The 113,242-nt window shown below is 70.9% G+C and carries 95 protein-coding genes and 1 pseudogene (2 of these 96 running past the window's edge); 51 read left to right on the top strand and 45 right to left on the bottom strand.

All coding sequences use genetic code 11. The annotated features are described in order from the left end of the window. Positions 1–662, top strand: the end of a protein-coding gene (locus tag LXT21_RS44760) for a methyl-accepting chemotaxis protein (protein ID WP_256571354.1). Its footprint begins 1,129 nt before the window's first position; the window shows 662 of its 1,791 coding nt (coding positions 1,130–1,791); the start codon falls outside the window, past its left edge; it ends in the stop codon at positions 660–662. Here the strand turns inward: LXT21_RS44760 and LXT21_RS06245 are convergent. Next, complete coding sequence (locus tag LXT21_RS06245) at positions 646–2,118, bottom strand: sensor histidine kinase (protein WP_254037173.1); 1,473 nt, start codon at positions 2,116–2,118, stop codon at positions 646–648. The genes LXT21_RS44760 and LXT21_RS06245 overlap by 17 nt on opposite strands. Before the next feature lie 69 nt (positions 2,119–2,187). On the opposite strand from LXT21_RS06245, the gene LXT21_RS06240 reads away from it, so the two are divergent. Beyond that, positions 2,188–4,596 (top strand): YfhO family protein, encoded by a 2,409-nt coding sequence (locus tag LXT21_RS06240; protein WP_254037172.1) that lies wholly within the window; start codon positions 2,188–2,190, stop codon positions 4,594–4,596. On the opposite strand, the gene LXT21_RS06235 is transcribed toward LXT21_RS06240, so the two are convergent. Then, entirely contained in the window at positions 4,590–5,900 is a 1,311-nt protein-coding gene (locus LXT21_RS06235) for a chitosanase (RefSeq protein WP_254037171.1), read from the bottom strand. The genes LXT21_RS06240 and LXT21_RS06235 overlap by 7 nt on opposite strands. A gap of 174 nt (positions 5,901–6,074) precedes the next feature. Here LXT21_RS06235 and LXT21_RS06230 point away from each other — a divergent pair, with 174 nt between their 5' ends. Continuing rightward, complete coding sequence (locus tag LXT21_RS06230; protein WP_046711358.1) at positions 6,075–6,344, top strand: GlsB/YeaQ/YmgE family stress response membrane protein; 270 nt, start codon at positions 6,075–6,077, stop codon at positions 6,342–6,344. A 10-nt stretch (positions 6,345–6,354) separates the two neighbouring features. Here LXT21_RS06230 and LXT21_RS06225 read toward each other — a convergent pair whose 3' ends face one another. Further along, positions 6,355–6,990: a LysE family translocator gene (locus LXT21_RS06225; RefSeq protein ID WP_254037170.1), complete on the bottom strand. Its 636-nt coding sequence runs from the start codon at positions 6,988–6,990 to the stop codon at positions 6,355–6,357. 102 nt (positions 6,991–7,092) lie between these two features. Here LXT21_RS06225 and LXT21_RS06220 point away from each other — a divergent pair, with 102 nt between their 5' ends. Next, positions 7,093–8,046: a helix-turn-helix transcriptional regulator gene (locus tag LXT21_RS06220; protein ID WP_254037169.1), complete on the top strand. Its 954-nt coding sequence runs from the start codon at positions 7,093–7,095 to the stop codon at positions 8,044–8,046. Here the strand turns inward: LXT21_RS06220 and LXT21_RS06215 are convergent. Both LXT21_RS06215 and trhA read right to left on the bottom strand, forming a co-directional pair. After that, on the bottom strand, positions 8,043–8,654 hold the full coding sequence (locus LXT21_RS06215; protein WP_254037168.1) for a CGNR zinc finger domain-containing protein: 612 nt from the start codon (positions 8,652–8,654) through the stop codon (positions 8,043–8,045). The two genes, LXT21_RS06220 and LXT21_RS06215, sit on opposite strands and share 4 nt — an antisense overlap. Before the next feature lie 222 nt (positions 8,655–8,876). Further along, positions 8,877–9,551 carry a PAQR family membrane homeostasis protein TrhA gene (trhA, locus tag LXT21_RS06210; RefSeq protein ID WP_254037167.1) on the bottom strand — a complete coding sequence of 225 codons (675 nt, stop codon included), beginning with the start codon at positions 9,549–9,551 and terminating at the stop codon, positions 8,877–8,879. A 383-nt stretch (positions 9,552–9,934) separates the two neighbouring features. Between trhA and LXT21_RS06205 the strand changes: the two genes are divergently transcribed. Together LXT21_RS06205 and LXT21_RS06200 are read left to right on the top strand one after the other, a co-directional pair. Further along, positions 9,935–10,621, top strand: coding sequence for an STAS domain-containing protein (locus LXT21_RS06205; protein ID WP_254037166.1), 687 nt, complete (start codon positions 9,935–9,937; stop codon positions 10,619–10,621). A 34-nt stretch (positions 10,622–10,655) separates the two neighbouring features. Next, positions 10,656–11,252, top strand: a complete 597-nt coding sequence (locus LXT21_RS06200; protein ID WP_254037165.1) for a hypothetical protein — start codon at positions 10,656–10,658, stop codon at positions 11,250–11,252. Between the two features lie 73 nt (positions 11,253–11,325). Here the strand turns inward: LXT21_RS06200 and LXT21_RS06195 are convergent, their stop codons facing one another. Next, positions 11,326–11,733, bottom strand: coding sequence for a DoxX family protein (locus tag LXT21_RS06195; protein ID WP_254037164.1), 408 nt, complete (start codon positions 11,731–11,733; stop codon positions 11,326–11,328). Positions 11,734–11,839: 106 nt separating this feature from the next. Between LXT21_RS06195 and LXT21_RS06190 the strand changes: the two genes are divergently transcribed. Continuing rightward, a complete protein-coding gene (locus LXT21_RS06190) occupies positions 11,840–12,265 on the top strand; it encodes a winged helix-turn-helix transcriptional regulator (protein ID WP_254037163.1) in 426 nt (141 codons plus the stop codon). Between the two features lie 5 nt (positions 12,266–12,270). Here LXT21_RS06190 and radA read toward each other — a convergent pair whose 3' ends face one another. After that, positions 12,271–13,632, bottom strand: a complete 1,362-nt coding sequence (gene radA, locus LXT21_RS06185; RefSeq protein ID WP_254037162.1) for a DNA repair protein RadA — start codon at positions 13,630–13,632, stop codon at positions 12,271–12,273. A gap of 225 nt (positions 13,633–13,857) precedes the next feature. On the opposite strand from radA, the gene LXT21_RS06180 reads away from it, so the two are divergent. The 6 genes from LXT21_RS06180 to LXT21_RS06155 all read left to right on the top strand — a co-directional run bounded on the left by LXT21_RS06180 (position 13,858) and on the right by LXT21_RS06155 (position 18,942). Then, the gene (locus LXT21_RS06180) at positions 13,858–14,124 is read left to right on the top strand and encodes a GlsB/YeaQ/YmgE family stress response membrane protein (RefSeq protein WP_254037161.1); all 267 of its coding nucleotides are present in this window, start codon (positions 13,858–13,860) and stop codon (positions 14,122–14,124) included. 171 nt (positions 14,125–14,295) lie between these two features. Beyond that, the gene (gene bioB / locus LXT21_RS06175; protein WP_254037160.1) at positions 14,296–15,324 is read left to right on the top strand and encodes a biotin synthase BioB; all 1,029 of its coding nucleotides are present in this window, start codon (positions 14,296–14,298) and stop codon (positions 15,322–15,324) included. An 11-nt stretch (positions 15,325–15,335) separates the two neighbouring features. Continuing rightward, the gene (gene bioF / locus LXT21_RS06170) at positions 15,336–16,529 is read left to right on the top strand and encodes an 8-amino-7-oxononanoate synthase (protein ID WP_254037159.1); all 1,194 of its coding nucleotides are present in this window, start codon (positions 15,336–15,338) and stop codon (positions 16,527–16,529) included. Positions 16,530–16,688: 159 nt separating this feature from the next. Then, on the top strand, positions 16,689–17,363 hold the full coding sequence (gene bioD / locus LXT21_RS06165; protein ID WP_254037158.1) for a dethiobiotin synthase: 675 nt from the start codon (positions 16,689–16,691) through the stop codon (positions 17,361–17,363). 131 nt (positions 17,364–17,494) lie between these two features. Continuing rightward, a complete protein-coding gene (locus LXT21_RS06160; RefSeq protein WP_141328832.1) occupies positions 17,495–17,773 on the top strand; it encodes a hypothetical protein in 279 nt (92 codons plus the stop codon). Beyond that, positions 17,770–18,942, top strand: coding sequence for a pyridoxal phosphate-dependent aminotransferase (locus tag LXT21_RS06155; protein ID WP_254037157.1), 1,173 nt, complete (start codon positions 17,770–17,772; stop codon positions 18,940–18,942). Before LXT21_RS06160 ends, LXT21_RS06155 begins: the two co-directional genes overlap by 4 nt. A gap of 156 nt (positions 18,943–19,098) precedes the next feature. Here the strand turns inward: LXT21_RS06155 and LXT21_RS06150 are convergent, their stop codons facing one another. From LXT21_RS06150 to LXT21_RS06140, 3 genes are all read right to left on the bottom strand, one after another. Then, the gene (locus LXT21_RS06150; RefSeq protein WP_254037156.1) at positions 19,099–20,535 is read right to left on the bottom strand and encodes an ABC transporter substrate-binding protein; all 1,437 of its coding nucleotides are present in this window, start codon (positions 20,533–20,535) and stop codon (positions 19,099–19,101) included. Continuing rightward, the gene (locus LXT21_RS06145; RefSeq protein WP_254037155.1) at positions 20,535–21,353 is read right to left on the bottom strand and encodes a tetratricopeptide repeat protein; all 819 of its coding nucleotides are present in this window, start codon (positions 21,351–21,353) and stop codon (positions 20,535–20,537) included. The genes LXT21_RS06150 and LXT21_RS06145 overlap by 1 nt, the downstream gene beginning before the upstream one ends. A gap of 146 nt (positions 21,354–21,499) precedes the next feature. Further along, the gene (locus tag LXT21_RS06140; protein WP_254037154.1) at positions 21,500–23,293 is read right to left on the bottom strand and encodes a phosphoenolpyruvate carboxykinase (GTP); all 1,794 of its coding nucleotides are present in this window, start codon (positions 23,291–23,293) and stop codon (positions 21,500–21,502) included. A 262-nt stretch (positions 23,294–23,555) separates the two neighbouring features. On the opposite strand from LXT21_RS06140, the pseudogene LXT21_RS06135 reads away from it, so the two are divergent. Further along, positions 23,556–25,373: pseudogene (locus LXT21_RS06135) on the top strand (SLC13 family permease); the annotation flags it as partial. Here LXT21_RS06135 and miaE read toward each other — a convergent pair. The 9 genes from miaE to LXT21_RS06090 all read right to left on the bottom strand — a co-directional run bounded on the left by miaE (position 25,359) and on the right by LXT21_RS06090 (position 34,981). After that, complete coding sequence (gene miaE / locus LXT21_RS06130; RefSeq protein WP_254037153.1) at positions 25,359–25,985, bottom strand: tRNA-(ms[2]io[6]A)-hydroxylase; 627 nt, start codon at positions 25,983–25,985, stop codon at positions 25,359–25,361. The pseudogene LXT21_RS06135 and the gene miaE sit on opposite strands and share 15 nt — an antisense overlap. Before the next feature lie 42 nt (positions 25,986–26,027). Beyond that, complete coding sequence (locus LXT21_RS06125; RefSeq protein ID WP_254037152.1) at positions 26,028–26,864, bottom strand: GNAT family N-acetyltransferase; 837 nt, start codon at positions 26,862–26,864, stop codon at positions 26,028–26,030. Between the two features lie 27 nt (positions 26,865–26,891). After that, the gene (locus LXT21_RS06120; protein ID WP_254037151.1) at positions 26,892–27,500 is read right to left on the bottom strand and encodes an AgmX/PglI C-terminal domain-containing protein; all 609 of its coding nucleotides are present in this window, start codon (positions 27,498–27,500) and stop codon (positions 26,892–26,894) included. A 106-nt stretch (positions 27,501–27,606) separates the two neighbouring features. Continuing rightward, positions 27,607–29,445, bottom strand: coding sequence for a patatin-like phospholipase family protein (locus LXT21_RS06115; protein WP_254037150.1), 1,839 nt, complete (start codon positions 29,443–29,445; stop codon positions 27,607–27,609). Between the two features lie 297 nt (positions 29,446–29,742). Further along, on the bottom strand, positions 29,743–30,681 hold the full coding sequence (locus LXT21_RS06110; RefSeq protein ID WP_254037149.1) for a hypothetical protein: 939 nt from the start codon (positions 30,679–30,681) through the stop codon (positions 29,743–29,745). A 135-nt stretch (positions 30,682–30,816) separates the two neighbouring features. Next, positions 30,817–31,764 (bottom strand): tRNA glutamyl-Q(34) synthetase GluQRS, encoded by a 948-nt coding sequence (gluQRS, locus tag LXT21_RS06105; RefSeq protein ID WP_254037148.1) that lies wholly within the window; start codon positions 31,762–31,764, stop codon positions 30,817–30,819. A 72-nt stretch (positions 31,765–31,836) separates the two neighbouring features. Further along, a complete protein-coding gene (locus LXT21_RS06100; RefSeq protein WP_254037147.1) occupies positions 31,837–33,048 on the bottom strand; it encodes a PEGA domain-containing protein in 1,212 nt (403 codons plus the stop codon). Positions 33,049–33,210: 162 nt separating this feature from the next. Then, on the bottom strand, positions 33,211–34,317 hold the full coding sequence (locus tag LXT21_RS06095; RefSeq protein WP_254037146.1) for a hypothetical protein: 1,107 nt from the start codon (positions 34,315–34,317) through the stop codon (positions 33,211–33,213). Between the two features lie 364 nt (positions 34,318–34,681). Beyond that, a complete protein-coding gene (locus tag LXT21_RS06090) occupies positions 34,682–34,981 on the bottom strand; it encodes a DUF378 domain-containing protein (RefSeq protein WP_254037145.1) in 300 nt (99 codons plus the stop codon). 253 nt (positions 34,982–35,234) lie between these two features. Here LXT21_RS06090 and LXT21_RS06085 point away from each other — a divergent pair, with 253 nt between their 5' ends. The 3 genes from LXT21_RS06085 (at position 35,235) to LXT21_RS06075 (ending at position 39,871) form a co-directional block, all read left to right on the top strand. After that, complete coding sequence (locus tag LXT21_RS06085; RefSeq protein ID WP_254037144.1) at positions 35,235–37,247, top strand: AsmA family protein; 2,013 nt, start codon at positions 35,235–35,237, stop codon at positions 37,245–37,247. A gap of 110 nt (positions 37,248–37,357) precedes the next feature. Beyond that, complete coding sequence (locus tag LXT21_RS06080) at positions 37,358–38,212, top strand: metallophosphoesterase family protein (protein ID WP_254037143.1); 855 nt, start codon at positions 37,358–37,360, stop codon at positions 38,210–38,212. 33 nt (positions 38,213–38,245) lie between these two features. After that, positions 38,246–39,871 carry an adenylate/guanylate cyclase domain-containing protein gene (locus LXT21_RS06075; RefSeq protein ID WP_254037142.1) on the top strand — a complete coding sequence of 542 codons (1,626 nt, stop codon included), beginning with the start codon at positions 38,246–38,248 and terminating at the stop codon, positions 39,869–39,871. Here the strand turns inward: LXT21_RS06075 and LXT21_RS06070 are convergent. Together LXT21_RS06070 and rlmN are read right to left on the bottom strand one after the other, a co-directional pair. Then, positions 39,861–40,244, bottom strand: a complete 384-nt coding sequence (locus LXT21_RS06070; RefSeq protein WP_046711388.1) for a hypothetical protein — start codon at positions 40,242–40,244, stop codon at positions 39,861–39,863. The two genes, LXT21_RS06075 and LXT21_RS06070, sit on opposite strands and share 11 nt — an antisense overlap. Positions 40,245–40,432: 188 nt before the next feature. After that, positions 40,433–41,512: a 23S rRNA (adenine(2503)-C(2))-methyltransferase RlmN gene (gene rlmN, locus LXT21_RS06065; protein ID WP_254037141.1), complete on the bottom strand. Its 1,080-nt coding sequence runs from the start codon at positions 41,510–41,512 to the stop codon at positions 40,433–40,435. 167 nt (positions 41,513–41,679) lie between these two features. Here rlmN and LXT21_RS06060 point away from each other — a divergent pair, with 167 nt between their 5' ends. From LXT21_RS06060 to LXT21_RS06050, 3 genes are all read left to right on the top strand, one after another. Continuing rightward, positions 41,680–43,170: a glutamate--cysteine ligase family protein gene (locus LXT21_RS06060; protein ID WP_254037140.1), complete on the top strand. Its 1,491-nt coding sequence runs from the start codon at positions 41,680–41,682 to the stop codon at positions 43,168–43,170. A 114-nt stretch (positions 43,171–43,284) separates the two neighbouring features. Next, positions 43,285–44,712: a hypothetical protein gene (locus LXT21_RS06055; RefSeq protein WP_254037139.1), complete on the top strand. Its 1,428-nt coding sequence runs from the start codon at positions 43,285–43,287 to the stop codon at positions 44,710–44,712. Between the two features lie 205 nt (positions 44,713–44,917). Beyond that, positions 44,918–45,661 carry a TolB family protein gene (locus LXT21_RS06050; RefSeq protein ID WP_254037138.1) on the top strand — a complete coding sequence of 248 codons (744 nt, stop codon included), beginning with the start codon at positions 44,918–44,920 and terminating at the stop codon, positions 45,659–45,661. A 57-nt stretch (positions 45,662–45,718) separates the two neighbouring features. Here the strand turns inward: LXT21_RS06050 and LXT21_RS06045 are convergent, their stop codons facing one another. From LXT21_RS06045 to hemG, 3 genes are all read right to left on the bottom strand, one after another. After that, positions 45,719–46,498 carry a LytR/AlgR family response regulator transcription factor gene (locus LXT21_RS06045; RefSeq protein ID WP_254037137.1) on the bottom strand — a complete coding sequence of 260 codons (780 nt, stop codon included), beginning with the start codon at positions 46,496–46,498 and terminating at the stop codon, positions 45,719–45,721. Next, entirely contained in the window at positions 46,495–47,550 is a 1,056-nt protein-coding gene (locus tag LXT21_RS06040) for a sensor histidine kinase (RefSeq protein ID WP_254037136.1), read from the bottom strand. The genes LXT21_RS06045 and LXT21_RS06040 overlap by 4 nt, the downstream gene beginning before the upstream one ends. A 253-nt stretch (positions 47,551–47,803) precedes the next feature. Next, positions 47,804–49,192, bottom strand: a complete 1,389-nt coding sequence (gene hemG / locus LXT21_RS06035) for a protoporphyrinogen oxidase (RefSeq protein WP_254037135.1) — start codon at positions 49,190–49,192, stop codon at positions 47,804–47,806. A gap of 96 nt (positions 49,193–49,288) precedes the next feature. On the opposite strand from hemG, the gene LXT21_RS06030 reads away from it, so the two are divergent. After that, positions 49,289–49,987 carry an SDR family oxidoreductase gene (locus LXT21_RS06030; RefSeq protein WP_254037134.1) on the top strand — a complete coding sequence of 233 codons (699 nt, stop codon included), beginning with the start codon at positions 49,289–49,291 and terminating at the stop codon, positions 49,985–49,987. A 17-nt stretch (positions 49,988–50,004) separates the two neighbouring features. On the opposite strand, the gene pdxH is transcribed toward LXT21_RS06030, so the two are convergent. Further along, entirely contained in the window at positions 50,005–50,589 is a 585-nt protein-coding gene (pdxH, locus tag LXT21_RS06025) for a pyridoxamine 5'-phosphate oxidase (RefSeq protein ID WP_254037133.1), read from the bottom strand. Between the two features lie 77 nt (positions 50,590–50,666). Here pdxH and glgA point away from each other — a divergent pair, with 77 nt between their 5' ends. The 3 genes from glgA to LXT21_RS06010 are packed head-to-tail and all read left to right on the top strand — an operon-like array spanning position 50,667 to position 53,529. Further along, on the top strand, positions 50,667–52,100 hold the full coding sequence (gene glgA / locus LXT21_RS06020) for a glycogen synthase GlgA (protein WP_254037132.1): 1,434 nt from the start codon (positions 50,667–50,669) through the stop codon (positions 52,098–52,100). 35 nt (positions 52,101–52,135) lie between these two features. Further along, complete coding sequence (locus tag LXT21_RS06015; protein ID WP_254037131.1) at positions 52,136–53,053, top strand: serine/threonine protein kinase; 918 nt, start codon at positions 52,136–52,138, stop codon at positions 53,051–53,053. Further along, entirely contained in the window at positions 53,053–53,529 is a 477-nt protein-coding gene (locus tag LXT21_RS06010) for an NDR1/HIN1-like protein (protein ID WP_254037130.1), read from the top strand. The genes LXT21_RS06015 and LXT21_RS06010 overlap by 1 nt, the downstream gene beginning before the upstream one ends. A gap of 3 nt (positions 53,530–53,532) precedes the next feature. Here the strand turns inward: LXT21_RS06010 and LXT21_RS06005 are convergent, their stop codons facing one another. Continuing rightward, positions 53,533–54,876 carry a hemolysin family protein gene (locus LXT21_RS06005; RefSeq protein ID WP_254037129.1) on the bottom strand — a complete coding sequence of 448 codons (1,344 nt, stop codon included), beginning with the start codon at positions 54,874–54,876 and terminating at the stop codon, positions 53,533–53,535. Positions 54,877–54,930: 54 nt separating this feature from the next. On the opposite strand from LXT21_RS06005, the gene LXT21_RS06000 reads away from it, so the two are divergent. Beyond that, complete coding sequence (locus LXT21_RS06000) at positions 54,931–55,710, top strand: pilus assembly protein N-terminal domain-containing protein (RefSeq protein ID WP_254037128.1); 780 nt, start codon at positions 54,931–54,933, stop codon at positions 55,708–55,710. Between the two features lie 3 nt (positions 55,711–55,713). Here LXT21_RS06000 and LXT21_RS05995 read toward each other — a convergent pair whose 3' ends face one another. Next, positions 55,714–57,267, bottom strand: a complete 1,554-nt coding sequence (locus tag LXT21_RS05995) for an LVIVD repeat-containing protein (RefSeq protein WP_254037127.1) — start codon at positions 57,265–57,267, stop codon at positions 55,714–55,716. Between the two features lie 156 nt (positions 57,268–57,423). Here LXT21_RS05995 and LXT21_RS05990 point away from each other — a divergent pair, with 156 nt between their 5' ends. Next, positions 57,424–58,419 (top strand): hypothetical protein, encoded by a 996-nt coding sequence (locus LXT21_RS05990; RefSeq protein WP_254037126.1) that lies wholly within the window; start codon positions 57,424–57,426, stop codon positions 58,417–58,419. A gap of 93 nt (positions 58,420–58,512) precedes the next feature. Further along, positions 58,513–59,505, top strand: a complete 993-nt coding sequence (locus LXT21_RS05985; RefSeq protein ID WP_254037125.1) for a WD40 repeat domain-containing protein — start codon at positions 58,513–58,515, stop codon at positions 59,503–59,505. 12 nt (positions 59,506–59,517) lie between these two features. Here the strand turns inward: LXT21_RS05985 and aat are convergent, their stop codons facing one another. Together aat and LXT21_RS05975 are read right to left on the bottom strand one after the other, a co-directional pair. Beyond that, on the bottom strand, positions 59,518–60,216 hold the full coding sequence (gene aat, locus LXT21_RS05980; protein WP_254037124.1) for a leucyl/phenylalanyl-tRNA--protein transferase: 699 nt from the start codon (positions 60,214–60,216) through the stop codon (positions 59,518–59,520). A gap of 12 nt (positions 60,217–60,228) precedes the next feature. Further along, complete coding sequence (locus tag LXT21_RS05975) at positions 60,229–61,071, bottom strand: LEA type 2 family protein (RefSeq protein ID WP_254037123.1); 843 nt, start codon at positions 61,069–61,071, stop codon at positions 60,229–60,231. A gap of 56 nt (positions 61,072–61,127) precedes the next feature. Between LXT21_RS05975 and LXT21_RS05970 the strand changes: the two genes are divergently transcribed. The 11 genes from LXT21_RS05970 (at position 61,128) to LXT21_RS05920 (ending at position 72,912) form a co-directional block, all read left to right on the top strand. Further along, a complete protein-coding gene (locus tag LXT21_RS05970) occupies positions 61,128–61,766 on the top strand; it encodes a hypothetical protein (protein ID WP_254037122.1) in 639 nt (212 codons plus the stop codon). Between the two features lie 217 nt (positions 61,767–61,983). Next, the gene (locus LXT21_RS05965) at positions 61,984–62,208 is read left to right on the top strand and encodes a hypothetical protein (RefSeq protein ID WP_254037121.1); all 225 of its coding nucleotides are present in this window, start codon (positions 61,984–61,986) and stop codon (positions 62,206–62,208) included. A gap of 136 nt (positions 62,209–62,344) precedes the next feature. After that, positions 62,345–64,486, top strand: a complete 2,142-nt coding sequence (locus LXT21_RS05960; protein WP_254037120.1) for a TonB-dependent receptor plug domain-containing protein — start codon at positions 62,345–62,347, stop codon at positions 64,484–64,486. 29 nt (positions 64,487–64,515) lie between these two features. Continuing rightward, positions 64,516–65,205: an HmuY family protein gene (locus LXT21_RS05955; protein ID WP_254037119.1), complete on the top strand. Its 690-nt coding sequence runs from the start codon at positions 64,516–64,518 to the stop codon at positions 65,203–65,205. A 37-nt stretch (positions 65,206–65,242) separates the two neighbouring features. Beyond that, entirely contained in the window at positions 65,243–66,334 is a 1,092-nt protein-coding gene (locus tag LXT21_RS05950; protein ID WP_254037118.1) for a hemin-degrading factor, read from the top strand. Continuing rightward, positions 66,331–67,233 (top strand): heme/hemin ABC transporter substrate-binding protein, encoded by a 903-nt coding sequence (locus tag LXT21_RS05945; protein WP_254037117.1) that lies wholly within the window; start codon positions 66,331–66,333, stop codon positions 67,231–67,233. Before LXT21_RS05950 ends, LXT21_RS05945 begins: the two co-directional genes overlap by 4 nt. 11 nt (positions 67,234–67,244) lie before the next feature. Then, a complete protein-coding gene (locus tag LXT21_RS05940; protein ID WP_323394140.1) occupies positions 67,245–68,327 on the top strand; it encodes a FecCD family ABC transporter permease in 1,083 nt (360 codons plus the stop codon). Further along, positions 68,324–69,127, top strand: a complete 804-nt coding sequence (locus tag LXT21_RS05935; protein WP_254037115.1) for a heme ABC transporter ATP-binding protein — start codon at positions 68,324–68,326, stop codon at positions 69,125–69,127. Before LXT21_RS05940 ends, LXT21_RS05935 begins: the two co-directional genes overlap by 4 nt. Positions 69,128–69,393: 266 nt before the next feature. After that, on the top strand, positions 69,394–71,097 hold the full coding sequence (locus tag LXT21_RS05930) for a hypothetical protein (protein ID WP_254037114.1): 1,704 nt from the start codon (positions 69,394–69,396) through the stop codon (positions 71,095–71,097). Between the two features lie 496 nt (positions 71,098–71,593). Beyond that, positions 71,594–71,998 (top strand): hypothetical protein, encoded by a 405-nt coding sequence (locus LXT21_RS05925; protein ID WP_254037113.1) that lies wholly within the window; start codon positions 71,594–71,596, stop codon positions 71,996–71,998. A 65-nt stretch (positions 71,999–72,063) separates the two neighbouring features. Continuing rightward, complete coding sequence (locus LXT21_RS05920) at positions 72,064–72,912, top strand: EamA family transporter (RefSeq protein WP_254037112.1); 849 nt, start codon at positions 72,064–72,066, stop codon at positions 72,910–72,912. Positions 72,913–73,142: 230 nt separating this feature from the next. Here the strand turns inward: LXT21_RS05920 and LXT21_RS05915 are convergent, their stop codons facing one another. From LXT21_RS05915 to LXT21_RS05880, 8 genes are all read right to left on the bottom strand, one after another. Continuing rightward, entirely contained in the window at positions 73,143–75,068 is a 1,926-nt protein-coding gene (locus LXT21_RS05915; protein WP_254037111.1) for a tetratricopeptide repeat protein, read from the bottom strand. Continuing rightward, a complete protein-coding gene (locus LXT21_RS05910; RefSeq protein WP_254037110.1) occupies positions 75,068–75,706 on the bottom strand; it encodes a hypothetical protein in 639 nt (212 codons plus the stop codon). The genes LXT21_RS05915 and LXT21_RS05910 overlap by 1 nt, the downstream gene beginning before the upstream one ends. Continuing rightward, complete coding sequence (locus tag LXT21_RS05905; RefSeq protein ID WP_254037109.1) at positions 75,703–76,248, bottom strand: hypothetical protein; 546 nt, start codon at positions 76,246–76,248, stop codon at positions 75,703–75,705. Before LXT21_RS05905 ends, LXT21_RS05910 begins: the two co-directional genes overlap by 4 nt. Continuing rightward, the gene (locus LXT21_RS05900; protein ID WP_254037108.1) at positions 76,230–79,502 is read right to left on the bottom strand and encodes a tetratricopeptide repeat protein; all 3,273 of its coding nucleotides are present in this window, start codon (positions 79,500–79,502) and stop codon (positions 76,230–76,232) included. The genes LXT21_RS05905 and LXT21_RS05900 overlap by 19 nt, the downstream gene beginning before the upstream one ends. Next, positions 79,499–81,178 carry a hypothetical protein gene (locus tag LXT21_RS05895; RefSeq protein ID WP_254037107.1) on the bottom strand — a complete coding sequence of 560 codons (1,680 nt, stop codon included), beginning with the start codon at positions 81,176–81,178 and terminating at the stop codon, positions 79,499–79,501. Before LXT21_RS05895 ends, LXT21_RS05900 begins: the two co-directional genes overlap by 4 nt. After that, positions 81,175–81,810, bottom strand: coding sequence for an outer membrane beta-barrel domain-containing protein (locus LXT21_RS05890; RefSeq protein ID WP_046711417.1), 636 nt, complete (start codon positions 81,808–81,810; stop codon positions 81,175–81,177). Before LXT21_RS05890 ends, LXT21_RS05895 begins: the two co-directional genes overlap by 4 nt. A 62-nt stretch (positions 81,811–81,872) precedes the next feature. Beyond that, positions 81,873–84,083 (bottom strand): AgmX/PglI C-terminal domain-containing protein, encoded by a 2,211-nt coding sequence (locus LXT21_RS05885; RefSeq protein WP_254037106.1) that lies wholly within the window; start codon positions 84,081–84,083, stop codon positions 81,873–81,875. 39 nt (positions 84,084–84,122) lie between these two features. Next, positions 84,123–84,539 carry a hypothetical protein gene (locus LXT21_RS05880; RefSeq protein WP_254037105.1) on the bottom strand — a complete coding sequence of 139 codons (417 nt, stop codon included), beginning with the start codon at positions 84,537–84,539 and terminating at the stop codon, positions 84,123–84,125. Between the two features lie 255 nt (positions 84,540–84,794). Between LXT21_RS05880 and LXT21_RS05875 the strand changes: the two genes are divergently transcribed. The 6 genes from LXT21_RS05875 (at position 84,795) to LXT21_RS05850 (ending at position 96,550) form a co-directional block, all read left to right on the top strand. Next, complete coding sequence (locus LXT21_RS05875) at positions 84,795–87,110, top strand: YncE family protein (RefSeq protein ID WP_254037104.1); 2,316 nt, start codon at positions 84,795–84,797, stop codon at positions 87,108–87,110. A 142-nt stretch (positions 87,111–87,252) separates the two neighbouring features. After that, entirely contained in the window at positions 87,253–88,842 is a 1,590-nt protein-coding gene (locus LXT21_RS05870; RefSeq protein ID WP_254037103.1) for a calcium-binding protein, read from the top strand. Positions 88,843–89,012: 170 nt separating this feature from the next. After that, positions 89,013–90,341 (top strand): cell-cell cohesion MYXO-CTERM protein MtsC, encoded by a 1,329-nt coding sequence (gene mtsC, locus LXT21_RS05865; RefSeq protein WP_254037102.1) that lies wholly within the window; start codon positions 89,013–89,015, stop codon positions 90,339–90,341. A gap of 34 nt (positions 90,342–90,375) precedes the next feature. Beyond that, the gene (mtsD, locus tag LXT21_RS05860) at positions 90,376–92,364 is read left to right on the top strand and encodes a cell-cell cohesion protein MtsD (RefSeq protein ID WP_254037101.1); all 1,989 of its coding nucleotides are present in this window, start codon (positions 90,376–90,378) and stop codon (positions 92,362–92,364) included. Next, positions 92,361–94,109 carry a VWA domain-containing protein gene (locus LXT21_RS05855; protein ID WP_254037100.1) on the top strand — a complete coding sequence of 583 codons (1,749 nt, stop codon included), beginning with the start codon at positions 92,361–92,363 and terminating at the stop codon, positions 94,107–94,109. Before mtsD ends, LXT21_RS05855 begins: the two co-directional genes overlap by 4 nt. Positions 94,110–94,123: 14 nt before the next feature. Continuing rightward, on the top strand, positions 94,124–96,550 hold the full coding sequence (locus LXT21_RS05850; protein WP_254037099.1) for a hypothetical protein: 2,427 nt from the start codon (positions 94,124–94,126) through the stop codon (positions 96,548–96,550). Positions 96,551–96,854: 304 nt separating this feature from the next. On the opposite strand, the gene LXT21_RS05845 is transcribed toward LXT21_RS05850, so the two are convergent. Further along, on the bottom strand, positions 96,855–97,301 hold the full coding sequence (locus LXT21_RS05845) for a hypothetical protein (protein WP_254037098.1): 447 nt from the start codon (positions 97,299–97,301) through the stop codon (positions 96,855–96,857). 27 nt (positions 97,302–97,328) lie between these two features. Between LXT21_RS05845 and LXT21_RS05840 the strand changes: the two genes are divergently transcribed. Next, the gene (locus LXT21_RS05840; protein WP_254037097.1) at positions 97,329–97,838 is read left to right on the top strand and encodes a hypothetical protein; all 510 of its coding nucleotides are present in this window, start codon (positions 97,329–97,331) and stop codon (positions 97,836–97,838) included. Here the strand turns inward: LXT21_RS05840 and LXT21_RS05835 are convergent. Next, positions 97,835–99,505, bottom strand: coding sequence for a GMC family oxidoreductase (locus LXT21_RS05835; protein WP_254037096.1), 1,671 nt, complete (start codon positions 99,503–99,505; stop codon positions 97,835–97,837). The genes LXT21_RS05840 and LXT21_RS05835 overlap by 4 nt on opposite strands. Further along, complete coding sequence (locus LXT21_RS05830; protein WP_254037095.1) at positions 99,502–100,155, bottom strand: gluconate 2-dehydrogenase subunit 3 family protein; 654 nt, start codon at positions 100,153–100,155, stop codon at positions 99,502–99,504. Before LXT21_RS05830 ends, LXT21_RS05835 begins: the two co-directional genes overlap by 4 nt. Positions 100,156–100,291: 136 nt before the next feature. Here LXT21_RS05830 and LXT21_RS05825 point away from each other — a divergent pair, with 136 nt between their 5' ends. Next, positions 100,292–101,662 (top strand): hypothetical protein, encoded by a 1,371-nt coding sequence (locus LXT21_RS05825; RefSeq protein ID WP_254037094.1) that lies wholly within the window; start codon positions 100,292–100,294, stop codon positions 101,660–101,662. Continuing rightward, positions 101,659–102,210, top strand: coding sequence for a hypothetical protein (locus LXT21_RS05820; protein WP_254037093.1), 552 nt, complete (start codon positions 101,659–101,661; stop codon positions 102,208–102,210). The genes LXT21_RS05825 and LXT21_RS05820 overlap by 4 nt, the downstream gene beginning before the upstream one ends. A gap of 52 nt (positions 102,211–102,262) precedes the next feature. Here LXT21_RS05820 and LXT21_RS05815 read toward each other — a convergent pair whose 3' ends face one another. Beyond that, complete coding sequence (locus LXT21_RS05815) at positions 102,263–102,907, bottom strand: DUF3332 domain-containing protein (RefSeq protein ID WP_254037755.1); 645 nt, start codon at positions 102,905–102,907, stop codon at positions 102,263–102,265. A 138-nt stretch (positions 102,908–103,045) separates the two neighbouring features. On the opposite strand from LXT21_RS05815, the gene LXT21_RS05810 reads away from it, so the two are divergent. Beyond that, complete coding sequence (locus LXT21_RS05810; RefSeq protein WP_254037092.1) at positions 103,046–103,864, top strand: M15 family metallopeptidase; 819 nt, start codon at positions 103,046–103,048, stop codon at positions 103,862–103,864. A gap of 4 nt (positions 103,865–103,868) precedes the next feature. On the opposite strand, the gene LXT21_RS05805 is transcribed toward LXT21_RS05810, so the two are convergent. Next, positions 103,869–105,233, bottom strand: coding sequence for a sigma 54-interacting transcriptional regulator (locus LXT21_RS05805; protein ID WP_254037091.1), 1,365 nt, complete (start codon positions 105,231–105,233; stop codon positions 103,869–103,871). Between the two features lie 128 nt (positions 105,234–105,361). On the opposite strand from LXT21_RS05805, the gene LXT21_RS05800 reads away from it, so the two are divergent. Then, a complete protein-coding gene (locus LXT21_RS05800) occupies positions 105,362–108,052 on the top strand; it encodes an amidohydrolase family protein (protein ID WP_254037090.1) in 2,691 nt (896 codons plus the stop codon). 96 nt (positions 108,053–108,148) lie between these two features. Here LXT21_RS05800 and LXT21_RS05795 read toward each other — a convergent pair whose 3' ends face one another. Then, complete coding sequence (locus tag LXT21_RS05795) at positions 108,149–109,756, bottom strand: ligand-binding sensor domain-containing protein (protein ID WP_254037089.1); 1,608 nt, start codon at positions 109,754–109,756, stop codon at positions 108,149–108,151. 202 nt (positions 109,757–109,958) lie between these two features. Here LXT21_RS05795 and LXT21_RS05790 point away from each other — a divergent pair, with 202 nt between their 5' ends. Beyond that, positions 109,959–110,657 (top strand): class I SAM-dependent methyltransferase, encoded by a 699-nt coding sequence (locus LXT21_RS05790; RefSeq protein ID WP_254037088.1) that lies wholly within the window; start codon positions 109,959–109,961, stop codon positions 110,655–110,657. A gap of 10 nt (positions 110,658–110,667) precedes the next feature. On the opposite strand, the gene LXT21_RS05785 is transcribed toward LXT21_RS05790, so the two are convergent. Continuing rightward, entirely contained in the window at positions 110,668–111,360 is a 693-nt protein-coding gene (locus tag LXT21_RS05785) for a response regulator transcription factor (protein WP_254037087.1), read from the bottom strand. After that, on the bottom strand, positions 111,357–112,889 hold the full coding sequence (locus LXT21_RS05780) for a sensor histidine kinase (protein ID WP_254037086.1): 1,533 nt from the start codon (positions 112,887–112,889) through the stop codon (positions 111,357–111,359). Before LXT21_RS05780 ends, LXT21_RS05785 begins: the two co-directional genes overlap by 4 nt. A gap of 260 nt (positions 112,890–113,149) precedes the next feature. On the opposite strand from LXT21_RS05780, the gene LXT21_RS05775 reads away from it, so the two are divergent. Continuing rightward, on the top strand, positions 113,150–113,242 hold the start of the coding sequence (locus tag LXT21_RS05775) for a c-type cytochrome (RefSeq protein WP_254037085.1). It continues 1,902 nt past the right edge of the window; the window shows 93 of its 1,995 coding nt (coding positions 1–93); it begins with the start codon at positions 113,150–113,152; its stop codon lies off the right edge, out of view.

Below are 113,242 nucleotides of genomic sequence, written 5' to 3'. Positions count from 1 at the left end.
AGGTGGCGCGGCGCGCGGAGGCGCTGGGGCTGCAGGGCGAGGCGGCGGTGGAGAAGAGCGTGGCGGGGCTGGCGGACATCCGCGGCGCGGTGGACGGCATCCAGCAGCGGCTGGACAAGCTGGCCCGGAGCGCCTCGCTGATTGGCGACATCACGGAGACGGTGAAGGATTTGGCCGCGCAGTCGCACCTGCTCGCGGTGAACGCGGCCATCGAGGCGGCGCGCTCGGGGGAGCAGGGCAAGGGGTTCGCCGTGGTGGCCCGCGAGGTGCGGGCGCTGGCGGACCAGTCGCTGCAGTCCACGCAGCGCATCCGCGACGTGCTCCAGGACGTCAGCGTGGGCATCCAGGACGCGGCCCGCATGGGGGAGCAGGGCGTGCGCACCATCGGCTCGGGGCTGGACCAGATGCGGGCGTCGGGAGATTCGCTGCGGGCGCTGTCGTTGATGTCGCAGGAGAACTCGGCCGCGGCCCGGCAGATCGCCGCCGCCGTGACGCAGCAGAACGCGGGCATCTCGCAGATCTCCATCGCCATCTCGGACCTGTCGCAAATCATGGACGCGACGATGAAGCGGCTGGAGTCCACCCAGGAGGCCACGCGCACGCTCGCGCAGGTGTCCGGCGAGGTGGGGCAGATGGCGCGTCAGTTCAACGAGGCGGGCTGACAGCGCCCAACGGCAGCGTCAGGGTGAAGGTGGTGTCGCCCGGCGCGGACGTCAGGTGCAGCTCGCCTCCGTGCGCGCGGGCAATCTTGCGCGCCAGGGGCAGGCCCAGGCCCGTGCCCTTCTCCCGGGTGGTGAAGAAGGGCTCGAAGATGCGCTCCTTCTGGAGCTCGGGCACGCCCGCGCCGGCGTCGTGGACCTGGATGGCGTAGCGGCCCTCGTGCACGGCGCCGTGGATGCGCACGTGGCCTCCGGACGGCGAGGCCTGCACGGCGTTCTTCACCAGGTTCAGGAGGGCGGCGGTGAGCAGGCTGCCGTCGGCCTCGAGCAGGGCGGGCGTGGCCTCCACGTCCAGCACCACGCCCCGGGACTGGGCCTCCGCGGAGGACAGCTCGCTGACGATGGACAGCAGCGCGGGGGCCTCCACGGGCGCGCGGGCCAGGGGCTGCTCGCGGGCGAAGGCGAGGAAGTCGTCGACGATGCGCTGCAGGAAGGCCACCTCGCGTTGGATGCGCTCGACGTGCGTGCGGGCGTCCTCGTGAGCGCCGGCGCGGAGGTCCTCCTGGAGCAGGCCGGAGAACAGGGCGATGCCGCCCAGGGGGTTGCGCACCTCGTGGGCCACGCCGGCGAGCATCATCTTGAGCTGTCGGTCGCGGCTCTCCAGCGCGCCGCGCATCACCTCCAGCTCGCGCGCGAGCACGCCGATTTCGCGCGTGGGCTCGGGGGGCACGGGCGTGGTGAGGTCGCCCCGGCCGATGCGCAGGGCGGAGTCCATCAGCCGGCGCAGCGGGCGCGACAGGCCCCGCGCGGTGAGCAGCGCGATGACGGCGAGGGCGGCGAGGGCGAGCGCGCCCATGATGGCGAAGGTGCGCGACAGCCGCTGCAGGGGGCCGAAGAAGGCCGCGCTGCCCTCCACGCCCACCGCGCCCACCACCTGGCCGGACTGGGTGATGGGGGCATAGCCCGTCTTGTAGAGGCGCCCGTCGGAGCCGGTGAAGAGCACCTGGCTGGCGGCGTGTTGGCCGGCGAAGACGCGCGCCAGCTCCAGCCTGTCTCGCGCGAGCTCCGGCACCTCCGCGCCCACGGGCAGGCCGCCGCCCACGTCCGCGCGCACGCGCCCCTGCACGTCCACGGCGAAGACGCGGCGCACGTTGCTGGCCTCGCGCACGCCTTCGAGCAGGCGCACCACGTTGCGCCACGTCCGGGTGCCGCCCACGTCGTCGCCGGGCTCGATGGTGAGCATTCGCTCGCCGTTGAGCTGGCTGGCGGTGGCGGCGGCGATGTTGGAGAGGCTGGTGCCCAGCTCCTCCTCGAGGATGGCGCGCGCCAGCTGGTACACCGCCGTGCCCGTCACCGCGAGGATGAGCAGGGTGGGGACGAGGAACGCCGCGAGCAGCCGCGTCGACAACAGGTGGGGGACGTCCCTCCAGCGGAAGGTGTTTCGGCGCTCCGGGCTCATGCGTGGGCCGGACTCTAGCCGAGCCCCGCTTCGAGGGCCCTGCCTCCTCTGCTAGAAGACGGGCACCGCATGTCCTCTCCTCTTTCGACCCGCGCGCGCGAGGGCCTCCTCGTCCTGGGGGCCTCGGTCCTCGGGACGCTGCTGTTCTTCCATCGGCTGCTCGCCTCGGGGGGCGTGTTCTGTGAGCGGGACATGCTGCGCGTGTACGCCCCGACGCGGGAGTACTGGGCGACGTGTGTGAGCCAGGGCGCGTGGCCCAGCTGGTATCCCTTCAACGCGCTGGGCCAGCCCTTCGCGGGCGCCACCGTCACGGGCGCATTCCACCCGGCCAACGTGCTGATGCTGCTGTTCGACGGCCCGGTGGCCCTCACGGTGATGGTGCTCGCGTGTTATCCGCTGGCGGCCACGGGCACGTACCTGTTCCTGAGGGCGCGGCGGGTGGGCATCGAGGCCTCCGTGCTGGGGGCGCTCGCCTTCACGCTGAGCGGCTATCTGGTCAGCCTCACCAGCAACCTGTTGTACCTCCAGGCCGCGGCCATGCTGCCGTGGCTCCTGCTGTTCTCGGACGCGGTGCTGACGCGGGCCTCGCGGGCGGCGGCGGGCGCGCTGGGCGTGACGCTGGCGCTGGTGCTGCTCGCGGGAGATCCACAGGGCTTCACGGTGGGCGGCGCCACGGTGGCGCTGGTGGTGCTCCTGGGGCCGCTGGGTGAGGGCGTGACGCGACGCCGCGCGGCGCTGGTGGCGGGGGCGGGGCTCCTGCTCGCGGTGGTGGTGGCCGCCGCGCAGCTCTGGGCCTCCGCGTCGGTGTTGCCGGAGACCTTCGCGCAGCGGCGCACCGCGGAGGCCGCGCAGCTGTGGTCCGTGCATCCGCTGCGGGTGCTGGACATGACGGTGGGCAATGTCCTGGCGCTGGAGCCGCCGCTCCGGGGCGCGGTGGCCCAGGGGTTGTTGAGCCTGGGGACGACGGACTTCTGGGCGCGCTCGCTCTACGTGGGCCTGCCCGTGTTGTTCCTGGCGGGCGTGGCGGCGTGGGCGCGGCGTCGGGAGCGCTGGGTGCAACTGGCGCTCGGGTTCGTGGGGTTGGCGGGGCTGTTGATGCTCGGCCGACACACGCCGCTCTACGGGTGGGTCTATGAGCTGCTGCCGCCCTGGAGGGCCTTCCGCTATCCGGAGAAGCTCACGGTGCATGCCACGTTCTGGCTGGCCGTGCTGGCCGCGTGGGGCGCGGACGTGCTGCTGGAGCGCACGCGGGACGAGCGTCGACGCGCGGCGTGGGGTCTGCTGGGCACGGGCGTGGGGGTGTTGCTCCTGGCCATGACGGGGACGGGGCTGTGGCTGGTGGAGTCCCTGCGGGGGCTCTACTCGGGGCCCGCGGAGGTGTGGCGGGAGGTGGCGCGCCAGCTGGGCGAGCGGCTCACGGTGGATGCGGCCTGCGTGGCCGTCAGTTGCATCGCCATGGGCGGCGTGGCCCTCTTGCGCGTGCCCGCGCGGCGGGTGGGCGTGGCGTGGGTGGCGCTGCTGGCCGTCGACCTCGGGCGCGCCACGGAGCCCGCGTATGTCTCCTGTGCGCGGAGTCTGCTCGATGCGCCGCCACCGTTCGTCGAGACGCTCCAGCAGCGCGTGGGGGCGCCTTTGCAGGGACGGGCGCGTGTCTTCACGGCCGCGGGCATCGCCCTGCCGGAGACGATGGAGGGCTTGAGCCCGGACGAGACGCAGGTGGCGGGCGCGCGCGTGGTGCTGGCGGCGGACTCGGCCGCGTCCTGGGGCGTGGAGAGCGCGAACTGGTATCTGCCCGCGCTGTCCGCTCGCGTGGCGGACCTGCTCAAGGACCCGCAGCAGTGGTGGAACCGCTTCGGGCCGCTCGCGGGCGTCGGGTACTTCGTGGCCGATGAGCAACAGGTGAAGGCCCGGGGGCTGCAGAGCGCGGTGCTCGCCACGAGCGAGCCGTTCCACGTGGCGCTGCTCGCGCATCCCCGTCCGCTCTCGCGGGTGTATCTCGCCAGGCCTCTGTGCGTGGCGAACGCCGAGGAGGGACTGGCGCTGCTCTCCTCGCCGGGCTTCGTTCCCGGAGTCCAGGCCGTGGTGGAGTGCCACGAGCCGTTGCCCGTGCCGCCCGAGGGTGAGCCACTGGGGCAGGCCAGGCTCGAGCGGTACGGGGTGGACGAGGTGGAGGTGACGGTGCAGGCGAAGCACCCGGCGGTCCTGGTGCTCTCGGATGCATACTTCTCCGGCTGGAGCGCCACCGTGGACGACGTGCCGACGGAGGTCCTCGTCGCCAATCACGCCCTGCGCGCGGTGGCCGTCCCGCCGGGTGCCCACCGCGTGGTGTGGCGCTACTCACCTCCGGGCGAGGGCGTCTCGATGGCGGTGAGCGGCCTGGGGTTCCTCGTGTGTCTGCTCCTCATGGTGCCCTGGCCGCGCCGCCCACGTCCCGCGCCCGGAGTCACGCCCTCCGGGCGCTCGGACACCCCTCACTGACACGAGAACGTGTACGAGCCGGGCGTGCTCCAGGTGCCGTCCGCGTTGATGTTGCGCACGGTGTAGCCGCTGAACGGATAGGAGGAACCCCAGCAGTCGCTGGCGCGCACGTCGTTGCGCACGGCCGCGGACAGGTCCCAGTTGCCCCGGCGGCGCAGCTTCTCGTACGCGGCCACGCGGTCGATGGCCTGCAGCCACGTGGAGTCGGCCGCCAGCACGTCGCGGCGCTTCTCCAGGAAGCGCTGCAGCCACGACGACTCGGTGATGCCGTTGTAGCCCACCGCCGGCGCCACCTGGCCCGTGTTGCCCAGCGCGTTGTTGGCCGCGCGCACCAGGCTCTTCACCCCCGACTCGCCGTGGTTGATGTACGCGTCATACAGCGCCATCTTCGACAGCGCGCTGGTGGCGCCCCACTTGTTCGCCTCCGCCATGGCCGGCGTGTAATAGAACTGGTCGCTGACCTGGTCCTGGCACGCCTTGAAGTCCGCGCGCGTGGTGTTGTTGTTGTAGCTGGTGCCCCAGTCCGCCCGCCAGTTGCCGAGGACATCCAGCTCCGACGTGGATGGCTGCGATTGCCCCGTGGACAGGAAGCGGTTGTTGATGGTCGTCAGCCCCGGCATGTACTTGGCCATCAGGTTGCCATTGGCCGCGCTGCGCCGCGCGTTGTAGCACTGGATGACCTGGATGGCGTCGCCCGTGCCCGTGCAGAACCCCGCGCGCCCGCTGGTATACCCGCGCCCGTCCTGGATGTTCTCCGAGTACGCATACGCGAGCACCGGCGTGTCGTTCTCCCAGATGCTCGTGAGGCCCTCCGACACCTTCTTCTGGTTCTCCGTCAGCCCGTTCCCCGTCGGAGGCGGCGTGCTCCCGCAGCTCGGGTCGCTGATGACGACGTTGCTCGCCGTCCACGACGTGTTCGAGTTCGTCGAGTAGTAGAACGTGTAGGACGCGTTCACCCCCACCGTCAGCCCCGAGGTGCGCGAATACGTGCACGTGCTCCCGCTCTGCGTGTGCGTCCACCCCGGCTCGTCGTGGTCACACGTCACGCCGCTGGGGACGCCGAACGCAATCGTCGGGCTCGTCATCGCCGCCGTGCCCGTGTTCTTGAAGACGAGCGTTCCCCACCAGTCCGCCCCCACGTACGTGTTCGTCGTAATCACATACGCGCAGGCCGCAAGCCCCTGCGCCCCACGGGCCTCCACCGGCCCAGCTCCCACCTCCGCCCCTCCACACCCCACCAGGGCCCCGGCCCACAGCAGTGCTCCACACTTCATCCACAGTGAATCATTCCGATGACGACCCATGGGCGCTCTCCTTGGCAGACGCGCTCATGAGCTAACTCCGAAATAGCAGAAAGTCAGTTTAAACCCGCCTCGAGTCCGCCTGCCTGCCCTGCGAACGTGCCGGCCTCCGTTTGAGCGCGACCCAGCGTGCTTAGGTTTGCGCCAGACACATCAGTGCGACCCGAGGAGGAAGAGATGTCTTTGGAAACGATTCTAGTGTGGGCGGTCATCGGCCTCATCGCCGGTTGGTTGGCGTCGGCCGTGGTCGGCGGGGGCTACGGGCTCATCGGCGACATCGTCGTGGGTGTGGTGGGAGCGTTCCTGGGCGGCTTCATCTTCCGTGCCCTGGGGGCGGGCACTCCCTTCGGCGGACTCGCCGGGACCATCTTCGTGGCCTTCATCGGAGCGGTGGTGCTGCTACTCATCCTGAGAGCCATCCACTCGACACGCGTCCGACGCACATGAGTGGGCGGCTTCAGGTGCCGCGCCAGCCCTCGAGGGCGGTGACGACGGCGGCGAGCACCATGAGGCCTCCCACGGCTCGAGCCACGCGCGCGCTGGCGGAGGGGCGTGACTCCAGCCAGCCGCGCGCGCGGTCCGCGACCAGGGTGATGGCGCCGTACACCGCGCCCTGGGTCAGCGCGATGATGGACCCCAGCACGAGGGCCTGGAGCCACAGCGGCCCGTACGCCTCGCGCAGGAACTGCGGGAACACGGCGAGCATGAAGACGTAGGCCTTCGGGTTGAGCAGGTTGGTGAGCGCTCCCCGGCGGAACGTCGCCAGGGCGGAGCGCTGGCCGGTTTGCGAGGACGGGGAGAAGGTGGACGGGCTTCGCACCAGCGCCACCCCCATCCACGCCACGTAGAGCGCCCCCACCCAGAGCAACACGTTGAACGCGGCGGGCATCACCGTGAGCAGCACCGCCACCCCCGTCGCCCCCACCACCACGTGACACACGCCGCCGGAGATGATGCCGCCCACCGCGGCCAGCCCCGCGCGCCGTCCTCCCATCAGGGCGCTGGCCAGCACGAAGGCCATGTCCAGCCCGGGCAGGATGATGATTCCGAACACGAGCACGAAGAACAGCCAGAGATGGGACGTCTGCGTCATGGGGCGCCCTCGAGGGGGGAGCGGGGAGGGCGGCACCGTACGGAGCATGTAGGGCGGAATCGGTCCTGATTCGGGCGCCGCCTGGCGTTAGGTTCCCGACCCATGTCCCGGCCCACCACGCGCGTGCTCACCGTGCTCGAGTTGCTGCAGACGCATGGGCGGATGAGCGGCTCGGAGCTGGCGCGGCGGCTGGAGGTGGACCGGCGCACGGTGCGCCGCTACATCCTGAAGCTGGAGGAGCTGGGCATCCCCATCACCGCCGAGCGCGGCCGGGACGGCGCCTACATGCTGGTGGCGGGCTTCAAGCTGCCGCCGATGATGTTCACCGACGACGAGGTGCTGGCGCTGTCGGTGGGGCTGCTCGCCTCGCGCGGGCTGGGCCTGGCGGAGGCGGCCCCGGCGGTGGCCAGCGCCCAGGCGAAGCTGGAGCGGGTGATGCCCGCGACGCTGAAGCGGCGCGTGCGCTCCGTGGACGAGTCGGTGACGCTCGACATCTCCCGCGCCCGTGAGATGGCGGACAACACCGCGCTCGTCTCACTGAGCTCCGCGGCCCAGCTGCGCAAGCGCGTGCGCCTGGGCTACCGCGGCGCGCGCGAGGAGGACACCGAGCGCGACTTCGACCCGTATGGCCTGGTCTGGCGCGGCGGGCGCTGGTACGCGGTGGGCGTCTGTCACCTGCGCGAGGACTTGCGCACCTTCCGGTTGGACCGGGTGCGCTCGGTGCTCCCGCTCGACGTCTACTTCACGCGGCCGGACGGCTTCGACGCGCTGGCGCACGTGGAGGCCGCGGTGGCGTCGCTGCCGCGCGCGTTCGCGGTGGAGGTGCTGCTCGACACGGACCTGGACCGGGCGCGCCAGCACCTCTTCGCCACGCTGGGCGTGCTGGAGGCGGTGCCCGGCGGCGTGCGGCTGTCGGGACAGACGGATGACCTGGACTGGTTCGCCCGGGAGCTGTCGCGGCTGCCCTTCGCGTTCCACATCCAGCGCCCCGACGGGCTGCGCGCCGCCTTGGAGGCCCGCGCCCAGAAGCTGCTGGCCCTGGCGCGCGGTGGCTAGCGGGCTTCCTGCCGCTGCCGACGCCGGAACTCGGCCACCTTGGCCTTGTTGCCGCAGCCGGACATGGAGCACCAGCGCCGCAGCCCCGAGCGCGAGGTGTCCACGAAGAGCAGGCCACAGTCCTGTTGCTCACACGTCCGCACGCGCTCCGCCAGCTCGCCGCCGAGCAGCTCCGCGCCGTCGCGCGCCACCGTCACCAAAAGTCCTCGCACGTCCGCGCCCGCCCAGAACAGCCCACGCGGCCCCAGCTGCGGCGCGGGCGGCGGCTCCGCGGCCCAGCGGTTGAGGATGGAGCGGTCCCTCGCGGAGAAGTTCTCCCCGCGCGCGCGCGCCAGGGCCAGCCGGTGGAGCGCCTCGCGCAGCTCGCGCGCCTGGGCCAGCTCCTCCAGCGTGGCCTCCTGCACCTGCGCCGCCAGCCCCGCGGCGATGAGCCACCGGGTCAAATCCCTCGGCGTCTGGAGCAGCTCCTGGCTCGTCTCCTTCAGCCGCCCCGCCAGCGTCGCCGGCAGGTCCAGCGACACACGCCCCGCGCGGAACGCGAAGCCGTCCCTTCGCTCTCCCTTGGAAACCGGCGGGGCGGGGGGAGCAGCGCGTTGCCTGGCGACCATGGAGAGACCTCGAGGAGGGGGAACCGCAATGGCAAACTACCTGGAATGCGCGCCAACGCACGCGAGAAGTTGGTAACCCCTCAATGGGGTTTCATTTCGGCGCATGCGTGGGTTTCACCCCATGTCTGGCTTCGGGACGGAGCGCGCCCGGGCCCCTAGAGGAAGCGCGCGAGGACGCATGCACGCATCGTCCTGGTGCGGGCACGCGCCGTCACCCCGTCGTCACCGGCTCCAGAGGAAGTCGACGAGCACCAGGTAGTGCGTGGAGGCGGCGGCGATGACCATGAGGTGGAAGACCTCGTGGTAGCCGAAGACGGTGGGGTGGGGGTTGGGCCACCTGCGCGCGTAGACGACGGCGCCCACCGCGTAGAGCAGCCCGCCCACGACGAGCCAGGTCGCGCGCGGGGTGCCCACCACGGAGGGCAGCCGCAGCATCACCGGGGCGGAGAGCGCGCCCAGGATGACGTAGAGCACCGAGCGCACCCCTCGCGTGCCGGAGATGCCGAAGAGCGACAGGCCCGCGCCCGTGAGCGCGCAGGCCCACATCACCCAGAGCAGGTGCCGCGTCCACGCGTCCGGTGCGTCCAGCGTGGCCAGCGGCGTGAAGGTCCCCGCGATGAGCAGATAGATGGCCGCGTGGTCCATCCTCCGCAGGCGCTGGTACGCGGCGGGGCCCCACGTGGGCACGTGGTAGGTGGCGCTGGTCCCGAACATCAGCACCAGCGACAGGCCGAAGACGCAGTCGGCGAAGTGCTGCAGGCCCCGCGCGGGCGCGAGCGCGAGCACGATGAAGCCGCACAGCGCCGCGAGGAACGCGAGCGCGTGCGACACGCCTCGCAGCCGGGGCTTCACCTCCGCGACGACGGCGCGGAGCTCGGGAGGGACGATGGACGCCATGCCCCCTGTCCTAGTCACGCCGCGTCACCGGTGCGTCAGCGACTCCCACATCCCGTCCACCCGTGGACGCCGGGCCCGCCGCGAGCGTCGACTGCTCCGCACTCCCGGACTCCGCGGGCGTCCAGAAGCCCCCACGCGCGCCCCCGCGTCCTCGACGCGAAGCGTTGTCGCGCATGCGGTCCGCGAGCGCTCGCCCGTCCGTCAGGGTTTGAGTCCCTGGTTTGAGAGGGATTGGCCGGGAGGCGGGCTTTTCAATGTTTCATCCGGGTCCATGTCCACCCATTTGAAGCATTGAGAGGTTTTGGGCATACCTTGGTGTGTCGAATCACGTTTCGGGCCGTCCAACGCCAACTCCCTCGTCCACGGCCCGGGCCTCATCGCCCATGAATCAGTCGCAACCGCAGGTCATCGAAATCAACCTCGAGCGTCTCGAGCGCATCCGGGACGTGCTGGCGATGATTTCGCTCGGGGAGTTCAACCCGGACGAGCATCTCATCACGGTGGAGAACCATGACGTGTTCTCCTCGTTCGAGGACACCATCAACCTCTTCGCCCGCCAGCTCCACGCGTCCGTCCAGGAGAGCGAGCAGTCGATGCTCAAGCTCGACGCGGCCCGGCGCGAGCTGGAGGACAAGCTCTCCACCATCGAGAAGCAGCGGCTGGCCATCCGCGACCTGTCCACGCCCATCATCGAGCTGTGGGAGGACGTGCTCACGCTGCCCATCGTCGGCGTGGTGGACACCCAGCGCTCGCTGGAGATGACCGAGCGGCTGCTCCACCGCATCTCCCAGGGCAAGGCCCGCTGCGCCATCATCGACATCACGGGCGTGGAGGTGGTGGACACCTCCACCGCGAACCACTTCGTGAAGATGGTGAACGCCGCCCGCCTGCTCGGCACCTACTGCGTGGTGACGGGCATCAGCCCGGTCATCGCCCAGACGCTCACGCAGATTGGAGTCGACCTGCGGGACGTGAAGACGCTCGGCAGCCTGCGTGACGGGCTGAAGGAGTGCTTCCTGTACCTGCGCAACCACACCGCCCACCGCGCCCTCGACGCGGGTGGCCGGTAGCCTTCCGAACCCTTCTCAGGAACCCTGAACTCACATGTCTCAAGTCACCCACGAGCCCGGCATCACCGTCACGGGCGCGAGCGTGGCCTCCATCGTGGAGGCCATCCAGTCGTTCTCCGTCCTCGTCAGCGCGCTGCTGGACGTGATGAAGGTCCCCGCGCGCGGGGCGGGCGCCGAGCGCGCCATCGACGTGGCGGCCTGGTACCCCCTGGAGGACTACCTCCAGGCGTACCGGAAGATCGACTCCCTCTTGGGAGGGCGCGGCCTGGAGAAGGTCGGCTCGATGATTCCGAAGAACGCCGCGTTCCCGGCGGACATCACCGACATCCACAAGGCGCTCGCCTCCATCGACGTCGCCTTCCACATGAACCACCGGAAGAACGGCAAGTCGATGTTCAACCCCCTGACGGGGGAGATGGCGGACGGCATCGGCCACTACTCGTACAGCGCGGTGCCCGGGAAGAGCGAGGGCCACGTGGTGTGCGGCAATCCCTATCCGTGCCGGTTCGACCAGGGCCTCATCAAGGGCATGGCCCAGCGCTTCATGCCCCACGCCGTCGTCACGCATGACCCGAACCAAGGCTGCCGTCAGAAGGGCGGCGCTTCCTGCACCTTCGTCGTGACCTGGTAGCCGGCGGCGACCTCCCTCTTGTCCGCCGCGTCCCCGCCGAGAACGAGGGCGCGGCGGCATGCATGGAGGCTGCCTAGTTGGTGCCGCGCAGGGGCAGCAGCGCCCGCACGCGCGCGTCGCGCAGGAACAGGCCGCCCCAGGCGATGACGCCCAGCAGCACGGGCACGAGGAACGAGTCGCCCTGCCGCACGTGCGTCACCGTGGCGCCGCCCAGGTAGCCGGTGACGAGGATGGCCCCCAGCACCGCCGTGCGAGGCACCGCGTAGAGCAGCGCGGAGAGCAGCTCCACGACGCCGATGGGCAAGAGCACCGACGCCGGGAAGCCCGACTTCGCGAAGCCCTCCACCACCTCCGGGGGCTGACGCAGCTTCATGGACGCGCTGGCGACCAGGGCCAGGACGACGAGGCCGGAGAGGACCCGGCCCGTCCAGAGGGCCCAGGGCTTGGATGCGGGGATGGCGGTGGGGGCGGCGGTCGTCATGGGGGACGGCTCCTGATGGGAGTGGGTTCCGAAAGGTTCGTCGGTTACAACGGGTAACCGGCGCACCTGTAACGGTGGCCCGATTTGTCCGCAAGAAGGCACATCCATGTCACCGCCTCCCGCGAAGCGCTCCCGCTCGAAGACCCCCCACGGCGCCACCGAGTCCTGTCTGGCGGTGCGCGACATCCTCACGCGCGTGGGCGACAAGTGGAGCGTGCTCGTCGTGGGCAGCCTGGGGGAGGGGCCGCTGCGCTTCAGTGACTTGAAGCGCGGCATCGAGGGCATCTCCCAGCGGATGCTGACGCTCACCCTGCGGGGGCTGGAGCGGGACGGGCTGGTGACGCGCACGCAGTACCCCACGGTGCCGCCCCGGGTGGAGTACGCGCTGACGCCCCTGGGGCATACGCTGCTGGAGCCCGTCCAGGTGCTGGCCCGGTGGGCGCTGCGGAGCCGCACCGCCATCCAGACGGCCCGGGGCCGCTACGACACGCGGCCCGCGACGCCCGCTCCGTCCGGTCCCACGCGGAGGTAGGGCCGTCAGTCGAACATGGCCCGGAGCGCGTCGCCCAGGGTCTCCACGCCCACCACGCGCAGCTTCGTGGCCTCCATGCGGCGGGCGCTGCCCGCGGGCATCACCACCCGCTTGAAGCCCATCTTCGCCGCCTCGACGAGCCGGGGCTCCACCTGGCCCACCGCGCGCACCTCGCCCGCCAGGCCCACCTCGCCCAGCACCAGCGTGTGCGGGTCCAGCGGCCGGTTCTGCAGGCTGCTCACCAGGGCCGCGCAGACGGCCAAATCGCACGCGGGCTCGTTGAGCTGCATGCCGCCCGCGACGTTGACGAACAAGTCACACCCGACGAGGGGAATCTCCTCCTTCTTCTCCAGCACGGCGGCGAGCAGGGCCACGCGGTTGCTGTCCACGCCGATGGCGGTGCGCCGCGCGGTGCCGTAGCCGGTGGGGGCCACCAGCGCCTGCACCTCCACCAGCAGGGGGCGGGTGCCGTTGAGGGTGCTGGTGACGACGCTGCCGGACTTGCCCGCGGGGCGCTCGGACAGGAAGAGCGCGGACGGGTCCGTCACCTCCACCAGCCCCGCGCCCTTCATCTCGAAGACGCCAATCTCGTTGGTGGAGCCGAAGCGGTTCTTGTGCGCGCGCAGGATTCGGAACGGGTGGCCGCGCTCGCCCTCGAAGTAGAGGACGGTGTCCACCATGTGCTCGAGCACGCGGGGGCCGGCGATGGAGCCCTCCTTCGTCACGTGGCCCACGATGAAGGTGGGCACCCCCGTGCGCTTGGCGTAGGCCATCAGCCGCCCGGCCACCTCGCGCACCTGGGTGATGCTGCCCGGCGCGTTGCCCAGCTCCGGCAGGTACATGGTCTGGATGGAGTCCACCACCAGCGCGCGCGGCTGGAGCGACTCGGCGGCGGCCAGCACCCGCTCCGCGTCCGTCTCCGCGAACAGGTGGATGCAGTCGCCCTCCACGCGCAGCCGCTCGGCGCGCATCTTCGTCTGGCGCAGGCTCTCCTCGCCGGAGACGTAGAGCACCGCGCCCTGGCGCGCGAGCTTGTCCAGCGCCGCGAGCAGCAGCGTGGACTTGCCGATGCCGGGGTCGCCGCCCAGGAGGACGACGGAGCCCGCCACCACGCCGCCGCCCAGCACCCGGTCGAACTCCGCGATGCCGGTGCGCTGGCGCACCTCCGCGTCACCGCTGACATCCTTGAGCAGCATGGGCTTCGCCGCCCCACCCGAGGCGCCCCAGGCCGGGCGCTTCTCGTCCTGCTTCGCCCCGGCTTCCTCGAGCAGCGAGCTCCATGCGCCACAGTCCGGGCACTTCCCCAGCCACTTCGCCGTCTGGTACCCGCACGCCTGACAGGTGTAGTGCGTCTTCGCCTTCGCCATGGGTCGGGTGTGTACCGCACTACCCTGACGTCGCCACGGGCGGACGAGCAGGCACGTCTGGAGGGCAGGCAGGCTTGGTGTCAAGACCCATGCCGTCGAGTTGTCCCTTGGGGAGGGGCGACCCAGCTTCATTCCCACGGGCGGCGCGAACGGCGCTGACCCTCACACAAGCCGGATGGGCGCCACTGCGTGCGCCTCCTTCACCACTCACTGTGAGGTCGTGTCATGGGGATCATCGCTTTCCTGGTCATCGGTCTTCTCGCCGGTCTTCTCGCTCGGGCCCTGATGCCCGGCAACCAGTCCATGGGGCTGGTGGCCACGACGCTCTTGGGTATCGTCGGCTCCTTCGTGGGTGGCTTCGTCGGCTCGCTCTTCCGCAGCGACGGCCGCGTCTTCGACCTGCACCCGTCCGGCCTGCTGTTCTCCGTGCTGGGCTCGCTCCTGGTCCTGTTCCTGGTGGGACTGGCCGGCCGGCGCCGCGTCCACGTCTGACGCCAGCCCGCATGACATGAAGGGTGGAAGGCCGGCGCTCCAGGGTTCTCCTCGGGCGCCGGTCGTCCGTTCGGGGCGGGGCGGAGGGTCGTCAACCTGTTCTCGCTGAGTGGTTGACAAGTCTCCGGCGCCCGCGCACGTTCGCGCTCCTCACGTCCGTTCGAGGAGCCCATGTCCGACGCCGCCACCGAGTCCTTCCATGGCCACGCCCACCACGCCGAGCCCGCTCCGGAGGGAGTGGCGGTGCGGCACGATTGGACGCTGGCCGAGGTGAAGGCCGTCTACGCGCTGCCGCTGTTGGACCTGGTCCACCGGGCGCAGACGGTTCACCGCGCGGTGTTCCAGGACAACAAGGTGCAGCTGTGCTCGCTCTTGTCCATCAAGACGGGCGGGTGCTCGGAGGACTGCGCGTACTGCCCGCAGGCGGCGCGCTACAAGACGGGCGTCAAGGCGGAGAAGCTGATGGCGGTGCCGGACGTGCTGGCCGCCGCGCAGAAGGCCCGCTCCGCGGGGGCCACGCGCTTCTGCATGGGGGCCGCGTGGCGCGAGGTGAAGGACGGCCCGCAGTTCGACAGCGTGCTGGAGATGGTGCGCGGGGTGCGCGGGTTGGGGATGGAGGCGTGCGCCACGCTCGGCATGCTGACGGACAGCCAGGCCAGGCGCCTGAAGGACGCGGGGCTGTCCGCGTACAACCACAACCTGGACACCTCGCCGGAGCACTACGGCGACATCATCTCCACGCGGCTGTACGAAGATCGGCTCCGCACGCTGGGCCGGGTGCGGGACGCGGGCATCTCCGTGTGCTGCGGCGGCATCATCGGCCTGGGCGAGTCCGTGGATGATCGCTGCAACCTGCTGCGCACGCTGGCCAACCAGGACCACCACCCGGAGTCGGTGCCCATCAACGCGCTGGTGGCCGTGGAGGGCACGCCGCTGGCGGAGCAGCCCCGGGTGGAGACGGTGGACATGGTGCGCACCATCGCCACCGCGCGCATCCTGATGCCCCAGTCGATGGTGCGGCTGTCCGCGGGGCGTCAGCAGATGAACGAGGAGGCGCAGCTGCTCTGCATGATGGCGGGCGCGAACTCGTTGTTCTTCGGCGAGAAGCTGCTGACCACGGGCAACCCCGAGTACACCCAGGACATGGCGCTCTTGGAGAAGGCGGGCATCCGTCCGCTGGAGCCCCGGCAGGACCGGTAGGGCGGTGGCGCGTGAGTGATTCGACGCGCGACGTGGCCTCGGAGTGGGCGCGCGAGGACTTGTCGGCGCTGCAGGCGCGGGGGCTTCGGCGTGGGCTGGAGCCCCTGGATTCGGCGCAGGGGCCGGTGGTGACGATGGGGGGCGAGACGCTCGTCAACTTCTCGTCCAATGACTACCTGGGGCTCGCGGCGTCCTCGGCGGTGAGGGCGGCGGCCATCTCCGCGGTGGAGCGCTACGGCGTCGGGACGGGCGCGAGCCGGTTGGTGGTGGGCGACACCCTGGCGCATCACCGGCTGGAGGCGCGGCTCGCGGCGTTCGAGCGGGCGGAGGCGGTGCTGCTGTTCAACAGCGGCTACGCGGCGAACACGGGCATCCTCCCCGCGCTGGTGGGGCCGGGGGACGCGGTGTTCTCGGACGCGCTGAACCACGCGTCGCTGGTGGACGGGTGCAGGCTGTCGCGCGCGAAGGTCGTCGTGTATCCGCACGCGGATGTGGAGGCGCTCACGAGCGCGCTCGCGTCGACGACGGCGCGGCGCAAGCTGGTCGTCACGGACACGGTGTTCTCCATGGATGGGGACCTGGCGCCGCTTCGCGACATCGTGGAGGCGTGTGAGGCGCAGGGCGCCGCGCTGATGGTGGACGAGGCGCATGCCACGGGCGTGCTCGGCGCTCGGGGCGCGGGCCTGTGCGAGGAGCTGGGGTTGGAGTCGCGGGTGGCGCTGCGCATGGGGACGTTGAGCAAGTCGCTGGGCGGGCAGGGGGCCTACGTGGCCACGTCGCGCGGGGTGGCGGACCTGCTCACGAGCCGGGCGCGGCCGTTCATCTTCTCCACGGCCTTGCCGGCGGCGCTGTGCGCGGCGGCGGAGGTGGCGGTGGACGCGGTGGAGAAGGACGTGGAGCTGCGCGAGCGTTTGTGGCGCAACATCCGACGCTTCGCCGAGGGGTTGAGGGGCCTGGGGCTGCGCGCGGAGGCTCGCAGCGCGGTGTTCCCGGTCATCCTGGGCGAGCCGGAGCGCGCGCTGGACGCGGCACGGAGGCTGCGTGAGGCCGGGGTGCTGGTGAAGGCCATCCGTCCGCCCACGGTGCCCGAGGGGACGAGCCGGCTGCGGTTCTGCCTGTCGGCGGGACACACGCTGGGGCACGTGGACCTCGCGCTCGAGGCGCTGCGGCACGTGGGCGTGCATGACCGTGGCACGTCGTGGTGAGGCCCTCGGGCCGCGCCTCACGCGCGCGGCGTGGTCGCCACCCAGAGGTCCTCTCCACTCCGGACGTCGAGCGTGCGTGCCCCGGGACGAAGTGGGCTTCACGCGAAGGCCCGGGCATGGAGCTCCTCGCTCGGGGATGATCCACGGAGGGAACACCGCATGAGCCGACCGTTCCAGATTTTCGTCACCGGCACGGACACGGGGGTGGGCAAGACGCAGGCCTCGCGCGCGCTGCTGTCCCTCCTCGACGACGCGGGCCTGTCGCCCCAGGGCTTCAAGCCCTACGAGTCCGGCTGCGCCTCCCTGCGCGCCCCCGCCGACGCGCTCTCGCTGCGCGAGGCCGCGGGCAGCACGCTCCCGCTGGACGTCCTGTGTCCGCACCGCTTCCGCCTGCCCGTGGCCCCGGGCGTGGCCGCCGCGCGTCTGGGGCGCGAGCCGGACTGGAAGCTCACCCTGGCGGCCTGGAGGCAGCTGAAGGGCGGCCCCGCCGTGGTGGAGGGCGCTGGCGGGCTCTTCGTCCCGCTGGACTCGCGCCATGACGTCATCGACCTCATCCAGACGCTGCGGCTGCCCGTGCTGCTGGTGGCGCGCGCGGGGCTGGGCACGCTCAACCACACCGCGCTGTCGCTCCAGGCGCTCGCCGCCCGCCGCATCCCCGTGCGCGCCGTGCTGCTCTCGCGGAGCAGCGCCACCCGTGATGTCTCCGAGCGCGACAACCGCGCGCTGCTGGAGGCGCGGCACGGTGTCCCGGTGCTCGGGCCGGTGCCGTTCGAGCCCGACGCGCGACGTCGGCACACCGCGTTCCGGCGCGCCCTCCGCCCTCTGATGCCGTGAGCGCCGGGGCCGAGAATTCGGCCTCCCGCGCGTTCGGCCGGACGGACGGGTGCTACAGGTCGCGCAAGTTTTCGGGTGACGCGGCCGTGAAATGGACGGGCCGATTTTTCCGCGCGAGAAAGCCGTCACGAATGGCGGACATCATCGACCTCACGTTCCTCGCGGACGTCCGACGCTTCTTCAACAAGCTCATCGACCAGAGGGGGCTGTCCTACTTCCTCCAGAAGGACGGAGCGCGGCTGTTCCACATCGAGCCCACCAAGGTGGAGCTCGTCCTCCGCACCGCCCTGCGAGCCAGGGACCCGGAGCTTCCCAGGCCTCATGAGAAGGCCATCGAGCACTGCCGCAAGGAAGTGCGCCGCGAGCTCATCCGCCGCGTCGCCAACGCCATGCTGCAGACGGGGCTGTGAGCCGCTTCTCCCTCCGCTCGGACTTCTCCCGCACTCCGAATCCACTGGCGGACGCGCTCGCCGGGCACCGCGCCCAGGGCCTCCCCCTGCTGGACCTCACCGTCTCCAACCCCACCCGCGTGGGACTCCCGGCGCCCGACGCCGGCGCGCTCCACCCTCCCGGCGCCTTCGACTACGCGCCGGAAGCACTCGGCCTCCCCTCGGCTCGCGAGGCGGTGGCCGGGTACCTCCGCTCCCGGGGCACCGCCGTCTCCCCGGAGCACCTGGTGCTCAGCGCGAGCACCAGCGAGTCCTACGGCTGGCTCTTCAAGCTGCTGTGCGAGCCGGGTGACGACGTCCTCGTCCCCGCGCCCTGCTACCCCCTCTTCGAGCACCTGGCGCGTCTGGAGGCCGTCCAGACGCGCTCCTACCGCCTTCCACTCGCGCACGGCTTCGGCCTGGACGTGGGCGAGGTGGAGGCGGCCATCGGCCCGCGCACCCGCGCCGTGCTCATCATCAACCCCGGCAACCCCACCGGCCACTTCCTGCACGAGGGCGAGCTGGCCGCGCTCGCCGACGTCTGCGCGCGCCACCAGCTGGCCCTCATCAGCGACGAGGTGTTCGCCGACTACGCCTGGGACGCCGTGCCCGGACGGGTGACGACGGTGGCCGGCCGCGCGCTGCCCATGCCCACCTTCAGCCTGTCCGGCCTGTCCAAGGTGGCGGGCCTGCCCGGCCTGAAGCTCGGGTGGATGCACGTGGGCGGACCCGAGGCCGCGCGCGACGAGGCCCTGGCCCGGCTGGAGTGGGTGGCGGACACGTACCTGTCCGTGGCCACGCCCGTGCAGCTCGCGCTGCCCCGGCTGCTCGCCCACGCGCCCGTGTTCCAGGAGGCGCTGCTCGGGCGCGTGCGCGCCAACCGAGAGCACCTCGCGAGGGCGCGGCCCCCGGGCGCGACGTGGGACGTGCTGCCCGCGCACGGCGGCTGGAGCGCGGTGCTGCGGATTCCGAGGGAGCCGGGCGAGGAGGCCACGTGCCTCGCGCTGCTGGCGGCGGGGGTGCTCGTCCAGCCCGGCTACTTCTACGACTTCGGCGGGGGGGCGTTCCTGGTGCTCTCGCTGCTCACCCCACCCGAGGACTTCATCGCCGCCCTGGCGCCGCTGACGCGGGTGCTCGGGGCGTCGGGGTAGAGCGCTCCTTCCACGCACCGGCGCCTTGAGTCCGCAGCCGGAGCGATGAGCTCCACCATCCATCGCCGCCCTGGCGCCGCTGACGCGGGTGCTCGGGGCGGCGGGGTAGAGCGCTCCCTCGGCTGCGGGAGCGCTCCTTTCACGCACCGACGCTCTTCAGTCCGCGGCGGGAGCGATGAGCTCCACCGTCTGGAAGGCGCCGTCGACAATCCGGAACAGCTCGTACTCGGACGGGGCCTCACCCGTGGCGTCGAAGTCCAGCGCGCCGCTGGCGCCCTGCACGTTGATGAACTTGCCCGCGCTGATTTCGCCGCGCGCCTCCGTGAAGCGGCTGAAGCCCAGCGCGTAGGTGGTGGCCGCGGTGGCCGGAGGCGGCGTCACCTTGGCCAGACCCTGCGCGATGCGGTCGCCGGTGATGGGCTGGGGGTTGTTGACCTCCGCGCCCGCCGCGAACGCCGCGCCCAGCGCCACCAGGTACATGGAGTCGTACGCGTGCGCGGTGAAGGAGAACTGGCCCGGGTCCGTGCCGCTGTACGCCGTGCGGAAGCGCTCCTTGAACGTGGTGTAGACCGCGTCACCCGGACGCGCCTGCGCGGGCGCGGTGCCGTAGGCGCCCTCGACGATGCCCTTCGAGGTGCCCAGCGACGTGATGAGGTTCGCGTCCTTGCTCGCGTCCGTGAAGAAGTAGCGCTGGCTGGTGCGCCCCTGGCTGGCCGCCTGGGTGATGATCTTCGCGTTGTCCTCGGAGAAGCCCATCATCACCGCGATGCTCGGCGCCGGGTTGGTCGCCAGGTGCGTCACCGCCGCGGTCACGTCGCCGTTGCGCGCGTAGAACGCGGAGGAGGGCGTCCGGCCGTTGCTCACCCGGCCGAGGACGGTGTCGAACAGGCCCTGACCGTAGGCGTCGTTCACGTAGACGAGGCTCACCGTGGTGGTGTCCGCGAAGGGGCGCTGGTCCCCGTCCACCGCGCGCACGTTGCTCACCAGGTCCGCGATGATGCGGCCCTGCAACCGGTCCGACGGCGCCGTGCGCCACACCAGGCCCGCGTCACCGGACGCCGCCGTCTTGTCGCTCAACGTGGCGATGTCGGGGCTGGTCGCCGTGTGCGTCATCAACAGCACGTTGCGCGGAATCGTGATGGTGCTGATGGCGATGGTCTGCGCGCTGCCCGAAGAGAAGATGGCGGGCACGCCGCGCTCCGTCACCAGCCACTCGGCCTGCTCGCGGGCCCGGGCCGGCTCCGAGCGCGTGTCGCAGATGAGCAGGTTGAAGCGCCGACCGCCCACGCCCTCGCGCTGGTTGATCTCCTCCATCGCGAGCTTGAGCGCGTTGAGCGCCTGCTTCTCCGACACGTCCTCGCCGGTGGACGTCGTCAGGGGCAGCGCCGCGCCCAGGACAATCGGGTTGCCCGTGGTGGGGCCCACCACCTCGCCGCAGCCCTCCGGCTGGGGCAGGCAGAAGCCGCCCGTGGAGCACACCTGGTTGGTGTCGCAGTCCGCGCTGGTCTCGCACTCGTCGAGCCCGCCCGCGGTGGTGAAGCTGCAGCCGGCCAGCAGCGCCGCGCAGCACGACATGAGTCGCAGGGTCTTCATCAGAAGCTGACCTCCAGACCCGCGCCGGTGCCACGAGGCGCCAGGGTCATCCGGACCTCGCCTTCCACCGGGGGGCCGTCTTTCGGATACAGGATGATGGCGGTGATGGCGCCGGCCAGTCCCACGCCGAAGCCGATGTCCGCGAGCAGCGCCTTGGTCTTCGTATTGTCCGCGAAGGTCTGCTTGGTGTCCTCGGTGCGCGCGGCGTCGAACTTCTCGCGCTCGTCGCTCGCCTGCAGGCCGAACAGCACGCCCGCGCCCACTCCCAGCACCGCCACGCCGCCCACCGCGAACGCGGCGATCTTCTGGCGCTGGTAGGACTTGATGGCCCGGTCCAGCTCCGCCTGGCGCTGGCGCAGGTTCTCCTCCTCGGCGCGCTGCGCGGCCAGCTGCTCCTCCTCCGCGCGCTTCTGCGCCGCCGCCGCCTCGCCCTGCAGCTTCTGGCGCTCGGCCTCCGCGGACGCCTGCGCCTGGTTCTCCTTGTCGAGCAGCAGCCGCAGCTTGTCGATGCTGCGGGCGCTGCGCTTGAGCAGCGCCGGGTCCGTGCCCTCGGTGTTGCCCACGTATTGCTGGTACCAGGAGAGCGCCTCGCGCAGGTCCCCGGAGTTCTCCAGCGCCACGGCGATGTTGAAGATGAGCCGCGGGTTGGGCTGGGCCTCGTGGGCCTTCTTCAGCACGTCCGCGGCTTCTTGGTACTTGCCGGCTTGATACAGCCGCTCGCCCTCCTTGATGAGGGCCGCTGGATTCTTGGCGCGCTGGGCGAACGCCACCGGGGGCGACAGCGCGAGGGCCGCCGACAATACGAAGACCAGTCTCATGATGAACACGAGACTAGCGCGCCTTCCGCCCCAGGGCGAAGAGGGTGACCTCACACCTCGTGAAACGGGTCGGGGCCGCCTCCACTCCCAGGCTGGGAGGGGGAGCGGCCCCGACGGGTGCTTCAGGGCGCTACAGCCCGTTCAACTCAGTGCTCCAGGCGCGAAATCAGCAGCTTGCGCTGGAGCATGAGGGCCTCGGGCGCCTTGGTGCCCAGCTGCTCGAAGAAGACCTCCTGGCTCTTGAGCTCGCTCTTCCACTCGTCCTCCTTGATGGAGGTGGCCTCGGCGACGGCGTCCACCGACATGTCCAGGCCCTTGAGGTTGAGGCCCTCGTCCTGACGGGGCACCCAGCCCAGCAGCGTCTCCTTGGTGGGGACGCGGCCGTGCACGCGGTTCACCACCCACTCCAGCACGCGCATGTTCTCGCCGAAGCCCGGCCACAGGAACTTGCCGTCCTTGTCCTGACGGAACCAGTTCACCTGGAAGATCTTGGGCAGCTGCGGAATGGTCTTCTGCATGTCCAGCCAGTGCTGGAGGTAGTCGCCCATGTGGTAGCCGCAGAAGGGCAGCATGGCCATGGGGTCGCGGCGCACGACGCCGACCTTGCCCGTGGCCGCCGCCGTCGTCTCGCTGCCCATGGTGGCGCCCAGGAACACGCCGTGGGTCCAGTTGAAGGCCTGGAGGACCAGGGGGACGGTGCTGGAGCGACGGCCGCCGAAGATGAGCGCGGAGATGGGCACGCCCATCGGATCATTCGCCTTGGCGCTGAGCACCGGGTTGTTGGACATGGGCGCGGTGAAGCGGCTGTTCGGATGCGCCGCCTTCTCCGGGCTGCCCTTCTTCCACGGCCGGCCCTGCCAGTCGGTGAGCTCCTCGGGGACCTCGCCGTCCTTGCCCTCCCACCACACGTCACCATCCGGCGTCAGCGCCACGTTGGTGAACAGCGTGTCCTTGGAGATGGTCTCCATGGCGTTGGGGTTGGTCTTGTTGTTGGTGCCCGGGACGACGCCGAAGTAGCCGGCCTCCGGGTTGATGGCGTACAGCCGGCCGTCCGGGCCCGGGCGCATCCAGGCGATGTCGTCGCCCACCGTTTCGATCTTCCAGCCCTTGTACTCGGCGGGCGGAATCATCATCGCGAAGTTCGTCTTGCCGCACGCGGACGGGAAGGCGGCGGCGACGTAGGTCGTCTCGCCCTTGGGGCTGGTCACGCCGAGGATGAGCATGTGCTCGGCCAGCCACCCCTCCTCGCGGCCCAGGAAGCTGCCGATGCGCAGCGCGAGGCATTTCTTCCCGAGCAGCACGTTGCCGCCATATCCCGAGCCGAAGCTCCAGATGGTGTTGTCGTGCGGGAAGTGGCAGATGTAGCGGCGGTCCGGGTTGACGTCGCCCGTGCTGTGCAGGCCGCGGTTGAAGTCGTCGCTGTCGCCCAGCATGTCCAGCGCCTGCTTCCCCATGCGCGCCATGATGCGCATGTTCAGCACGACGTAGATGCTGTCGGTCAGCTCCACGCCGATCTTCGTGAAGGGGCTGCCGATGGGGCCCATGGCGTAGGGCACCACGTACATGGTGCGGCCCTTCATGCACCCGTCGAAGAGGTTGCCGAGCTTGTGGTACGCCTCGTCCGGCTCCATCCAGTTGTTGGTGGGGCCCGCCTCGGCCTTGTTCGGCGTGCAGATGAACGTGAGGTGCTCCACGCGCGCCACGTCGTTCGGGTTGGAGCGGTGCAGGTAGCAGCCGGGCCGCTTCTCCTGGTTCAGCGGGATGAGGATGCCCTCGCTCACCGCCTGCTCCGTCATCCGCTTCTTCTCGGACTCGGAGCCATCGCACCAGACAATGCTGTCCGGCTGGGTCATCTTGGCCATCTCGGCCACCCAGGCCAGCAGCGTGGGGTTGTTCGTGGGGGCCTTGGAGCCCTCCGCCGCCACTTGCGTCGAAGCCATGGAAGTATCCTTGTGTTCTCTCAAGATAGGGGCTCCCGGTCCTGGTGAAGTAGGGCACGGCCCCTACCAGCGGGAGAGACGACAAAACTTCTGGAAGGGGCGCCCAAAAGCAACTGGCGTCGGAAGATGACCCGCCTCACTGGGCTCAATCTCCTAATTCCTCTTATCAGCGCTCGGTCATCTAGTAGTTGACGACACGGTGCGGCAGGGGCTCGCCGCCCGGCCGGACAGGGCACAAGTTGGCGGGCCCCACCGGTTTTCCATGACCATCGCCATCGTCCTGAGCGTCGTCCTCGTCGCGCTGGTTCTGTTCACCATCGATAGCATCCCCATCGAGGTCAGCTCGCTGGTGGTGGTGTGCCTGTTGGCGCTGACGGGGGTGCTGACGCCGGCGCAGGCCTTCGAGGGCTTCAGCAACGACACGGTCATCTTCATCTTCACGCTCCTGGCGATGACGCAGGGGCTGGCGGCGACGGGCGTGGTGCAGCTGGTGGGGCAGCGGCTGGCCTTCTTCGCGCGCTTCGGCCATCAGACGTTCGTGATGGCGATGATGGTGGTGGTGGCGGTGTTCTCGTCCGTCATCTCCAACACGGTGACGACGGCGGCCTTCCTGCCGGTGGCCATCGGCGCGGCGAACCGGGCCAAGGTGCCCAAGAGCAAGGTGCTCTTGCCCCTGGCGTACGCGTCGATGCTGGGCGGCATGGTCTTCCTCTACGGCACGTCCACCAACCTGGTGATGTCCGCGGCGCTCGAGCGCATGGGGATGCGGCCCATCGGCGTGGCGGAGCTGGCGCCGGTGGGCTTTCCGGTGGCGGTCATCGGCATCCTCGTCGTGGTGCTGCTGGGGCCGCTCCTGCTGCCCTCGCGGGTGGGAAAGGGGCGCGCGGAGGAGTGGACGCTGCGCGACTACCTGACGGAGGCGGTGCTGCCGAAGGGCTCGCGCTACCTCGGCAAGCCGCTGGCGGAAATCACCGAGGGGCTGGGCCTGCGGGTCATCGGGCTCCTGCGCGACGGCAAGGCGACGTCTGCCACGCCCGCGCAGGTGCTGAGCGGCGACGAGCGGCTGCTCGTGGAGGGCTCGCGCGAGGACATCCTCCGGGTGAAGGACCTGCAGGGCATCGAAATCCGTCCGGACCTGCGGCACGCGGACGAGGCGCAGCTCGACGAGGACACGGCGCTGGTGGAGGCCGCGGTGCCGCCGGGCAGTCCGCTGGTGGGGCGCAGTCTCAAGGAGGCGCTCTTCGTGGAGCGCTACGGCCTGGTGGCGCTGGCGCTGCACCGCCACCCGAGCCTCCAGCGCGTCACCAAGCTCCAACTGCTGGGCCGCACCTTCGGCGAGCGGCGCCTGTCGCTGTTGCCGCTGGCGGTAGGGGATGTGCTGCTCTTGCGCGGGCCCAAGCAGAAGGCGGCGGAGCTGTCGGACGGGGCGAGCCTGACGGTGTTGAGCGGCCACGAGTACCAGCCGCCGCGCTATGGCAAGGCGCTGCTCGCGGTGGTGCTTTTCCTGTGCGCGCTCGCCGCGGGCTCGCTGGACATCCTGCCGCTGTCGGTGGCGGGGCTCACCGGCATGCTGGCGATGATCGCCACCGGCTGCGTGGACGCGCGCAAGGCGTTCCGGGTGGACTGGCGGGTGGTGCTGCTCATCGGCTCCATGATGGCGCTGGGGCTGGCCATGGAGGTGAGCGGCGCGGGGAGGTTCCTGGGCCAGCGGGTGGCGGAGCTGGGGGACTTCGGCGGGCCGCGCACGGTGCTGGTGGCGCTGATGCTGCTCACCATCGTCCTGTCCGCGCCCATGTCCAACCAGGCCGCGGCGCTGGTGGTGCTGCCGGTGGCCGTCAACGCGGCGGCGCAGCTGGGCGTGGACGTGCGCCCCTTCGCCATCGGCGTGACGCTGGCGGCCAGCTGCTCGTTCATCACGCCGCTGGAGCCCAGCTGTGTGCTCGTCTACGGCCCCGGACACTACCGCTTCACGGACTTCTTCCGGCTGGGCACGCCGCTCACCCTGCTGCTCGTGGTGGTGCTGACGGTGGCGGTGCCGTGGGTGTGGCCCTTCGACGCGAAGGCGTCAGTGGATGGCCGCGCGCACGCCGATGTCCTCGAGCACCCGCGCCTCGTGGCCGAGCATCCACTCCATCCGCTCGCGCACGAGCGCGTCGTCGCCTCCGGACGCGGTGACGGCCAGCCGGAAGAACAGCGACTGGTGTCCGTCCTCGGACTGGGCCAGCTCCCCGTAGAAGCGCGCGAGCGCCGGGTCCGTCAGGCCCTCGGCAAGCAGTGACAGCCGCTCGCACGAGCGCGCCTCGATGATGGCGGCGACCAGGAGCCTGTCGGTGCGCCGCTCCGTGGCCGGGGTGCGCACCAGCTTCTGCAGCCCCTGCGCGTACGGGTCCCCGGAGTCCTTGGTGAGCGTGAGCCCCCGGGCCTCCATGATGTCGAGCACGCGGGCCAGGTGCGCGCTCTCCTCGCGCGCCAGGCGGGCCATCTGCGCGGGCAGCCCTGGCAGGTCCGGGTAGGCCTGCAGGAGCGACAGCGCGTTGGCGGCGGCCTTCTTCTCGCAGTGGGCGTGGTCCACCAGCACGGCGTCGAAGTGCTCGAGCGCCAGCGGGAGCCAACGCGGGTCCGTGGCCGAGTGGAGGATGACGGGGCCCTCTCCGGAGAGGGGGCGGCGGGAAGGCGTGGGACGGCTGCTCATGGAGGGCGCGGACTGTACGGCATCGCCCCCGGCCCGGGCGAGCTACTCCACCAGCACCAGCCGCCACGTGCGGCCGGCCAGGTAGCCGACCTTCCGGGCGATGCGGGCGGTGCTCTCGTCGCGCTCGTCGATGCGCATCGTCAGCCGGGGCAGCGAGGACAGCAGGTGCCGGGAGATCTGCCCCAGGCACAGCGTGGCGTGGCCCTTCTGGCGCTCGGCGGGCAGGGTGTAGAGGCCCTCGAGCTCCGCGCCGTATTGGGAGCGGCTGCCGATGTCCACCTTGAGCACCAGCGCGTCGTTCTCCTCCAGCACGTAGGTGCGCTTCTGACGCACGCGCTGGACGACGCGCGCCTCGTAGCCCCGAGGGTCCTCGGAGAGCGGGTCTCTCTCCATGGCCTCGCGCACGTAGCCCTGCGCCAGCGGCAACAGGCGGGGCAGGTCCTCCTCGCGCGCGAGCCGCAGCAGCGGATTGGTGAAGGGGCCCAGGTCGTCCGCGGACACGCTGAACAGCCGCTGCGTGCGCGACAGCCGGGGCTTGCCCGGGGACAGGCTGCGCAGGAGCGCGTCCACCGAGGACTTGTCGCCCACCGCGGCCTTCAGGCGCAGCGAGGAGGCCAGCGCGTCCGCGATGACGCTGGTGGCGCTCGCGTCGCTGGCGCTGGGCACCACGAGGCCACCTTCTCCGCCCACGAAGACGGCGGCCGTCAGCAGCTGGTTGTCGAAGCGCCCGTAGAAGGCGAAGGGGATGCGGCCCCGCGCGGCGATGCCGAACTCCTCCAGCAACCCCAGCAGGTAGAGGTTGTGGACCGGGTCCTTCGAGAGCAGCGCCCGCAGGGCGTCCGCGTCCTGGGGGCCGAGCTGTTCGACGGAGACGGGCATTGAGGTGGGGTTGGGGGCCTCGGGAACTTACTCCAACGGTACTCGGAACTCGAAGGGATACACCACCGTCGCCCGCCCCCCTCGGGACGGGGTCTTGAACCCGATGTCCAGGAGCGAGTCCACCACGCACGCCTGCACCATCGGGTCCGGGATGGTGCTCGCCAGCACCTCCCCCTTGTCCATCCGCCCCTCGCCCTCGCCGCGTGACTCCAGGTTGAAGCGCAGCTTCACGGCTTGTGGGCCCCGGTTTCGCTGTGCGGCATCCTGGAAACATTGCTGCACGAGCGGAGTCACCGCCTTGAGGGCGGCCTCGATGTCCTCGGGGCGGAAGTCGCCGTGGATTTCCTCGAGGGTGAACTCGCTCTGGATGACGCGGCGTTGGTCGGGCTGCTCGGGGACGGGGACTTCGGATTGGGGCGAGGGGAAGGCGGGGGGCGGCACCACGGGCGGCGGGGTGATGCGGGGCGGCGGCGTGGGTGCGGGGGCCGGCGGAGGGGCCTCGGCGAGGGGCTCCTCGGGCGGTGGCGGCGGGGAGGTGGGTTGGGTGAGCCAGTAGGCGAGGGCGGCCAGGAGCAACAGGATGCTCAGGCAGACCAGGGGCAGGGCGATCCAGCGGTGGGTGGAGCTCTGGGACATGGCGCACTCGGGTGAGGCCCGCGGAGCGGGCGCGCGAGGATATGCCGACGCCGGTATCCGTGGGGCCCGCCTGCGCGGATGCGGGCCCCGGAGTCCATGGGGGACCTCAATCGCAGGAGCGCTGGTCGGGCTTGCCGTCGGTGCACTTCCCCATCGGGGCGAAGCGCGACTCGGCCTCGGTCACGACTTCGTCGACGGGGCGGGCGCACTCGTTCTGGGCGAGCGTGCCGCGCACCTCGAACAGGCGCAGCACCTCGGCGCAGCGCTGTTGGAAGGACTTCACGCCCTCCTTGAAGAGCGGGCGCATGACCTGGGGCGAGAACGCGTAGCCGCTGGCGGTGGCGAGCTGCGACTCGGGTCGGAACATCCACGACGTGCGCCAGCTCGACGCGACCTGCTCGAAGCGGGCGGGGCCCAGCCACATGCTGGTGGCGGCCTGGAGCGAGCGCGGCTCGGTGGGGACGAAGCCCGAGCCGGTGCGGCGGCAGTAGGGCTCCACCACGGTGGTGTCCTCCACCTGCGCGAGCCGCAGCGTGCAGACGTTGTACTCGGCGAAGCGGCGGCCCACGGCGGCGAGCTCCGCCTGCTGCACCTCGCCCACGCGCGGCTGGGCCACGAACAGGTCGATGGTGCGCATCAGCGTGGAGACCGCGTTCTCCGGGGCCGGCACGGGCGTGGACTCGAGGTTGCCGGTGGAGATGACGAGCACGCGCTCGGCGCCGCGCTGGACGGCCTGGAGCACGGGCAGTCCCGAGCGCACGCCGCCATCCATGAAGGTGCCCGCGTAGCGGCCCTTGCTGGTGGGAATCCAGGGGACGGGCTCGGCGAGCACGGGCTCGACGATGGAGGCGAGCACGGCGTTGATGAGGCCGTCCACGCGCTGCGCATCGGTGGCGGTGGGCGAGAAGTCCGCGGGGTCCTGGTCGCTGACGCCATGGACGTCACCGGTCTCGAAGTCCACGGAGACGGAGACCAGCTCCGTGCCGTTGGTGAGCTGCGCGGGGACGACGGCGGCGCGCAGCTTGCTCTCCACGCCGTCGAAGCGGACCAGGCCCTTGAGGTCGGTGGCGATCTTCCAGACCCACGTCGAGTTGACGCAGTACAGGTCCGACTCCACCGAGCAGGTGTAGTTGCCCAGGAGCATGTCGCGGGCCTTCTGCTCGTGGCCGGGCGTGTGGAACAGGTCCACCAGGGTGCTGATGAGCGCGCCGGTGCTGGAGCCCGCGGCCAGGTCGATGCGCGCGTCACCGCAACCCTCGGGCTCGGGCTTGCCCCGGCACTGCTCGAGCACGCCGAGCATTCGCCACATGATGCCCGCGCTGAAGGCGCCGTTGGCGCCGCCGCCGCTGAGCACCACCGCGTTGGAGGGGCGGCCCAGCTTGCGGCTCCAGCGGCGGGCGCTCACGTACTGCGCGGCGGACTCGGCGCCCTCGCGCAGGCCCTGGTTGAGCAGGCTGGGGTTCATCGGGTCCGACAGCGAATCGCCCAGCGCGGCGAGCGACGCGGCGATGCCCATCGCGTTGCCGAGGAAGCGCTGCGCGTCGACCTCCGCGGCGGTGGGCGCCGTCGGGTTGACGCTCCGGGGTTGGGCGGGCAGGCCCCAGATGCCGCCCGGGACGGTGGCGCGCAGGAAGGCGTCGTAGCAGGTGGCGTTGCTGCCGCCGGCGTGGGCGCGCAGGCACTCCACCTGTTCGACGATGGGGCGGGGGGCGCTGCCCAGGGCGGACATCCACTTCGCCACTTCGGCGGGGTCGGCGTAGGCGTCGATCAGGTGGGAGCGCGTCAGGCGGCCCACGCGCTCACGGAAGGAGGGCGGAAGGGGCGGCGTCTTCGGCTCCGAGGGCTCGTTGAGCGCCTCCAGGATGTAGCCGGTGCGCAGGAAGCAGCCGCCATGGAGGGTGGCGAGCAGCACGAGACACAGCAGGGACGTCCGACTTCGGTTCACGAGCTTCCCCCGTCATGGAGCGTGACTCGGGGGCCTGGAGGTGTGAGGGCGCCCCCCTGATGACGACTCGCGAGCAGGTTACCGCAGGAGGCCCACGTCGGAGTGCGTTGTCGTGAGGGGCGGGGTGCTTCGTGGCGTCGCGATGAACATCGCAACCACACGGGATTGCGGAGGCCAGGGGCCGCGGTGGAACTCGCGCGCCGCGCTTCCTGCTTCCAGGTGGAGGAGACGACGCGAGGCCCACCGCCGTGAAGGAGTGGGCCTCGCGGGTGCTCCGGGTGTTTGGTGCCGTGTGCCTTACGGGTACACCTCACGTCGGGTCGTCGTGCCCGGCGTGGAGATGGCGCCCTCGGCGTAGACGCGCTGGCGCTTGCTCACGCCCAGGCCCGCGCCGAGCACGGAGGCGATGAGGCCCAGCAGCAGCGCGCCGAAGATGCCCCAGAAGACGCGGCCGGACTTGTCCGCGGCCACGAGCGCGCCCTGCTGCACCTGCTCGCCGACCTGACCGACCTTCACCTTGGCGGCGTCGATCTGCCCCTGCACGCGGTTGGCGACGTCCTCCGAGTCCTGTCGTGACAGGCGCGTGTTGTCCGCGATGGAGCTGACGAGCAGCTCGCGGTCCACGTTGCCCGTGCGCACGGCGGTGGTGACGATGTCCTTCGTCGCGGCCTCGAGCTGGTTGGCGGTGATGGCCGGCTTGCCCTCGGCGCGCAGCCGCTCGTTCACCGGGCCGAGCGCGTCGTTGGCGTTGAGGCCGAAGGCGTTGGCGACCTGGTCACCCTGGGAGGCCGCGCCCGCGACGGCGGCGCCCGTGGCACCCACCACGCCCGTGGCCGTGCGCACCGCGGTGCCGACGATGGTGGAGACGACCATGCCCATGAGGGCGACACCCGCGATGGTCGTCAGGCCCCACATCACCGCGCCGTGCATCGCGCCGCCGCCCTTGTCCACGACGCCCGCGGTGCGAGCGGCGACGAAGCCTCCGGCGAAGAGCGCGATGAGCGGAGCGATGAGGCCCCAGATGCCGGTGCCGATGCCCGCGGAGCGTGCACTGCCTGGGTTGCTCGGGTCGACGGACGACAGTCCGAGCGCGAGGCCCAGCGAGTACAGGAGGATGAGCACGCCGAGCGCGACGAAGGTGCCGCCGAGGATGGCGCCCCAGCTGAGCTTGAAGGGCGTCCCCGCGCTGGCGGAGATGACGCCGGGTTTCTCTCTTTCCACGATGGTTGTTGCCATGGGCCGGGCCTCCTGCCGCGGTGAGCACCCCTGAAGCGGGCTGCTCGGGTTCCGCGGCAAAGATGGGCATCGTCGAGCAACGGACGATTCCACGACTCCAGGACGCCTCCTCGGTGAGAGGGAGACGGCGGGGGCTCACCGCAGGTCGAGTGCCTCGATGAGCACCGCTTCCTTGGCCACCACGGGCGAGCGGGGAAGGGCTTCGATGGAGAAGGCGCGCAGCAGTGCGTCGAGGGTCCTGGGCGTACCGTCACCGAGCCCGCTCCATGCGGCGAGCAGGCCCAGCACGCGCTCGGGGGCGACGCCGCGCTCTCTCAACTCCGCGAGGGCAAAGGCACCCTCGCGCTTGGCGAGGCGCTTGCCGTCTTCGCCGTGCACGAGCGGGACGTGGAGGAAGTCGGGCGCTCGTTTCGACAGGGCGTCGTAGAGCTGGAGCTGGCGGGGCGTGGAGGAGAGCAGGTCGTCGCCGCGCAGCACGTGAGTGATGTCGGTGGCCGCGTCATCGACGACGACGGCGAGCTGGTAGCTGGCGACGCCGTCGTTGCGGCGCACGACGAAGTCACCGACCACGGCGTCGACGTCCTGGGTGTAGGGGCCCACGAGGGCGTCGACGAAGTGGACCTCGCCGGGGCGCGCGCGGAAGCGGATGGCGGGGGCGCGGGTCTTCGCGCGCTCGGCGATCTGCGCGGAGGTGAGGTGGGCGCAGGTGCCGGGGTAGCGGGGGCCTTCCTCGGACAGGCCGTGGGGCGCGCTGGCGGCGCGGGCAATCTCCCCGCGGGTGCAGAAGCACGGGTAGACGAGGTCCTGCTGTTCCAGGGTGACGAGGGCCTCGCGGTAGAGGTCGTCGCGCTGACTCTGAACGAGGGGTGTTTCATCCCAGTCGAGGCCGAGCCAGCGCAGGTCCTGCATCAGGTCGTCGACGTACTGGGGCTTGCAGCGAGCGCGGTCGAGGTCCTCGATGCGCAAGAGGAAGCGCCCGTTGGCGGCGCGAGCCTGGAGCCAGCCGAGCAGGGCGCTGCGGATGTTGCCCAGGTGCATCCGGCCCGTCGGGCTGGGCGCGAAGCGTCCGCGGAAGTCACTCATGGGCGGCACCGAGGATTCGTGAAGTGCCCATCGGTGACAGGAGATGAGGCGCGAAGTCGTGTCGAAATGCGCTCATGGGCGGACGAGCGGCTTGCGGATGGCATCGGCAGGTTTGCGGACGGGGGCCACGGGCTTCGCCGCGTCCGCGACAGGCACGGCATAGACGGTCTGCGAGGTGCGCGTGTTGCGCGAGGCGCCGGGAGTCGGAGAGAGCGGCACGGACTCGGTGAGTCCTGCCTCCACGCCGCGCGAGGCGAGCTGTGCCGCGAGCGCCCGCAGCGGGTCGCCCGCGTCGAGCAGCTCCAGGTCCATGGCGATGCGAGGCAGTCTGCGTGGCGAAGTGTCGCCGGGCGCGAGGACGAACGCGTCGAGGGCGAGGCCCGAGCCCGAGCGGGACAGTGTACCGAGCACGACGAAGTCAGCGCCGAGGTCGCGACCGAGGGTCGACGCGGCCTTGAGCGCGGACGCATCGAGCTGATTGTTGGAGAGTGAGAGCGCCAGAGACGCGGCAGGGCCGTCCCCTGGAGGCATGAGGATCACGGGCACTTCGCGCTCGGCCACGGCCTCCGCTACTCCCGAGATGCTCTCGCCCGAGGGCAACGTGGCCCGCCAGAGGTGCGCGCCCGGAGGCACATGCAGCACGCGGACGGGCGTGGTACCGACGGCGACGCCATCGAGCGTGACTTCGACACCGGAGGGAACGGACTCGAAGCGGAGCGTGGCGCGCGGCTGCGCGGCGTGGGTGGTGCGAACGCGCTCGACCGTGTGCGCGAAGAGCGGGGACGTGGATGCGAGGGGAAGGGGACGCCCCGGCGCGATGGAGAGCGCGTGGGTGAGGGCCTGGGCGGCCTCGTCATCGCGGCCGACGGCGTAGCGCACGGCGGCGCGGAGGGCGTAGGTGTCCGCGAGCTCCGCGCCATCCGTGAGATGAACGGCGTTGTCCGCGTAGGATTCGAGCGCGCGGCCGAGTGCGGCATCGGCGCGGGAGAAGTCACGGGCGGCGCGCGCGGTGGAGGCCTCCTGCACGGCCGCATGGGCGGCGGCGAGTGCATCGACAGTGGCCTCGGAGGGCGTGGTCGCGGGAGGGTCGACGAGCGCGAGCCCCGCGGTGCCATGGACCTCGGAGGCGAGCCGCGCGGAGAGGCGCGGGCCGGCGCGCGCGGGGACATCGCCGGAGATGGCCTGGAAGGGCAGCACGGCCACCTTCTTCCGAGGCACGCGCGGCTGCGCGGCGAGGGAAGAGGCTCCGAGAACGAGGCAGAGCAGGAGCGCGAATCGCTTCATGGTCGGCAGTGACTCCGGCCGTGTTCCTAGCACGGAGCCGCGTTCCGTGCCGCCAGCCCCCTTTATAGGACAGGCCCTGTGAGAACCGACTGCTCACTCGCCACGGAACGGGAGGTCCCGAGGCGAATGGTTGCTACGGGGATGCATCCAAGAAGAGACCCCTCATGGACCCGAGGGCTGGGGCCTGGCGGGCAGCGGCAGGGGTCGAGGCTTCAGCCCATGGCGCTGCTTGAACGCGGTCCATTCGAGCTGTAGCGCATTGAATCGCTGCGCGTTCATCTCGGCGCGGCGCATGTCCGGCTTGAGGACAAGCTTGGGAGGCGGATGGGGTGTCTCGCCACGTCTTGCTCGCAGGAGGTTGAAGGCAGTGAATCCCCAGGGGGCCATCTGCCTGTTGAGGACGATGGTTTCCAGGACGCGTGTGGCCATCTGGTCGAAGCTCCGGTGCGGGACGTCTCGGAGAATCATGAGTGTCATCATGAACGAGAGGTCCAGCGACGGCGCGCTCACGAAATCTCGTGCCACTTGTCCGAGCTGTGCCGATGTGAGCGAAAGGGAGGACTCGCTGGGAGGCATGAAGGCGCTGTATTGGGGCAGGCTCGCCCCGGGGATCAGGTCATGCAGCCCATCCCAGCGCGTCGCTGGAAAACGTGCGGCGAGCACGTGCCAGTCCTGTCGCGCTTTCGTCCGGACGGGTGACGTCTCCGGAAGTGATGCGGTGAGCGCATGTGCCTCCCGCGCGGCCTTCACGACTTGTCGGTACGCGTCCAGTTCGGACTCGTTCTCCAAGGGGCGCACGCCGTAGGCCATCCCCACCGTCCACCACTCGTCCTGTTCCTCGAAGAGGAACGCGAGCACCCGCTTCCCTTTCGTATAGCTCGCAGGGGCCGGGCAAATGGATGTCGAGGAGGAGGGCACTTCGAGGGTCATTCCTGGTCGGGCCGAGCCCATCAGTGACTCCAGGACCTTCAACCGCGCGATATCCCCTGGGTCATCTGCCCAGGTATCGCCAGCACGTCTCGGGGCCATGCGGACGTTCTCCACCTCCACCCAGACGATGCTGTTCGCTTCCTGCGTCAGCGACCAGAGTGTCGGCGGCGCAATGGGATAGGCACTGGCCAGGGGGGCATGGAGCCACAGCACGACGAACGTCAAGAGTCGCAGACGCATCATGTCGACCTCGCGGACGAAGCAGGGGTCTCGAAGCATCTCGAATCGCTCGCCGCGAAGGTCCATGGCCTGACCATCGCTTCGCCGCGATTCCGTCATGCCTGGACGCCCCACGCGCGTCGATGGCGCTTCCCCCCATTCGCCATCCGGAGAGAATGTCCGCACCCGGCCGCCCTGGCCGAGCTCACCGTCGGCGGCCGCGCGAAGCGCTACGCCCGCGCCCCCACGCCATCGCCCGCGAGGTCGACCGTCACACCGCGGACCACTTCATCCTCTCTGGAGACCTCACCGCGTACGCGCTCGACAGCGAGTTCAAGGGCGCGCCAGGCCCTGGGCCCCCTCTACGCCGCAGGAGGCATGCATGGGAGGAGACCTCCGGCCTCCTCGTGGGCTCCAGGTTCACCCGAGGCGCCTCGCGTGCTGACCGTGCTCCGCCGGACGAACCTGGAGGGCTCCCTCTCAGTCACGTCCTCCCGCTCAGGGTTCGCCGGCCCGTCAGCGTGGTCGTCGTGGTCGTCGTGGTCGCCTCCAGGCGACGCCATGGGAACGTGAGCGCGAGTGCGACTCCCGCCAGGCCCACGATGCAGTAGATGAGTCGCGAGAGCGCGCTCGCCTGCTCCCGTGTCTCGCCACCGAAGATGGCGGCCACGAGGTTCCAGTTGAAGAAGCCAATCAGCCCCCAGTTGATGGCGCCGATGATGGCGAGTACGGCCATGCCCTTCGCGAGTCCCGACTTCAAACGATCGGCTTCCAGTCGTTCCATCACCTGTCTCCTCGGGTCGTCATTGCGTTGAACCAGGAGGCGCGCGTCGCATCCTCCGGCTGTCAACGTAGGGTCCACGGGAACCACGTGACGCGATGGCCCGACCGCTCTCGCGGGTGGCGGCGCTGCATCCGAGCCTCATCGCCCCGCCTCACTGGCGCCTGGGGCGTGCCACCGGAGGCCCGCCCCGTCGGGGGGCGCCGTGATGCCCGGGTCTGCGCATCCTCGATGCATTGGAGAAGAAGAGGATGCGATGAATAGAAGAGCCCCTTCGCATCACCACGCCTTGAAGGTCGCGCTCGGCGTCGTGGCCATGGCGCTGGTGTTGCTGGTCGTCGCGTTGGCGGTGAAGCCATCCTGGCTCGGCGAACAGCTGCGCGGTCAGGTCGAGACGGCCGCCACCCGTGCACTCGGTCACAAGGTCACCCTGGAGAAGCTGGACGCCCATTGGTTCCCGCGGCCGGGCGCCACCCTTACGAACCTCCGGGCCGAAGGTGAAAGCGACGAGCCTGCCTTCATCGAGTCGCCCCGCGCGAGCGCCACCGTCCAGCTCTGGCCGCTCATCCGGAGCCTCGGCAAGGACGTGCGCGTGGGCGCCGTGGAGCTCGAGGCGCCACGGGTGAACCTGGTCCGGCGCGAGGACGGGACGTGGAACTACGAGGCCGTGGGGCGGGCATCGGGAGGTTCGGGCACAGAGGGAGGAGGGGAGACCTCCGTCGATGCGCTGAGGATTCGGGATGGCGTCGTCCAGGTGACGGACCGACAGGCGGCGGGAGGCACGGCCGTGGCCGCGCTCCAGGACCTGGATGTGGACCTGAAGCACGTGGGCCCCGGCCTGCCGCTCGAGGGCTCACTGAAGGGGGCGGTGGCCGCCGCGAAGCAGAACGTGGCCGTGGACTTCAAGGTCGACCCGCTCCCCACGCGCAAACCAGAGCCGGGGCAGCCCTGGCCCACGGTGACGATGCACCTGCGCGGCAGGGACCTCTCCGTGCGCGCGTTTCGCGACTTCCTGCCCCCCTCGGTGAGCGCCTCCTTCACCGGGGGCCTGGTGGACGTCGACGCGGAGGTGAAGACGGAGGCGGGGCACTACGTCCTCACGGGCCACGGCGCGGCGAAGGGGCTGAAGCTCCGTGGAGATCCAGCCAGCGGCTCGTTCGACTTCGGCTCGCGGGTGGACCCGGCCAACCCGAAGGCCACGAAGCTGGACTTCACCCGCCTCGCGCTCTCGGGCCCGGGACTCGAGCTGGGGGGGACCGCGTCGGTCCAGGTGGCGCCGCTGCGCGTCCGGTTCGCGCTGGAGGGCAAGGAACTCGACCTGAGCCACCTGCTCGGCGCGCTCCCGCCCGAGTCGCAGTCGCAGGCGCCCTCCGCCGCGCTCCCGGCCTCGCTGCGCGCGCGGCTCGCGAAGGTGGACGTGGCCGGTGTGCTCAAGCTCGCCAGTCTCCGTCATGGCGCGCTCCAGGCAACGGACGTGGATGCGCAGGCGAGGCTGGACGACGGGGTGCTCGTCGTTCAACGCGGCGATGCGACGGTGTACGGCGGCCGCGCGGACCTCTCTGGCACGAAGGTGGACCTCACGAAGTCGCAGCCCGCATGGACGTTGAAGGCGAACCTCGAGGGCTTGGACACTGCGCGCGCCTTCCAGGCGCTGTCGGGGCATTCGTCATTGCAGGGCCTCGCGAGTGGCGAGCTCCACCTGGTCGGACAGGGGCTGGACTGGGCGGCGCAGCGCGAGCACGTCACCGGAGGCGGGAGCGTGCGGCTTCGGGACGGGGCACTCTCGACGACGGACCTGGGGGCGACGCTGGCCCCGGTCCTGGCGCGAGGGCTCACGCAGCTGGGACAGCCGGGCGCCGCGGGCAGCGTCCAGAAGGCGGGCAAGGGGACCCGGCTGCGGGACTTGAGCGCGCGGTTCGACGTCCGGGATGGATGGGTCTCGTTCTCGGAGCCCATGGCGTTCCAGTCGGACCTGGGCGATGGGACGCTGAAGGGGCGGGTGGGGTTGGATCAACGCCTGGAGCTGGAGGGCACGGTGAAGGCCTCCAAGGACTTCGTCTCGGGTCTCACGGGGGGCGCGGTGCCGGTGAAGGCGCCGGTGTCCATCCCCCTCACCATCACCGGCACGTTGAAGGAGCCCAAGGTGAGCGCGGGGAGCCCCACGGACATCGTGAAGGGGCTGCTGCCCGCGGTGCCGAAGGCGCTCGAAGCCCCCGTGAACCAGGCTCGCAAGGGCCTGGGAGACCTGTTCCGGAGACCTCGCAAGTAGCTGGCGCGCCAGTCCCATGGGCGGGCATGCACGTGTCGATGGGGCTTCCCCCCATCCCTCATCCGGAGAGAATGTCCGCACCCGGCCGCCCGTTCCCGGGCGGGAGTCTCATGCGCTTCATCCACTGTTCCGACGTCCACATCACCGACGACTACTTCGCGCTGCCCCTGCACAAGCTCGGCTGGCGCCGCTGGGTCGCCCTGGCCGAGCTCACCGTCGGCGGCCGCGCGAAGCGCTACGCCCGCGCCCCCCACGCCCTCGCCGCCATCGCTCGCGAGGTCGACCGCCACGCCGCGGACCACCTCATCCTCTCCGGCGACCTCACCGCGTACGCGCTCGACAGCGAGTTCAAGGGCGCGCGCCAGGCCCTCGGCCCGCTCTCCGACGACCCGAGCCGCTGCACCATCATCCCCGGCAACCACGACGTCTACACACCCGGGAGCCACCAGAAGGGCCGCTTCGCCAGCCACTTCGGCCACCTGCTCCACAGCGACCTGCCCGAGCACCGCCGCGAGGGCGCCTTCCCCTTCGTCCGCCTCGTGGGCTCCGAGGCCGCCGTCGTGGGCCTCCTGTCCGCCCGCGTCCCTCCCTCGCCCGGCCTGTCCTACGGCGTCATCGGCGACGCCCAGCTCGACGGCCTCGCGGCCCTGGTGAAGGACCCCCGCCTGGACGGCCGCGCCATCCTCGTCGTCGTCCACCACGCGCCCCTCACCCGGAAGGGACGCGCCGACCGCTGGCACCACGGCCTGCGCGACGCCCAGGCCCTGCTGCGGCTGCTCCCGGGTCCCCGCCACGCCGTCCTCCACGGCCACATCCACCAGCGCTACCACCACCCCGCCACCGCCGAGCACCCCCACATCTTCGGCGCTGGCTCCTCCACCGAGGCCGGCCACGAGGGCTACTGGCTCATCGAGGTGGCCCACGGTCAGGTCGTGGGCGGCCAGCCCCACACGCCGCCCCTGTGACAACGCCGCGTCGTCGGCGGTAGAACCCGCCCCATGACGCATCCGCCGCACGTCTCGCCGCCGGCCACGGACCTGAGCCTCGAGGAGTACAAGACGCTGCGCGCCCTCCACCGCGCGGTGGACGACCTCCTCGAGGAGAGCCTCCGCGCACGCGAGAACCTCACGCAAACCTTCCGCCGCTGCTTCCCGCCCATCCTCGCCCTCACCGGCGCCCGCGCCGTGGCGCTGACCACCCGCGACGAGGACCTGCGCACCCGCACCTGGCAGGAAGGCGACTGGGGCGGAGACTTCCCCGGCCCGCTGCTCGACGGCCCCCCCGGCCCCCAGCGCCTGGGAGACGCCACGCTCATCACCCAGCCGCTCGATGTCGCCGGAGACCTCGTGGGCTCCTTCGGCCTGCTCATCTCCGGAGACCACACGTCACCGGAGGCCTCGGCCCGCGCCCTGCGCCTGCTCGACACCATCGCCGAGCAGCTGGACACCGTGCTGTGCCTGGTCCACACCGCGTCGGAGAAGCACCAGCTCATCATCCAGTGCAACGCGCACCTGGCCAACCCCGTGTTCGAGGTAGGCATGGACCAGGCCGTGCTCACGCTGGCCCAGCGCGTGCGCGTGCCCTCGTTCCTCCTGCTCTACCGCGACGCCGTGCGCCCCCAGGTGCTCCACTACCGCCTGTACCGCAACGGTCACCTGGAGTTCGAGAGCGGCGAGCAGCCCAGCCAGGACGTGGAGCGCGCCCTGCGCCAACACGGCCACCGCCTGTTGTCCGAGGAGGTCTCCGCGCTGCGCCAGCTGCTCCCCGGCCGCACCACCGAGGCGGTGCTCATCTCCGGCTCCGCCACCAGCGAGCCGTTGGGCAAAATCGCCGTCGCCTGTGACGAGGGCTTCTCCGCGTACACGATGGACCTGCTTCGCGTGCTGGCCTCCACGCTCAGCCAGCGCCTGCTCGACTACAACCGCGAGCGCATCCACCTGTCGCAGTTCTTCCCCACCAGCATCATCGACGCGCTCCTGCAGGACCCCAACTACGCGCAGCACCTGCGCGCGCAGGACCAGGAGGTGGGAATCCTCTTCGCGGACATCAACGGCTTCACGCGCATCTGCGAGCACGGCTTCGACAGCCCGCGCAACATCGGCCGCTTCGTGGACGAGTGGAGCGCGCGCGCCGTGGACTGCATCTGGGAGCACGGCGGCGTGTTCGACAAGATGGTCGGCGACTGCGTCATCGGCCTGTTCGGCCCGCCCTTCTTCAAGTCCAGCCGCCGCGAGCGCGCCGAGGCCGCCGTGCGGACCGCGTGCGACATCCAGGCGCTCACCGCCCGACTCGGAGCGCGCGAGGAGGTGGCCGCGCTGTGCGAGCGCGTGAAGCTGCCCGGGCTGGGCGTGGCGGTGGGCGTCAACCTGGCCCACGTCAACTGTGGCCTCTTCGGCCCCAACCGTCAGTACACCGCCTTCTCCAGCGGCATGAACCAGACGGCGCGCCTGCAGTCACTGGCGGGCTTCCGCGAGACGCTCGTCATGGCGAGCGCCCGGGATGTGCTGGTGGACTCCACCGAGCCGTTCATCCAGGGCCTGCGCTTCGGCGCGCTCACCGAGACGCCGGTGAAGAACGTGGCGCAGCCCCTGCGCCATCACCGGCTGGACACCCTCACGCCGTGAGGTGCGAGGCCGCGTAGCGCCGGGAGAAGTGAATCCACCGGCGCTCGTCCACCTCCACCTGCCACTCGGAGTTGGGCGTGAGCGGCAGCCGCTCCTTGAGGAAGCTCTCCAGCTGGTCCGCCGCCTTCACGGGCGTGAGTCCCGGCGCGCGGAAGGCGATGTGCAGCAGCACCTCCAGCCCCGCGGAGACCTCCACGCACGCGCTGATGCGCAGCGGGCCCACCCGGCGCTGGTACAGCGTGTTCTGACCCGGCCATACGGCTGGGTCCGTCTCACGGCGCGCGGCCGAGAGCCAGTTGGACGGCTGGAGGATGAAGTCGAGCAAGTCGCTGCTCGCTTCTTCCGTCGTCGAATGCTCCTGGATGGAAAGCATCGCCCACCTCCCCGGGGAAGCCGATGGAAAGAATGTGCCCACGGCCATGGAGCGTGCAAGAGCCCCCCCGCGGAAACCTCGCGGGTGTCCTCCAGCGACACAAGATGAAGGTGTGGGTCCGGAGGTCGGCACCTGGCCTCCGGCGGCGGGACGTTAACGGGCGCGACTGACATGCGCGCGCGAGCGCGTCACGGGCTGGTGGGAAGTGAACGGCGCGAGCGTCGCTCCACGGCGGACTTCAGCTGACCACAGCCCGCGTCGATGTCGATGCCCCGGCGTTGACGCACGGTGCTGGGGACACCGTGCGACATCAGCACGTCCTGGAAGGTGCGCACCGACTCGGGGCGGCTGGGCCCGCCGTCGTAGCCCACCGTGGGGTTGAGGGGGATGACGTTGACGTGCGCGTCCATGTCCCCCAGCAGCGCGCCCAGCGTGTGGGCGTGCTCCACCGTGTCGTTGCGTCCCTCGATGAGCGTCCACTCGAAGAAGATGCGGCGCTTGCGTCGGGCGATGTAGTAGCGGCACGCGTCCATCAGCTCCGCCAGCGGCCAGCGTCGGCCCGCGGGCACCAGCGCCGCGCGCTCCGCGTCCGTCGCGCCATGCAGGCTCACCGCCAGCTGCACCGGCCGGTCCTCATCCGCGAGTCGACGGATGCCCGGCACCACGCCCACCGTGCTCAGCGTGATGAAGCGCGGCGCCATGGCCAGGCCCAGCGGGTCCACCAGGACATCCACCGCGGCCAGGGTGTTGTCGTAGTTGTGCAGCGGCTCGCCCATGCCCATGAGGACGATGTTGCGCAGCGTCTCGCCGGACTCGCGGAGGATGCGCTGCACGTGGAGAATCTGCCCCACGATTTCGCCGGGCGTCAGGTGACGCGACAGGCCCATCTGCCCCGTGGCGCAGAAGACACAGCCCATGGCGCACCCCGCCTGGGTGCTGATGCACACCGTCGCCCGTCCCTTGAAACGCATGAGGACGGTTTCAATCGTCTGCCCGTCCTCCAGCTTCATGAGCAGCTTGTGGGTGTGGCCGTCGGAGCTGAACGCCTCGTGGTGCGTGGTGAGCTGCCCCAGCCGCGCGCGCTCACGCAGGGCCTGGCGCAAGTCCGCGCGCAGCCCCTCCACCTCGTCCAGCGCCCGGGCCTGCTGTCGGTACAAGCCGGACCAGAGCACGTCGCGGTGGTGGGGCCGGTAGCCCCAGTCGGACAGCAACGCGCCGAGCGCGGGCCGCGTCAAATCGTAGAGGTTGGTGGGCGTGTCGGACGGCATGGCCAGGACGCCAGATAACACACCCGGGACCCTCGTCACCCGGGTGCCCCGAAGTGGGAGACGGACGAGTCCCCGGAGCGGACGGCCCCTGGAAGTCCCGGCGGCCGGGCCGGCGAGCCCCTGGCGAGTGCTGCCGGTGCGGGCGACCGTGCACAGGTTGTCCGCGCATGGGGCTCTCCATCCAGCAGGAGGAATTCGGTCCGGAGGACTTCGAGCGCTTCTCGCGCAGGCTCGACGAGAGCCTGGAGGCGCTGCGCATCGTCCTGGCGAGGCCCGGCTTCGGCGAGGGGCCGACGACGATTGGCGCGGAGCTGGAGTTGTTCCTCGTGGACGACCGGGGCTTCCCGCTGCCGATGAACCAGCAGGTGCTCGCGCGCACGAAGGACCCGCGCGTGACGCTGGAGATGGACCGCTTCAACCTGGAGGTCAACCTGCGCCCCGGTCCGCTCGCGGGGCGGCCCTTCACCGCGCTACGGGCGGAGCTGGAGGATTCGCTCGCCGAGGTGCGGCGCGCGGCGGCGGCCGAGGGCGCGCGGGTGGCGGTGATTGGAATCCTGCCCACGCTGCGCGAGGCCGACCTGGGCAAGGGCGCGCTGACGGCCCAGCCGCGCTACCGCGCGCTGAACAACGCCATCCGCCAGCGCCGAGGCAAGCCCATCGAGGTCGCCATCCGCGGCGACGAGGAGGCGCTGACGCTCGCCTGGGACGACACGACGCTCGAGGGCGCGAACACGTCCCTCCAGTTCCACCTGCGGGTGACTCCCGCCGACTTCGCGCGCCTGTACAACGCCGCGCAGCTGGCCACCGCGCCCGCGCTGGCCATCAGCGCCAACTCGCCGCTGTTCCTGGGACGCAAGCTCTGGGACGAGACGCGCGTGGCGCTGTTCCGTCAGGCCGTCGATGACCGGAGCGAGCCGGGTGAGGGCGGCTTCCAGCCCCACGCGCGCGTGACGTTCGGCCATGGCTGGGTGCGCGAGGGCGCCTACGAGCTGTTCGCCGAATCCGTCGCGCTGCACCCGCCGCTCCTGCCCGTCGTGGGGCACGAGTCCCCGCTGGAGCACGCGGCCTCGGGCCGTCCGCCGGGGCTGGAGGAACTGCGGCTGCACCAGAGCACGGTGTGGTCCTGGAACCGGGCCGTGTACGACCCGAAGGACGCGGGGCACCTGCGCATCGAGCTGCGCGCGCTGCCCGCGGGCCCGTCCGTCGTGGACATGGTGGCCAACGGCGCGTTCCTGCTGGGCCTGACGCTGGGGCTTGCCGAGCGCATCGACGCGCTGCTCCCCGCGCTGCCCTTCGCGCACGCCGCGGGCAACTTCATCCGCGCCTCGCGAAAGGGGTTGGACGCGGAGCTGCTGTGGCCGGGCGAGTCCGCGCCGAGCCCGCGCGTGGTGCCCGTGGTGGACCTGGTGCGCAGGCTCATCCCCGTGGCCCACCGGGGGCTGGTGTCCGCGGGCGTGGAGGCCGAGGAGGCGACCCGGATGCTGGAGATCATCTCCCGCCGGGTGGACACGCGCAGGACGGGGGCGCGCTGGCAGCGGCAGGTGCTCACGCGGCTGGAGGCGGGCATGCCCCGGCGGGACGCCCTGGCGGCGATGCTGGAGCGCTACCTGGAGCTCACGGCCTCCGGGGCCCCCGTGCACGACTGGCCGGTGGAGTAGGCGAGGGCGGCCGGGCGGCCTCGGGAGGACCCCCGCCGTTGCGAGCCGGGCGCGGCTGGGGCGAATATCCGGGCGCCCGCCACGTCAGCGGCAGAGGTCCTGCTCTTCGTGCCCATGTCCCGACTCCTTCCTCCTCTGTTGTTGCTCGCCGCTCTCGGAAGTGCCTGTTCCACCCTGCGAGGTCGCGCCGATGAGCTGGCGCGCAACGGCCAGTTCGTCGAGGCCGCCGGCCTCTATGACGACCTCGTCGCCAAGGACCCGCATGACAAGTCGCTGGTCACCGAGCGCGACGGCCTGCGCGGCAAGGCGCTGAGCCAGCTGCTCGGCAACGCGCGGCGCTTCCGGTTGGACGGCGTCGACGAGCGGGCCGAGGACGACCTCTTGCGCTTCCTCGACCGGCGCGCGCAGTGGAACGCCAAGCTCAGCGGCGGCCTGGAGAGCTCGCTCCTGGAGGAGATGGAGGGCACGCACCGGCACCTGCGCGCCATCATCGTCACCCCCGCGAGCCAGGGACAAGCGTTGACGGCGGAGGAGATGCTCATCCGCAAGCGCCCGCTGCTCGCGCACAAGGAGATGGTCGGCATCCAGCGCGAGATGGAGTCCTCCGTGCTCAACAGCGGCAAGGACACCTGCGGGCGGCTCAAGGCCGTGAAGTCCGACAACGGCTCGCACTGGCGCGAGCTGGTGTCGCGCTACTGCCGCCACTGGCGTGAGGTCGCGCCCGAGCCCGCTCCCGCCCCCGAGCTCACCAGCGTGCCCACGTGGGATGGCCAGGTGTCGGGCCTCGACTCCGCGCGCATGGAGCTGCTGCGCTCGCGGCTCTCGCGCGCCTACGAAGTCTCGCCCTGGTATTCGCCCGCCGCGAAGCCCCAGCCGGGGATGCTCCTCGCCGGCCGCTTCGACACGCGCCGCGGCAGCGAGAACGTGGCCATGACGGCGCCGTACACGGAGAAGGTCCCCTACACCGACCACGAGGAGCGCAAGGAGACCATCGAGGAGCCGTTCGAGGCGGACGAGACGTACACCGACAAGGACGGCAAGACGAAGACGCGCAAGGTGACCAAGGTGCGCACGTTCACGCGCAACTTCACCGTGCCCGTCACGCGCTACAGGGATGTGGCGCGCACCTTCGAGTTCCACGCGCTGCGCCTGTCGGTGGATCACCAGCTCACGCTGTCCTCCTCGGGCGTGCTGGACCCGCGCCGGGGCCCGGTGGCGACGGTGCTCCAGGACCACCTGTCCGAGTCCTCGCTCGAGCACGACGTCCACTTCGAGCCCGGCGAGGTGCGCCCGCGCCGCGCCAGCTTCACGTCCCCCGAGGGCTGGCTCGAGCAGCGCGTGGAGCTGATGGCCCGGCGCTTCGCGGAGTCGCTCTCCATCCACTGGCGCGAGTCCTACTGCGACGTGCCCATGCGCACATTGGACGAGGCTTCCCGCTGTGCACGCGCCGGCACCCAACTTCCCACCCCTGCATACCAGCTGCTCTCGGAGGTGCTGGGCGACGACGCGGCGCGCATCCCCGCGCTGTTCGTCAACCGCTGACGCGGTGCGAGAGACGCGTCCGGTAATCGGCGGGTCAATTGAGACTGGGTGGATTGTTCCAACAGTCTGACGTGAAATACCCGTGAGTGCGGGTCAGACTCCTTTGTCAGTATTCGTACTCAGCAGCGGAAATTTTCACACAGAGGACCGTATGCATCCGAATGAAGTCCGAAGCATCGCTCGTCGCGGGACACTCGTGATGTGGATGGCTTCTTCTCTGGCGCTGACCGCTTGCGGTGGCGCGGACGTGGAGGCCGCATCCTCCGGTGATGCCACCGTGGCGGAGCAGTCGCAGAGCGCCGTCGCGGACCGACGCATCATCGTCTACCTCACGCCGAGCCAGCAGCTGTACGCGGTGGAGGACGGCAAGTCGACGCTCATCGCCGAGCGCGCGAGCACCCCGTCGGTGTCGCCGGATGGCAGCCAGGTGGTGTTCGCGAAGCTGCCCTCTTCGTGGAACGTGGGCCAGCCGGTGAAGAGCGCGGAGCTGCACCTGTACAAGGTGAGCAACCGCAAGACGGAGCGGCTGACGACGGGCCATGACGACCAGAGCCCGTCGTGGACGCCGGACGGCAAGAGCATCCTGTTCCAGTCGAAGCAGCGCTCGGGGCTCGCGTCCTTCTGGCGCGTGAAGCCCAACGGCAAGAGCCTCGCGCAGGTGACGAACCAGCGCACCACGCTCGCCACGGACCCCGCCTACGTGCCGGCCCCGGTGAGCAACACCCCCGTGCAGTGGGGGCCCAACCAGCGCCGCATCATCGTCTACCTGTCGCCGCAGACGACCACGACCACCGAGGTGCGGGTGCTGAAGCTGGACGCCGCGGACGACGTCGCGTCGGCCTACAGCCTGGGCCAGGGCACCTCGCCCACGTGGACCCAGGATGGCACCGTGCGCTTCCAGCGCGTGGTGAACGGCAAGCTCGTCGACGTCGAGGTGTGCGTGCAGTAGTCGCAGGCGAGGTGCGGCGCGAGCTGGGCGCGCCGCGACACGCGAGGGGGACTTCGTTCAGCCCTCGTCCTCGGCGCTCTTGCGCAGACCCAGCATCCTCCGCAGCTCGCGCGCGGACTGGCGGCTGACCTCCACCGCGTGGCCCCGGGACGTGCGCGCCAGATAGCCTCCCGTCTCCAGGGGCTCCAGCCGCGCGACGTGACGCAGGTTGAGCAGCGCCCGGCGGTGGACCCGGTGGAACATGTCCTGGGGCAGCTTCTCCGCCAGCTCGTTGAGCGTGAAGTCGGTGAGGAACTCGCCCTGCGCGGTGAACACCGTCACCAGCTCGTCATCCAGCGCCGCGTGGGAAATCGTCTCCGGGTCCACCAGGACGATGCCCTGCCGCGTGGGGATGGGCAGGCGCGCGAGCGCCCGCGTCTGCTGCTGCGGCTTCTCCGGGGGCGCGCTGTCCACGCGGGGGCGTGCGTCCGTGCCGAGTCGCGCGCGCACGCGCTCCAGCGCCTTCTGCAGTCGCGCGGGCTCCACGGGCTTCAAGACATAGTCCACCGCGCCGTGCTCGAACGCGTCCACGGCGTGCTCGGCGTGCGCGGTGCAAAGGACCACGTGAGGGCCTCCCGCGGGCAGCAGCGCGAGCGCGTCCAGGCCGCTGAGGCCGGGCATGTGGATGTCCAGCAGCACCACGTCCACGCCGCCCGCGCGCACCGCGGTGAGCACGGCGTCCCCGTCGGCCGCTTCGCCGCACACCTGCACGTCGGGCAGCGCGCCCAACAGGCGTGACAGGCGCTTTCGGGCGAGCAGCTCGTCGTCGGCGATGAGGACACGCAGAGGAGGGCTCACGTGATGACTCCTGGCAGGGGGCCCGAGCGGGGCAGGGTGACGGTGACACGGGTGCGCTCCGCGTCACTGGTGAGCGACAGGCGCGCCTGTTCGCCATAGGCCAGCGCGAGCCTGCGCTCCACGGTGGGCAGGCCCGCGCTGCCCTCGCGCGGACCTCGGGAGGCGCCGGGGTTCTCGATGGCCACCGCCACCTGGCCGTCGCGCACCTGCACTTCCAACGACAGCCGGCCCCGGTGGCCCGCGGCGGGGCCGTGCTTCACCGCGTTCTCCGCCAGGGGCAAGAGCACCAGCGGCGGCACGGGCACGTCCTCGGCGCCAGGGCGGATGTCCACCGCGAGCTGGAACAGCTCTGGGTCCCTGAGCAGGTGCAGGTCGAAGAGGGTGCGCATCAGCGCCAGCTCCTCCGCGAGGGGCCAGGTCGCCTTGCGCACGCCCGCGAGCACCGAGCGCAGCATGGTGGACAGCCTGAGCACCGCGGCCTCCGCCACCGCGCCGTCCTCGCGGCACCACTCGGCGATGGCGTTGAGCGTGTTGAAGAGGAAGTGCGGGTCCAGGTGGCTGCGCAGCGCGAGCAACTGCGCCTGCTCCGCCTCCAGCGCGAAGCGGGCCGCGCGGGCGCGCTCCTTCGCCAGGGACTCCTCGAAGCCGATGTCGCGCCCCAGTCCCCAACCGCCGACGAGGAACAGCGCGTTGCACACCATGAGGTTGGTGCGCTGGGTGAGGAACGTGGGCCCCATGTCCAGCAGGTTGGGCAGCACGAAGCCCGTCACCAGCACCACGCCGCTGCCCAGCGTGCCGTACATCAGCACCCGCACGCCGCCGTGGCTCAAGTCCAGCCCGCCCGGGAAGAGGACCCGGTAGGTGACGGGGGCGACGCCCACGAAGACCAGGCACATGAGCACGCCCAGGTGCGGGGCGAGCGGCTCGCGGCTGAAGCTCACCTGCGCGGCGACGAGCGGGGCGCAGACGAGGAGGATGGGCACCAGCCTGCGGGGCTCGGCGAGGGCCCGCAGGGTGGCGCGGACGATGGACCCTTCGGGCTTCTCCGACATGCTCCCGACGGAGCCTACACCGTCGGGGGTGTCACTGCTCGGGGGCCTTGTCCAGGTCGAGCTCGAGCGCGTCGACGAGGATGCTTCCGGCGAGGACGACGGGGAACAGGACGATGGCGGCGGCGACGAGGAGGGTGGGGGGCATGGGGGTCTCCGAAGGCTGCGCAGCATGCATGCCCAGTCTGACGTGCCCTCGTCCCACCGCTGACGCGGGGGCGCCGGACGGTCGCCGCCCGGGCCCGAGCCGTCGTTTTCAGGCCCCCGCGTCCACCAGCGCGTCCGCGAGCGCCAGCCCGTTGCGGATGCAGTCGTTGAGGCCCACGCCCTTGTAGGCGTTGCCCGCCAGGTGCAGCCCGGGCAGGCGCGTGAGCGCCCGGTCCACGCTGTCCATCCGCTCCAGGTGGCCCACGTTGTACTGGGGGATGCCCCGCTTCCAGCGGAAGACCTCGGTGAGCGTCGGCGTGGCGGTGACCCCCGCGAGCGCCTTGAGCTCCTCGCGCGCCAGCGCCACCAGCTCGGCCTCGTCCAGCGCCACCAGGTCCGGCCGCGTCGCGCCGCCCACCATGCACGTGTAGAGCACCCGGCCCGCCTCCACGCGGAAGGGGAACACCGTGGACGCGTGGATGGAGCCGAGCAGCCGGCGCTGCTCCATCGGCGGCACCAGGAAGCCGAAGCCGTCCGGCGCGGGCGTCGTCCCCGCGTCGAAGCCCAGGTGCACCACGGCGATGGGCGCGTAGTCGATGCCGCCCACGCCCGCGGCCAGCTCCGCGTCCAGCGGCTCCAACAGGCCCCGCGTCACGTATGCGGGCGCGGCCAGCACCACACGGGACGCCTTCAGCTCCGAGCGCTGCCCCCGCTCACTCACCGCGAGCCGCCAGCCGTCGTCGCCCCGCGTCAGGCCCTCCACCGTGGCGCCCGTGCGCGCGGCGTCCCCGAGCGCCGTGCCCAGGGCGTCGATGAGCGTGCCGAGCCCACCCTCGAAGGTGCTCAGCGCGCCGCTGAGCTTCGGCGCGGTGCTGCCCGCGGGCAGGGCCTTCGCCTGAGCCGTCGCCTGAGCCTTCTGGGCCTGGATGGCGCCGAGGATGAGGCTGCGGTGCTCGCGCTCCAGCTTCACCAGCTGCGGGAACGTGGCGCCCACGCTCAGCCTCTCCACGTCGCCCGCGAAGATGCCCGTCTGCACCGCGTCCAGCAGCACCCGCGTCGCCGTGGGCCCCAGGTGCCGGCGCCCGAAGTCCGCCAGGGACTCGTCCACGCCGGGGGCCGCGCGGCCGCTGAACAGCTCCCCCATCACCCGCAGCTTCGCCCCGAAGGGGAGGATGTCCGACTTCAGGAACGCGGGCGGCGATGCGGGCACCGAGCGCAGCTTCCCCCGCGTGTAGACATACCGCCGCTTCGCCGCCCCATCCGCCGCGCGAATCCTGTGTTCCAGATTGAGCGCGGATGCCAGCTCTCGCATGGCGGGCTCGCGGTCCAGGAAGCTGTTGGGGCCCGTCTCCAGAAGGAAGCCCTGCTGCGCGCGCGTGCCCACCGCGCCGCCGAGCCGGGAGGTTGTCTCCAGGACAACGGCATCCCTACCGCGGGAGCGCAATCGCCAGGCGACGACCAGACCTGAAATCCCACCTCCTACGACGGCGACAGTCATGGGTTGTCTCTCCTGAATCAAATTTTCCGGTGACCAGCGTGCACTCAGTCGCGTCATTCGTCCGTGTTTTGCCAAGGACATCCATTCGGCGCGTTAATGAAGAGCATGCGCTACGTCATCACCGGAGCGAGCAGGGGCATTGGGTATGAGTTCGTCCAACAGCTCCTCGAGCGCGGCGACATCGTCGACGCCGGGGTGCGCACCGAGGAGGGGAGGCGGCGACTGGAGCCGCTGAAACACGGCTGTGCGGGGCGCTTGAGAATCCACGCGCTGGACGTGGCCGACGAGGCGAGTGTCAGGGAATTCGCCGACGAGGTGCTGCGCGAGCCGGTGGATGTCCTCATCAACAACGCGGGCGTGGCGGGGCTGTGGTGCGCGCTGACGGACGTGGACTACGCGGACGTGGTGCGCACGTTCGCGGTCAACGCGCTGGGGCCGCTGCGCGTCACCAGCGCGCTGTTGCCGGGGCTGCTGCGGGGCAGCTCTCGCAAGGTGGCCTACGTCACCTCGCGCATGGGCTCGCTGTCGTCCAACAGCGACGGCGGCGCTTATGCCTATCGGATGTCCAAGGTCGCGTTGAACATGGGCGTGCGCAACCTGTCCAATGACTTGCGTGCCCACGGCATCGTCCCCGTGCTGCTGCACCCCGGTTGGGTGAAGACGGACATGGGCGGACCGGACGCTCCGCTGCCGCCGCGCGACTCGGTGCGAGGGATGCTCAACGTCATCGATGAGCTGCGCGCCGAACACAGTGGTCGCTTCTTCGACTACCAGGGCGCGGAGGTGCCCTGGTAGCACGAGGGGGGCGTCCGCTACGGGTAGAGCATCTGCGTGCGCCACGTGTCGCCGTCGCGCAGGTAGACGTGCCGGTCATGCAGCCGGCTGGGCTGGGCGTGCCAGAACTCGATGCGGTCTGGCACCACGCGGAAGCCGGACCAGTGCGGCGGGCGGGGCACGTCCCCTCCCGCGTAGCGCTGCTCCACGTCCTCCACGCGCGACTCCAGCTCGTCGCGTGAGCCCAGCCGCTGGCTCTGGAGGCTGGCCCACGCGCCCACCTGGCTGCCGCGCGCGCGGCTCTGGAAGTACGCGTCGGCCTCCTCGGAGGACACCACCTCCACGCGGCCCTCCACGCGGACCTGCTCGTCCAGGGGCTGCCAGTAGAAGCACAGCGCGGCGAAGGGGTGCGCGCGCAGCTCCTGACCCTTGCGGCTGTCGTGGTTGGTGAAGAACACGAAGCCGCGCGCATCGAAGTCCTTGAGCAGGACGACGCGCGCGCTGGGGCGGCCGTCGGCGCCGACGCTGGCCACCACCACCGCGTTGGGGTCCACGGGGATGGCCTTCTTGGCGCGCTCGAAGACGTCCGCGAAGCGCTGGATGGGGTCGGGAGGTATCAGCACGGGCGCACCATAAGGGACGCCGACAGTGGGCGCACGTTCACGGTTGACTCATCCCGTGCAACCGTCATGGTTGTCACATGAAGATTCTCTTCATCTCCTCGGAGGTGGCGCCCTTCTCGAAGACGGGGGGACTGGGGGACGTGGCTGGCGCGCTGCCCGCCGCGCTCGCCTCGCTGGGCCACGACGTCAAGGTCGTCACCCCGCGCTACCGTGACTTGCGCGACGCGGGACGACTCGTTCCCACCGGACAGTCGCTCCAACTGCGCTTCCCCTTCGGTGAGGTGGGCGGGCCCATCCTCTCCGCCCGCGTGGCGGAGGGGCTGGAGGTCCTCTTCCTGGAGAACGAGCACTTCTTCGGCGGCCGCCACGGCCTGTACGGCGACGCGGCGGGTGAGTTCGGCGACAACGCGCGGCGCTTCGCCTACCTGTCCGTGGGCGCGCTCCAGGCGGCCCAGCGCGTGGGCTTCCAGCCGGACATCATCCACGCGAACGACTGGCAGACGGGGCTCGTCCCGGTGGCGCTGCGGCGCGGCTTCGAGTCCACGTCGCTGTCGCGCGCCAAGAGCGTGTTCACCATCCACAACCTGGCCTACCAGGGGCAGTTCCAGAAGGACGCGATGGCGGACCTGGGGCTGCCGTGGGACCTGTTCACCTCCGAGGGCGGGCTCGAGTTCTACGACACCGTCAACCTGCTCAAGGGCGGGCTCGTCTTCTCCGACGCGCTCACCACCGTGTCGCCCACGTACGCGCGGGAAATCCAGACGCCCGAGCAGGGCTACGGCCTGGACGGGCTCTTGCGCCGCCGCGCCCACCGGCTGCACGGCATCCTCAACGGCGTGGACGTGCACGAGTGGAACCCCGTCACGGACCCCTACCTGCCGGCGCGCTTCGGCCCCCGGGAGATGGAGGGCAAGGCGGTGTGCAAGCGGGCGCTGCTGTCGCGCTTCGGCCTGCCGGAGGGCGACGCGCCCGTGTTCGCCATCGTCAGCCGGCTGGCGTGGCAGAAGGGCATGGACCTGCTGCTGGAGGTGCTGCCCACCGCGCTCCAGGCGGACATCCGCTTCGTGGGCGTGGGCAGCGGCGAGGGCCCCCTGGAGGAGGGGCTGCGCGCCCTGCAGGCCCGCTTCCCGCGCCAGGTGTCCGTGCACCTGGGGTTCGATGCGGCCCTGTCACATCAGGTGGAGGCCGGCGCCGACTTCTTCCTGATGCCCAGCCGATACGAGCCGTGTGGGCTGAATCAGATGTATTCGCTGCGTTACGGAACCGTTCCCATCGTCCGGGCCACTGGAGGGCTGGTGGACACCGTGGAGGGGGGGCTGGACGGCAACGGCATCCTCTTCGAGGCCTTCCACAAGGCCGCGCTCCTGGCCGCCTTCCGCCGGGCCCAGGCCCTCTATGCGGACCCGCCCCGGCTGGCGGATTTCAGGCGGCGGGGCATGGAGAAGGACTTCTCCTGGGATGTCTCCGCCCGGCGATACGAGGCCCTGTATTCAGCCTTGATGGCTGAATAGTGGGTGCCTGCGGAAAATCGCAGTAGGCTTGTGTCGTGGCGGATGCTCCGGACCTGGGTGGCTACGAAGTAGTTGGCCGACTGGCCGTTGGCGGCATGGCGGAGGTGTACCAGGCGCGAGCCCGGTCCACGACGCAGCGCTCGCCCGGCGAGCCTGACGAAGTTGTCATCAAGCGGTTGCACCCGTCGTTCCGCAACGACACGGCCTACGTGAAGGCCTTCGTCGACGAGGCGAAGCTGACGGTGCGCCTGCGACACGCGCACATCGTCCGGACGTTCCGCCTGTTCAAGGCGGGGCCGGACTACCTCATGGTGCAGGAGCTCGTCAGTGGCCGGACGCTCGGCTACATGCAGGAGCTCTTGCTCAAGGCCGGCGCGGCGATGCCGCCCGAGGCCGCGTGCTACATCGCGTGGTGCCTGCTCAAGGCGCTCGACTACATCCACCGCGCGAAGGTAGGGGAGAACGGCGCCACCATCGTCCACCGCGACCTCAACCCGGCCAACGTGCTGCTCGGCATCAACGGCGACGTGAAGCTGACGGACTTCGGCGTGGCGGAGGTGGAGGGGATGATGCGCGGCGACGCGGGCGCGCTGCGCGGCACGCTGCCGTACATGAGCCCCGAGCAGGTGCTGGGGCAGCTGGTGGACTCGCGCACCGACTTGTACGCGGTGGGCATCATCCTGTGGGAGCTGTTCGCCAGCCGGCGGCTGTACTCGGGCGACAACGAGGCGGACCTGATGCACAAGGTGCGCGACGCGCGGGTGCCGCTCCTGTCCTCGGTCACGTCGGACCTGCCGGACTACGCGGGGCTGGTGGTGCGCAAGGCGCTCTTCGCGGACCGGGCGCGGCGCTTCCAGTCGGCGGCGGAGTTCATCAAGGCGCTGGAGGCGCTGGCCCGTCGGGCGGGCTGGCCCCTCACGGTGGAGGCGCTCCAGCCCCTGTTGGGCGGCTGATGCGCGCACGGCTCCTCGTCCTCGGGGCGCTGGCGGCGCTCGGTGGCCCCGGGTGCCTGGGCGCGGTGCCCCTCAAGCCGCGCGCCTATGACGAAGCGGTGCGCGTCGAGTCGCTGGACGTGGACTTCCAGGCGGACGGCTCGGGGCTGCTCGACGTGGGGCTCCAGGTGAAGAACCCCGCGTCGGACGCCGCGACGCTCACCTCGGTGGACTTCGAGCTGTGGGTGGACGGACGGCGCGTGGCCACCGGCCAGCAGCACGTGGACGCGGCGCTGCCGCCCCAGGCAGAGGTGCCCCTGCGCGTGCTCTTCCCGCTGTCCGCCGAGCGCGTGGTGCCGGTGACGGCGCCGCTGCCGGTGCGGCTGCGCGGCGGGGTGGTGCTGCGCTTCGGTGGCACCGAGCGGCGGGCGTCCTTCCGGGTCCAGGGCTCGCGCAAGCTCACGCACGTGCCCCCGCTGGAGGGCATGGCGGAGTGACGCTCAGGACTTGGCGGCGGGGGCCTCGGAGCGCGGCTCCTTGGGGCGCGCGTCCTTGCCGGGCGTGGCGCTCTTGAGCCGGGACATGCGCACCCGGTCGATGCGGGCGCCTTCCTTGTTGGCCACGACGAACTGCCAGCCGTTGTAGGTGAAGCGCTCGCCCACGTCCGGCAGGTGGCCGGCGAGCGACGACAGGTAGCCGCCCAGCGTGTCGAAGTCGCCCTCGGGCAGCGGGAAGCCGAACGCCTGGGTGAAGCGGTCCACCTCCATGGCGGCGTCCACCATGAAGCTGCCGTCCGCCATCTTCTCGACCTGCTTCTCCTCCACCTCGAACTCGTCGCCGATGTCGCCGACGATTTCCCGGAGGATGTCCTCCAGCGTGACGACGCCCATGAAGCCGCCGTACTCGTCCACGACGATGGCCATGTGGATCTTGCGCTTCTGCATGTCGCGCAAGAGGTCGCCGATGGGCTTCATCCACGGCACGAAGTGCGCGGGGCGGATGATGTCCTGCAGGACGATGAGCTCCGGGTGCTGGAGCAGCGGGATGATGTCGCGCGCGTGCAGCACGCCGATGATGTGGTCCACGTCGTCCCGGTACACGGGGATGCGCGAGTGGTTCTCCTCGGCGAGCAGCCGCAGCAGGTCCTCGGAGGAGATGGTGCTGTCCACCGTCACCACGTCGGTGCGCGGCACCATGACGTCGCGGCAGCGCTTGTCGGACAGCTCGAAGATGGAGCGGATGAGCTGGGGCGCGCTCTTGTCCACCTCGTTCTTCGCGGCCTGCGCGGCGAGCAGCTTCTCCAGCTCCTCGAGCGGCGGCGGGGGCGGCTCGAAGCGCAGCGTGCGGCCGAAGGTGCGCGCCATGAGATTCAGCACGCCCAGCACCACGCGCATGGGCGGATAGAGCACCGCCACCAGCAGCGACACCACGCCCGACAGCCGCAGCGCCCAGCGCTCCGGGTTGGCGTTGGCGAGGCCACGCATGGTGACCTCCATGAGGCTGGCCAGCACGCCGACGAACAGCGCGCCCGCGGCCACGGTGGCGACGGGCAGCCAGGCGGCCTCCCCGTAGCGCGTCAAATCCAGCATGCGCGGCGGGACGAACGCGCCGATGGCGGCGGCGAGGAACCCGCTGAGCAGGGTGCCCAGGCGCAGCGCGGTGGCGGTGGCCTCGCGCTCCGTCTTGTGGCGCAGGACGCGTCGGCTCGACGCGCCCTGGTGAGACTCGGCCAGCTCCTGTGCACGCAGGTCCGACGTTCCGTAGAGCGCGGATTCGGCCGCGGCGACCAGGGACCTGACGAAGCACAGCGCCAGGCAGGCGACCCAGAGGGCCCAGGTAGGCATAGAGCACCGTTCTTATCCCGTGCTAAGGGTCCGTTCCACCCCGCCGGAGCCCCGATGCCCGCTCGCATGTATTCCCTTGGAGCACTCCTGGCCCTCCTCGTCCCCGCGCTGGCCCTGGCGTGGCCGGTGGACCTGGTCCTGCCCCTGGACGTCGACAAGGAGCGCTTCCAGAAGCTGGCCGCCGTCGAATGGGTGGAGGTGGAGGACCCCTCCGTGGCCCACGTGGAGGTGCTCCAGGGCAGCAACGAACTGTTGCTCAGTGGGCGAAAGCCCGGGCGCACGCTGATGCTCCTGTACGCGGAGGGGCGCTTCGCCGTGTGGCGGCTCACCGTGGGGGCTTTGCCGGACGAGGACGTCACGCCCCGGCTGGCCGCGGCGCGCAAGGCGTGTCCGGACCTGAAGGCCACGCAGGGCTCGGAGCGCGCGCTGACGGCCACGGTGAAGGACGCGGCGTGCCGCGCGGCGCTGATGGAGGTGCTGCGCACGGACGCGTTCGTCGCGCGCGACTTGGAGCTGACGTTCGACGTGCCGGCGCTGCAGGAGCAGCTCACGTCGTTCACCACCGCGTTGCAGCCGCTGGGCCTGGAGGCGCGCTACAGCGGCGCGGGGCTGGTGGTGTCGGGCTCGGCGAGCCGCGAGGACTGGCACAAGGCGCTGTGGGAGCTGTTCCGCCGCTCGGCGGGGCGGGTGCCGCTGGAGGACCGGGTGGAGGTGAAGGCCCCGGAGCCCTCCGCCACGCCGGACGCGGGCCCCGACGTGAAGCCGGAGCCCCCGGTGGAGATTGAAATCCTCAAGCCCGCGCCGAAGAAGCCCGCGCGCAAGAAGGCGCAGTGAGGCTCAGGGCGTCTCGCGCAGGATGAGCAGGCCGCGCGAGGTGTCCACCGCGTAGATGAAGCCATCCCCGGGCACGCGCATGCCGATGGCGCCGTCGTAGAAGCTCTCGCCGCGCATCGGGTCGTCCGGACGGAAGGTGTTGTAGTGGGCCACCTCGCGGGGGCTCTCCGGGGTGGACACGTCCAGCACGCGCACGCCTTCGTGGTACCAGGCGACGTAGAGCTTCGTGCCGGACAGCACCATGTTGTGGATGGAGACCTGCTGGCGCCGCCGGTACTCACCGATGCGCTTGGGGTTGGCGGCGTCCGTCACGTCCAGCACGCGCAGGTGCGCGCCCCAGTCCTCGCCGCCCTCGAAGGCGATGAGGCGCTCGCCGTAGCGCGCGACGGCGCTGGCGTGGCTGTTGGAGTGCTCGTAGCGGTAGGCGCCGAGCTGCCGGGGCGCGACGTCGTCCTGCAGCGCGGCGATGACGTAGCCTGCGCGCCAGAAGTTGACGTAGAGCCGCCCCTCGAAGGCGAACATGTCGTGGGGGCCGTAGGACGTCGCCGCGGTGAAGCCCGTGGCCTGGAAGGTGCCCGTCAGCTGCGGGTCGAGCGGCTGGGAGATGTCGTAGACGAGCACCTCGCCGGTGGGCGCGGGGGAGGCGGCGAACAGGCGGCTGCCCTCGACGAACACCGTGTGCACGTTGGTGCGCGAGGTGCCCATCGCGCGCACCTCCAGGGGCTCGCCCGGGGTGCTGATGTCGAAGACGATGACGCCGCGCGAGTCGCTGGCGATGTAGAGCGCGTCGTCCTTGGCCCACACGCCGTTCCAGTAGTTGTCGTTCGCGCGTCGGATGTTGCGGGTGAGCCTGGGGTGCGCCGGGTCGCTCACGTCGTAGACGAAGAGGCCCCCGTACAGGGACACGACGTAGGCGTGGCCCTTGGTGACGTAGACGTCCACGGCGAGCCCCGCGGACACGGCCGTCTCGGAGAGGCGCTCCAGGCCGGAGGACTCCGGCTCACCGGCGCGGGGCGTCACCTTCCACGCGTCGAAGGTGCCCTCGCTCTCGAGCCGGCCGTTGATGCAGTCCACGTAGCAGCCCTGCAGCCGGTCCGGTTCGGGGGACTGGCAGCCGATGAACGAGCGGCGTCGGGAGGTGGTGCCCGAGGCGAACGAGCCGGAGGCGAAGACGACGCCACCGGCATGCAGCTGTTTCGTGTCGAGGGGCAGACCGCCCACGTACTGGTCGCCCGAGTCCGCCAGTCGCATCGACTGGGAGGAGAAGGCGTAGGCGTTGCCGTAGCGAGGCGAGCGCGCGCGCACGTGAATCGTGTAGACGCCGTCGGGCTCCAGCGAGGCGAGTTGCCCGGGCGTGCAGCCGGTGGTGTTGAAGCTGCCCAGGCTGCCGCAGGCGTTGGAGGCGGCGTCCACGCTGCATGTGGCGAAGGGGCCGGTGTCCTCCCAGTCGCCCACGTCGGCGTCGCCGGCGGGCGGCTCGGGTTCGGGGTCCGGCTTGTCCTTGCCGCAGGCCATCAAGGCCAGTGTCATCGCGGCCAGCATCGACAGGGCGCGCATGGGCTCATCCTGGGGAGTGGGTGTCGGGGTGGTCATATCGCGAAGGTGCGGGTCGTGCCTCGGGCGCGGTGCGTCGAGGTGCCGCGTGGCGCCGGGCTTGGGGTATGAACGCCTCAGGGATTCGGGTCATCTGGAGGAGCGCGGATGCGAGTGTCGATGCGGTCGACTGCGTGGGTGTTGGGATGGGCGCTGCTCGCGCCGTGGAGCGCGGGTGCGCAGGACGACGATGGCTCGGTGAAGTTCATCGTCCCCTCCGACGTGGAGCGGGGCTGTCCGAAGCGCCCGGACGTGGTGCCCTTCACCCAGCGCTCGCAGGCGGGGCTGGAGGGCTCGGGGTGGCTGGTGCACCAGGCCATCATCCCGGAGTCGAAGGACCCCTACTTCAAGGGCATGGAGCGGGAGCGCGTGGGCTTCAAGCGGGTGGACGAATTGGACATCCGGAAGCTGGGCGCGCCCGACCCGACGATTCCGCTGTGGATCTACGGCAAGACGGACACGGTGCCCTGTCGCGCGGTGCCGAGCGCCTGGTGGGCCGTGCGCATGGGCACCACGGACGCGGACCGCAAGACGTTCCTCATGGCGGAGGTGCAGGCGGAGTGTGACCTGCTGCCGCCGGGCCGGTTGTCCGGCACTCCGGTGGCGCTGCGGCAGAAGGACGAGCCCACGGGCTGCAAGCTGCGCCGGCCGACGGAGCGCGAGACGGGCAAGGAGGCGGAGGGGCTCCCCTCGGACGTGATGGAGTATGTGCCCGCGCGCGACTGCGACATGCCGGAGTGCGGACGGCTGTGGGAGCGCATCGGCGCGAGCTGGGATGACGGCACCACGGTGAGCGACTTCCTGGTGACGTGGATGGAGCGCGCCGGGAAGAAGAACCCGTGTGACTGGGCCACGGAGGACTTGTCCGTCGTGCTGCACAAGCCCGTCGGGGCGCTGACGCCCGTGCAGCTGCGCAACGGTGGCTCGGTGTTCTTCGGCGGACTGCACGACAGCGCCGGGCTGAGGTTCATCCTCACGCGGGACTTGATGTCGCTCTACGTGCATGAGGTGGCCAAGCCCAAGGCCGCGCCGAAGGCCGTGCGCTACAGCAGCCCCTCCGAGGAGGACCTGATGGTGCAGCAGCGCACGCTGTCCCCGTGCAAGGTGAAGCGCTGAGGGAACTCGTCGTCTCCGGTGACCCGGGAAGCGCCGTGGCTTCGTATGCGGAGGGTGGGGCGCCTGTACCCGCCCCGTCGGCCGAGCGTCCCCATGCGAGCTTCCCGTCCCGTCATCACCGAGTCCAACGCCGCGAGACTGAGGCCGGTGGCCAGGCTGGGTCCCGCGCTGCCTTCGTTCATCTCCGGTCAGCGGCTCGCCTTCGACCCGGCGGGCACAAGGCTCGGCGCCCTGGCGCGGCGGGGAACTCCCCTCCGGTGCTGGGATTTGGAGGCGCTTTCGTCGGAGCCGATGTGGACCCACGGGCCCACGTCCGGGATGCACGCGCTGGTGTTCCCCACGGCGGAGCACGTGCTGACGGTGTGGTCCGCGAACGGCTCGCCCCAGGGGCGGTGGCGGCCGAGGCTGGTGGCCCTCTCCGCGACGGACGGCTCACAGGCGCGTGAGCAGCACCTGCCGCACGCGGTGACCCGGCTTGCCGCGTCCGCGGAGGGCGCGCGGTTGCTGCTGGTTCCGTTGGAAGGTGACTCACCCGAGGTGTGGGGCCTCGAGTCCTGGCGGCCGCTTTGTCAGCTCTCGCCCATGGACATGGGGGTGTCGGTGACGGCGTGCGCGCTCTCTTCAGAGGGGCGCCACGCCGCGGTGACCTTCCACGCCGATGACCGACGCAGGGAGAACCTGTGGCTCTGGGACGTCGCCGCCGACGCCCGTCCCGTGGCGCTCTCCATCGACGCGCCCACGGTGTGGAGCCTCGCCTTCCATCCGACGCAGCCGCTGCTCGCCGTGGGCGGAATCACGGAGGAGGTCGCGGTGGTGCACGTGGGCGAGCGTCGCCAGGTGAGGTCACTCGCGGGCTTCTCTGGCTACGCGTGCAACCTGAGCTTCAATCCCGAGGGCACGCTGCTCGCCGCCTCTCGCGATGGTCGAGGCTTCGGCGTGCATCGCTTCGACACGGGAGAAGAACTGTTCCGCTTCAGCGACGGCGAGGAGCTGCACACGAGCGACGCGGTGTTCTCACCCGACGGGCGCCTCGTGGCGTGGGGACAGTCGGACGGCACCGTGGGCCTGTGGGGCGTGGAGGACTGACACCCGCACGTGTCACTCGGATGCGGGCTGGGTCCACTTCCCCTGGCGCGTCGGCTGACGCAGGGCCTCGCGCAGCGCGGTGAGGAAACGCTTCCGGGTCCACGACTCCGCGCCGAAGCGCGACAGGTGCTCGGTCTCCACCTGGCAGTCCACGAACTGGAAGCCCCACGCCTTGAACCGCTCCACCGCGGTGACGAAGGCCACCTTCGAGGCATCCGGCGCCAGCGCGAACATGCTCTCGCCGAAGAACGCCGCGCCCAGCGACACGCCGTACAGCCCGCCCTTCAGCTCGCCGCCCGCCCACGCCTCCACCGAGTGCGCATGGCCGCGCTCGTGCAGCGCGACGTACGCCTCCAGCATCTCGTCGGTGATCCACGTGCCGTTCTGCCCGGGGCGCGTCACGCGGCCGCACTCGGTGATGACGCGCGCGAAGGCCGTGTCGTAGCGCACCTCGTACTCACCTCGCGCCAGCGTCTTCTTCAGGCTGCGGCCCACGTGCAGCTTGTCCGGCTCCAGCACGAAGCGCGGGTCCGGCGAGTGCCACAGGATGGGGTCCCCCTCGCTGAACCAGGGGAAGATGCCGCGCGAGTACGCCGCCAACAGCCGCTCGGGGCTCAGGTCCCCGCCCACGGCGAGCACGCCGCTCTTGTCCGCGCGGTCCGGAGGCGGGAACAGCTCCGGGTGCTCTTCACTCAACAGATAGATGGGCACGCATCGCCCATCCTAGCGGGACACGTTCAGCTTCACCTCGCCCGTCAGCGAGTACGGCACCCGCATCAGTGGACCCGTCAGCTCTCCTGTCACCCCATAGGGCAGGATTCCCCGCGAGATGAGGGACCTCACCTCCGGTCCCCACGAGTCCTTCGTCACCGCGACCTCCACCGGATACACGCCCGTGGCGGACGCATCCACGCTGTCCGCCTGGGCCAGCGTCCCGCTGTCCAGCGCTTTGCCCGCCACCGCCACCTGCCACGTCAGCCCATCCAGCTTCAGCGGGAAGGGGTTGGGGTTGCGGATACCCAGCCGGAGGTTGAGTTGCACCTCCTCGGCCGAGTAGCGCGCGCCATCCAGCTCCTCCACCACCACGGTGGGCAGCCGGGGCACGCGCACCGCGCGGCTCGCGGCGAAGGGGACCTGCTGCTCGGAGTCACCGGAGCGCACCACCAGCACGCCTCTCAGGGCGAGCAGCACCGTGCCGCCCTGGGCGCTCAGCCGCGCGAGGTCCTCGGGGCTCTGGACGTAGGCGGCCTTCTCCTGGAAGGACACCTCCGTCGCGGCCCCGGGCTGGAGCGCCGTCTCCAGTTTCGCGGAGCCCTTCTTGAGCACCTTCCCCTCGGAGACGAGCTCGTAGTCGGCCCGCTCCACCATGCCGGGGCCGGCGCTCTCGAGCTGGGCGCCGAAGCGCAGGGTGGCCTCGGTGAGGCCCTGGGATTCCACGGAGGTCTGCTGGCCTGTCAGCGAGGCGGAGGCCGACGGACGGGAAGGGGCCGAGGCGCACCCCAGGCCCAAGCAGAGGAGTGCCGCGAGCTGGACGACGAGCGAAGTCTTGCGCATGACGCTAGACATTGTGTGCACCCTGGAGGGCCTCCCCAAGGGCTTTTCCGCTAGACTGTCCACCACCCGTGGTCCGACGCCGCCCCAACTTCAACAAGACGGTCCGCGCCCTCATCCGGGACATCGCGACGAAGCTGCCGGAGTTCGCCCACGTGAAGGCGGGCCGCATCCTGGTGGTGGCGGGTGAGGCGCGCCGAGCCTCCCGCGGCACCGTCAAGCCCCTGTGCTTCCGGGGCGGCAAGTGCAAGGACCGCCGGGGCCGGCGCAAGCCGGTCATCCGCATCCGCGGCCGTCGGATGCTCTACTGCATCACCTTGCGGCCGCTGTTCTTCCGGGGGTCCACCGCCCAGGCCCGACTGGAGACGGTGATGCACGAGCTCTTCCACATGTCGCGCCGCTTCGACGGCACGCTGCACTCGGGGCGGCGGCACGCGGTGCTCGGCAAGGACTTCTCCCGGAAGCTGCGTCCCCTGGTGCGCCGCTACCTCAAGCAGTGCCCTCCGGAGCTGCTCTCCGCCCTGGCCCTCACCGGCGAGGTGCGAGTGCTCCAGTGGCTCGAGCGTCCCGGCCCCGCGTACATCCCCGGCACCCACCGGCGGGTGCGCAAGGTCTACACCGAGGACCAGCTCTATTACGGCATCGCCCGCATGGTGACGCCCAAGCCGCGCATCCAGCGCGAGGCCGCCGCGCGCCCCAAGCTCCACTGAGCCGAGGCCCGGCACTCCTCCGCGCCTCATCGAGGGCTGACGCCCAGCCTCCCGCTCACGGCGAGGCCCTCCACCGAGAACCCCCACCCGCGCCCATACCCCACGGAGTGTCCGCCCCGGACAGTCCCTGGGTACGCCAATCCCCACTCACGGTCCTCCTGGAACCCGCACCTGTCGCCCCAGGGACAGAACCTGGGCGATAGGGTTGACTTTGATAATGAGTATCAATATCGTCGGTCGCGTTTCAGACATCGGGGTGGAGATGCGCGACGGATGCCAGCGGGAAGGCGAAGCGGGCGAGCTGCGGTGTCTGTGCGGAAGTCTGCTGGCGAAGCTGGTGCCCGAGGGCGTGGAGCTCAAGTGCCGGCGCTGTCATCGGACGCGGGTGGTGCCGCTGGAGCGGCCACCGGGTGATGGGAGCGCGACGGGCGCGCACGGTTGAGAGGTGGGAGGTCCCGGGGCGCGCGTTCCGGGGTGTCACAGGTTTGGACTTTGAGGCCCGAGGCCGTTGAGCCCAGTGCCCCGTGGGGACTCCAGGACATGGGAGGCCCGACCGGTCGCGGGCCGGAGGACGTTGCATGCGCGGCAGTTGGTGTCTCTTCGTGTTGGCCTGTGCCACGCCGTCGATGGCGTGGGGCTCGATGTCGTCGGAGCCCGGGGCCGTCACGGCCCAGGCACCCGGGGAAGCCGCGCCCGAGTCCTCTGTCCCTTCTGAAGTTCATGCCGCCGGGGAGCAGGTCCCGGCGGAGTCGGAGTCTTCCGCGTCGAGCGGTACCGAGGATGCGGCAGAGCAGTCGAAGCAGGCCGAGGTCGTCGCGGGTCCAGGGGCCTCGACGACCTCGGCATCTTCGACGCCCGTGCCCGCTCCGACGGAGGATTCGCTCGACGAGGTGCCCACGGCGCGCACGGTGGTGACGGCGTCGCGCACGCAGGAGCGGCTGAGCGAGACGCCGGTGGCCACCGAGGTCATCACCCGCGCGGAGATTGTCGCCAGCGGCGCGCGTGACGCGTCGGAGCTGCTCGCGGCGCACCCGGGCCTGGTGGTGAACCAGACCTTCGCCGGCGCGTCGCTCCAGGTGCAGGGCCTGGGCCCCGAGTACGTGCTGGTGCTGGTGGACGGCGAGCGCGTCGCGGGCCGCGTGGCCGGCAGCGTGGACCTGTCGCGCCTGTCCCTCGAGGACGTGGAGCAGGTCGAAATCGTGAAGGGCCCCTCGTCCGTCCTCTACGGCAGCGACGCGGTGGGCGGCGTGGTGAACTTCATCACCCGTCGCGCGCGCAAGCCGCTTGGCGGAGAGCTGCGGCTGGCGTACGGCCAGTTGGACCGGCTGGACCTGGACGCCACGGGCGAGGCGCGCGGCGAGACCTGGGGCCTGCGGCTGAGCGGCGGCCTGCAGCGTCGGGCGTCCTACGACTTGGACACGTCGGACGTGGGCACCAGCGGCAGCAGCCTGGATGGCTTCGACGTCTCGGCGAGCGGTGACTTGAAGAACCAGGGCGCGATGTCGCTGGAGGCGTCCGCGGGTGTCTCGCGGCGCACGCAGCGCGGCGTGGACCTGGGCGCCACCGGCGCCGTGTTCGACCGGGCCAGCCGGGACCTGTCCATCAACTCGCGCGTGGCGCCGACGTGGAAGCTGAGCGACGACGCGTCCTTGCGCGTGGAGGGTTCGTACTCGCGCTTCCAGCGGACGTACATGCGCGACCAGCGCCGCTCCTCCGCGCTGGACACGGTGGAACAGACGCGCGACCAGCAGGCCCGCCTGGGCACGCAGCTGGACGCGCGCCTGGGTGAGCGGCACGCGCTCGTCGTCGGCGCGGAGGCGCTGGGCGAGTGGCTGACGGCGGACCGGCTGGAGACGGGAACGGGCGAGCGGGGGCGCGGCTCGCTCTACGCGCAGGACAGCTGGACGTTGCTGACAGAGCCCAAGCTGGTGGTCGTGCCCGGCGCGCGCGTGGACGTGGACACGCAGTTCGGCTCGGCGGTGACGCCCAGGCTCGCGGCGAAGGTGGACCCGCTGTCGTGGCTCACCGTGCGCGCCAGCTACGGCTGGGGCTACCGGGCACCGGGCTTCCAGGAGCTGCTCATCGACTTCGAGAACCCCTCGGTGGGCTACGTCGTGCGCGGCAATCCGGACCTGAAGCCGGAGCGCTCGCGCAGCATCAGCGTCGCCACCGAGGTGCGCCCCACGGAGCGCTCGCTGCTGTGGGTGAGCGGGTTCCAGCACTCGCTGCGCGACATGATTGGGACGTCCGTGGAGCAGGGCGGAGAGCAGCAGCTCTTCTCCTACGTCAACGTGGCGCGCGCGCGGGTGCGCGGCGGCGAGCTGGGCATCCGTCAGCAGTTCCCGTGGCGACTGTCCGGCGAACTCGCGTACTCGCTCACCGATGGCCGCGACCAGTCGCAGGAGCGCGCGCTGGAAGGCCAGGCGCGTCACCGGCTGACGGCGCAGGTCACCTGGCGCCACCGTGAGTGGGGCCTGGAGACGTGGGTGCGCGGCGCGCTCGTCGGCAAGCGGCCCTTCTATCCGGACACGGACGGGGACGGCATCGCCAACCCGTACGACTCGGACGCGTACCTCTCCCTGGACGCGCGCATCGCATGGCGTCCGCGCGAGTCGCTCCAGTTCTTCGTCATCGGCTCGAACCTGGCCGACGCGGGCAACCCGTCCGACCTGCCCATCCCTCCGCGTTCCTTCCAGGCCGGTGTCGCTGTCCGGCTGTGAGCTTCCACCCCCACTTCCCAGGAGCCCGTATGTCCCGCCCCACCTTCCTCTCCGCGTCCCGCTTCGGCCGCGTCGCCGCCGCGCTGTGCCTGTCCGGTCTGCTCGCCGCCTGCGGTGACGACCTGGAGCCCAAGCCGGGCGACGACCTGGAGCCGACGGACGGCACGCACATCAGCCACGTGAGCAACGCGGATGGCTCCATCACCACCACGGTGAACGCCACCGACTCGTCGCTCTGGATTGGCCTGGACCTGGACGAGGGCGCGCAGGTGCCGCCGGAGACGGACGCGCTCTGGGATTTGTCCTTCAATCGCTACCACATCCGCTCGCGCGGCGGCGTCAACGGCACGGGCGGCGTGGAGGTGGCGGTGGTGACCGGTCAGGACTTCGCGGCACTGACCCAGGCGCCCGCGAGCGGCTACGCGGTGGACAAGGACGACGGCGACGACGAGGGCGCGGACCCGGACACCGTCTTCGAGGCGAACGGCGCCTGGTACTCGTATGACGTGTCCACGCACAAGCTGACGCCGCGCGCGCAGCTGTACGTGGTGCGCAGCGACTCCGGTGCGTACTTCAAGGTGAAGATGGAGTCCTACTACGACGACGCCGGCACGCCCGCGATGCTCAAGCTGCGCTGGTCGAAGCTGACGGCGCCCACGGGCGGTGCGGGCGTCGATGAAGTGCCGTCCGAAGGAATCTCCGCCGAAGTCTCGCGTTGATGTCGCCGTTCCGCTCCCCCCTCACCAGGTGTCCGCCATGATTTCCCAGACCGCCTCCACGGCCTCCTCCGCCGAGCCCACCGCCCTTCGCCAGCGCTGGACCGCGCTGCGCGAGGCAGAGCCCCGCACGCGCATCCGTGACGCGGCCCAGCAGCTCGGCGTGAGCGAGGCCCAGCTCCTCGCCACCGGCGTGGGCGAGGACGTCGTCCGGTTGGACCTGCGCCTCGACGCGCTGCTGCCCCGGCTGGACACGCTGGGCAAGGTGATGACGCTCACGCGCAACGAGAGCGCGGTGCACGAGAAGCGCGGCCTGTACCGCAACGTCGAGGTGAACGGCGCCGTCGCGCTGGTGCTCGACGAGAACATCGACCTGCGCCTGTTCCTGACGCGCTGGCGCTTCGGCTACGCGGTGCGCGAGACGCGGCCCGAGGGTGTCCGCCGCAGCCTGCACTTCTTCGACCCCGCCGGCATGGCCCTCCACAAAATCTACCTGGAGGACGAGCAGGGCGTCTCCGCGTTCGAGCGCATCGTCGAGGACTTCACCCACGCGGAGCAGACGAAGGTCGTCCCCGTGGAGGCGGCCACGGCGCCCGAGGCGCCGCGTCCGGACGCGGACATCGACGTGGCGGGCATGGTGGAGGGCTGGCGCGGGCTGCAGGACACGCACGACTTCTTCCCGCTGCTGCGCCGCTTCAAGGTCGCGCGCACCCAGGCGCTGCGGCTGGTGGGCAAGGAGTTCGTCACCCCCGTGGCGCCCGCGTCGCTGACGTGGGTGCTGGAGAAGGCGGCGGCCTCGGGGCTGGCCATCATGGTGTTCGTGGGTAACCCCGGCGCCATCCAGATCCACACCGGCCCGGTGCACACGGTGAAGGCCATGGGGCCGTGGATGAACGTGCTGGACCCCAGCTTCAACCTGCACCTGCGCACCGACCACATCCACTCGGCCTGGATTGTCCGCAAGCCCACGCGGGACGGCGTCGTCACGTCGCTGGAGCTGTTCGACAAGGACGGCGAGAACATCGCGCTGCTCTTCGGCAAGCGCAAGCCGGGCGTGCCCGAGTCCGCCGAGTGGCGGGCGCTGGTGGATGCGCTCGTCGCCGCGCTGCCCGCGCCCGGGGTGGCGTCATGAAGCCCTGGAGCCTGGGGCTCGCCGCGCTGCTCCTGTCGCAGGGCGCGCTGGCGACCTCGCCTCCCGCCGCCGCGAAGAGCGCGCCCAAGGAGGCTCCCGCGACGAAGAGCGCGCCCGTGAAGCTGGTGACGGTGGGGCCCGCCGTCACCGAGACGGTGTTCGCGCTGGGGATGGGCGAGGCCGTGGTGGGCGTGGACGACACCAGCCTCGCGCTGCCGATGGCCCGTGGCCGTCCCAAGGTGGGCTACCAGCGCGCGCTCGCGTCGGAGCCCTTGATCGCGCTGGGCACCACGGCGCTGCTCGCGTCCGAGGAAGCGGGACCTCCGGGCGTGCTCGAGCAGCTGCGCTCGGCGGGCCTGGACGTGGTCATCCTGTCCAACAAGCCGACGCTGGATGAGGCGCGCAACCGCGTCCGCGTGCTCGCCAAGAAGCTGGGGCGCGAGTCCCAGGGCGAGGCGCTGGTGGCGGACCTGGAGAAGCAGCTCCAGGACGCGGCGGCGCGGGTCGCCAAGGGCAAGCAGGGCAAGCCCGTGCGCATCCTCGCGCTGTACGCGCGGGGCGCCAACGCGCTGATGGTGGCGGGCAAGGAGACGCCCACCGAGGAGCTCATCCGGCTGGCGGGCGGCGTCAACGCCGTGACGGAGTACTCGGGGCACCGGCCGCTGACGGCGGAGGGTGTCATCGTCGCGGCGCCCGACATCATCCTGGTGCCGGACGGCACGCTGACGGCGCTCGGCGGTGAGGCGGCGCTGCGCAACGTGCCGGGGCTGTCCCAGGTGAAGGGCTGGAAGGTGACCACCGTCGAGGACGTGCACTTCATGAGCCTGGGGCCGAATCTGGGCAAGGCCGTGCAGCGCATCCAGGACGGCATGGGGTTGCCGGCGCGGGACGCGAAATGAGCGCTTCGGACGTGGCACCGGCACCCGCGAGCTATCCCGCGCGCGCGCCGGTGAATCCGGCCCGGCTCCGTCCACGTCCGTGGTGGGTGTTGGGCGCGGTGCTCGTGGTGGCCGCGCTGACGTCGCTCTCGGTGGGCTCGGTGCGGGTGCCGTTGTTGGGGCTCGCGGGCAGCTTGCTGGGAGCGCTCGGAGTGGAGACGGGTCATCGGTTGGAGGCCGTGCAGGAGGCGGTGCTGCTGTCCATCCGCCTGCCGCGCGTGGCGCTCGGGGTGATGGTGGGCGCGGTGCTGGCCACGTGCGGCGCGGCGCTCCAGGCCCTGTTCCGCAACCCGCTCGTGGAGCCAGGCCTTTTGGGCACCTCGGGTGGCGCGGCGCTGGGCGCGGTGCTGGCCATCATCCTGGACCTGTCCATCGATTCGAGGTTGGGCGCGTTCCGGCTCTTGGCGGTGCCAGGCATGGCGTTCGCCGGCGCGCTGGGCGCGACGTTGCTCGCGCAGCGGCTGGGCACGGGCGGCGGGCGCTCGGAGACGACGCGGGTGCTGCTGGCGGGTGTGGCGGTGACGGCGGGCGCGGGCGCGGGCATCGGCCTGCTCACGCACGTCGCCACCGACGCGCAGCTTCGCACCATCACCTTCTGGACGTGGGGCAGCCTGAGCGGGGCCTCGTGGAGCGTGGTGGGCGCGGCCGCGGTGCCGCTGATGGCGGCGCTGGTGCTGCTGTTGAGCGAGGCGCGCTCGCTGAACCTGCTGCTCTTGGGTGAGCGCGAGGCGTGGCACCTGGGCGTGGACGTGGAGCGGCTCAAGCGCAAGCTCATCCTGGCCGGAGCGCTCGGCGTCGGGGCGGCGGTGTCCGCGTCGGGCGTCATCGGCTTCGTGGGATTGATGGTTCCCGCGCTGCTGCGGCTCGGGATGGGGCCGGACCACCGTCGGTTGATGGGGGCCTCGGCGCTGCTGGGCGCGGCGTTGCTCGTCGTGGCGGACACGCTGGCTCGCACCGCGGCGGCTCCGGTGGAGCTCCCCGTGGGCGCGCTGACGTCGGCGCTGGGGGTGCCTGTCTTCATCGTGCTGCTGGCGCGCAGCAAGGGGACGCTATGAGCCTGGAGGCACGAGGCGTCGAGGTGTGGCGGGGCCGCGGGCGCACGCTGGGGCCGTTGTCCCTGGAGCTGGCGCCTGGCGAGGTGCTCGCCGTGGTGGGGCCCAACGGCGCGGGCAAGTCCACGCTGTTGTCCGCGTTCGCCGGCGAGCTGCCCTGCACCGTGGGCGAGGTGCTGCTGGATGGGCGCCCGCTGTCGAAGTGGCCGCCTCGCGAGCGCGCGCTGCGGCTGGGCGTGCTGCCGCAGGAGTCGTCGCTGGGGTTCGGCTTCACCGTGCTGGAGGTGGCGCTGCTGGGCCGCAGTCCGCATCCGATGCGCGGTGACAGTGGCGCGGACCTGGAGGTGGCGCAGGCGGCGCTGGACGTGATGGACATCCGTCACCTGTCCTCGCGTCCGTATACGTCGCTGTCGGGCGGCGAGCGTCAGCGCGTGCAGCTGGCGCGCGTGTTGGCGCAACTCTGGGATGCGCCCGCGCACGGGAACCGTTACCTGTTGCTCGACGAGCCCACGTCGAGTCTGGATTTGTCGCATCAGCACCTGGTGCTGGAAGAGGCGACGCACTTCGCGCGCAACGGTGGAGCGGTGCTCGCGGTGCTCCATGATTTGAATCTGGCGGCGCGGTACGCGCATCGCATTGCCGTCATCGCGGGAGGTCGGCTGGTGGAGATAGGCCCTCCCGCGCAGGTGCTCCGCGCGGAGCTCATCGCGAGCACGTTTGGTCTGCAGGTCCAGGTCGTCGAGTGGCCGGATGTGCCCGGTCCCTTCGTCATCCCCTCGGGCCGGGTCTCACCTCCCGCGTGAGTGGGAGTCTGGCAGTCGTTGTCTGAAGCTGCTTCTCGCGGGGGTGTGCGGCGAACCCGGCCTCCCTCCATGATGTACCGCTGGGCGCCCGCCCCCGCGAGGAGTGTTCTTGTCGGACCCAGGCTGACCGCCCGTCCTCGGGTGTGGAGCAGCCGGGCAGGCCGTGTCCCGACTGTTGTTGTCTCCTGATGGACAGAGCACGTGCTCGAATGCGAGCGAGCAGGGGACCCCCGCGCCTCCTGCTCCTGCTGTCCTTGGAGGAGCGCGTGTTGTCCTGCCGCGCACCCGTCACCAGCGTGGCGGGCGTGGAGGATGTCCCCCTGGTGGGTTTCGAGTCCGCGGTGCAGGCGCGAGCGTGGGCGCTGGTGGTGTGGAGCGTGGGGTTGCTGGCGTGTGGCGCGGGCGCGCCGCCCTGTGATTCCGCGTGCGAGCCTTCGGATGAGGCCTGTCGACTGAGCGCGTGCGGAGCCCTGCCCGAGGAGAGCCCGCGGATGCGCATCGCCTGTGACGCGCTTCCTCCCGAGGGGCGATGCCTGGGGCCTCGCGTGGTGGAGCACTGTGTCGACGGTCAGCTCCAGCAGCGGGACTGCGCGATGGGCGAGGCCTGTGTGGAATCAGGCGGCGCGCACTGCGAGGTGGCGGCGGCCTGTGTGGAGGGCCTGTCCCGTTGCTCCGACGCGGGCGCGCTGGAGCGCTGCGCGGAGGGACGCTGGGCGTCCGCTGCGTGCGAGGCCGGCTGTGTGGTGGAGGGGACTCGGGGGTTCTGCGGCGCTCCTGGGCGAACGCTGAGTGGCGTGGCCCGCTATGCGCGGCGTCTGCCGGATGCATCGTTCCGCGACTGGACGTCGGAGACGGAGTGGGTGCCCGCGCGGGGCTTCCTCGTCGCGTCATTCCAGGGCGGGACGCTCGTGGACCTGAGCCTGACGGATGGCTCGGGGCGGTTCACCGTGCGCGTGTCGAAGGACGTGGGCGCGGAGGACGCCGTGGTGATTTACGCGGCGGGGCAGGGGCAGACGGGGCTGGTGGAGTACGCGGTGGCGGACCCGGGGCTGTCGGGAGCACAGGGCGTGCCCGCGACGCCCGGTGCTTCGGCGCGCATCTGGAGTTGGTCGAGGCCGACGCGTGTGTTGCTCGACGCACCTGTGTTCGCCATCGAGGAGTCGGAGGGTTCCGGGGCCGCGGCGGTGTTCGAGGCGGTGCGCGCGGCGTGGCACGGGACGCGGGAGCGATATGGGTACACGGGGCTGCCGCTGGTGGCGTGGCTGGGCTTCGGCACGACGTGGTCCTGTGGGGCGTGCTTCGCGCCGTGGCAGGTGACGGCGGCGGGGCGGCGCTGGTCCGCGCAGCTCTGGTTGCCGGGGGACTCGGATGCGGCGTGGTGGTCCGAGGCGATGGTGCTCCATGAGCTGGGCCACTGGGCCATGGCGAGCCATGGGACGAGCCCGTCCGAGGGTGGGCCTCATTTCCTGGGCGTGCCGACGTTCCCGGGGCAGGCGTGGAGTGAGGGTTGGGCCACGTGGTTCAGCTCGGACACGCGCGGCAGTCCCCGCTATTACGACCGCCAGGGCGGGACGATGTTCTGGTTGGATTTGGAGACGCGCTCGCCGGAGATGATTGCGTGGAGCAGGCCTCGTCCCGAGGAGGGGTTGCTCCAGCCCATCGAGGAGAACGAGGTGGCGGCCATCCTCTATCGACTCGGCACGAGCACGCCGTCGCGTCAGTTGCTGTACGAGTCGCTCGCGGCTCCAGCGATGAACCTGGCCCCGTGGGCGCGTGGCTACCGCAAGCACACGTGGCGCATGGAGGAGGGGAGTCCGGTGGAGGTGGTGGAGACGCTGGAGGCGGCGCCGTGTCTGGCGGACTTCCTGGATGCGCTCATGTGCGGAGGCTTTCCGCGTGCGCTGATGGACGCCGCCACCGAGCCCGCCGTGGCGTATCCGTATCCGAGCCATGCACCCCTGTGCAGGTGAGCGGAGCATGTCCATGTTCGCGCCAGGGGCCGTCCGGGAGTTCGTCGTGTCGATGATGGGATGTGGACGGAGGGCGCCCGTGAGGTGGCTCGCGAGTCCTCGTCGGCGCATCGCGGGTGCGGTGCTGGCGCTGGCGCTGGTGGGAGCGCTCTCGGCGGGAGTGGCATCGGGACTGGAGCGGGCTCGAGGACGGCCTCGCAAGAGCCCGGAGCCCCGGCCTCCGTTCTCACAGCAAGGCGGAGGGGTGGCGCGTGCGTCCGTCGGCCCCGAGGGAGCTTCACGTGCGGCACCTCGAGTGGCACGCACGGTGGATGCGCGTCTTCGCCCGGAGGTGTCGACGGTCACCGCCGTGGCGCGAGAGACAGGTGCACGGCCTCAGGTGCGAGAAGCGTTCTTGCGGACTCCCTCGCGTGGTCACGAGGAGGAGGCCAGGACCTCTTCGGATGAACATGCGTCTCAGGGAGGTGCGGCGGCGCCGAGCGGGCTCACGTCGCGCATGCCCGCGCCGATGCGGGTCGACTGGCGCGAGGTGGTGTCCGAGGACGGTGCTCTGTCACTCGCGGCCGAGGTGGAGCGGCGGTCGGGGTTCGACGCGGACATCGAGGTGCGCATCGAGCTCCCCGAGGGTGTGCGTGTCGTCGAGGGCTCCACGGACTTCGTGTTGCCCAGGAGCGCGGGGGCACTCGCGCGGGTGACGCCCTGTGTGGTGGCGGTTCCTCCTGGCGTGGTTCCGGAGACGGACCTGGTGTTGTCGGCTCAGGCGCGAGGTGGGTCCTTCGGTGCGCACGCGGAGGCGCGGTACACCTTCGGGCGCGAGCTTCGGCTCGAGCGACCTCCAACACCCACGGGGCCGGTGTTGCCTGCCCGGCTCCTCTCGGGGAGTGATTCCGACGTTCCGTGAGCAGGTGAGGACCTGGGAGGCGAGGCTGGAGTAGATACGGAGCCTCGTCGTTCCGAGGAGCCTCGTTGCAGACCGCTGCCCTGGTGTTGGTGTTGCTGTCGGCGTTCCTCCACGCGTCGTGGAACGCGATGCTCAAGCGGCATCCGAATCCCGAGGCGGGAGTGGTGGGGGTCATCACCGTGGCGACGGTGGGCGGAGGACTGTGGTCGCTCGGGATGCAGGGCGAGGCGTTCCCGACGATGCGCGGGTTGATGTGGGCGCTGTGCGCGGGCGCGTGCGAGAGCGTCTACCTGGTGGCGCTCGCGCGAGCACTGCACCGAGCACCGCTGGGCCTCGCGTACACCGTGTCGCGCGGTGGGGCGATGTTGCTGGTCTGGCCGGTGTCGGTGCTGCTGCTGGCGGAGCGCGTGTCCGTGTGGTCGCTGACGGGTGCGTTGGTGCTGGGCGCGGGGCTGGCGGTGATGCACGCGTCGCGTCCCCAGGGGCGCGCGGCAGCGGGCGTCGCGTGGGCGGCGCTGTCGGCGGTGGCGATCGCGGGCTACCACCTGAGCTACAAGCTGGCGCTGGCGGAGCGCGCGCAGCCGCCCGCCCTGTTCACCACGGGCCTGCTCATCGCGCTCCCGGTGCTGATGGTGGAGCGTGGGCGACAGCTGGGCTGGGTGGAACTCCTGCGACAGGCGTGGAGCCGACCCTGGCTGGTGCTCGTCGGAGGCACCATCAGCATGCTGTCCTTCTCGCTGCTGCTGACGGCGTTGAGTGACAGTGGGGCAGGGGTGGTGCTCACGCTGCGCAACACCTCCATCGCCTTCGCGCTGCTGCTCGCCGCGTTCCAGGGAGAGCGGCTCGGACACCGTCAGCTCTCGGGCGCGGTGCTCGTGTCCGTGGGCGCGGTGCTGCTCGGTATCCCGGCGTGAAACCGCCAACGGGTGACCACGGTGCAACAACCGCTCAGGCGGAGTGCGCTCCAGGCAATGCGCTGCTGCGCCCGCTGGCGTGAAGACGCTGACTGGCGCACGCGCCAGCGCAGACGTGGTGCTCGCGTCGGTCGGTGCTGCTCTGCATCCCGGCGTGATGCACCGCCACTCGGACCCGGGCCAGGGCCGTGGCCCCGGGTCGACGAGGGCGGGCATGGCCCGCCGGGTGTCTACTCCGCCTTCGCGGACGCACCCCCGCCCAGCCGCTTCAGGGCGAGCTGCGCGTCCTCGTGATTCGGCTGGAGCTTCAGCGCCGTCTGGTACTCCTGCTTCGCCTCGTCCACGCGCTTGGTCGCCTCGAGCAGCTGTCCCAGGGCGTTGTGCGGCTCGGCGAACGTCGGGTCCACCTGTGAGGAGCCCCGGAAGGACTTCTCCGCGTCCTTCGTGTTGCCCTGCTGGTACAGCGCATGGCCCAGGTACAGCAACGTCAGCGCGTTGCGGGGCTCCACCGCCAGCGCGTCACTCAACACCTTGCGCGCCTTCGCCCCATCACCACCACGCAAGTACAGGAAGCCCAGCTCCGCGCGCGCTTCGATCTGCGCCGGGTCCTTGGCCACCACCGCCTCCAGCTCCGTCACCGCCAGCTCCGGCCGCCCACGCCGCGAGTGGACGATGCCCAGCCGCGCCAGCGCCGCCGTGTCGGCCTCCTCGCCCTCCTTCGGGCGCAGGTACGTCTCCGCGCCGGGGTAGTCCCCCATCGCCATCAGCAGGTCCGCCAGCCCCAGCTTCGCCGCGCGGTGGTTCGGGTCCTCCTTCAACACGCCCAGGAACAAGGGCTGCGCCTTCGCCGCCACGCGCTTCTTCGCGTACGTGTCCGCCAGCGCCAGCCGGTTCTCCACCGTCGGCGACAGGGTGACGCACTCCTCGTACTCCGCGATGGCGCCGTCCAGGTCCCCCTTGGCCTTCAGCGCCTCGCCGTAACCCGCGCGCGCCGCCGCGTCCTTGGGGAACGCCTCCACCGCCGTCTTCAGCGTGGCCACCGCCTCGTCCGCCTTGCCCAGCGAGAGGTACGCCCGGGCGAGGCCCTGATACGCCTCCGTCGTCTTCTTCCCGTCGTCGGTGCTCTTCTCGATGGCCTTCTTGAACGCCTCCACCGCCTGCTTCTTCTTGCCCTGCTCCAGGTACAGGTGGCCCAGCTGCGTGTACGGACCACTGGCCCGACGCGGCTCCAGCACCAGCGCCTTCTCGAAGGCCTTGGTGGCGCGCACGTTGTCGCCCAGCTGGTAGTACGCGAGCCCCAGGTTGAAGTGCGCCTCCGCGTACTTCGGGTCCGCCGCGATGGCCTTGATGAACGCGTCGGTGGCCTTGCGCGGGTCGCCCTTCTCGTTGAGCGCCACGCCCAGGTTGTTCTGCGCACGCGCGTGCTTCGGGTCCGCCGCGATGGCGCGCTGGTACTCCCCGATGGCGCCATCCAAATCGTTCTCGCGCAGCAGGATGACGCCCAGGTTGTAGTGCGCCTCCGCGTCGCCCAGCTTCTCGCGGGTCGCCTCGCGCAAGGTCGCCTTCGCCTCGCCGTTGAGCCCCTTCTCCGCCAGCGCCTTGCCCAGGTTGATGCGCGCGACGTTCAGCTGACCGTTGAGCTTCAGCGCCTCACGGTACGCCTCGATGGCGTCGTCCGTGCGGTTGGCGCGCTGGAGCGCCTCGCCCAGGTTGAAGCGCAGCTCCGCGTCCTGGGGCGACAGCTCCACCGCCACCGAGTACTGGCTGATGGCCACGTCCGTCTCGTCCAGCACCCGCGCCAGCAACCCGCGCTCCGAGCGCAGCGTCGCGTCCTCGGGGAAGGCCGCGATGGCCTGGTCCAGCAGCGTGCGCGCCTTCTCCGCGTCGCCGGCCAGCCTGAGTGCGCGGCCCAGGGCCAGCCTCGGCGGCACCAGCTCCGGCTCCAACTCCACCAGCTTCGTCAGCGGCTCCACCGCCTTCTTCGGCTTGTTCAGCGCGAGGAAGGCCGTGCCCAGCCGGTAGAGGGCGTCGGCGTCGTCCGGGGACGCGCGCAACCGGGCGCTCTCCACCGCCGCGGTGCGCTCGAGCGCCGCCGCGTCGGGTTGGGACGTCTGGGCGGTGAGCAGCTGGAGGACTAGGACGCCGGCTTTCGTCATCACAGGTTCTCCACGTAGGGACTGGCGCGCGCGTCGAACGTCTTCTTGGCGAGGGCGGACTTCTTCGCCTCCCACGCCTCACGCGCCGTCTTCTCTTCCTTCTCTTCCTCGGCGAGCTCGGCGCGCTCCTCCTTCACCTCCGCCTCGCACTCGGCCACCTGCTCCTCGTACTTCTTCGGGTCCAGCTCCTCGCTGCCCTGCACCTTCGCCTTGCGGGCCGACGTCAGCTTGGCCAGCTCGAACTTCGCGAAGGCGCAGTCGCGCGCCAGCTCCGACACGTCCCGCAGGCCCACCGACAGCCGCTGCTTGGCGCGCAGGTACTCCACGCGCGCCTCGGACTCCTCGATGGCCAGCTTCGCGACCTCGCGGGACACCTCGTCCGTGGCCCGGTCCACCTCGTCCTCGGCCGCCTCCTGGCGGTCCTTGGCGCGGCGGATGTTGTCGCGGGCCCGGTCGATTTCGTTGTTCGCCTCGTCCACCTTGTCGACGGCGAGCGCCAGCTCGTTCTCCGCCTCGAGCAGCTCGATGCGGACCTCGAACGGGAGCTTCTTCACCAACGAGTTGGGCACCTTCATGCCGTAGCTGGAGCCGCAGCCGGCGGCGAGCAGGGGAAGGGTGAGCAGGAGCAGATGCTTCATGGAACGGTGGCCTCGAAGCTGCCGAAGATGGTGCGGCCGGAATAGATGTCGGTGCCGTTGACGAACGTGACGTGGAACTCGCCGCTGATGCGCTGGCCCTGCGCGGTGGGAAGCCGCTGCACCACCAGCGAGCCGCGCTCGAGCGGCGGGAAGACGCGCGCCGGCTCGTCCAGCACGCTGCGGCCGATGGCGCCCCGCTGCGCGCCACCCTCCAGGACCTCCGCGAGGTTGATGTCCAACCCGCCCGTGTAGCCCTCGGGAATCATGTCCCCCACGCGCGCGCTGACCTTCAGGAGCGTGTTGACGCCGGGCCCCTGCGGCTTGACGAAGTTGATGGACAGCTCGCCCTCGGCCAGCACCGCCTCCGAGCGCGTGTAGCGCAAGTCGAGCAGCGGCGACACGCTGCCCTCCAGCCGCCCCCCCTCTTCGCCGCACGCGCACAGGCCAGCCACCAGCACGGCGGCCAGCGCCAGCCCCCAGAGGGGCCGGACGCTGGAGACCGCCATGGCGCGGATGCCCGGGCTCACTTGCACGCCTTCCATCCGGCGCTGTCCACGTCCGAGCCCGTGAGCGAGCCCACGTCCTTGAGGACCGCCAGCTCCCGCCGGGCCCCGTCCACGTCGCCGAAGCGGCAGCGCAGCGCGGCCAGGTTGAGGCGGGCCTTGTCGTAGGTGGGGTCGGAGTCCATCGCCTTGGCGTAGGCCTCGCGCGCGCCCATGGCGTCGCCCATGTTGAGCAGCGCCCAGCCCAGCGCGGAGTGCGCCGAGGCCTTGGTGTCCTGCAGCTCCGTCACGCGGCCGAACGTCAGCTGCGCCACGCCGAACTGCCGCGCGTCCAGGTACGCCATGCCCAGCGCCTCCAGCGACTCCACGCTGAGGGTGCGCTCGGCCTTCTTGCGCAGCTCGTCCAGCGCGGCCGACTGCAGCGGCGCGCCCGGCTGCGGCACCGGCAGGGACGCCTGCTCGGAGCGGGCGCGGCAGCCCACCACCGCGGCGTTGAAGACCTCCAGCGACTCGGCGCGGGACAGACACGCCTTGAAGGCCTCCTCGGAGCGCGCCTTGAGGGGACCGACCTGCTCCTTCACCGCCGCCTGGAACTGCTGCGACTCGGAGGCCGACAGCCCGCCCGGCACCGGCGTGGACTCGACCACGTCCGCGATGTGCCCGTACGCCAGCGCCAGCCGCCACAGCGACGCCACCGCCCACTCCGGATAACCGAGCGACGCGGCCTGCGTGTAGATGCCCTCCAGGCTCTGCAGCGCGGCGACCTTCTCCTCCACCTTGTCCGCCGGCAGGTCCTTGTAGCCGCGGTAGAGGATTTCGCCCAGGTACCACAGGCCCTTGGCCGCCTCCTCCGTCTGGCCGTTGGGGCCCTGCACCGCCGTGGTGAGCGTGGCCACCAGCGCGTCCGCGTTCGCCGTGGGCGCCGTGGTCGCCTGCACCTCCGCGAGCACCGCCGCCGCGCCCGCGCTGCGCGGGTCCTGCTTCAGCGCGGACTCCGCCGCCAGCTTCGCGCGCGAGTAGTCCTTCGCCTTCAGCCGCGCCTCGGCCAGGAGCACCAGCACGTCGCCCTTGCGAGCGCCGGAGGACTCCGCCGCCGTCTCCAGGTTGCGCGCGGCCTCCTTGTACTCCCCCAGCGCCATGCGCAGCCGCGCGCCCGCCAGCCACCCATCCACGCCGGCCACGTCCGAGCCCAGCTTCTGGCCCACCTGCTCGAACCACGTGGCCGCCTCGCCGAACGCCGCCGCCTCCGCCGCGTGACGGCCGAGCGTCAGGAGCACGTCCGACAGGTACTGGCTCTTGGGGTAGTCCTGCGACAGCTTGGAGCCCAGCTCGCGCTCGGCCTGCAAGTCGCGCTTCTCGCGCGCCGCCGTGAAGGCGCCGTACAGGGCCTTCTCGCCGATGTCGCTGTTCTTGTTCTCGTCGGCCACCTTCACGAGGCCCTGGATGACGTCGCCCGTCTCCTGGGCGCTCTGCAGCGCCAGCTCGTCGAGCGCCTCGGCGCGGCTCTGCGTGAGGATCTTCTGCACCTCCGCGCGGAAGTTGCCCGGCAGCGGCGCGCCGAGGAACTTCTTGCCCGTCTCGTCCAGGCCCTTGAAGTCGTTGACCTGCCGCAGGCTGTCCAGCGCCAGGTTGCCGGCGACGGTGGACTCCTTGTGCTGCGGGTGCGACAGGGCGAAGGCGGTGAACAGCTCCGCGGCCTTGGGGTAGTCGCCGTCCTCGTAGAAGGCGCGCGCGATGTTGAACTTCACGTCCAGGGCGTTGGGGCTCTTGGGGTAGCGCGACACGTACTCCGCGCCGAGCAGCTTCATGGCCTGACGCGCGTCCGCCACTTCATACGCGTTGCGCTTGAGCGCCTCCTCCGGCTTGAGCGTGGAGAAGTGCGCGAGCAGCGCCGCGTAGATGGCGTCCTCCTCGCCCTTCACGTCCTTGGCCTTGGCCTCGTACCGCGCCAGCTCCTCGAACTGACGGGCCGCCTCCGGGAAGGCCTTGGCGGAGAAGAGCGCCTCCGCGCGGTTCTTCATCATCGGCCGCACGTACTGCTCGGGGCGGAAGAGGCTCAGGTACGCCTCGTAGGCCTCGGCGGTGCTCAGGTAGAGCTCCTTCTCCTCCTTCTTCTGCGCCGCCAGGTGCAGCTGGGTGGCCAGGTCGCGGCCCATCTCCTCCAGCTCCGCGAGCTGCTTCTTGCGCTCGGACTCCACCAGCTCCGGGTCCGTCTTGCTCTGCACCGCCGCGCGCACCAGCACGCGGAGGTCCTCCGGCTCCGGCAGCACCTTGCCCTTGGCCGCCTTGAGCGCGTCGTAGAGCTTCTGGCCACGCTCCAGGTCCATCTCCGGGTCGTGCTGGATCTCCATCAGCTTGCGCAGCGCGGGGATGGCCCACTCGTACTGCTGCTTGATGAAGTAGCGGTTGCCCAGCTTGTCCAGCGCGAGCGAGTACGTGGCGCGGCTGTCGCTGAGCTTCTCGAAGTAGTTGAGCGCGCCCTTGGCCGGACGGGCCTCGGTGTAGCTGTAGACCAGGTCCAGCAGCGCCTCGCGCTTGACGTTGAGCGCCTTCTTCACGTCCACGCCCGGCAGAGGAGCGCTGGCCGCCGCGGCCTCGAAGAACGTCACCGCCTCCGCGTGCTTGGCCTGGTTCACGCGAATCCAACCCATCTTGTAGCGGGCCAGGTCGTGAACGGGGGAGGGCGGGGCCTCGAGGATGGCCTGGTAGTGCTTCTCCGCCTCGACCAGGTCGGCCTTGTCGAAGAAGTGGTCACCCAGGATCTGCTCCGCCTCCAGCCGCAGCGGGCTGTTGGGGAACTTGCGCGTCAAATCGCCCAGCGTCTTGAGCATCTCGTCGAACTGCCCGAGCTCACGCTGCTCGTGCGCCAGGTAGAACGTCACCTGGTCGCCGTCCTTGAAGTCCGGGTACTCGCGCAACAGGCGGTAGTACATCTGCACCGCCTTCTGCTTCATCAGCCGCGTCTCCGGGGAGACGATGGCGCCCGTGGCTCCCTCGGGCCGGGACTCGGCCTGCAGGTAGTACACGTAGCGGCTCTTCTCCACGTAGAGCTCGGCCAGCCGGAACTGGAGGTCCGGCAGGTACGGCGCGTTGCGGCTCTTGGAGATGAGCTTCTCCGTCTCGCCGATGGCGCGGTCCACCTTGAAGATGTCGCGCTTGAGCTTGGCGATGAACTCGTCGCGCTCCTTCGCCTTCGACACGATGGGGTTCAATCCCGCGGCGTTGCGGCCCGGGCTACCAGGGGCGGCCGCCAGCAGGGCGGCGGCAATCAGGCCGGTAAGCTGGCCGGTCATGGGGTCTCCTCGATGCAGCGGCTCTCGATGCTGACCCGGTACGACTTGAGCTCGTCGTTCCAGTACTCGCCGTCGAAGCGGAAGGCGACGCTGTCGGGCGTCAACAGGGGCTCGTCCACCGGCACCACCAGCTTGGCGCCCTTCTTCACGCGCTCGTACAGCTTCAGTCCCACTTCGTATTCCATCAGCCGCACCTGCTCGGCCGCGCGCAGGAGCGTGTCCGCCTCGTGCCGCACCGCGCTCGCCAGCCGCGCGTCGTACACCCGCACGGCCTCCGCGCGGGACAAGTCGTAGAGCTTCGTCAGGTGGGTGAAGAGCCGGTCGCCGAAGCTGCCGGCGTAGCGGCCCAGGCGCTCGCCCTCCAAATCCAGCGTCTCCACGAAGCGCGAGGCGCGCTGGGTGCCGCCGTGCGAGTTGGCCGCGCGGCGCAGGCGGATGTCCTGCGTCAGGTCATCGCGGTTGCGCACCGCCTCCAGCGAGTCCGCGAAGCGGCGCGTGAGCTCCTTGGCGGCGCGCTTGGCGGGCAGGTAGTGGCACAGGTCGCGGTAGATGAGCGCGCGCAACAGGTACTTGTCCGGCAGGAACTCGTCGCGGAAGGACGGCGCGTCCAGCGTGGTGAGGATGCCCAGCGACGCGCGCGGCTCGCCCAGCTTGTAGCGGGTCCACGCCTCCTCCAGGTAGAGGCTGGCGCGGCCCGGGTCCAGCTGGGGCAGCTTCACCAGGTTGTAGGCCTCCAGCGCGCCCGTGAAGTCCTGGCGCTCGTAGCGCAGGCGGGCCACCGCGAGCGCCGCCTCGTTGCGCGCCGAGCGGGTGAGCTTCTCGTCCTTGGACAGCGTGAGGAAGTCCGCGATGAGCTCCTCGGACGGCTCCTTCACCTGCTTGAGCCGCGTGACGAGCAGCGCGAACTTCGCGTGGCTCGCCTCCGCGCTCGTCTCCGACAGCTTGGCGAAGTGCGTGTTCGCCCAGCGCTCGTTGCCCACGCGCAGGTCCACCAGGCCCTGCTGGTAGTGCGCGTACGCGCCCGTGTCCTCGGGCAAGAAGCCCAGGTCCAGCGCGCCGAACACCTGCTCGTCGATCATCACCTCGTCATGCGGCCGGTCCGTCAGCGCCTTGAGCGCGTCGAGCGCGCGCGGGATGACGTTGGGGTTGGAGCGCTCCCGCGCGATGCGCGCCAGGTACGACGCGCCCGCGTGCGTGAGGCCCAGGTCGATGAGGCTCTTGGCCAGGAAGTACTGGCCCCAGGCGTAGTTGTCGTCCGTCTTGGGCGCGGCCTCGAGCCAGGCGTACAGGGGACCCGCGGCGTCGCGCGGCTTGCCGTCGAAGTAGTCCTGCAGCGCGCGGTCGAACGTGGCCGGGTCCACCTTCTGCGGCAGCGACGCCGGAGGAGGCGTGGGGGCCTCGGCCTTCTTGTCGCCCTCGGGCTTCTTGTCGGCTCCGGGCGCGGCCGGCGCGGCGCTGCCCTCCGCGGGCTTCGTGCCGGGCGCGGGCGGCGTGGCGGCGCCGGACGCGGGCTTCGTGCCGGACGCGGGCGGCGTGGCGGGGGCGGCCGCGGGCTTCGCGTTCGCCGGGGGAGGTGGCATGGGCAGCGCGCCGCCGCCGGACTGGGCGCGGGCGGCCGCTGGAGACACGACGAGCGCGGCGCTGGCGAGCGCGGCGATGAGTGAGAGTGAAGTCATTCCGTGGCGCCGAAGTTGAACGCGGTTCCGAGCTGGACGACCGGGACGTTGATGATGCGCGAGGCGCCGGCGAAGACGACGTTGTTGGACACGTCCAGCCGGAACGACACCGTCTTGCCGGAGAACATGCGCACGCCCAGGCCCAGGTTGACGGCGGGGCGGAAGCCGTCCTGCCGGTCGATCTTCACCACCGTGCCGCCGCCGAGCAGGAACGCCTCGAAGTGCAGCACGGAGCTGTTGAGCACCGCCGTCTTGCCGTACAGCGGGCTCCACACCAGGTCGGAGCCCACCATCCACTGCACCTGGTCCTCGAACGCGGACGCGGTGGGGGCCACGTCGAAGTCGCGCTCCAGCTGGCGGCGCAGCGACGTCTGGATGTTGTAGCTGTACGTGCCCCGGCCCACCTGCCACGCGAACGTGTCGCTGAAGTGGTACGTGTACGAGACGCTTCCGGTGAGGCCCTTGTAGAAGGCGTCCGCCGGCAGCACGCCGACGCCGAGGTACAGCTCGTGGTGCATCCGGTACTGCCGCTCCTGGATGGCGGAGACGGAGCCGGGGTTCTCGAGCGCCTCGGCCTGCGCGCGGGCAAGGCCGGGCGCCAGGAACAAGAGGATGAGCAGGGCGTATCGCACGGTGGGGGCTTCCTGGCGGATGAGCGGAACGGAGCGCGGGGAGAGGGGGTGGGCCCCCCGCGTCAGTAGCCGACGGAGTTGAAGAGGAACGGGTAGGTGATGATGACCACGCCGCCCTTGGGGGCGGGGAAGGTCCAGGTCTTCAGATTGGAGAGGATGCACGCCTCGACGGAGGCATTGCGCAGCGTGGAGGACTTGGTCTTCGCCGCGGCCACGCGGCCGTTGGCGCCGATGGTCCACTCGAGCACCACCTTGCCGGCCAGGCCCGGGTCCTTGAGCAGCGCGCGCTCGTAGCAGCCGTGCACCTCGTTCAGGTGGCTGTTGATGACGCGCGCCACGGCTTCGCGGTCCACCGTGCCCTGCGTGGAGGCGATGCTGCGCGCGGTGGCGCGCGTGACGGTGCCTCCCACCTTCCCCTTGCCCACCGAGCCCGCGCCCAGCGCGCCGATGCCGCCGCCGCCCTTGCCGCGCAGGAGCTCCGCGCCGAGCGTGGCGCCGCCGCCCTTGCCTCCACCGCCCAGGCCGAAGGTGCCCAGGCCCGCGTTGGCGATGGGCGCCTTCCCGATGAGGCCCGACAGCTTGTAGTTGGAGTTCTTCACGTTCTTGCTGCCCGGGCCGCTGCCCAGCTTGTCCACGGCGGCGAGCAGGTCATTGGTGGCGGGGCCCGCGGCCGACAGCTTCGCGAGCGCCTTGAGCGCCTTGTTCTCCGGCTGCGCGGCGGCCACGGCCTTGACGGGCTGGGGAGGCGTCTTCTCCACCGGCTTGGGCGGTGCCTTCTCCGCGACCTTCGCCTCCTCCTTCTTCACCGGCTTGGCCTTCTCCTTGAGCGCCTCCAGCTTCTTCTTCGCCTCCTCCTTCTTCTTGGGCTCGGGGGCGATGAGGCGCAGCGCCACGGGCGGCAGGTTCTTCTGCGTGAAGTCCGCCGTCTCCGGCGTGGGCGGCTTGAGCGCGATGAACGCGCCCAGGCCCGACGCGAACATCGCGAAGCACGTGAGCGCCAGCCACGGCAGGCCCCGCAGCGGGTTGACGAACACGCGCGCGGGCACGGGGGCCGCGTAGGCGACCAGCGACATCTGGCCCTGCGTCAGCCGGGCGCCCACGCCCTCGCGCAGCGTGATGAAGCGGCGGCTGCCGTCGGACTCGAGCGCGGCGCCGGTGACGGGCGTGAAGCGGCCATCCGAGCCGCTCTTCTCCACCTCCGTGCCCGGCGGCACGAAGAGGCGGAAGGAGCCGCTGATGGACTCGGCCAGCGTGAAGGGCGCGCCGGTCTCCGGCAGCGTGAAGCCCCACAGCGGCATCGCCTCCGGCAGCTCGAGCGAGGCGACCACCGGCTTCTTCTTGTCCGGCGCGAAGCGGCGCGCGTCGCGGCGCACCGTTCCCCAGTACAGCTCCAGGTACAGCTGTGAGGAGCCCTTGCCCGCGTCGATGCGCGGCGCGTGCGTGGGCCGGGAGGCGGTGACGCGCGGCTCCTGCAACAGCGGGCCTTGCGCGACGGGGAGCGGGTCGAGCGCCACGTCCGCGAGCAGGTCCTCCGCCAGCAGCATGCCGGTGTTGACCGGGGCGGCGGCGGGCTCCTGCGTCGCGCGGCGGCGCACGGAGGGGACGGTACCCGCGGGCACGGGCACCGGCGCGTGCAGGGCCACGGGCTGCGCGGGCGGGGCCGCGTGCGCGACCGCGCCGTTGACGGCGGGCTGCGGCGCGACGGGCGCCGGCATGGGCACCACGGCGGGCTGGGCCGCGTGCTGCGGATAGATGGCCTGCGTCGCGGCGGAGGGCGCGGCGTGCTGCGGCACCGCGCGCACCGCGGGGACGGTGGTGGCGAGCGGCTGCGTCGGCGCCTGTACCGGGCGCAGCTGGCGCACGGGCGCGGCCTGCTGGGGCGGCGGCTGGGGCGCGGGGGGCTGCGGCGTGCCGAACAGCGCGGCGACCTCCGGCGGAGGCTGGGGCTTCACCTCCTGGGGGCGCTGCGCGAGCACGCGCGTCTTGAGGACGAAGGGGCCGCACAGCACCTCGTCCACCGAGCGGATCTCACACGCGGTGACGCGGTGGCCGTTGACGAACAGGCCCGTGGCGGTGCCCGCGTCCTGGATGGCCGCGCGACCGTTCTGGAAGTAGAGCAGCGCGTGACGCGGCTCCACGGCCGGGTCGTCCAGGCGCAGATCCGACGCCGGGTCCGACCCGAGCGCATACGTGCCGGGGACGAACACTTCCGTCCCAACGAGGAGTCCGTCGCGGAGGATGACGACTTGCAGGACGCTGGGCTGGCCGCTCAACGGTGACGCTCCCTTCAAGGGCGGGTGGGCGGTACTGCCCTACTGGTCGTACACCGTGGCGAGCGTTTCAGCGCGGAAGCTGTCGCGCTCGCGGATCATCGACCGGGTCTTCAATTCCTTGCGGTCATACAGATACACCGCGCCGGACTTGTTCGTCTGACCCTGGATGAGCCGGTCATCGAAGTCGATGCGCGAGGGCCCGCGCGACGGCGGCGCCGACGACGCGGTGGCGTCCGACTCGCCCGTCACCGGGTCCGTCACGGGCGCGCCCTTGGTTTCAATCTTCGGCGGAGCCTTGGGCCCGGACTTCTTGCCCGTCGCCGCCTTGGACTTGTTGGCCTTCGCTGTTTTCGCGGAACGGCCGCGGCCCTGGGCCCATGCGTCGCTCGGGTGCAACAACGTACCGATGCCGAGGAGCTGGGCGACGACCATGCAGAGGAGGAAGCGTCGCATCATCAACAGGTTAAGCGATGCGCGTATGGACCTGTCAACGCACACTCCAGGGCCATTCACGAGGCGTGGTGCGACAGGTGTGGGGGGCACTCCACCCCATGTGGGGCGCGTGCTCCACGACTCGTGTCAGGCGTTGCCGGCCGACTGGAAATGTGGCGTGCCGCTCCGCATCCGAGCACGCCTTCCAGCCGGGCGAGCGACCGGAGAATCATCGCCGCGACGCGAGGGATGAGAGATGCTGCGTGCGTGAAGAGCGCGATGCGCAAATGGGGTCTGCTGTCGGTGGGAGTCCTGCTCTGGTCCGCGGCGGGTGTCGTCGGATACCGGCTCAGCGCGCGGGAGTCCGGAGGTCAGCCGCCCCCGCGGGACCAAGGTCCCACTCCACCCACCACCGCCGGGCCCCGGCTCACGGGCGTGGGGCCCCGGCTCACCAGCAACGAGACCTCCCAGCCGCTCTCGGTCCACGGCGAGCAATTGGTGACCGGGTTGCGACTGTCACTGGGTCCGCCCCTGTCATTGGAGCTGCCGCTGAAGGTGGTGGACTCGCGCCACGCGTTCGCGCGGCTGCCCTCGGGGCTGAAGCTGGCCGAGGACCTGCCCCAGGTCGTGGTGGAGGCCCGGCTGGTGTCGGACCAGGCGGGCTGCTGCGAGGGGCAGGACGCGCTCACGGTGGTGAACGACACCGCCTTCCCGGACCTGACGGGCATGGTGGCCTCGCCCGATGGCCGCATGCTGTTCGTCGTCTCGCCGCCCACCGACACGGTGTACGCGCTGGACGTGGGCTCGGGCGTCGTGGAGGCGCTCCCCGTGGGGGACGGTCCCTCCGCGCTGGCCACGTGGCAGGACGCGCGCGGCGGGGCCTTCCTCGGCGTGGTGCACCGCTTCCAGCCGGAGCTGTGGGTGTATGCGCTGCAGGCGCGTGGGGCGCCGCGGGTGTGGCCCGCACCCTCGGGCGCCTCGGGGCTGGAGGTGGATGGCGCGCGGGGCGTGGCCTACATCGCCGAGCAGGTGCGCGACACGGTGCGGGCGGTGTCGCTCGAGGACGGGCGCGAGCAGTGGGTGACGCCGGTGGACCCCAACCCGCGCGCGCTGGCGCGGTGGCGCGACGTGCTCGCGGTGGGCAGCCTCCAGACGGGGCAGGTGGAGCTCTTGCGGCGCGGGGACGGCGCGCCCGTGTTCGCCGTGGCGCCGGGGCCGGGCGTGGCCATCGTCGGCGGGAGCACGGAGCCGTTCCGCGCGCAGGTGATGGGCGGCCACGCGCCGCGCTCGCTCGTCGCGAGCCCCAAGCTGGGGCGGCTCTTCATGGGCAGCCTGGGGCCGAACCTGGGGCCCTTGCCCCAGCACAAGGAGGTGCACGGCAGCAGCGGCGTGTCCGTCATCGACCCGGCCACGGGCGACTTCGTGCGCCACCGGGGCTTCGGCGTGGGCATGACGGAGGGGCTGGCGCTGGATGACACAGCGGGGCTGCTCTACGCGGCGGACGTGGCGCTGGGCCGGGTGCGCGTGCTCGACGCGCGGGCGCTGGTGTCCAACGACGACCAGGTGGCGCGCGGCGCGCTCCTCCAGGAGTTGGTGCTGACGCCGCCCGAGGGCACGCCGCTGATTCGCCCCCAGGAGGACTTCCTGGTCAAGGGCCGCGCGGGACCGGAGCTGCACTCGGGGCCGCGCTCGCTGGTGCTGTCCCCGGACGGCCAGCAGCTCTACGTGCTCAACCGCTTCACCCGCGAGGTGGCGGTGGTGGACGTGCGCGGGGCGCGCAAGGGAGGGGCGGTGGTGACGCGGCGGCTGCCCGTGGTGGAGCTGCGCCACCAGGCCAAGCGCCGGCTGGGACAGGTGCTCTACTCCGCGGACCTGGGGCGCACGGGCATCACCTGCGACGGGTGCCACATCGAGGGCCACACCGGCGGGCTCTTCTACGCGAAGAAGTATCCCCTGCGCATCTACCGCTCGCCCACCGTGCAGGGAAGCCGCGACACGCCGCCCTTCTTCACGCCGGCGAGCCAGCACAGCCTCGCGGAGACGGCGAGCTTCGTCGGCGCGCGCAACCGCTTCCACAACCCGGACCCGTCGCCCTCGGAGGTGGAGGCGCTCACGCTCTTCTCGTCGCTGATTGCCACGCCGCCCAATCCGTACCGGGACCAGGACGGCGCGCCGCTGTCGACGGTGACGCTCCCGGATGGTGGCGTGGGGCATCCGTCGCGAGGACGCGCGCTGTTCGAGGGCCGGGGCGGCTGCGTCGCCTGCCACCCCGCACCCCTCTACACGTTGGACCAGGACGCGGCGACGCGCGGCCAGTACCTGGACGTGGGCACGCCGGTGGCGCTGCCCCTGCGGGTGGAGCAGCAGGACCTGGTGGTGGGCGCGGGGCCGCCGTCCCTGGTGGGCACGTGGGATGTGTGGCCGCTGCTCACCAGCGCCTCGGCGGGGTATGGGGTGAAGGATGGCCGCCTGGTGGTCGACACGCGCTTCCCGCTGAAGAAGGTGCTGGAGATGTCGGGCCCCGCCCATGGAGACGCGCGCGCGTTCAGTCCTCAGGAGCGGGATGACGTGCTCGCCTTCCTGCTCACATTGTGAGCGCGAGGCCGAACCGCGCGCGTCCATGTTCCGTGGCGAGGCGAAATCACCGCCATCGCTGTGTGCAAGCACGAGGAGATTTCATCGTGAACGCGGCTGTCGCTTGCGTTGTCGTGGGGGGCTGCGGTCTACAATCCATCTGATGCGCCCCCTTCCGCGCTCCGCGTGGCCGCTGCTTCCGATTCTGCTCCTGTCCTGCTCCGACGCGGGCCTGTACGCCATCGACGGGCGTGGGGCCAACCGTGGAGACCGCGCCAACTTCTCCGGCAAGGTCTGCGTGCCGCTCGCCGGCGGCGAGGCGTTCCCCACCAAGGTCCTCTTCGCGCTGCAGGGCGGCGAGGGCGTCGAGACGGAAATCGTGGGCTACGCCACGGACGGCCTCGCCACGCTCTCCAGCCGCTTCTCCGGCCCGTTCGTGAAGTTCGGCCTGGTGGCGTACCACTCGGTGGCCACCGGCATCCTGGGCGGCTTCTCCGACGCGGCGGACTTCCAGGCCGCGCTGCCGCGCTTCGCCACCTATCAGGAGACGGGGCCCGTCAGCATCCGCTCCTCGCTGCGGCTGGCCAAGACGCTGCTCGCCGGTGACATGCAGACGTCGTGTCGCGGCGAGGTGGCCCGCACGCGCTACGTCGTCGTCGTCGTCGTGCGCAGCCAGGACACCAGCTGCGCCAACCCGGCCTTCAACATCGGCCTGGACGCCACGTGCAACGCGCTGACCGATAAGGTCGCCTGCAGCCAGTGCGAGCTCACCGCCGTCACCGGCGAAATCAAGGCGCTGGCCCAGCAGTACGGCGCGGGCGAGGTGGTGGTGCAGCCCGTCTACGTGCGCGACGTGGCGGACCCCAACACCCGCGCGCACGTGGCGGCCATCGCCCACGCCGGCGGCACCCAGCCGGTGGAGACCGACGCGGTGGGCCTGTCCCCCACGCTCTCCGGCATCCAGTACGCCGCGCGCACCAACACCCTCAAGCTCAAGCGCTTCCTTGCCTTCAACCGCAACGTGGTGGTGCGCGCCGGCCAGGTGCTCGTCGACAGCGACGGTGACGGCCTGCCGGACGTGGATGAGGTCGCCCTGGGCACGGACCCCACCGTGGCCGACACGGACCAGGACGGGCTGATGGACGGCATCGAGGTCCGCGTCGGGTTGGACCCGCTGGTCCCCGACATCATCAACGGCTGCAACCCGTCGCTCGACGAGGACGGAGACCGGCTCAACACCTGTGAAGAGCGCGTGCTGGGCACCAACCCCTGCATCGGCGACAGCGACGGCGACACGATTCCGGACCTGGTGGAGGTGCTGTCGCAGACCAACCCGCTGGTGCCCGAGGACCTGCTCGACTCGGACCGCGACGGCATCACCAACATCGCCGAAATCGAGGCGCATGGAGACCCGCTGAGCGCCGACCTCGACTTCCACCGTGAGCGCGCCTACGGCTACAACCTGGTGGAGGGTGAGCCCACCGTGGACGGGCGCACCTGCTACGACACGCGCGTGGAGAACATCACGCTGGTGCGCACGCTGGCGCGGCCCCACCCGCTCGTGCCCGGCGAGGTCATCCCCGCGGGCACCAACGAAATCTACCTGTACCTCCAGGCCGGCCGGGACAACGACCCGCGCGGCGCTGGCATCGGCTCCCTGCTCATCCAGACCATCCAGTACGACGAGAAGGAGGGGCGCACCCCCTCCGGCACCCTTTTGTTGGACCCCGAGGCCTTCATCCTCGGAACCTGATCCACCCGTGGGTGTGGGGTCTTCCCCTCGCCCGGGCTGGGGAGTGCCCCCCACACTCCTCCGCCCAGTCCCCCTCGCTCCATGCGCAACTCTCTGAAATCACAGATGTTTGATTCAGAACTGGGAGCGGATCGGCTCTTGCTAAGGGCTCGGGGCTGAAAGGAGTCACCATGTCACGCGTTCGATTCGCTCCGGTGCTGATGCTCGGGGCAATGTTGGTCGTGAGCCCAGGTCTTGCCCAGGCGCAGTCCAACGACAATCCCGACAACCCGGAGTGTCTCGGCGACAGCTGCGGCAAGCCCCAGGAGGAGGGTGGCGGGTGCGGGTGCGGCTGCGGCGGCTCGGTGTGGGTGAACTACACGGACGACGGCGACACGCTCGCCTACACGGACGACGCGGACGGCGACGGCCGCGCGGATGACCGCGACAACTGCCCGTTCGCGTCCAACCGCGACCAGGCGGACAGCGACGGCGACGGCGTGGGCAACGTCTGCGACAACTGCCCGACGCTCTCCAACTTCCAGCAGCGCGACGCCGACGGTGACGGCATCGGCGACGACTGCGACCCGGACCGCGACAACGACGGCATCGCGAACGAGCGGGACAACTGCCCGCTGATTCCCAACGCGGACCAGGCCGACCTGGACGCCGACGGGCTGGGCGACGTCTGCGACCCGGACGACGACAACGACGGCGTTCCGGACGGCACGGACAACTGCCCGCGCATCGCCAACCCGGACCAGGTGATGCCGGCCGACGGCAGCCAGTGCCGCGTGGACGCGGACGGCGACAACATCGCCGACAGCAGCGACAACTGCCCGGGGCTCGCCAACCCCGACCAGGTCGACACGGACAACGACGGCCAGGGTGACGCGTGCGACGCGGACATCGACGATGACGGCGTCCTCAACGACGTGGACAACTGCAAGGCGGTGGCGAACCGCGACCAGGCCGACAGCGACGGCGACGGCCTGGGTGACGCGTGCGACAGCCTCTACTGCGTCGTGGTGGACCCCACGCAGAAGGACAAGTGCCTGGACCCGAAGTCGCCCTTCACCGTCAGCGCCGGCGGCACCCTGAAGCTGGCCCGCTCCGGTGAGACGCTGCGCCCGCCGCTGTTCGCCAACCGCAACGGCGCGGCCATGGAGTACCGCTGGACGGTGACCAAGCGTCCGTCGGGCTCCAACGCCGTGGTGGAGAACCCCCAGGGCGCGGTGACGCTCAGCCGCAACTGGCAGTACTCGTACGTGGACGGCAGCGTGCCGAACTTCGTGCCCGACACCGAGGGCACGTACGAGCTGACCGTGGAGGCCCGCCTGGCCTTCGCCGACCGCGTCTTCCCGGACCAGCGCGTCTCCACCAGCACGCTCATCCTGACGGTGGGTGACGGCGATGGCGAGGGCGGCAACTGCAGCTCCGTCCCCGCCGGCTTCAGCGCCACCGCGCTGGGCGCCGCGCTGCTGCGCATGCTGATGCGCCGTCGTCGCAGCGAGCAGTAATCTCGTCGTCCCCCTCGCCAGGAGGTCGTACCGCATGCGTCGCCTTGTCCGACTCCCGCTGCTGATGGCGGGCCTCCTGGCCACGGGGCTGTTGTCCTGTACCGACTCGATGTTGGAGCCCCGGACGGAACAGCAGACCCACGTCGATGACCGCGTGATGCTCCAGGGGCGCGTCTGCACGCGCCCGCCCAACCCCTCCGGCTTCCCGGTGAAGGTGGTGGTGGTCATCGACGAGTCGGGCAGCATGTGCATCAGCGACCCGCCGGGCGCGCAGACGGACAGCGGCTTCTGTCAGCGCGCCGAGGTGCAGGCCATCATCCCGCCGGGCGTCACGGAGCCCGCGCGCGTGCGTGCGCTCAAGCGCCTGGTGAACCAGTTCCGCCAGGTCAACGCGGCGGGCGGCAACGTGCAGGTGTCCGTGGCCCCCTTCGAGACGAACGTGCGCAACGTCTGGCCGCCGGCCACGACGGGCAACCGCTTCGCCCGGCCCGACACCAACATCGACAGCTACATCGACGGGCTGCAGAGCCAGCTGGGCAAGGGCACCGACTACCAGGGCGCGCTGTCGTACGCGTACAGCCTCATCGCCAGCGACATCAACGCCGTGGCCCTGTCCAACCCGGAGGTGCTGCCGCGCACCCGCTACGTCGTCGTCTTCCTCACGGACGGGACGCCGTACCCGCGGTGCTCGGCCACCGACAACCTCAGCGTGTACGCCAACCCGGACAACCCGGACCTGACGTGGGCGGACTCCATCGTGAGCTTCTGCAACGCCACGAACACCACGGACCAGATCGACGGGTTCGAAATCGGCACGGACCGCAACCAGAACTACCAGCTCTTCAGCTACGTGCGCCGGCTGATGGAGCTCAAGGACCAGTACAACGTCGGCGACGTGCGCATGCACACGGTGCTGCTCTTCAACCAGGAGGCGGTGCGCGCGTGCGGCCCCATCTGCCAGGAGATCTACGGCATCTACCCCGGCGTGCCGCAGGCCCAGTACCCGGAGGCCGCCAAGAAGATTGCCTCGTGGCTGCTCAAGCGCTTCGCGGAGATGGGCAACGGCGTCTACCAGGAGTTCAACGACACGGCCGAAATCTCCAACCTGGGCCTGGGCGCGCTGGACTACTCGTCCTTCGCGTCGCGCAACGTGATGAAGACGCTGCTGGTGGAGCCGCTGAGCTCCGCGCCCGGGTTGAACGGACGCGTCATCGACAGCGACGGTGACGGCGTGCCGGACGACATCGACAACTCCTTCACGCTGAAGACCAACCCCTTCAACACCGACAGCGACCGCGACTGCCTGGACGACGGCTTCGAGCACCGCCGCGCGGACCAGGGCTTCAAGGCGGCCAATGATTTGGACGCGCGCGGCTGCAACCCGGACTCGCCGCTGACGCCGCGCTGCACGTGCCGCGACACGGACGGTGACGGGCTCTCCCAGTTCGCGGAGGCCTACCTGCGCACGCGCGAGACCATCGTCGACAGCGACGGCGACGGCATCCCCGACAGCATCGAGGCGCGCTGGGGCTTGAACCCGCTGGAGCCCAGCGTGGCGGGGCTGGACACGGACGGCGACGGCCTGCCGGACGAGGTGGAGCTGCGCGCGGGCACGGACCCCACGCGGCGCGACCGGGCCTTCTTCGAGAAGAACGGCTTCCAGTACGAGACGCGCATCGCCGAGGTCCTCCCCAACGGGAGCATCTGCTACGACTACACCGTCTCGAACCTGCAGATGGTCGCCACGCCGGACCGGCCGGGCGCCAAGCAGGGCTTCAACCTGTTCAAGCTGTGGTTCGCGGAGGCGCCCGAGAGCGGCGTGGCCACCGACTACGGCGTGTGGCGCGCGGCCTGCGCGTGGTCCCAGTACGCGCCGCCCAGCGTGCGCGTGCCGGTGGGGCCGGAGCTGACGTTGACGGACAACAACTTCATGGTGCCCACGGAGCTGAGCAATCCCTGGGAGAACCAGGGCCGATGCGTGGGCGCGCCGCCCTCCGGCCAGCAGGGAGGTCTGCTTCCGTGAGTGTGGCCGCACGTATCCTGGCGGGGCTGGTGGTCGCGGTGGTGGTGACGGTGGCCTGCACCGATTCGTATCTCTACGACCCGCGCCGCGACGTGGACGTCCCCGTGGACCGCGCGGTGTCCATCCAGGGCCGCTTCTGCACCACGGGCTCCAACGAGGTGGTGCGCCCCATCAAGCTGGTGGTCGCCATGGACGCCTCGCAGTCCATGCGCGTCAGCGACCCGGACGGCACCCGCGCCACCGCGCTGGTGGAGCTGATTGAAAACCTGCCCAGGGACCCCGAGGTCCACCTGGCGGTGGTGCTCTTCGCCGGCAGCACCACGGCGTTCCTCACCCAGACGCCCGGCAGTCCGCCGCAGGACGGCTTCGTGCAGGTGGCCAGCTTCGACGACGCGCGGATGCGCCAGCTCACCGAGCAGTTGCTCACCTTCCGCAACCCGGACAACTCCCCGAACCGCGACTCGACGGACTTCGTCAAGCCGCTGTCGGACATCTACTCGCTCATCAACACGGACATCGCGCGCAGCCGGCTGGAGCCGGGCGGGGCGCAGGCGCTGGCCCAGGCGCGCTACTCGGTCCTCTTCCTGTCCGATGGTCGGCCCACCACGGACCAGGACGACGAGCTGCTGCAGGGTGACGCGGTGGTGCGCATCCGCCAGCTGCGGGATTTGGTGGAGGACGTGCGCGTCAACACCGTGCACGTCTTCAACCCCACGCAGCCGGTGTCGTCGGTGTGTGACTTGTCGGGGGACGGCGGCTGCCCGCTGCTCATCATCAACCAGAACTCGGACCGGCTGGAGAAGATGGCGGCGCTGGGCGGCGGCAACTTCCGCGACTTCCGCAACAACGAGCCCATCAACTTCCTGGACTTCAGCTTCGGGCAGGTGCGCCGGACGTTCATCGTGAAGGAGGTCATCGCGACGAACTTCTCGGCGCCGCCCGGCAGCCCCATCGGCGAGGCGGACACGGACGGCGACGGGCTGACGGACGCGCGCGAGCTGGAGCTGGGCACGGACCCCAACCTCGTGGACACCGACGGCGACGGCTTCAGCGACGGCGTGGAGGTGTACTTCCGCGAGCGCGGCGTGGACTTCGACCCCACGCAGGTGGCCGACGCCGATGGTGGCGGGCTGGACAAGGGCTGCCCGCCGCTGTTGCGCGCGTCGGACTCGGACTGTGACGGCCTGCTCGACTGCGATGAGCAGTTCATCGGCACCAACGCGACGCTGGCCGACAGCGACCGCGACGGCGTGCCCGACGGCATCGAGTGGCGCGGCGGCACCCAGGGCGCCAGCGATGATTTGGACGAGGACCCGGACAACGACGGCCTGTCGAGCCGCGCCGAGCTGCGCCTGCACACCCGCCCGCTGGTGGTGGACACCGCGAACCTGGCGGCGCAGGGCTACCGATACTCCTTCGAGGCGGACGGTCCGCCGGACGAGCTGGGCCGGCAGTGCTACACGCTGCGCGTGGACAACATCCTGCTCGCGCCCACCATCGCCTCTGCGGACGACGCGGGCGTGGTGGTGCGGGGCGCCGGCTACAACGACATCGCCTTGTCGGTGGCCATGGTGCCCGCCGACGACCCGACGGCGCGCACGCAGGTGCGCACCTTCCGGGTGAACCACGTGCGCTACCCGGTGGGCGGAATCAAATCCCCCGCCGACGGAATCATCCGCGTGAATCCCGAGGACTTCGTCGACGGCTGCCCCGGCCGTCCCGACGTCACCCTCCCGACGCCGTGAGAAACGACGCTGCCATGAAGACCCAAGCCCGACTGCTGTCCCTCGCGCTGCTCGCCCTCGCCGCCGCCTGCTCCTCCAAGGGGGATGACAAGGAGGACGCCGGCACCGTGGCGGTGGTGGATGTCTGCAACAGCCGCGAGGAGGCGCTGACGCTGGACGAGTGCGAGCTCAAGCCGGGCGAGACGCTCGAGCGCTTCCTGGCCAAGGAGGGCGCGCAGCGCGAGGGCGACCAGGACTGGTACCGCATCGTCCTGCCCGCCAACACCACCGCGCGCACGCTGCTCAACCTCAATGGCGTCTACGTGGCCTCCAGCACCGCGGTGCAGCTGTCGCTCACCGTGCTGGAGACGCTGCCGGACGGCAAGGAGGCGGCGCTCGCGAAGAAGGACGACAAGCACGGTCAGGGCGCGCCCAAGCCGGTGGACATGGTGCTGCCCCTGCGCGCGGACCTGGCGGGCAAGACGCTGCTGGTGCTGGTGCAGGACTCGCCGGACGTCGTCTCGCAGCCCAAGTTCGATGCGCGCAGCCCCTACCGGCTGACGGCGCGCATCACCGAGAACCCGGACACCAACGAGCCCAACGACGCCATGGCGGCCGCCACGCCGGTGGCGCTGGCCGCGCAGGGCGGGGCGCTCACGGGCACGGCCACCGGCTACCTGGCCACGGACAACGACGTGGACCGCTTCACCTTCGACGTGCCGCAGGGAAAGGTGCTCTACGTGGGCCTCACCGCGCCGGACCAGGGCGCCGTGCCCAACTGGCGGCTGTCGTACCAGCTCCTGCGTCCCGGCTTCCTCACCAAGGAGGAGAAGGAGGACGAGGACCAGGTGCGGCCCGGCGTGCGGCCCGGCGTGCTGGCCACGGCGCGCAAGGTGAAGGCGGCGAACCACGGCGGCAAGTGGATGCTCGTGGTGCGCGGCTACCGGGGTATCAGCGACCGGGACACCGCGGCGGGGGACATCCAGCAGGCCTATCAGGTGGACATCCGGGTGCTGGATGAGGCCGACCCGCAGGACACGCGGGTGGTGGACGGCGTCGTCGTGGGCAACGACAAGGTGGCGGACGCGCTGGCGCGTGGGCTGACCGCTCCGGCGCAGGACCTGGCCACGACGATTCCCGCGGGCGCGACGACGACCTTCACGGGGCGCCTGGGCTACATCGGCGATGAGGACTGGTACGAGGTGAAGCTGCCCGCCTCCGCCGTGCCCACGCGGCTGCACTACCACCTGGTCGCCAAGAGCGAGGGTGGCCGCTTCCCGCCGCTGCCGGACATCCCGGACCGTCAGGTGCTCGTCTTCACGCTGGTGTCCAAGGGCGCCAACATCGAGGCGTGGCGCACCGCGTGCCTCTCCGACAACGCCGAGTGCCCGAAGGGCTACGGGGAGAACCCGGACATCGCCCCGCTGGTGCAGGACTACTGCCGGCGCACGGACTTGCCGGCGCCCATGTGCCTGCACTCGCTGCGCGAGGAGGTGTCGGAGAACCCGCGCTTCGTGAACCTGAGCAACTTCCGGGGCGTCATCCCGGTGCCGGCGTTCACCGGGGAGAAGCGATACCTCTTCAACGTCCAGGACAACGGCGTGGGCTGGGCGGACGACAAGGACTACGACCTGGTGGTGACGTGGCGCGAGGAGGACGCGGATGAGCAGGGCCGGTACTCGGGCGGCGTCGAGCAGGTGGTGACCAAGGCCATGGCCTCCACCAGCGCGTTCCCCGCGCCGCCGGACACCGCCGAGTACACCGTCAGCGGCAGGCTGTCCCACGGCTATGGCCGGCTGCGCAGCGGTGATGACCGGGTGAATGGCCGCGGCGTGCGCGGCCCCATGGACTACGACGCGGTGCCGTCCGACGTGGACTCGTACCTGTTCACGCTCCCCACCGTGCCCTCGCCGGAGGACCGCGCGTGGCTGGTGCAGTGGGAGGTGGCGAAGTCGGCGGACGGTGGCACGCCGCACGGGCTCGCGTTGGATTTGACCTTCTGTGACGGCGACGCCCCGGCGACGCCGGACGCGGGCATCGAGAACTGCGCGGTGGTGCGCGCGGGCAGCCGCAACCAGGGGCTCACGCTGGGCTACCGCTCGGATGCGCTGCGGGCCTGGCACACGCCGGCGAGCGCGACTGTCAACAGCTTGCAGCCGCTGTACACGCTGGAGGAGCGGCCCAACTCCACCGTCGTCACGCTGGCGCCGTATGCCTGCGGCTGCTTGGAGGGGCGCTTCGTGCGCGGCGGGAAGATGCGCGTGGACGTGTCCGCCGCCGAGCGCAACTCCTACGAGCAGGTGAACTACACGCTGCGCACCGGCTACGCCGACTACCCGCAATCCTATACGCGGGACGGCGGTGTCTCCACGCAGTGCCCGGGGCCCGCGGACGCGGGCACGGACCCGGATGGCGGCGTGGCTCCGCCGAGCGGTGGCTGTGTCTTCACGCGCCAGCCCTGAGCGTCGTGAGGGGCGGGGGCCCACCTCCGGGTGGGCGCTCGGAGGCCCTCGCGTCCGGCGGGCGCGACTCCCGCCCAGGCGGGGTGTCTCCCCATGCTGGCACGCCATGTCTGGCCATGAAGAGGGCGTCCGGGATGACTCGCGCGTCCGGCCCCGGGGAGACGGGGCGGGCGGCATGCAAGTCATTGCAACCGGTGCGGGCGCGCGAAGCTCGGGGCAGGGCCTCGCGGTGCAAACCCTGGCGGGCAGGCGGGGGCACGGCGCCAGGGGGGAGGGGGCGGCCAGGGCCGCCCGTCAACGTGTCTCAGGGAGGCGCGATGCCCAGCCCGTTGAGCGTGATGCTCTTCTCGGGGAGGTTCGCCGCGTTCGACTTGATGATGAGCGCGCCCTGATACTGCTGGGCCTCGCGGGGGCGGAACGTCACCTCGACGAAGAAGCGCTCCTTGGACTTCACCTGGAAGGCCTCCTGGGGATTGAGGTCCTGTCCATCCTTGGAGAGCTTCAGGGTGAAGACATTCGGGCCGGAGAGGGCGATGCTGGAGACATCCAGCGTATCCTCGCCCATGTTCTTCACCTGGACGGAGTTGAACCCCGTGGTTCCGACGTAGGTTCCGGAGCGGAACTCCTGGTCGAAAGCCATCTCGTCGCGGTCGGAGATGAGCTGCGGGGCCTTGGGGAGCTCCTCGGCACCTTCGCCGCAGGCGGCGAGTGAGAAGAAGAGAATGGGGAGCCACGGGGTGTGCAGTCGCATGGACGTTCACTCCTCGCTAGAGGGTCGATGATGATGAATGTTGTAACAGTGTTCTGTCGTAAGGCCCAGAGCGTCGGTGCATTCCTGCTCACGTTGCTGGCGGTGGGATGCGGAGACACTCGCGACGACTTCATCGGTCCGCGTGTGAAGGATGTGTGTGATGAGTCGTGGCCCGTGTGTGGCCGCGTCGCCGGCTGCATCCTGGGAGAGGAAGGCTATTCGGAGGGTCGCTTCCCCGGCCGCAGTCAGTTCATCGTGCAGGTGCCGGAGGCGTCTCACATCAAGGTGAGCTTCTACCTGGATGAGGTCACCGCGGCGGGCGAGGAGACGGTGGTCATCTTCCACGAGGAGGGCTGCCGGGCGCGCATCCGCTCCGCGGCGGACGGGCGCGCGGTGCTCGACTCGATGGAGAAGTTCAGCGTCTTCACGCGCGAGGCGGAGCTCACCGGCGTGGGAGACCACCTCATCGAGTTCGAGTCCGACATGCAGGCGCGCTACGCCGTGAAGGTGGACGTGACGCCCCTGCGCAATCGCTAGCCGCCCGAGGAGACGCCTTGTTTCAGCGTGCGCACCAGGTGACTGGCCACCCGGAAGCTGTTGGCGGCGATGGTCAGCGTGGAGGGCACGCTGCCGCCGGTGGGCATGAAGCTGCCGTCCACGACGTAGAGGTTGTCCACCTCGTGCGCGCGGCAGTGGCGGTCGAGCACGGACTGGGCCGGGTCATCACCGAAGCGGCAGGTGCCGTGCTGGAGGATGGTGGTCTCCCCGGAGACGCTCTTGCGCTCGAGCGAGTCCGGCTCCATCCGCAGCAGCACCTCCTCGCCGCGCTCGACGAGGAAGCGCGTCGCCGCCAGGTCCATGGGGTGACGCTCCACGGTGATGGTGGCCACGGGGATGCCGTACTTGTCCTTCACGTCGCCCTCCACGCTCACGTAGCTGCCCTGCGTGGGGAGGTATTCGGCGTAGACCTCGAACAGGAGGATGCGCGAGTCGCGGTACGCGCGCATGCGGTCCTTGAGCTCCTTGCCGAAGACCGCGGACGCGCCGCTGCCCGCCAGCCCCGACGCCGCGTGGATGGGATTGGGGTGCGTCCACATGAAGCCCAGCGTGCCGCCCTTGCGGAAGCCGAAGCGCGCGTCGGGCATCAGGTAGAAGTCCTGGATGCTGCGGTTGACGAAGGGCCCGGGGTCTTTCAACCACGGGCGCTTGTCCGCCTGCTTCGACAGGCGGAACGTCGCCTGCGACTCGCCGAACGAGCTGAAGATGAGGTTCTTGCCCACCAGCCCGTTGCCGTTGGCCAGGCCCCGGGGGAAGCGCTTGGACGTGGAGTTGAGCAACAGCCGCGCGCTCTCCACCGCGGTGGCGGACACGACGATGACCTTGGCGGGCTGCTCCTGGGCCACGCCGTCCGCGTCCAGGTAGACGACGCTCTTCGCGCGCCCCTTCTTGTCCACCTCCACCGTGCGCGCCATGCAGCCGGGGCGCACCTGCACGTTGCCGGTGGCGACGGCGGCGGGGATGAGGCTCGCGTTGGTGCCGCTCTTGGCGCCCATCTCACAGCCGTAGCTTCCGCACAGCGCGCAGTACGCGCACGGCGCGCGGCCCTTGTACGGGCGGCTGATGATGCCCCGCGCGGTGGGAATCGAGTGCCAGCCCATGGCCTGGCAGACCTTGTCGAGCTCCGACGCCACCGGGTGCACGTCCAGCGGGGGCAGCGGGTAGGGGCCGCTTCGCGGTTCGGCGAAGGGGTGCGGCACGGCCTGTCCGGACACGCCCAGCTCCGCCTCGGCCTTGTCGTAGAAGGGCGCGAACTCCTCGTAGGAGATGGGCCAGTCCGCGAGCGTGCTGCCCGGCACCGCGCCCAGCGTGGTGCGCAGCCGGAAGTCCATCGGCTTGAGGCGGTAGAAGAAGCCGCTCATGTGCACGGTGCCGCCGCCCACGCAGTTGGCGGTCCACGCCGCGGTGCTGCGCTCGTACTTGCCCTGCGCGCCCTTGCGCACCAGGTGCGGCTCCTCCCAGGGCAGCGGCATGAAGAAGTTGCGGCGGCTGTTGAGGATTTCGTCGTGGACGAAGTCCTGCGGCCGGTAGTGCGGCCCCTTCTCCAGCACCACCACCTTGAAGCCCGCGCGGCCCAGCTCCAGCGCCATGGGGGCACCGCCCGCGCCGCTGCCGATGATGCAGACATCCACCTCGGGCAGGCTCACTTGTGAACCCCGCACTCGCGCAGGCACTTCGGGCCGTCGTAGCCCTCGGGGGGCGCCATCGCCACGGTGCCCACCGTGTCGAAGCCCATCAGCCGCCAGCCCACCTTGCCCTTGTTGCCGCCGTAGGACGGGTCTCCCAGGAAGCCCTCCAACGTCAGCACGGTGAGCAGCTCCAGGAAGTGCGCCTCGCCGCTCCTGGGCGGGCTGTCCTTGAAGAGCGTGAGCAGCTCATCCTGCTGTGCGGGCGTGAGCGACGCGAAGCCCTTCTGGAACATGCGCTGCGAGCGGTGCTCCAGCGCGGCGAGCCCCGTCATGAAGTCGTCGCGCATGGGCTGCATCGCGGGTGTCTGGAGGATGCGGTCGATGTAGACGGGCACGTCCGCGTCGAGCGCGCCCGGGTCCTCGTCCTTGGGGAGGATGCGCTCGGTGGCGGCGGCCACGACGGCGAACTCGAAGGAGGAGAAGGTGTGGGTTTCACGCCCGCCGGGGGTGGTGCCCAGCGGGCCGGTGTCCTTCGCGGGCCTGGGCTCCTCGGAGGAGCGCTTGCACGCCAGGGGCCCGAGCAACACCACGCCTCCGCCGAGGAAGCTCAGCCGCTGGATGAAGGAGCGCCGGGACAGGCGCCGACGAGCAGGACGCGCACGGGACATAGGCGCGGAAGCGTAACCCAGCATGGCGTGCTTGGCGCGTGTCTGGATGCGCGCAGCTCGTCTGCTCCCTCGGGTGCGTGGGTGAACTAGGATGCGACGCAACGTTGTGCACGGCCGGAAACGCAAGGAGACCAAGATGAGACGTCATGCCTGGGCACTGGGATTGGCGCTGGCGATGGGCTGCGGCAAGGACTCGAAGCCGGACAACCCGGACGCGGGGCGCCCGGATGGCGGCGGGGGAACGACGGAGACGTTCACCAAGCTGGAGGTGGACGCGGACCCGAGCGAGTTCAATCCCATCTCCAACATCGCCATGGCGGTGGGGCCGAACGACCGCATCGGCATGGTGTACTTCGTGAACAACGGGACGGTGACGGGGAGCGAGACGAACTACGACCTGCGCTACCGCGAGTTCGACGCGGGCGTGCTCGGGCCCGTGGAGAAGATCGCCACCGTGCAGCGGGTGTACGGCGTGTCGGTGGCCTTCGGCGCCAACGGCCAGCCGGCGGTGTCGTATCTGGGCGGTGGGCGCGACAACTCCACGTTCTGGCTGCAGAGCGACCTGGCGGTGTCCTACCGCTCGGCGGCGGGCGTGTGGACCGAGAGCATCGTCGCCACGCGCTCCAACGCGGCGGCCATCAACAACCCGCTGAGCGACGTGGGCTTCCTGGTGGGGCTCAACTCGTCCATCGTGTTCTCGGGCAGCCAGGCGCTCATCGCGTACCGCGACGGTCACAACGGCAACTTCGGGCGACAGGACTGGGAGTCGGCGGACCTGGAGCTGGCGAGCGGCGGTCCTCCGTCCAGCTGGGTGTTCCGCATGGTGGCGGCGTCGGGTGACACCAAGGCGGGCTACGGCGGACACATCGGGCTCATCATGGCGGGCGCGCAGCCGGCGGTGGTGCACGACTACGTGAAGGAGGGCGCGCAGGCGACGGGCGCCGGGGTGGTGTTCCAGCGGCGCGCGGCGGACGGGGTGGCGTGGGGTGCTCCGGTGGAGGTCGCCACGGCGGAGAGCATCGGCAACACGCAGCTGGGCCCGAGCATGGCGTACGACGCGGAGCAGCGCGTCTTCGGCATCGCGGTGCAGAACCGAGGCTCCTCGTCGCGCGGCGACGTGCTGCTGTACCTGGACTGCCCGAGCCCCACGGCGACGAGCTGCAACACGAAGGGCGAGTGGTCCTCGCCGGACCCGGTGTTCGGCCGTGGCACGGGTGGCTGGTATCCGTCGCTCGCGTTCGACCCCATCAACCACGACCCCTCCATCGCGCACTACTTCTGCTCGTCCGAGTCGGGGAACAACGACACGGGCTGCAACCCCACGGAGGACCGGCTCCTCATCAGCACGCGCATCGGCGGCATCTGGCGTGAGACGGTGGTGGACGAGGACGGCGCGTGGTCTCCGAAGCTCGCCTACCTGTCCACGGGCAAGCGCGTGGTGTTGTACCGGCTGCCGGTGATGGCGCCTTCCAAGAAGGGTGTCCTGCGTCTGGCGGTGGAGCAATGAGGAGCGCGGTCCGCGCCCTCGCGGCGCTGACGCTCTCCGGGCTGGTCTCGGGCGCGGGGATGCTCGCGTGCGCGCGTCCGGACAACTCGTTGTCCGGCAGCGTGTCGGAGCTCTTCCCGCTCGAGGTGTCGCGGGTGGAGATACTGCGCAACGCGGAGGCGCTGCAGGTGAGCTACTTCCGCAACAACGACCTGGACGTGGACCTGGTGGTGCGACTCACCGTGTCCACGGAGGGGTTGGATTTGCGGCCCGGCGCGAAGGTGAACCTGGCCGGCACGACGCCGTCGGGCGTGGCGCGCGCCACGGTGGTGCACCTCAACGCGGGTGAGCCGGCGCGGGTCTTCGCGCCGGTGGAGAAGGGCGACTTGCAGCTGGAGTCGGGAGGCAACCCCGGCGAGGCGACGCGCGGGGACTTCTCCATGTCCTTCAAGAAGGGTGACGGCTACGGCGCCGGTCGCAGCCTGGAGGGGACGTTCTCCTCCGAGGCGCGCGACGCGGGCTTCGGGCCGGAAGAGGGCGAGCCGCTCGACGCGGGCACGCCTCCGTAGGACGGAAGCAGAGGCGACGCTCGGAGGTCCGGGCGTCGCCTCGCGTCGGCTGTCAGGGGGCCGCGCAGGTGTTGAGCGCGAGCCCCTGGGAGACGCGGGCCTGGTCCACGGTGTGACGGGCGAGCGCCGTGGCGCCGCCCTCCTCGTAGATGCGCCGCGCGAGCGCCAGCGCCTCTCCGCCGTGCACCGTCAGCGTCTTGCCCGCCGCGTCCGTCACCGTCACCGCGCCGTCCGCCGCGCCCTCCGCGCGGATGAGCAGCGCGCCCGCGTCGTCGCGAACCGCCATGCCGTCCTCCAGCGGCTCGAAGTAGCGGATGACGGGCTCCTGGCCCTCGCGCTCCAGCTCCAGCTTCATCACGCCGCTCTTGGCGTCGCGCGACATGCGCAGCACGTCCGTGGGGCTCAGGCGCACCACGCGGGTGCCGTCGTCCTCGCCGTCCACGCTGGACACGGGGTTGTTGCCGCTCCAGAACTCGATGCTGTTGATGACGAGCGCGTCGATGAGCGTGCCCAGTTGGTACACGGGCACGATGACGAGCACGAGGAACATCAGCCACTGCAAGAACTTCTCGCCCGAGATGTTCTTGTTGAACTGCCAGATTTTCTGCGTGAGCTTGAAGCTGCCGAAGCAGCCGGTCGCGTGCATCGAGATGAAACCGGCGCACAGCACGGCGAGCCAGGGAGACGGACGCTTCATCATGAACCCTCCTGGGGGGATGGAAGGACTGCGAAGGCAGACACACCATGCCACGTCGGATTTCCTCGGCACACCGCGTTCCCGGTTTCATCCGATGGACAGCACTTCCCAGCCCTCGGAGGTGCGAGGATGTGGAGGATGCCTTTCCCGCGCTTGTTGCCACAGGCCTTCGCCGCGTGGCTCCTGTCCCTGCCGGTGCACGCCGCGGAGCCCGTCGACGGCGGGACGCGCACGCAGCCTCGTGACGCCGCTGCGCCACCCGCGGCGCTCGCGTGTCTGGCCCGGTGGTATCCGGTGCTGACGCCCGCGCGGCTCGACTCCGGCTGGGGCTTCTCGTTGCCCGACGGGCGCTCCTTCCTGTTCGACGACGGACAGACGAAGTCGTTCGCCCGCAAGCTGGAGTCCCCGGACCTGGAGGACACGCTGTCCATTCCCTATCGCCAGGGGGCCATCACCCCGGTGACGGGCGAGGACGAGGACCCCGGCCGCATCCGCTTCGAGCCGCTGTTCGAGGCCACCTACGGCGCCGCCCGGGAGCAGGTGGACGTCGTCCCCATCGACTTCCTGGGCCAGCCCTTGAAGGTGAACCGGAAGGCCGCGCCCGCCTTCGAGCGCGTCAGCGCCCGGCTGGCCTCACTCGTCGCCAAGGACGCATCGCTCAAGCCCTATCTCCAGGGCGTGGGCGGCACGTTCGTCTGGCGCAACATCGCGAACACGAACCGGCGCAGCGCCCACTCGTACGGCGTCTCCATCGACCTGAACGTCGCGCGCTCGCACTACTGGGAATGGCAGAGGCCTCGAAAGCCGGTGCGCTGGCGCAACGCCATCCCCCAGGCCCTGGTGGACGCCTTCGAGGCGGAGGGCTTCATCTGGGGAGGCCGCTGGTACCACTACGACACGATGCACTTCGAGTACCGGCCGGAGCTGCTCGACCCCGCGTGCGCTCCGGCCCGGTGATGCGTCAGTCGCCTTCGCTCTGCACCAGCCCGTACTTGTGGAGCAGCGAGTAGAGGTGCTTGCGGTCCAGCTCCGCCTCGCGAGCGGCGCGGGCGATGTTGCCCTTGGCGCGGCCCAACAGGCGCGTGAGGTACTCGCGCTCGAAGGCGCGGATGAGCTCGTCCTTGCACACCTTGAACGGGCCGGTGAACTCGGCGGGCAGGAAGTCGCCGGCGGGGGCGGGGGGCTCGCGGGTGAACTCTCGCAGGAGCGCGTCTCCGGCCAGCTCCGGGATGTCCACCATGTGTCGCGCGCGCTCGAGCGCGTTGCGCAGCTCGCGCACGTTGCCCGGCCAGGTGTGTCCGTTGAACTGCTCGCGAATCTTCTCCGGCAGCCGCAGCCACAGGCCCTCGCCCGCGAAGGCGTCCACCAGCAGCGGGATGTCCTCCTTGCGGTCTCTCAGGGGCGGCAGGCTGACGGTGAACACGGAGAGGCGGAAGTAGAGGTCCTCGCGGAAGCGGCCCGCCTGCGTCTCGGCCCAGAGGTCCTTCTTGCTCGCGACGACGATGCGCGCGTCGAACGAGATGGGCGTGGAGGCGCCGAGCCGGCGGAACTCGCGGTCTTCAATCGCCCGCAGCAGCTTGGGCTGGAGGTCCAGCGCCAGGTCGTCGATTTCGTCGAGGAACAGCGTGCCGCCGTTGGCGCGCTCCAGACAGCCGATGCGCTGGCTGACGGCGCCGGTGAACGCCCCCTTCTCGTGGCCGAACAGCTCGCTCTCGATGAGGGAGTCGGAGACGCTGGCGCAGTCGAAGACGACGAGCGGCCCGGACGTGCGGGGGCTCAACTTGTGGATGGCCTTGGCCGCGGCGCCCTTGCCGGAGCCCGTCTCCCCCACGAGCAGCAGCGTCGAGTCCGTGGGCGCGATGCGCTGGAGCAGGGCGAAGATCTGCCGCATCGGCAGGCTGCGGCCCACCAAGTCTCCCAGCCGGTCCTCCAGCGTGGGCTCCACCTGCACGGGGGCCAGCTGCGGGCTGAAGCGCAGGCGGACATCGCCCACCTCGAGCAGCGCGCCGGGCCGCAGGTACGCCTCGCGCACCTGGGCGCCGTCCAGGAAGGTGCCGTTGGTGGAGCCCAGGTCCTGGACGAGGAAGCGGTCTCCCTGCCGGCGCACCACCAGGTGGTTGCGGCTCACCGTGGGGTGGTCGATGACGACGTCGTTGTCGGGCGCCTTGCCGACGCGCAGCGCTTCGTTGGCGAGCGGGAAGACGGTGCCGGCGCGCTCGGTGTCGAGGAGGACGAGGTGGAATTGCTGCGCGGAGAGTCGCTCACCCTGGCCTCGCGCGTTGATGACGGTGTGCGAGGGGATGGGGGCTGGGGGCAGAGGGGGCATGACCGGGCGGGGATTCTAGACGGCTTCTCGTCGCGAGGTGACTTCCTGTCGGGTGGGGTTCAGCCCGCCCTCCAGCCGACCGGGCATGGTTGGAGCCCCAGGGGGCCGTGATACGACGGGCCACCCCCATGCGCTCCTCCTCCCTGCTCCTGCTGCTGGCCTCCGCCTGCGCCACCGCGCCGCGGGCTCCCACCCCCACCACCCCCGCCGAGGCGCCCTCCGGGCCCACGCGCGTCTGGAAACAGCCGCGCGCGGTGGTGGTGCGCCACGCCATGGTGCTGCCCGCCTCCGGCCCGGCCATCGAGGACGGCGCGGTGGCCTGGGTGGACGGCAAGCTGACGGCGGTGGGGCGCAACGCCGAGGTCACGAGTCCCCCAGGCGCCGAGGAGGTGGACGGCACCGGCCTCTACGTCACCCCGGGCATCATCGACGCCCACAGCCACCTGGGCGTCTATGCGTCGCCCGAGTCCTTCTCCAACTCGGATGGCAACGAGGCCACCGCGCCGGTGACGGCGGAGGTCTCCGCGGAGCACTCGTTCTGGCCGCAGGACCCCGGGCTCCGCCGCGCCGCGGCGGGCGGTGTCACGTCCCTGTTGGTGCTGCCCGGGAGCGCCAACCTGATTGGCGGCCGGGGCTTCCCGGTGAAGCTGCACTTCGGTCGCTCGGCGGCGGAGGTCCGCTTCCCGGGGGCGAAGGACGCGCTGAAGATGGCGTGCGGTGAGAACCCCCGGCGCGTCTACGGCGCGGGGCGCAACATGGCGCCCGCCACCCGCATGGCCAACGTGGCCGGCTACCGGCAGGCCTTCGCCCAGGCCCGCGACTACATGGCCAAGCGGGACGAGTGGACGAAGAAGAAGGAGAAGAGCCCGGACGAGGCGGGGCCGGAGCCGATGCGCGACTTGAAGCTGGAGACGCTCGCGGAGGTGCTGCGCGGCAACCTGCTCGTGCAGAACCACTGCTACCGCGCGGACGAGATGGAGGTGATGCTCCAGGTGGCCCAGGAGGCGGGCTACACCATCCGCGCCTTCCATCACGCGCTGGAGGCCTACAAGGTCCGCGACAGCCTGGCCGCCAAGGGCGTGGCGGTGGCGACGTGGGCGGACTGGTGGGGCTTCAAGTTGGAGGCGTGGGACGGCATCCCGGAGAACGCGGGCCTGGTGTCGCAGGTGGGCGGCAAGGCCGTCATCCACTCCGACTCCGCCTATGGCATCCAGCGGCTGAACCAGGAGGCGGGCAAGGCGATGTGGCGCGCGCGGGAGTCGGGCATCCCGATTCCGGAGGAGGAGGCGCTGCGCTGGGTGACGCTGAACGCCGCGTGGGTGATGGGCGTGGAGGGTGTCACCGGCTCGCTGGAGCCGGGGAAGATGGCGGACGTGGTGCTGTGGAAGGGCCACCCGCTGAGCGTCTACGCGCGGGCCCAGCGGGTGTGGGCGGACGGCGTGGTGACGTTCGACGCCGCCGAAGGCGCGGTGGAGGCGAGCGACTTCGAGGTGGGCGAGATGGCACAGGGCCCGGCGAAGCTGGTGGCCGCGTCCGCGCCGGTGCCGTCGCTGTCGGACCTGGGCCTCACCGAGCGCTGCGACGTGACGAAGACGCGCGAGTGCGCGCAGCCCCTGGCGCTGGGCACCGAGTCCTGCACCGTGTTCCAGGGCGTGACGGCCTTCACGGGCACCGCCTGGGTGAAGGGCGCCACGGTGGTGGTGGACGGCGGCAAGGTCTCCAGCGTGCGACAGCAGGGCGAGGGCGGCGCGGTGCCGTCCAACTGCCGCGCGGTGGAGGGCAAGGGCCGCGTGCTGACGCCGGGGCTGGTGGACCCGCTCACGCAGCTCGGGTTGGTGGAGGTGGGCGCGGAGGTGTCGACGCAGGACGACGGGCTGCGCGGCGAGGCGGCGAAGCGCGACGTGCGCGCGGCGCTGGTGTCCGCGGAGGACGTCAACCCGGTCTCCGCCGCGTTCGCGGTGGCGCGGCTGGGCGGTGTCACCAGCGCGCTGACGGTGCAGCATGGCGGGCTCATCTCGGGACAGAGCGCGCTCGTGTCGATGGACGGCGCGATTCGGCGCACGCCCCTGGCGATGCACCTCAGCCTGGGCATCGGCGGGCGGGACGCGGTGTCGGGCTCGCGGGCGCTGGTGCTGGAGCGGCTGCGCGAGGTGCTGTCGGACGCGCGCGAGTACGGCCGGCGCAAGGGTGACTTCGAGCAGCGGCGCATGCGCGACGTGGGCGCGAGCCGGTTGGATTTGGAGGCGCTGCAGCCGGTGCTCGCGGGCACGCTGCCGGTGGTGATGGTGGCGCAGAAGGCGTCGGACATCCGGGCCGCGCTGACGCTCGCGCGCGAGTACAACCTGAAGCTCGTCATCGCCGGAGCCAGCGAGGCGTGGCTGGTGGCGAAGGAGCTGGCGGACGCGAAGGTGCCGGTGATTCTGCAGCCCACGCAGAACCTGCCCCTGGACTTCGACCGGCTGAACAGCCGGCTGGATGCGTCGGCGCTGCTCGGCGCGGCGGGCGTGAAGGTGCTGTTCTCCGTGCTGGGCGAGCCCGGCATGGTGCGCACGCTGGCGCAGGAGGCGGGCAACGCGGTGGCCTGGGGCCTGCCGCACACCGAGGCGCTCAAGGCGATGACGTCGAACGTCGCGGACGCGCTCAACCTGCCGGTGGGGCGGCTGGCCCCGGGAGCGACGGCGGACGTGGTGCTGTGGAACGGAGACCCGCTGGAGTCGGCCACGCGGCCGGTGGGCATGTGGCTGGCGGGGCGGCAGGTGCCGCTGGTCAGCCGTCAGCAGGCCCTCTTCGAGAAGCACCGCGCGCTGCCTGCGAAGTAGCGCGCGGCCTTCCGCGGAAATTAACCACGCGGCGACCGGCCCCCGAGGAGGACGGCCGCCGCGTGCCTTCATCGGGACACGAGGCGCGGGCCCGACTCAGTTCCCTTCATAGATGCCGATGACCCCCGCCACCCACTTCTGGGTGGTGGTGTCCTGGTAGCCCAGGAAGGACACCAGCATCCGCCGGCCACCGCCGGAAGCATCCGCCTGGATGTCGCTGACCCGGGACATCCCGTAGCGGCGACCGAACACGTCCAGGCCATGGTTCGTGATGTTGCCGCCCTTGACGCGCGACAGGCCGCCGCCCCACGACGCGCCCGTCCAGATGCTGCCGTCGGACGGGTCCTTGCCGAGCGCGGACAGGTACTTGTCCACCAGCCCCGAGCCCTTGCTCAGGTGCCCCAGCACCGCGCCGTTCGCGTCGATGCGCACCAGGCCGTTGCTGAAGGAGCTCAGCCACACCGTGCCGTCGTTGGCCACCACCGCGCCGGAGATGTTGTCCGGCACGCGCTCGGCGGGCTTCGAGTACTCGGGCTTGGCGTCCGGCCACAAATCCAGCTTGTTGCTGGAGTCGTTCTCCGAGCCCGTCTGCGCGCGCCAGAAGTTGCCGCCCAGCGTGCCGTAGCGGAAGCGCGTGGTGCGGTCCGAGCCGCCGAACCAGACGTCGCCGCCCGGGTCCACCGCCACGCCGTAGTACGCGTCCGTCAGCAGAATCACCCGGCCGTTGGCGTCCAGCGCGTTGACGTGCGGGTGCACGTGCTCGAACACGCCGGTGCAGTTGAGCTGGCCGTTGCACATGGGCGCGCCCTGGAACTCCGCGTTGCCGCGCGCGAAGCCGTGGTTGCCGCCGAACCAGATGCTGTTGGTGTGCTTGTCGTAGCGCAGCCGCAGGATGTTGCAGAGCTTCTCGCGCCCGCGGCGCTCCGCGGCCACCACGTTGGGGCCGGAGAAGATGTCGTAGTGGATGACGTCCAGCGTGCCGTCGCCGTTGAGCGACACCTTGTCCGCGTCACCGCTCTTGTAGCGCGCGGGGTCGGGGCTGGGGCCGTCCCAGTTGTTCTCGCAGTGCTCGGAGCCCTTGCCAGGCATGCCCTCGTAGCCGACGAAGACGGTGCCCGCCTTGCCACCCGCCACGGAGATGACCTTCAGGTACTTGGCGCCCGGCGGCGTGCTGCCGTCGTCCATGTACCCGTACGGACGCAGGCCGTCCTCCATGCCGTAGCGCACGAAGCGCTCCGCGCCGCGCTTGAGCAGGAACAGGCCCTCCTCGCCGCCGGCCACCCAGATGTTGCCCGCCTCGTCGGCGCTCACGCCGTACACGGTGAGCGGGCCGCCCTGGTCCGCGCCGTAGAAGCGCCAGCCGGACGCCGAGGGCAGCGGGGGAATCTCCGCGTCCGCGCGCGGGTCCGGCGTCGTCGGACCGCCACCGCCATCCGGCGTCCCCGCATCCGGCTCGGTGGGCGTGCCCGCGTCGGGCTCCGGGGGCGTCCCGGCGTCGGGCTCGGTGGGCTCGCCACCTCCGCCGTCCGGCGTGCCCGCGTCCGTCCCGTCCGAGGGGCCCGGACGCTCGGGCGGTGGGCCCGGGTCGTCCATGCCTGGGTTGTCCTGCTGCGACTCGTCGCCGCTCTTGGAGTCGCAACCCGCCACGGTCCACATCGCGCCCGCCATGAAGAGCGCACCCGCCCAGCGCCATCCCCGCGTCATCCGCATCCACCCCGCGAAACCCGGACCGCCCCGGATGGGCGACCGTCGTCCGGGCACCTGCATCGCAAGGCCGATGCCAGGGTTTACCGCCGCTCCAAGCCGCCCTTCGTCCGCTCCCGGACAGCGGATGGGCAATCGGCTGCCCTCCCAGGGCAAGTCGCTGTCCCGAAGACCCCAGCAAACGTGCTAGTGGCTTGCCTCCATGGGTGGGAACGACGCGCGAGGTCGCACACCGCTGTCCCTGGTGGGCCAGGAGCCGGACCTCCTCTTCTACACGCGGCAGGCGGCCGAGCACGGCGCGCCAGTGTTGGTCCTGGGCGCCGCCAACGGCCGGGTGGTCTGGGCCCTGGCCGAGCACGGCTACACCGCGGTGGGCGTGGACCCCTCCGAGGTGATGATCCGCTCCGCCGAGGAGCGCCGCGCCTCGGAGCCCACGGAGGTCTCCAACCGCGCCCGCTTCCTCGTCGCGGACCCCAGGGCGCTCCGGATGCCGGACCGCTTCCCGCTCGTCCTCGCCCCCCAGCACGCCCTGGGGTTGATGCCGGGCAACGACGATTTGGAGGCGTTCCTCGCGACGGTGCGCCACCACCTCACGCCCGACGGCACCTTCGTCTACGACGTGCTCAACACGCCGCGCGAGCCGGTGCTCCCGCGCGATGACGAGGAGCCCAACGCGGGCCTCGAGCCGCGCCGCCCGCTGTTCGCCCTGCACCTGCGCGAGCGCAAGCAGCCGGGCGTGCCCAGCCCCATCCGCCGGCTCAAGCTGCGGCACTTCTCGCCCCAGGAGCTGGACGCGGCCCTCAACGCCGCGGGCTTCATCCCGCGCGAGCGCTACGGGCGCTTCGACGGCAAGCCCTTCGACCTGGAGGACTCGCGCCACATCGGCGTGGCGGGGCCGTGAGCCCGAAGGGCTACTTCTCGAAGCGGTAGCCCAGGCCCCGGACGGTGACGAAGTGGCGGGGCTCCTCGGGGTTCGGCTCGAACTTCAGGCGCAGCTGGCGCATGAAGTTGTCCACCGTGCGCGCGCTGCCCTCGTAGTGGTAGCCCCACGCGCCGGACAGGAGCTCCTCGCGGGTGAAGGTGCGCTCCGGGTGCGCCAGGAAGTGCGCCAGCAGCTTGAACTCCTGCGCGGTGAGCTCCACGGCCGCGCCGCTCCGGGCCACGGTGCGCGCGTTCATGTCCACGCTGACGTCGCCGAACGTCACCGGCGGCGCGGCCCCCAGCGTCGGGTAGCGCCGGCGCAGCACGGCCTTGATTCGCGCCAGCAGCTCCTGGAGGCCGAAGGGCTTCACCACGTAGTCGTCCGCGCCCAGGTTGAGGCCCAGAATCTTGTCGGTCTCCATGCCCTTGGCGGACAGGACGACGACGGGGGTGTCGCGGCCGCGCTGGCGCAGCTCCTTGAGCAGCTCGAAGCCGTTGAGCTCCGGGAGCATCAAATCCAGCACCATCAGGTCCGGGTTGTCGTCCAGCGCGCGCTGCAGGCCGGTGCGGCCGTCCTGGGCCTGGAGCACCTCGTAGCCCTCGAAGCGCAGGTTCATGGAGAGGCCGGTGAGGATGGACAGGTCATCCTCCACCACCAGGATGCGCCGCGTCGTGTCGCTCATGCCTTCTGCACCGGAAGGTGGATGGTGAACCGGCTGCCACGGCCCAGCTCGCTCTTCACGGCGATGCGTCCGCCGTGCGCCTCGATGATACGCCGGGCGATGGCCAGCCCCAGCCCGCTGCCCTCCGTCTTTCGCGTCAGCAGGTTGTCCACCCGGTAGAAGCGCTCGAAGATGCGCTTGCGTTCCTTCGGAGCGATTCCCACGCCGTTGTCCTCCACCGCCAGGTCAATCCACCGGCCGGAGCGGTGCGCGCTCAGCTGGATGCGCCGGTCCGCCGGCCCGCTGTACTTGTAGGCATTCTGCAGCAGGTTGAGCAGCGCGCCCGCGACGGCTTCCTTGTCCACGTCCACGCGCGGCAAGTCATTGGCCACGTCCACCTTCAGGTCCACGCCGCCCTCCAGCCGCTGGGCGCGGAAGGCGGACACGGCGGTGTCCACCACGTCCGTCACCGGCATGGGCTCGCGCTGGTACACCTTGCGTCCGCCCTCGATGCGCGACCAGTCCAGCACCCGCTCGATGAAGATGGACAGCCGCTCCGTCTCGCGCGTCAGCAGGGTGAGCACCTCCTGCATCTGCGCCGGGTCCTTGAGGCGTCCCAGGGCGAGCGTCTCGATGAACATGCGGATGGAGGTGAGCGGCGTGCGCAGCTCGTGGCTCACCAGGGACACGAAGTCCGTCTTCATGCGCGACAGCCGCGCTTCGCGGTACAGCACGCGGCCGGTGTAGGCGACGCCGAAGGTGAGCGTCAGGTAGAAGAGCCCCAGGAGCACGCCGTACACGGCGCGGTTGCGCGTGGAGGCGCGGGCCACGGGGTCCTCGCCGGTGGGCAGCACCACCAGCCGGAAGTCCTGGAGGGGCGGGGACAGCACGCGCTCGGCGAGCACCTGGGGACCCAGCGCGCTCGCGCGAGCCTGGGCCACCTCGGACACGAGCTTGCCCATGAGGCCACCCTCGGTGGGGGACTCCCGGGGCACGGGCATGAGGCCGAAGCGCACCGGCTCGCTGGACACGGTGCGTGGCTCCACCTGCTCCGTCATCAGCGTCTCCAGGGCGCGCACGGACAGGCGCACGCCGCGCACGACGGCGCCGTCACGCTCGGCCACGACGACGACGGAGCGTCCACCGGTGGACAGGGAGAAGAAGGTGGGGGCCTCGGGGAGCGAGCCGACCTCTGGCAGCACGGTGCCCAGGGCCTCGGCGAGCTGGGGGTCCTCGGTGATGGCGCGGCCGCCCTCCAACTGGAAGGTGCCGTCGGGCTCGGAGAGGATGCGGCCGTCGGCGGCCTCCAGGCGCAGGGTGCCGGCCTCCTGCTCGAGCCGGGCCTCGGCGAGCTGACGGGGCAGCTCCTGGGAGAGCGTCTCCAGCGTCCCGCGCCACGCGGCCTCCAGGCGCTTCTCCACCGCGGCGCGCTCGTTGATGATGGCCACCACGCCGAAGCCGGACAGGCCCGCGGAGGGCAGCACCACCAGGATGATGAGCAGCGCGAAGGTGCGCCGGAAGCTCAGGATGACGGAGGACGAACGGGACACGTCCTACTCCTTTACTCCCACCCGGTGCCACACGCTCGTGGCGTTTCATCCTGGGGGGCGGCGAGGCCGTCTGTCCGGCACCCGGAGTCCGCCCCGGGAGGCCATCGACTTCGCGGGGGGTCTGGTGCAAGCATGGCGGGCTCGCGGGGGAGGCGAGCGACCAGGGCCGGGCGTGTCCTCCCCCTTCGACACAGCGCGGCATCTCCGACGATGAGACACGGTGGATGGGGGTCCCGTCGGGGGACGCGAGAGGAGGCTTCATGAAGCGGCACCTTCTGGCCGGAGTCCTGGCGGCGGCGCTCGGGCTGTGTGCGTGCGAGGACCGCTCCACGGGAGCGGCGTGGACCAACGCC

The organism is Myxococcus guangdongensis, from assembly GCF_024198255.1.
Classification (GTDB): Bacteria; Myxococcota; Myxococcia; order Myxococcales; family Myxococcaceae; genus Myxococcus; species Myxococcus guangdongensis.
This window is presented reverse-complemented; position numbering and strand designations above follow the sequence as displayed.

What these genes read in the sequence shown, in the direction of transcription:
- LXT21_RS06245 (WP_254037173.1), bottom strand. Translation starts at nt 2,118, where the DNA reads ATGAGCCCGGAGCGCCGAAACACCTTCCGCTGGAGGGACGTCCCCCAC.
- LXT21_RS06110 (WP_254037149.1), bottom strand. Translation starts at nt 30,681, where the DNA reads ATGGCAACAACCATCGTGGAAAGAGAGAAACCCGGCGTCATCTCCGCC.
- bioB (WP_254037160.1), top strand. Translation starts at nt 14,296, where the DNA reads ATGTCCGACGCCGCCACCGAGTCCTTCCATGGCCACGCCCACCACGCC.
- bioD (WP_254037158.1), top strand. Translation starts at nt 16,689, where the DNA reads ATGAGCCGACCGTTCCAGATTTTCGTCACCGGCACGGACACGGGGGTG.
- LXT21_RS06160 (WP_141328832.1), top strand. Translation starts at nt 17,495, where the DNA reads ATGGCGGACATCATCGACCTCACGTTCCTCGCGGACGTCCGACGCTTC.
- LXT21_RS05950 (WP_254037118.1), top strand. Translation starts at nt 65,243, where the DNA reads ATGATTTCCCAGACCGCCTCCACGGCCTCCTCCGCCGAGCCCACCGCC.
- LXT21_RS06215 (WP_254037168.1), bottom strand. Translation starts at nt 8,654, where the DNA reads ATGGTCGCCAGGCAACGCGCTGCTCCCCCCGCCCCGCCGGTTTCCAAG.
- LXT21_RS06235 (WP_254037171.1), bottom strand. Translation starts at nt 5,900, where the DNA reads ATGGGTCGTCATCGGAATGATTCACTGTGGATGAAGTGTGGAGCACTG.
- LXT21_RS06040 (WP_254037136.1), bottom strand. Translation starts at nt 47,550, where the DNA reads ATGTCGGAGAAGCCCGAAGGGTCCATCGTCCGCGCCACCCTGCGGGCC.
- LXT21_RS05810 (WP_254037092.1), top strand. Translation starts at nt 103,046, where the DNA reads ATGCCTTTCCCGCGCTTGTTGCCACAGGCCTTCGCCGCGTGGCTCCTG.
- gluQRS (WP_254037148.1), bottom strand. Translation starts at nt 31,764, where the DNA reads ATGAGTGACTTCCGCGGACGCTTCGCGCCCAGCCCGACGGGCCGGATG.
- radA (WP_254037162.1), bottom strand. Translation starts at nt 13,632, where the DNA reads ATGGCGAAGGCGAAGACGCACTACACCTGTCAGGCGTGCGGGTACCAG.
- LXT21_RS06005 (WP_254037129.1), bottom strand. Translation starts at nt 54,876, where the DNA reads ATGCCTACCTGGGCCCTCTGGGTCGCCTGCCTGGCGCTGTGCTTCGTC.
- LXT21_RS06060 (WP_254037140.1), top strand. Translation starts at nt 41,680, where the DNA reads ATGGGGCTCTCCATCCAGCAGGAGGAATTCGGTCCGGAGGACTTCGAG.
- LXT21_RS06125 (WP_254037152.1), bottom strand. Translation starts at nt 26,864, where the DNA reads ATGCCCGTCTCCGTCGAACAGCTCGGCCCCCAGGACGCGGACGCCCTG.
- trhA (WP_254037167.1), bottom strand. Translation starts at nt 9,551, where the DNA reads ATGGCGTCCATCGTCCCTCCCGAGCTCCGCGCCGTCGTCGCGGAGGTG.
- mtsD (WP_254037101.1), top strand. Translation starts at nt 90,376, where the DNA reads ATGCGTCGCCTTGTCCGACTCCCGCTGCTGATGGCGGGCCTCCTGGCC.
- LXT21_RS05900 (WP_254037108.1), bottom strand. Translation starts at nt 79,502, where the DNA reads ATGACCGGCCAGCTTACCGGCCTGATTGCCGCCGCCCTGCTGGCGGCC.
- LXT21_RS06180 (WP_254037161.1), top strand. Translation starts at nt 13,858, where the DNA reads ATGGGGATCATCGCTTTCCTGGTCATCGGTCTTCTCGCCGGTCTTCTC.
- miaE (WP_254037153.1), bottom strand. Translation starts at nt 25,985, where the DNA reads ATGAGCAGCCGTCCCACGCCTTCCCGCCGCCCCCTCTCCGGAGAGGGC.
- LXT21_RS05785 (WP_254037087.1), bottom strand. Translation starts at nt 111,360, where the DNA reads ATGAGCGACACGACGCGGCGCATCCTGGTGGTGGAGGATGACCTGTCC.
- LXT21_RS06190 (WP_254037163.1), top strand. Translation starts at nt 11,840, where the DNA reads ATGTCACCGCCTCCCGCGAAGCGCTCCCGCTCGAAGACCCCCCACGGC.
- LXT21_RS06205 (WP_254037166.1), top strand. Translation starts at nt 9,935, where the DNA reads ATGAATCAGTCGCAACCGCAGGTCATCGAAATCAACCTCGAGCGTCTC.
- LXT21_RS05840 (WP_254037097.1), top strand. Translation starts at nt 97,329, where the DNA reads ATGATGATGAATGTTGTAACAGTGTTCTGTCGTAAGGCCCAGAGCGTC.
- LXT21_RS05805 (WP_254037091.1), bottom strand. Translation starts at nt 105,233, where the DNA reads ATGCCCCCTCTGCCCCCAGCCCCCATCCCCTCGCACACCGTCATCAAC.
- LXT21_RS06075 (WP_254037142.1), top strand. Translation starts at nt 38,246, where the DNA reads ATGACGCATCCGCCGCACGTCTCGCCGCCGGCCACGGACCTGAGCCTC.
- LXT21_RS05925 (WP_254037113.1), top strand. Translation starts at nt 71,594, where the DNA reads ATGCCCGCGCCGATGCGGGTCGACTGGCGCGAGGTGGTGTCCGAGGAC.
- LXT21_RS05945 (WP_254037117.1), top strand. Translation starts at nt 66,331, where the DNA reads ATGAAGCCCTGGAGCCTGGGGCTCGCCGCGCTGCTCCTGTCGCAGGGC.
- LXT21_RS06195 (WP_254037164.1), bottom strand. Translation starts at nt 11,733, where the DNA reads ATGACGACCGCCGCCCCCACCGCCATCCCCGCATCCAAGCCCTGGGCC.
- LXT21_RS05880 (WP_254037105.1), bottom strand. Translation starts at nt 84,539, where the DNA reads ATGATGCGACGCTTCCTCCTCTGCATGGTCGTCGCCCAGCTCCTCGGC.
- LXT21_RS05990 (WP_254037126.1), top strand. Translation starts at nt 57,424, where the DNA reads ATGCGGTCGACTGCGTGGGTGTTGGGATGGGCGCTGCTCGCGCCGTGG.
- LXT21_RS06220 (WP_254037169.1), top strand. Translation starts at nt 7,093, where the DNA reads ATGTCCCGGCCCACCACGCGCGTGCTCACCGTGCTCGAGTTGCTGCAG.
- LXT21_RS05905 (WP_254037109.1), bottom strand. Translation starts at nt 76,248, where the DNA reads ATGGAAGGCGTGCAAGTGAGCCCGGGCATCCGCGCCATGGCGGTCTCC.
- LXT21_RS05815 (WP_254037755.1), bottom strand. Translation starts at nt 102,907, where the DNA reads ATGAAGCGTCCGTCTCCCTGGCTCGCCGTGCTGTGCGCCGGTTTCATC.
- LXT21_RS05960 (WP_254037120.1), top strand. Translation starts at nt 62,345, where the DNA reads ATGCGCGGCAGTTGGTGTCTCTTCGTGTTGGCCTGTGCCACGCCGTCG.
- LXT21_RS05935 (WP_254037115.1), top strand. Translation starts at nt 68,324, where the DNA reads ATGAGCCTGGAGGCACGAGGCGTCGAGGTGTGGCGGGGCCGCGGGCGC.
- LXT21_RS05825 (WP_254037094.1), top strand. Translation starts at nt 100,292, where the DNA reads ATGAGACGTCATGCCTGGGCACTGGGATTGGCGCTGGCGATGGGCTGC.
- LXT21_RS06120 (WP_254037151.1), bottom strand. Translation starts at nt 27,500, where the DNA reads ATGTCCCAGAGCTCCACCCACCGCTGGATCGCCCTGCCCCTGGTCTGC.
- LXT21_RS06145 (WP_254037155.1), bottom strand. Translation starts at nt 21,353, where the DNA reads ATGAGACTGGTCTTCGTATTGTCGGCGGCCCTCGCGCTGTCGCCCCCG.
- LXT21_RS06010 (WP_254037130.1), top strand. Translation starts at nt 53,053, where the DNA reads ATGCGCGCACGGCTCCTCGTCCTCGGGGCGCTGGCGGCGCTCGGTGGC.
- LXT21_RS06230 (WP_046711358.1), top strand. Translation starts at nt 6,075, where the DNA reads ATGTCTTTGGAAACGATTCTAGTGTGGGCGGTCATCGGCCTCATCGCC.
- LXT21_RS06090 (WP_254037145.1), bottom strand. Translation starts at nt 34,981, where the DNA reads ATGGAACGACTGGAAGCCGATCGTTTGAAGTCGGGACTCGCGAAGGGC.
- rlmN (WP_254037141.1), bottom strand. Translation starts at nt 41,512, where the DNA reads ATGCCGTCCGACACGCCCACCAACCTCTACGATTTGACGCGGCCCGCG.
- LXT21_RS05895 (WP_254037107.1), bottom strand. Translation starts at nt 81,178, where the DNA reads ATGACTTCACTCTCACTCATCGCCGCGCTCGCCAGCGCCGCGCTCGTC.
- LXT21_RS05795 (WP_254037089.1), bottom strand. Translation starts at nt 109,756, where the DNA reads ATGACGCGGGGATGGCGCTGGGCGGGTGCGCTCTTCATGGCGGGCGCG.
- LXT21_RS06095 (WP_254037146.1), bottom strand. Translation starts at nt 34,317, where the DNA reads ATGACGGAATCGCGGCGAAGCGATGGTCAGGCCATGGACCTTCGCGGC.
- LXT21_RS06050 (WP_254037138.1), top strand. Translation starts at nt 44,918, where the DNA reads ATGGCTTCTTCTCTGGCGCTGACCGCTTGCGGTGGCGCGGACGTGGAG.
- LXT21_RS06070 (WP_046711388.1), bottom strand. Translation starts at nt 40,244, where the DNA reads ATGCTTTCCATCCAGGAGCATTCGACGACGGAAGAAGCGAGCAGCGAC.
- LXT21_RS05845 (WP_254037098.1), bottom strand. Translation starts at nt 97,301, where the DNA reads ATGCGACTGCACACCCCGTGGCTCCCCATTCTCTTCTTCTCACTCGCC.
- LXT21_RS05870 (WP_254037103.1), top strand. Translation starts at nt 87,253, where the DNA reads ATGCGCCCCCTTCCGCGCTCCGCGTGGCCGCTGCTTCCGATTCTGCTC.
- LXT21_RS06055 (WP_254037139.1), top strand. Translation starts at nt 43,285, where the DNA reads ATGTCCCGACTCCTTCCTCCTCTGTTGTTGCTCGCCGCTCTCGGAAGT.
- LXT21_RS05790 (WP_254037088.1), top strand. Translation starts at nt 109,959, where the DNA reads ATGGGTGGGAACGACGCGCGAGGTCGCACACCGCTGTCCCTGGTGGGC.
- LXT21_RS05955 (WP_254037119.1), top strand. Translation starts at nt 64,516, where the DNA reads ATGTCCCGCCCCACCTTCCTCTCCGCGTCCCGCTTCGGCCGCGTCGCC.
- LXT21_RS06225 (WP_254037170.1), bottom strand. Translation starts at nt 6,990, where the DNA reads ATGACGCAGACGTCCCATCTCTGGCTGTTCTTCGTGCTCGTGTTCGGA.
- glgA (WP_254037132.1), top strand. Translation starts at nt 50,667, where the DNA reads ATGAAGATTCTCTTCATCTCCTCGGAGGTGGCGCCCTTCTCGAAGACG.
- LXT21_RS05965 (WP_254037121.1), top strand. Translation starts at nt 61,984, where the DNA reads ATGAGTATCAATATCGTCGGTCGCGTTTCAGACATCGGGGTGGAGATG.
- LXT21_RS05850 (WP_254037099.1), top strand. Translation starts at nt 94,124, where the DNA reads ATGAAGACCCAAGCCCGACTGCTGTCCCTCGCGCTGCTCGCCCTCGCC.
- hemG (WP_254037135.1), bottom strand. Translation starts at nt 49,192, where the DNA reads ATGACTGTCGCCGTCGTAGGAGGTGGGATTTCAGGTCTGGTCGTCGCC.
- LXT21_RS06150 (WP_254037156.1), bottom strand. Translation starts at nt 20,535, where the DNA reads ATGAAGACCCTGCGACTCATGTCGTGCTGCGCGGCGCTGCTGGCCGGC.
- LXT21_RS06000 (WP_254037128.1), top strand. Translation starts at nt 54,931, where the DNA reads ATGCCCGCTCGCATGTATTCCCTTGGAGCACTCCTGGCCCTCCTCGTC.
- LXT21_RS05975 (WP_254037123.1), bottom strand. Translation starts at nt 61,071, where the DNA reads ATGTCTAGCGTCATGCGCAAGACTTCGCTCGTCGTCCAGCTCGCGGCA.
- LXT21_RS05820 (WP_254037093.1), top strand. Translation starts at nt 101,659, where the DNA reads ATGAGGAGCGCGGTCCGCGCCCTCGCGGCGCTGACGCTCTCCGGGCTG.
- LXT21_RS06085 (WP_254037144.1), top strand. Translation starts at nt 35,235, where the DNA reads ATGAATAGAAGAGCCCCTTCGCATCACCACGCCTTGAAGGTCGCGCTC.
- LXT21_RS05915 (WP_254037111.1), bottom strand. Translation starts at nt 75,068, where the DNA reads ATGACGAAAGCCGGCGTCCTAGTCCTCCAGCTGCTCACCGCCCAGACG.
- LXT21_RS06100 (WP_254037147.1), bottom strand. Translation starts at nt 33,048, where the DNA reads ATGAAGCGATTCGCGCTCCTGCTCTGCCTCGTTCTCGGAGCCTCTTCC.
- LXT21_RS05800 (WP_254037090.1), top strand. Translation starts at nt 105,362, where the DNA reads ATGCGCTCCTCCTCCCTGCTCCTGCTGCTGGCCTCCGCCTGCGCCACC.
- LXT21_RS06080 (WP_254037143.1), top strand. Translation starts at nt 37,358, where the DNA reads ATGCGCTTCATCCACTGTTCCGACGTCCACATCACCGACGACTACTTC.
- mtsC (WP_254037102.1), top strand. Translation starts at nt 89,013, where the DNA reads ATGTCACGCGTTCGATTCGCTCCGGTGCTGATGCTCGGGGCAATGTTG.
- LXT21_RS06140 (WP_254037154.1), bottom strand. Translation starts at nt 23,293, where the DNA reads ATGGCTTCGACGCAAGTGGCGGCGGAGGGCTCCAAGGCCCCCACGAAC.
- LXT21_RS05995 (WP_254037127.1), bottom strand. Translation starts at nt 57,267, where the DNA reads ATGCGCGCCCTGTCGATGCTGGCCGCGATGACACTGGCCTTGATGGCC.
- LXT21_RS06200 (WP_254037165.1), top strand. Translation starts at nt 10,656, where the DNA reads ATGTCTCAAGTCACCCACGAGCCCGGCATCACCGTCACGGGCGCGAGC.
- LXT21_RS05985 (WP_254037125.1), top strand. Translation starts at nt 58,513, where the DNA reads ATGCGAGCTTCCCGTCCCGTCATCACCGAGTCCAACGCCGCGAGACTG.
- LXT21_RS06030 (WP_254037134.1), top strand. Translation starts at nt 49,289, where the DNA reads ATGAAGAGCATGCGCTACGTCATCACCGGAGCGAGCAGGGGCATTGGG.
- LXT21_RS05830 (WP_254037095.1), bottom strand. Translation starts at nt 100,155, where the DNA reads ATGTCCCGTGCGCGTCCTGCTCGTCGGCGCCTGTCCCGGCGCTCCTTC.
- LXT21_RS05910 (WP_254037110.1), bottom strand. Translation starts at nt 75,706, where the DNA reads ATGAAGCATCTGCTCCTGCTCACCCTTCCCCTGCTCGCCGCCGGCTGC.
- LXT21_RS06240 (WP_254037172.1), top strand. Translation starts at nt 2,188, where the DNA reads ATGTCCTCTCCTCTTTCGACCCGCGCGCGCGAGGGCCTCCTCGTCCTG.
- LXT21_RS05875 (WP_254037104.1), top strand. Translation starts at nt 84,795, where the DNA reads ATGCGCAAATGGGGTCTGCTGTCGGTGGGAGTCCTGCTCTGGTCCGCG.